The sequence below is a fragment of the Psychroflexus lacisalsi genome, assembly GCF_020164495.1.
Taxonomy (GTDB): Bacteria; Bacteroidota; Bacteroidia; order Flavobacteriales; family Flavobacteriaceae; genus Psychroflexus; species Psychroflexus lacisalsi.
On the sequence record NZ_JAIQYZ010000004.1, the window covers coordinates 1 to 115343 of the forward strand.

The following is a 115343-nucleotide window of genomic DNA, read 5'->3' on the forward strand; positions in this document are numbered from 1 at the left end:
GAGTCTAATTTTAAAAAAGAAATTCCTGAACAAATTCTTTATGGTAAATTTTTAAAAGCTGCGAAGAAAATTCTTCCGAATTATGATTTTAAGTTATTAGCAGATATGAATGAATCTATCTATTATTCAAAAAAAGAATTAGATAATGATGCATACCCACAAGAATTTAAAGAAATGATTCTTAGAACAGCAAATTCTAATGGTATTTTTTATTCGGATGTATCTAATAATAAGTTTATTGAACAAAAGAATGCGTTTGGTAAACTTTATAAAATAATAAGTGATTTTGAAACTTTTGACTGGAAAATAATTAACGAATACAAGAAAATTTCAGGTTTTAAGTGTAAAAAAGCAACTTTAAATTATAATGTTGGGAACAAAAAAAATAATAATCAAAATAGAGAAATTGTAGCTTGGTTTACTCCTGAAATCAACTATCCGTTTGGGCCTATTGGCTTTAGAGGTTTACCAGGTTTAATCTTGGAACTGAATGTAAATTGGGATTATTCTTATAAATTCGAAATGTCTAAGATAGAATTTGTATATAATTTAGAAATTAATGCGCCAGTGGAAGGTGAAACTATTAAACTTCAAGATTATGAAAAATTAAATAGAAGCGCAGTAAATTAAATAGAAGCGCAGTATTTCAAAAATGAAAGTGTTCTTTTAGATTTTAAAAAAGGAAGCGCCTTTCGGGATGAAAAGCACTCCACAGATTTAAGACATGAAAATTCATATCTCGCATGCAAAGCAATAATACGGATTTTTCATGATGATGTGTGCTGCTTTTATGCTGAGAGTCGATTTATAACAATCGAATTTTTACAACATTTATTAAAAACAAATATCATGAAAAAAGTATTTTCAATTATCGCTTTAGGAACGATGACTTTAAGTTTAAGTAGTTTTACACACTCTAGGAGTCTTGAATTTAGAGACTGTGCTGCTGAAGCATGGAATGCAGGGACAGATGCTCAAAATTTAGGATTTGATGAAGGTACCGTTTATGACGTTACAGATTTTGTTTATGATGCTTGTATTAACGGAAGAGATTATTCTCTCTTAATGCTTGCTAGATAGCGTATAATGAAAATTATATTTATTTTACTTTTTTCACTTCAATGTTTTGCACAGGAAAACATTGAAGTGATTTATAAGTATCAATCGAATTTCAAGAAAGAAATTCCGGGCAATTTAATGGGAGAAATTTTGTCAAAATCTAAACGTCAGCTTCCTAAGCTTGATTTCATTTTAAAAGCTACACCTAATGAGTCATTATATAAATTAGAAGAAAAGGTATCTAATGATGGCCAATCTCAACGAATTTTAATAATGATGTTAAGTTTAGCAAATTCTAAAGGTGTGTTTTTTTCTGATGTTAAACAAAACATCTTTATAGAACAGACAAATGCTTTTGGTAAACTTTATAAAATCATTAGTGATTTTCATCAGTTACAATGGAATATTTCTAATGAAAAAAAATCAATATCTGGCTACCAATGCCGAAAGGCAACTTTAGAATTTAATGTCGGTAATGAAAATAACAAAGCTCAAAATAGAGAAATCATTGCTTGGTTTGCCACAGATTTAAATTATCCATTTGGTCCACTTGGATATCGTGGACTTCCCGGTTTGATTATTGAATTAAATGTTAACTGGGATTATGGTTATATTCTAAAAGCTGAAAAAATTAAAGTTTTGGATAATCTTTTACAAATTGAAGAGCCACAGGAAGGTGAAATAATAAGTGAAACAAATTTTAAAAAACTAAGTAGAAACTCAGAGTTCAATAATTGAAATTAATTTCAATTTATTTGAGCTTGATGAGTTAAATATTAAGATTGATTAGAAAATTTTAAGACTTTTATTCATAAGATTCTATTTGTTATCTATTTATGCCAAAACTTTTTCCTTCATTACTCATCTTTATACTATTCATAGGTGTAACATCTGCCCAATCCATCCAACTCGACGGCTTTATTACCGATAGTCTTCAAAATCCCCTAGTCAATACCAACGTGATTGCTACGCCATTACAAGAAGTTAATGCACAGATTAAATTTAGCATTAGCAGTTCCAAGGGAGAATATAGGCTTAAGCTGGAAAGCAATCTGCCCTATCTTATAAAAGTGAGGTACTTAAGGATGCGAAAAAAAGAAATCCAGTGAACATTTCAATTAAGTTCATTATTATTGCCTTTTATGGAATTATGAATAAAACTTCATAAATAGTGTGATTCGTTACGGTTAAACCGTAAATATTGCTATTAATTAAAATATTAACAATTGTATTTTTACAAAACCGTTTTTTTTTTTTTAGGTTTATAGCAAATAATAAAAACTATGATAGAGTTCTTCTAATTAGAAAAAAAAGGAAGCGCTTTTCGGGATGAAAAGCGCTCCACAGATTTAAGACATGAAAATGCATATCTCGCATGCGAAGCAATGATACGGATTTTTCATGAAGATGATTACAGCCTTTGAGCTGAGAGTCGATTTATGACAATCGAATTTTTACAACATTTATTAAAATAAATATCATGAAAAAGTTTTTTCAATTATCGCTTTAGGAGCGATGACCTTAAGTTTAAGTAGTTTTACGAATCAATCAGAAATTTTAGAATATAATTCTTGCCTAGATGAAGCAATAGCCTATGGTGAATTTATGGATGGTTATAATGGCATAACTGCTGGTGGGCATGCATTTGATTATGCTAGAACATTTTGTAATTAATGTTTAAGTTTATTTCAACCAATAAGACTGTCCTTAATGGGATGGTCTTATTTATATCACTTCAAATCTATTCACAATATGGTAATGTTACATATACTAACGAAGCTTCATTATCATTTTACTTTAAAACAATGAAAGAAAATGATCCTTCGAAGTTCCAAAAGTTTGAACAAATGGCTGAATATGAAAAAGAAATGATGGGTCAAATTGATTACATATTAAAATTTACCTATGAAAAATCTATTTTCAAGCCTTCTATTCAAGGGGATGAAAACAAACAACTGTTAAAAACGAAACAAACTGAAGGCATCTTTTATAATGGACCCCAATCGAATTATTTTTATACAAACAGACGCTTTAAAGACTATAATGTTCAATTAGATCCCATTAAATGGGAATTAACAAGTGAATCCAAAGAAATTTTAGGTTACACGTGTCATAGGGCTCTTGGAGCGAAAGTTTATAATGATTCTATAACATCAGACCAAACAATTGAAGCTTGGTATACAAGAGATATCAATGTGACTCACGGTCCTAAAGGAATAAATGGTTTGCCAGGTTTAATACTCGAAGCTCACCAAGGTGGTTATCATTTTTATGCTGAAGAAATCGATTTAGATTCAAAACAAGTTATTTCTAAACCAAAAAAAGGGGAAGAAATTAATGAAGCAGAATATTATAAATTAATGCGTAGTGCAGTTAAAAACTGATTATTATGAAAAAACTAATTCCAATTATTATTGTGTCCATTTTATGTTTTCAAATCACTTATGCTCAAAGTGGTGAGATTACCTATAAAAATGAGCCTATGCCTCCAGAAGGTCTTGAGGAAATGAAAAAGACAGACCCCCAAAAGTATAAGCGATACTCCTTTATGATTAATAAAATCAAAGCAAGGACAAAACGCTTAAGGTATACCTTGGAATTTAATAATAGTCAATCCGTATTTAATACCAATCCAAGTATGACTAAAGAAGATAATCCTATGGCAGGAATGTCTACGTCAAAAAGAGAGCATTATTATCATTTGGCTTCCAGTGAGCGTTATGTAAAAAGCGATGTTGGTGGTAAAGAAATGTTAGTAAATAAAGCACCCATTGATTGGATAATTTCTAAAGAAACTAAAGTTATAAACGGCTACTCAAGTAGAAAAGCAGAGGCAACCCAGATGTTTTATAGCGTTGACCGAGAATCTGGAAAACTAAAAACCAAAGAACAGCATATTACAGCCTGGTTCACTACTGAAATACCTTTTTCTTTTGGTCCAGAGAATTATGGCGGTCTGCCAGGATTAGTTTTGGAGTTGAGTACACAGGGCAAGAATTATACGGTTGAAAGCATAAAATTGAAGGAGAATAAAAACAAGACTATAGATTTTCCAGATCTAGATAAGGCTATATCAGAACAAGAAGCTGCCCAACAAATGAATAAAGCAATGTCCAATATGTTTGGCGGGTAAGTTGATTTAAAAAAAATAGACAATGAAGTATTTGCTGATAATTCTATTCACAAGTTTTAGTACAAAAGCTCAAACTTCTGGCTACATCGAATTTAAATCTAAAATTGTTTCTCAAGTGATTGATACAGCTAAAACCAAAAATGATAATGTTAAGCAAATGATGTTGAATACTGTTTATAAAATGAAAAAACAAATGCCTTATGCAACTTATGAGTTAATATTCAATGATAACAAATCAGTATTTAAAATAAAGAAGAAAATGTCTGTAGATAATACTATTGACTATAAAGATGTTGCAGGCTTTTCAGATGCTGACGGGGAATTTTTTACAGAGAGCACTAAAGAATTGAGACTAAGAAAAATAAAGGCATGGAATAATGACTATATAATCAGGTCTAGTTTTTCTCAATGGGAATTAAAAAACCAAGAAAAAAAGATATTAGGTTATCGATGTTTTAAAGCCGTTAGTAAAAAGGAACTGGATAATGGAGATAGTATTGAAGTTATAGCATGGTTTGCGAAAGATTTACCTTTCAATTTTGGACCAAAAGAGTTTGTTGGTCTTCCTGGACTTATTTTAGAAATTGAGGAACGTGGAATAAAATTTTATGCAACAAAAGTGAATTTAAGTAACAAAAATTATAACATTAAATTACCTGAAGTTAATAAAAGTATATCTAAAAAGGAGTTTTTAAGTCAATAGCCTTATCGATAACTTTTTTTTAAGTGAATCATTATAAAACTAACAGTTTAGTTATATTTGTTCTCAATTCAATATTATGTTTTATAAATATTTTCTTCTATCACTTCTGGTTTATAATCTTTCTATTGCTCAGCAAACTTACATTTATAAAGCTTCTGCTAATATTGATTACAAATCAATCAAAATTGGTGATGTAAAAGAATTGATGAGGAATGTTGAAAATGAACTTATAAAATTTAAATTTAAACTTATCGTAAATGGTAATGAATCTTTTTTTGAAAAATCAGAGAATCTTGTAAATGAATCAAAGAATATACAAGTTGTAAGTATTGCTAAAGCCATGAGTTATGCAAATGACAACTGGTTTTACGATTCTGAAAAATCTTATTTGCAATTGGATACTAAGTTTATGAATAAAGCTTTCTCTGTAAAATTTGATGAATTACCTAATTGGGAAATTAAAAATGAAAAGAAAACTATAGGTGGTTACGAAGTTATAAAAGCTGTAACTACACGAAAATTTATTGGGTCTAAGGGTGTAAAAGAAAAGGAAATTGAAGCTTGGTTTTGTCCAGATATTTCTATTTCACATGGGCCAATGGGTGCTGTTGGTTTACCTGGTCTGGTTATACAACTAAGACTTCAAAATACAATTTATACTTTAGAACAAATTAAAGATGAAACTATAAAAATCGAAGAGCCTAAGTCTGATGAAGCCCTTTCTTCCGAACAGTTTTATTTAGTTATCGATCGTAAAGTTGGTAACTTTAGAGAATCTATTAATAATTAATTTAAAAAAATCTTCAAGCTTTTATGACAAAATTGCTAGCGACACTTTCCATCCTCTTATTTACAATAGCCCTTTCATCTGCCCAATCCATCCAACTCGACGGCTTTATTACCGATAGTCTTCAAAATCCCCTAGTCAATACCAACGTGATCGCTACGCCATTACTAGAAACTAATGCACAGATTAAATTTAGCATTAGCAGTTCCAAAGGAGAATATAGGCTGAAGCTGGAAAGCAACCAGTCTTATCTTATAGAAGTAACGCATCTGGGGTTTAAGAAAATCATGGATACACTTCAACTTTCTCAAGACCTTACCAAGGACTATATCATGGTGGAATCTACTGAAAGTCTTGAAGAAATCCTTATTGAGCAACAAATGGCGGTGATTGTAAAAGAAGATACCATTACTTACAGGACCAACCAGTTTAAAACAGGCGAGGAAAGAAAGCTAAGAGATGTACTTAAAAAACTGCCGGGCTTGGAAGTAGATCGGGAAGGTAATGTGACTGTTAACGGTAAGGAAGTGACAAAACTTATGGTAGATGGTAAAGCCTTCTTTACGGGAGATGAAAAACTGGGGGTAAACAACATTCCCGCCGATGCCGTAGATGAGGTAGAAGCACTGGATAATTATAGCGAAGTCGCTTTTCTTAAAGGTTTGGAAGAAAGCGATAAGATGGCGTTAAACATCAAACTGAAAGATGGGAAAAAGAAATTTATCTTTGGCGATATAGAAACTGGCGCAGGAGTAGAAGATCGGTATTTGGTGCATCCTAAATTGTTTTATTACAGTCCCAAGACGGCTGTAAATGCCATTGGGGATTTTAATAACACTGGCCAAAAGTCATTTACCATTCAGGATTACTTAGATTTTGAAGGCGGTATGGCCTTAGCCTTGGAAGATCAAGGGGCCTATTCTAGATTATATTCGGATGATTTTTCACAGTTCTTAAGACAAGATGATTTCGTTTTCAATAAAAACGATTTTGGCGCGGCGAGTCTTTCTCAAGAGCTTGGAGGTAACTTCAGTTTGGATGCGTATAGCATTTTTAATAAAAGTAAACTGAGAACCCAAACGCTTGAAGATTTTACTTACCAAACGACAGAAGCTCCGGATGAATCCCGTGAGCAATCCAATCAAAATGACTTGCTTTTTAGCATTAGTAAGATCAAGTTGAGGTACGACAATAACGATGATACCGACTTGCGGGCCAACACCAATTTTAAATACAACACGGCGGAGGCGCAATCTCTTCTTAATTCTGAAGTAGGCAACACGAACCGATTTGTCAATACAAACACCCAACCCGAGAATTTTGAATTCCTCCAAACTTTTAATCTCAATAAGCAGTTTTCATATAAACATACCTTAAAGCTCGAAGCTAAAATAAAAAGTGAAGACCAAACGACAGACAGGCTTTGGGATTTCAATCAGCCCTTGTTTACTGAGTTAATTCCATTGGTAGATGAAGGAGATGAGTTCAGGTTAAATCAGCTTAACCAGAAGCAATTTACCAATTTGAGCCTTAATGCTAAGCATTATTGGGTGCTAGCCGATTTTCATCACATCTATCCTGTGGCAGGTGTGGATTACTTTACCTTCAACTTGAATACGCTGGACGAGCAAATCTTAAACGATGGTAGCACCACTAGTTTTGAGTCAGCAGGATTTAATAATCGGATGGATTTTGAGCTCTTTAATGCGTCGCTAGGGTTTCAGTATAAAACTCAAATTGGAGAATTGGTTTTAAGGCCAGGTTTGGTCGTCAAGAATTTCAACTGGAATGTATCACAGTTTGGTGATGAATTGGTCAATGACCAAACCGCTGTTTTACTTCCCGAGTTTTACGCGGAGTACGAATTCAAAACCTCTGAAAAACTAAGGTTTAATTATAACCGGTATACCAACTTTGGAAATTCTTCAAATTATGCCAACAGATTGAGCCTGCAAAGTTTTAATCAGATTAGACGAGGAAACGAGAATTTACAAAATCAAATTTACCAAACGGCGAGTTTACTTTATAGTCAGTTTAATATGTTCAAGGGTTTGTTTTATAATGCTAGATTGTCTTATACGCATCGAGAAAGCAGCATTAGAAATCAGACTCAGATTGAAGGTATCGACCAAATAAGCACCAGTATTTTTACAGATTTACCTGAAAATACCTATAACTTTAATGGAACTATCAATAAACGTATTCCTAATTATACGTTTACTCTAGGAGGCAATGCAAGCCTATCGGACTACTCCAGGATCATCAACGATGAGGTGTTGGATTATGAAAGTATTAATTTTGGCTATAATGCAAAAATAACCACACGTTATGACGATTGGCCAAATCTGGAAACGGGCGTGAGGCAAAGTTTTTCCAGACTCAACTCAGATGCCATCGACAACAAGTTTACCACTTTGTCTCCCTTTGCCTATTTGGAATATGATTGGGAAGATTTTATTTTTAAGTTCAATTACGATTACAATTATTTTGAAAATCAAACCACAGGAGACGTCAATAGATTTGAACTGGCAGATGCTTCTTTATTCTACGGAAAAGAAGATTCAGCTTTGGGGTTTGAGTTAAGCGCTACCAACTTGTTTGACATCAACTTTAAACGTCAAAACACAGTCAGTGAATTTATCGTCTCAGACCAGCGGATTTTTGTACAGCCTCGGATTGTGATGTTTAAGGTGATTTATAAGCTGTAATTGATTTAAACCCGAATTGATTTATGAATTCCACAGAACGAAATGAGATGATCTATAATTTACTTCTCAAAATATCCATATCATTCGAAATTTTAGAATCAATCACCCTGGCATAAATTTGTGTGGTTGACAATTTTGTATGGCTAAGAAGTTTAGATACCGTTTCTATGGGAACACCATTAGCTAAAGTTACTGTAGTGGCTAATGTATGTCTAGCTGCATGGAAACTTAGTTTTTTATTAATTTTTAAAATTTTGGTTATTTCTCTTAAATACTGATTTGTTTTTTGGTTAGAGTACACTGGGAGTAAAATATCATTATAACATACCTTTGGATGGTTTCTATATTTTTCAATAATACGTTCAGCTTCTTCCAACAATGGAATTCTCAGAGCAGTATTGGTCTTCATCCTTCTAGTGTGAATCCATTTTTTACCATCCATACCAATTTGAATATGTTTTTTCTTCAACTCTTTGACATCACCATAAGGTAAACCCGTATAACAACTGAATACAAAAAAGTCGCGATTGGTTTCGTGAGTCGATCTTTTAATTTCATTTCTTTAATTTTTTGTAATTGAGCTTTGGACAAATAGACCATGTCTACGTGATCAAAGCGAAGTTTAAATCTTTTGGTAGGGTTCTTTTCAATCCAATTTAAATCTTCAGCCAGACGCATCAGTTTTTTGAACCGTTCCATATGTTTCATGAAACATTATTATTAAGACTAGGCAATGCTCTCAAATAGCTTTCGAATCCTAAGGTAAATTCGTAATCAATTTGTTTAAGGTAGACATCTGAAGTATGTTGCTGAGCTTTCAAATAATCTTTCAAATAGCTTTCTGTAGTCGTATAGTTTTTCATCGTTCCATACTTTAAAACCTTGTCCATTTTCTCTTTGTGATAATTAATCAGTTAGATAAGCGTGTAATGTTTCTGGTCGCTTCCAAGAAATCTAGCTTTAATCGATTCTGTTGTGGCCAGGAGTTCTTCCTTTAGGAGAACATCATAGGCTTAGTAAAGCTGTGTCTTAGTTTCATCAATTTTTTTATTGATCTGTCGGCTCTCAGAATTGCTGCCTATAAGCTTACTAGCAGATGGATTCCACCTATCTACATGTTAAGCTAATTTCAAGGGATTTACCATTTAAGGTAATTCGGGCATAGAGGAGGGCTAATTCAGGTTTTTTTCTTTTTACGAATGATAAAAGAAATAGAAAAGGTTTGACTAGTACGCATAGCTTTTTTGTTTAAATGAAACAATTAATTAAGGCGAAAGTCAAACTACCGGTACGTTTGTGTAAAGTAACGGAGCTTTAAAAGTACAAAAAAATAACTCATGATTAACTCACAAATTCCAAGCGAACTCACGATGAACTCACGTTAAATTTGATACTGTTTGTTAAGTTTTGAGGAAAAAATAAAGGGTAACTACATGAAAATCATATAATTACCCTTTTAATTATGTTAAAACATAATCTGTTGTTGTCGGGGTGGCAGGAGCTTTTTGTAACTCACTGATCCCCATAATATTGAGACCTCGTACTTTAAATTCTGGATGTATTCACCGAATCCTTCACTACTTTAAAAAGAACAACTAAATCAATAAAATTTAATCATCTTTGATATTATCAAATATACTAAAATTATAATGTAGTAAATAAACTACACTTAGGTTTAATTTAATTTTGTGTCAAAATTTTTAATTTGGAGACTGATTTAATAAAAAAATTGGTTTGTTAGAATTCAAACTGATATTTTAAACTAACTAATTTTTATGAAATTTTATCAATCAGATTTCAACTCCATACCATTTGGTATTCTTTCAAATTTCGAGCGAGAATGCTTTGATCTAGATATAAAAGAAATTGTATATCCTTGGGATTTCGTCCATTCTCTAGGTGAACAAATAAAGGTTGACGCAAAGTTCTTAATAAATAATAGAGTTTTAAAAAAACAAAACGATAAAATACATAACGACAACATCATTGGATCAAAAGATAAAATATTATTTTTTGATGATTCGCCACTCATACATAATGGTGTTATGTTTGATACCTCTGAAGGAGAAATTGTGATAGACTCTGATGTTATTATATATCCTTTTTCATTTATAAAAGGGCCATGCTATATTGGTAAAAATACAATAATAAAAGATGCTCGTATTTACGGAGGATGTTATATTGGAAAAGTTTGTAAAATTTCTGGGGAAATGGAAAATTGTTATATTGGAAATTTCTCAAATAAAAATCATGAATCTTCTTTATTACATTCTTTTATTGGTGATTGGAATAATATTGCAGGTTATAGTAAAACTGCTGATTTAAACATTGATTATTCCAACATAAGTGTTTCTAATGGTAATTCCAATATCGATACTGGTAGAATCAAATTCGGTTGCAAAACTGATGATTTTGTTAAAATTGGTGGAGGAGTTTTGATATACCCTGGGACTATATTCGGTTTCGCATCTACGATTTTAGACTTACCTGTAGCTAAAGGCTTTTATCCTTCTTTTTATAACAAGCACTTTCAAAATAATAAACATGATTTAGATAAATTTATTCAGGAGGTAGAAATCATCATGTCAAGACGTGATAAGCAAGTTTCTTCTAGTTTAATTGAAAAATTTAATAAAATATACCTTGAATGATAAATTCGTACAGACGATATACTTTTTACGGGAAGATTATTTTTTTTATTTCTTTATTGACACCATTTAAATATTTTGTGAAATACTCATCAATCAAAAATCTTAACAAGCTTTCTCATTTCATGGCTAAATTAATTGCAATTTTAGATATTAAAAGTGCAATAGAGATAAAAAATAGAATTCATTTAGTGTTCAATAATTCTAGATGTGTAAATAAAATCTTTGAACGATATCTAACTAACCTGTATTATCATCTTTTTTTAACGATAAGAATTCCTTATATGAAAGAGCTTGAGGTAGAAAAGTTATTAATTATTGATAGTGAAAGTCAGGAATTACTCACGAAAATAAAATATTCTAACCATAAAATACTATTTGCTTCGAGTCATAATTATCAATTCATATTAATGAAGCTCTTATCAACTTGGGGTAAAACTAATAACATTAAAATTTTAACAACTTTTGCATTAAAAGAGGAAAAAATATTTTCTAATTATATATCAAAACTTAAGAAAAAGCTTTTTTACTCATATCATTATTCAGTAAACATAAGCGATAAGGATTATAAAAGCATTTTTAAAAAACATTTAGAAAATGCAAACTATACTTTAATGTTTGGTGATGTAAGATTTCAATGTAAAAAAAAGGATGTTAAATTTCAAGTTAACAATCTTACATGCTTTTCTAATTCTGGTCTTAAGAATATGATACAAATAAATCAAACTCAGCGGATTTTTTTTACTTCTTTAAATAAGGAAGGATTCAAGTTTAGGTTTGTTATCCGAGAAATTAATGATTTATCCGATTATTATGAGAACTTGAAATACAATATAAAAAAACATCCTTCAGATTGGTTATTATGGTTTCATAGCCCATTATTTAAATAAGCTATATTTATGTCCAAAGACAACGTTTACATTTTCGATTTAGACGATACTTTATTTCCAACAGCTACCATTCGTAAAGATGTTGGGTTGCCTTTATTAAATAAACTTAAAGAAATAAATTATTCAGAAAGGTACTTTGAAAAAAGTATGATAGAAGTTATTTATAATGACTGTTGGAAAAATTCATTTGTTGAATTAATAGACAAATATAATCTTCCTAATGTTTTTATTAATGGATTACATCGTGCTTATAAAGAATTGGAGGTTACTCATAAACTTAAGCTTTATAAAGACGCTGAGATAATAAAAGAATTAAATGAAGATAAATATCTTGTTACTACTGGATATGAAAAATTACAAAAAAGTAAGGTTCAATCACTTGGTATTGAATCTTATTTCAAAGAGATATTTGTAAATGACTCAATTGAAAAATTCAAACTTGGGAAGTTATTTTTTTTTAATAAAATTTTTAAAAAATATAATATAAAGCCAGATAGTTTTATCGTAATCGGAGATAATGTAAACTCTGAGATTAAAGCTGGAAACAAATTAAGTTTTACAACTGTTTTAATTGATAGAAATACTTTAGTTGAAGATAGTTTAGCAAACTTCAATATAAGTTCTTTAGAAGAGATTTTATTTTTAAATAATGCATATGAGTAGTAAGAACGAGATAGTAAATGCTATTAAAGAATGGGGTTTACAAAATTCTAACGTCAATTGTATTTTACATATAGGTTCACTAATTAATAATGATAATGATAAGTATTCAGATATTGATGTTATCGTATTCTGTAATAATGTATCAACATTTTTGTTTGAAAAAGAGTGGGTGAACGAAATTAATCCTTTTAAAATTTGTTATACCCAGATAAATTTTTCTGGAGGAATGCCTATGAAGAGAATTGTTTTTTCAAATGGCATAGAGCTTGATCTGACACCTGTAAAATATAACGAGATTTTAAAGGCTTTTATTTACTGTAAAATTTCAAAGACTTTTTTTTATAAAATTTTATCAAATAATCTTAAAGATGAAATTGAAAATAATATTCAAATTTTTAATGAGTATACTTCTAACGGAATGAAATATATTGTTGACAAAAAGAATATTTCAAGAAGTATTGAATTTATTTCTAAATCATTTCCCAAGGGTTCATTTAAGGTTACACACAGTATGTTTGAGGAAAACTACAATTATTTTTTCCATCAAATAATTAGAGAATCTATAAGAATAGTAAGGGGTGAGCTTTATGCTTCAAAAGAATGTGCAGAATACTTTTCCAAAGCAAAACTTAGAGAGCTAATAGAATGGTATATGAAATTGGAAAAAGGTATGGGATTAGATACATATCATAATGGGAAAAAATTAGAATATTGGTGTGATGAAAAAATTTTAAAAAAGATGGCAGGAATTTATGGCTATTTAGATTTTGAAAGTAGTAAAAATGCACTATTCAATACATTTAATTTATATACTGAGATTGCTACTGTAGTATCAATAAAAATAGGTTACAACATTAATTTTTATATCGAGGTTAAAGATTTTACAGAAGAACATGTGAATAGTATTTTTGGAGATATAAAAAAGTCCGACTAAACTTTCTTGATTTTAATATAATTCAAACTTCGCTCAAATTAATTCTGTCAAAAAATAAACTTAATCAATCCCTTTTAAATCTTACATTATTGAATCTAAGTTATTGTCAATTAACTTAAAAAGTTAGCAATAATAATAAGAACTACACTTAAGGCTAGTGTGATATAATCTTTATCTCCATACTTTTATTTAACATTAGAAGATACCGAAAATCCAGTAAAGAGTAGGTTTAATCACTGAGATTGAAAAAGTAATATTATCTCAGCATTTTAAAAGAAGTTTAATCGCTGTGAAAACAGCATAAAATTTAAAAATTATGAAAAAAGTAATTTTCACATTTTCAGCAGTAGCCATTGGATTCGCATCTCTTGCATTTGCTCCTGTAGAAAAAAGCAATGACATGAATACTAATTTTGTAACTAATTCTTCATCATCAGAGGGTTGCGATAATTTTAGTAGAACTTATAGAGATGCCACAGAATGTTGGACTAAATCAACATCAGATCCAGTTGAGTTGGAAACAGCTCAGCTTAATGTGCTCAATTCTTATTAATGTCCAACTTCATTAAAGCATTATTCTTGAAAATAAATTTGAGGATAATGCTTTTTATTTAAACTTACATAAATGATTCACTTTTTTAATTGTGGTTATATTTTTACGCTTATCTTATTCTCATACGCTATAAGTAATGCACAACAAATAGAAACGCCTATTGTAAAAATTACATACGCAAGTTCGCCAATAAGCCAATATAATATGTCTAAAGATGATATGATGGAATCCTCATCAAAAGCATCTGTATATAGTTTAATGCAAGGAATTACTGATTATTACAGCTTATATATCAACTTGGAAGATCGGTCTTCATTATATGTTTTGGATTCTACTGAACAGAAAAAAGTAAGAGGTTGGGAAATTTCAAGCACCACAGCTTCACCAGTAGATACAGTTCTATTTTCAATTAAAACACCGAAAGAAAAGACATTCAAGCATGAATGGATTATGAACCAAACCTTTTTTACGGAAGGCAAAGTTGGAGATTTAAAGTGGGAGCTTACCGATGAAGAAAAAAACATAAGTGGACTCAAATGTTACAGAGCCATTTCCAAAAATTATCCTATGCTTTCAGTTTGGTATACCAAGGAAATTCCTGTGTCTAATGGGCCTGGTATATATCAAGGTTTACCTGGTCTTATCGTTAGTGTAGAAGATTTTTTCCGTACGATTCAATTAATTGAAGTTGAATATATTAAAAGTGTAGAAACATTTAAAAAGTTATATAATATTAAAAAAGCATTTTTTTCTGAAAAAAAAGAAAATGGTAAAAATTTTTCCGAAGAGCCAATTTTGATTCTAAAAAAGGGTGATTTAGCAAGAAGCCTATATGAATATACTCATGGTAAGTCCTATAGAAAAAATTAGTGAGATATAATTTACATGAATATGAATATCACTATGAAAAAGAAAATTTTGATTTTATTATTCAGTGTACACTTACTGCTTATTTTTTTTCAAGCATTCTGGACGACAGTAGATATGTATTTTGATATTCATTATAATAAAAAAATTGATATCCCAATATTGAACGTTTTTAGACAAAACAACTTTACAGAACCATATTATTTGATTTCGGGTATTAATACAGGCTATGGCTTTTATGGAATAAAAACTGCTACAGAAAAATATTTGCGCTGTACATGTTATGACTCCTCCGATAAAATTTTAAATCAAGACAGATATTTTAATTTAAAAACTTCTAATGGAATTTCTCGTCTTGAAAGCTTGAATGCAAATCAATTAAAAGCTTTAAATTATAGAAAAGATTATATTAATAAACTTTTCAAATGGCAAGGAAAAGAATTTGCAAAGTCTATTCCAGGCTGTACTTCTTATAAAATTGAACTAATAACTATTGTGCCTAAGAACACTGAGGAACAGAAACTCAGAACAAAACCAGAATTATATGTTATTCAAGAAAATTTCTTTTATCTACAATAGTTTAATAATGAAATTTGAAAAAGATGGTAGTGAAAAAAAGTTTTTGATTTTTTTCAGGCTAATGGTAAGTATAATTGCTCTGATAGAGATAGCATCTTTAGCTGGTGATTTGTCCTTGCTTTTTTCTGATAATTCCACTATTGTTCCACAAGATTTAATGTATCTACAATCAGGATATTTTAAATATTTATATCCGTTTTATCAGTTTTTGGACTCTTATAATCTAACTAATTATTTCTATTCATATGCTATATTTCTTTATATACTAAGTTTGCTTTTTCTTTTAGTAGGATTATTTACACGTTATTCAGCTTTTATAGCCCTCATCCTTCAATTGATTATTTTTAAAAGTTTTTCGCCTTTTAATTAAGGGTATGATTTTTTTTTAACTATGTCCCTTTTCTATTGCTTAGTATTTCCTGTTGGAAATTATTACTCTTTAGATAAAAAGATTTTTAAAGGTAAAGCGAAAACAAATTTACGCTACAGGAAGGTTCTACAGATACATTTGTCTACCGTTTATTTTTTTTCAGGTATTGCGAAAGGTTTAGATAGCGGTTGGTGGAATGGCGATTCTCTATGGAGAGCTTTGGCTTCAGTAGATAATTCATTTTATCATATGCCTTCATTTATTTTAGTAATTATAGGTGTTGGAACTGTATTAATTGAATTTTCTTATCCTTTTTTAGTCTATAAAAAAGTAACTAGAAAATATATTCTTACATCAATTATCATTATGCATCTTTCTATCGCAGTGATGTTGGATTTATATGCATTTTCCACAATAATGATTATGTGGAATATAGCTGCTTTTGGTAATCTTGACTCATTTTCACAAAAAAAATACATAGATGTTAAAACAGTATAGTCTTATTTTTATGTTGCTAATTTTTTCTTCTCTATTTAGTCAGGAAGTTAAAATTTCGGGGCATATAAAATCTAGTAATAACCAGCCTATACCATATGTTAATGTAATAGTTAGTAAAACTGAAAATTCTCAGCCTATCACCTTTGGTTACAGTAATGAAGAGGGAGAATTTAGTGTAATGATTCCTGAAGGGCTCGAGGCTATCATGATAAATGTCTCTTCTATAGGCTTCCAGGAACAATCACTTAGATTAAATATAAAAGAAACAAAATATGTTGAAATCATCTTAGAAGACAGTGTGACGTCTTTGGATGAGATTGTTATTAAGGCTCGACCAAAAGGAGACACACTTAATCTAGGTATTCATGATATGAATCTTACAGATGACAAAACATTGAGAGACATGCTAAATAAAACAGATGGTATTATCATTAGCAGGGATGGTGGAATAATGTATAGAGGTAAACAAATAAATAAAATACTTATAAACGGAAAAGAGGTATTCCTCAGACAAAACAAAATTGCTCTTGACAATCTGGATTATAGAATAATGAAAAGTGTCCAGGTCATAGATAATTATAAAGATAGATTTGCAATAGATTTTAATCCTATTAGAGATCCTGTTATTAATGTAGAAACAAAAGATGAATTTAAAGGTATTTTAAAAGCTGAAGTAGAATTTGGTCTTGGTTATGACGATAAATATAATTTTACGGGCAAAGGATTTTTATTTTCGGACAAATTAAATGCATTTATAACATCCAATACAACAAATACTGGTGAGATTGTATTTAGTCAAAAAGACATTTCAGCACCAATTGTTGATTATTCAACGAATGCTTTAAGAAATTATTTACAGCCTTTTTTTATTGAAGATTTTCAAACTAGAAAAAATTTCGTGAGCAATACCAGTCTTACGTTAAGAAAAGAGGCAGAAAAAAATAAGAGCGGTTTGGTGCTTTATTTTGGTAATACTCAGATAGAGAGAGACGTAAGCCGCCAAACATTTTTAGGTGAAAACCTTATAGAGTCTAGTCTAACAAATAATGTACAAAATGGAAATTTTATTTCAGCTACTACAAATTTTAATGCTAAGTTATCTGAAAATTCAGTTTTTGAAAATAAATTATCTACTTTGTTGCTTTGGTATGATGACCTAACTCAAAACTTGGACACTGTTTTTTCTCCTAATCCTACAGGTTTCAATTTATTAACTGAAAATAGTCCAAAAAGCTTAGCAATATCAAATGAACTTAAAATTACAAAACTAATATCTGAAAAAAAAGCTATTGACTTCGAGCTCAATTATTATTACGAAGGTGATAAAAGAGATTTTGAAACTCAACAAAATGATATTCCCTTATCTGAGATAAAACAGGTTGAAGATTTTTCGAAAAATTATGTGGCTGCCCTAAGTAAATTTAAATACGACCTTAACCCCGTTTATCTCAATATTGGTTTAGGACTATCGCACAATCAAGAAGAAGGTGAGCTAATGTTTGAAAATGATTTTTTGACGGAAGACAATTTAACCAGAAGTATAACGACTATAGAAACTCCAATTAGTATAAGCGGTTCCTATAAGAATTTGGATTATAGCTTTTCTGGGTCTCCTGCATTGATTTATACTGATGAAAAAGGAATTCGTGAAGAAATTAAAAGTTTAAATAAATTAACCTATAATTTCGAAACTCAAAATAACTTGATCTTAAGTTGGAAACGAAATTATCGTTTCTATGATCTTAATTCGCTTTACGACACAATTGTGAGAGGATTTAATATTAGGGTCATAAACGATGGTATTAATGCTGAAGACTATACGACAACAAATTTAACCTCGTTAGAATGGAATAATAATAATGTTTCGAGAAATAAGCAGATTAACCTCAAGTATGAATTTATAAAAGATAAAAATATTTTACAATCTGTATTGGATTCTGTGTCAAGTAACATCTTTTTTTATGCTAATCAGATATTTCCAGATAGAACTACACATTTGATTGATATGAGTGGCCGAAAGGGCTTTTATTTTTCACCTTCTTATCATCTTATTTACTTTGGAGCAAGTTTTTATATAAGAAATGACGATTATCCTACCATTAGCAATCAAGAAGAAGTTGATGCTACAAGTCTTACTTTACAGCCAGCATTTAATTTAACCTTTAGACCAAGAGGATTTTTGATTAGAGAAGCTTCAAATCAATTAAAAAGGAATGACTATGCTTTTTTTATAAATGGAGAAGAAATCAATTCGCAATCCGTCTTGACGAATACTTTCACAGTGGAAGGCACAGAAAAAAAATCGACTGGGAATTTGACTTTATATATCAGTTTTACAATATTAACGGCAATAAATTTGACGTTCCAGATGTAAATTTAAGTATAAAGTATAGACAATCAGATAAGCTTTCATTTTCTTTATCTGGTCGTTCTTTATTAACGCTTTTCGATTTTAACGACTTTAATTTTGCAAATACTCAATCTAATGGAAATATTCTTACGCAAACTTTCACAAATAATAATTTAGGATATCTGTTATTTAACACTTCGTTTAATTTCTGAATTTTTTCTGATAGAATTTGGCTCATAAATATGCATAAGATATCTCTTTTGTTTCTCGATATTTTGATTATAAAAATCTATTAAACCATTATATTCTAGTAAAATAGGATACGTTTTTGATCCAAGGTATGTGACTGGTTCACCTAAAATTTTGGCATTAATTCCAATCAAATTTAGGGTTTTTAAAAGTTTAGAGTCACACTCAGCAAATGCAACGTTTTTTGGATGGTTACAAACAGAAATTATAGATAAAGTAATAAATGCTTTTAAAATTGATATATCTTGAACATTGCTTTTTATTGCAAAACGACCAATATGAAAAACACTTTTGAAATTTTTTTTGATAACATCAAAAGGATGTATATTAAACAAGTTTTGGATTGGAAGAATGTAATTTGAATCATCTTTTAATTCAAGAGTTCTTATTGAGCCTAAAAGCGAACCTTCAGAACTTCTCAAAACATAATAATTAGAGTCTTTAAATAGTATTTTTTCTTCATTGTAGATCTTTCGAACACAACTCTTAAAATCTAATTTTGGATTATCTGTTTTATAACGGCTTAAATTTTCTTTGACTACAAAGTAAATTAAACTGTTTAATTGATTAAATCTTATTTTTTCAAAAATATTACTATTGTGCTTCATATTTAAAAATATGATACATTGCACAATTAATTTTTACACCTAAGAGTAGTTTTAGTTTGTAGAATTTAAACTGCATCATTATAATGAATTATCAAATAAAACAGCTATATTTAGATAAAAAGTTTGAGTGATTTAAATCAATTTTTTTCTTTCAGAAATACAGTTAATAAACTCTCATCAAAAGATATCAAAAGCTCTAATAATTACTTAGACACAATAGATGCTTTTGCAAGACTTACTTACAAAAGCATTTATGTAATTGATTATCATGTGAAAGGATTTGAATACGTTTCTAATAATCCTTTATTTCTTTGCGGTTTGAAAGCTGATGAAGTAAAAGAAATGGGTTATGAATTTTATTTCAAATATGTCGAAAAATCCGACCTTGATCTGTTAATCAAAATAAATAAAATTGGGTTTGAGTTTTATGAAAACATTCCATTTCATAAAAGAAAGCGTTATACGATCTCATACGATTTTAAGATCGAAAACGATGAAAAAAAAAGCATATTAATAAATCAGAAATTAACACCAATTTTTTTGACTGAAACAGGTAAGATATGGAAAGCAATATGTATAATATCATTATCTGAAGAAAAAAAATCTGGTAATATAAAAGTCTACAATAAGAATGATAATGAAATTTTTAAATATGATCTTGAATCTGACATTTGGAGAAAAATTGACCCTATTAAACTTTCATCAAGAGAAAAAGAGATTCTTCAATTGGCAATAAGAGGATATACAATTAAGGAAATTTCAGAAAGTTTATTTGTGGTACCTGATACAATCAAATTCCATCGAAGAAAGCTTTTTGAGAAACTCGAAGTCTCAAATATCACAGAAGCTATTGTTTATTGTACAAACAACAATTTAATTTAAATTATAGAGGTCAGTACTTAAATTCATATCTTTAATGTGAATAAAAATAGGCATAATATGGATATTTTCAAGGGCCAGAACCTCCTAGAGTTCTCCGATCGGTTTAAAACGGATGCTGATTGCCGGCAATACTTGGCGGAGATCAAATGGAACGATGATTTTGAGTGCTGCAAATGCGGTCATGGAAAAGCGCAGGTCAGGAAAGATTTCTCGCGTACATGTAATATTTGCTCGCATCAAGAGTCGGCTACCTCCAACACACTTTTCCATAAAGACAAGTTCGGTGTCCGAAAGGCCTTTTTCATCGTTTTTGAGATGGCCACAAGTACCAAGAGCCTTTCCGCGAGCTATGTTGCGGTTCGTTTCGGTGTTACGGAAAAGACGGCCCGTCTGTTCATGCACAAGGTTCGAGAGGCAATGGAGAGTAGCGGCAACAATCCGATGGACGGCATTGTACACGTTGATGAATTCGTTCTTGGCGGTCGCGAGAAAGGAAAGATAGGGCGAAGCTATGAAACCAAGAAAAAGAAAGCTATAACTGCTGTTGAGCTGACGAAAGAAGGTAAGGTGAAAAGAATGTATGCCATGCATATCAAGGATTTTTCAGCTAGATCCCTTCAATATATTTTTATTGACCATATCAGCCGAGATGCAATGGTGACGACCGATAAATGGAGAGGTTACAGACCGATCGCAAAAGCTTACGAGATAACACAGATCGAGAGTAACGGCGGAATGAACTTTAAGGCATTACATACTATGATCCATCAAATAAAATCTTGGATAAGAACAACATATTCCTGGGTAAGCGATTTTAACATCAATAGATATTTTAACGAATTCTGTTTCAGAATCAACCGTTCACAGAGCAAATCAACCATCTTCAACAATCTAGTAACGAAAATGGTGAAAAAGGATAAAGTATATCACAAGCAAATTATATGCAGTTAACTACTGACCTCTAAAATTTATTATTATGAAATTATTAAAAAATTCCTTTTTAGGAACAGTATTTTTAGTTGCTATAAGTTCTGCTATATCTGCTGCAACTGCAAATGATGCAGAAGAGTTGAGACCAGATTGTCATGACACTTATAATTTTTGTGATTATTTTTTTCCGTCAGATTTCGGTGAATTTGATTCATGTATGACAAAACAAGGTTGTGGAGCATAACAATAATTATTAATGCAGTTGCCTTTAAGGCAACTGCTTAAATAGATCTAAATCATGAAAATTTTACTGGTATATACTCTTTATTTTTTATCAATTGCTACTTATAGTCAAAACCCCAAAGGAATAATTAATTATAAAGCTGAACTTAGTTCCGAGCAAAAAAATGAATTTATCGAAAATGCCAAAAACGATGAGAAAATGTCGATGAGTATTAAACAGCAAATCATTGATATTGCACAAAACGTAAAACCAGATTATTATGAGTTGCATTTTAAAGGAAAAGAAGCATTCTTTTTTTATGATGAATCCTTAGAAGATCCTAATAGCAGTTATCTAAATAGTAAAGCAGGACAAAATCCTTTTATCATTGACTTATCATCAAATAAAATTATTGAAGATAGTAGAAATTTTGGTTTTGTAGCTCAAGAACTTCTAGACTGGAAAACCACTGATAAAACTAAGATGATTGAGGGTTACAAGTGTTATAAAGCCACTGCTACAGAAACCCTTTATAGCAGGCAAGGACATTTTTACGATAGGGATATCGCAGCCTGGTATGCACCAGATATACCCGTAGAATTTGGGCCTAAAAATTATGTAGGTTTACCAGGCTTGGTGTTGGAAGTAGAACGTAAAGAATTTACGATTACAGCGATCAAAATCAATCTCAACCCCAATAAAGATAATTTAAAAATCAAACGTGTAGGTGAAGATGAAAAGGTGATTTCACAAAAAGAAATGAACGACAGAATCGCCGAGATGATGAAAGATTATGAAAAAAGATAAATTTTTTTAATGAAATTTCTTATTCCTCTTTTTTTTTGTCTGTTTTGTTTAGGGAGCTCGCCGTTCTACGCCCAACATCAACTCAGTGGCGTGGTGACAGACAGCGTAGGAAATCCTCTAACTTCTGCCAATCTCCTGGCCCAGCCAAAAGATTCTCTACAAAACGTCAAGTTTGCCATCACCGATGACAAAGGTCGCTACCGTCTAAATTTACAACCCATACCCTATACCGTTACTGTGAATTATCTCGGCTATGCCAAAAAAGAGTTTGAGATCAATCTCGACCAAGATCAAATCAAAAGCATCGTTTTGCAGCAAAGTACAGAGGGTCTTGAAGAAGTAGAATTAGAGATGCCTATGGTGGTCAAAAAAGATACCATCACTTACAACGTCGATCAATTAACCAGTGGGGAAGAACGCAAACTCAAGGACATTCTCAAAAAACTCCCAGGTGTGGAAGTCGATAGAAACGGTGGTATCAAGGTCAACGGTAAAAAGGTAACACACATGCTGGTGGAAAGTAAAAAGTTTTTTGGAGGAGGGACTAAGTTAGCGGTAGATAATATTCCAGCAGACGCCGTAAAGCAAGTGGAGGTTTTAGATAATTACAACGAAATTGCCATGCTCAAAGATTTCCAGGAAAGCGAAGATATGGCGGTAAATGTAAAATTGAAAGACGATAGAAAGGACTTTGTTTTTGGAGATATAGAAGGAGGATTGGGCAATGACGAATTTTATAATGCCCAAAGCAACCTGTTTTATTATAGCCCCAAAACCACGCTTAATGTTATTGCCAATACCAATAATGTGAGAGAACGGGTCTTTACTAACGACCAGTTTTTTAGCTTTCAGGAAGGCATGAATTCGATATTCGATAAAGGAAGCACTAGTTTTGAGGATTCCTATGATGACTTTTCAGATTTTTTGGAAAAAGAAGATGTGGTGGAAAGCGATCGAAAATTTGGTGCAGTCAATTTTACACAAGAAGTCAACAACAAGCTGAGTCTTTCGGGTTACGGTATTTTCTCCAAAACCAAAGAAAGCACCTTGGTAGAATCTACCAACGAGTACAATACGTTTACAGAAGATAGGTCCATCGCTACAGCAACCGATAATCAATTGGCGATGGGAAACCTTAATGCTATTTTTACGCCCAATATAAAGACCAGTGGCATTTCAGGTCTCAGTTCAAAAGTGCAGATGACCAGTACAACAACAGCATCAACTCTCAAGTAGATACTACAACCAATGCCTTTCTAAACAATCGCTTGGGGGATCAAACCTTCTTTAATCAAACAGTAGAATGGCATCGGAAAGAATCTAAAGCCCACTCATTTTCTGGTGTGGTGGATTATACCTACGATAAGCTAACCCCCAGAACCCTTTGGCAAACTGACGACGATATTTTGGCAGGGCTTATCCCAATTATAGATGAACCCAGCATAAGCATCAATCAGTTTAAACAAACCGAGAAAAACCAGATCAAGTCTATTCTTAAACATTATTGGGTGCTCGATCGTAATAATCACATTTATTCTACTATCGGTAATGTCAATTTAAATCAGACCTTTTTCACCGATGATGCACAAGAACTTGACGATGGAAGTATCAATAATTTTGGCGAAGCAGGATTCAACAATGATTTTCATTTCAGATTAAACGATGCCTTTGCCGGCCTGTTTTATAAATTCAGAACAGGGATTTTCACTTTCGATCAAGGGGCATTTGTCCATTATTATCGGTGGAATCCGAATCAGGAATCTACAGAGGTTCAAAATAGAGTGGTGGTTTTACCTAATGTTACCGCCAAAGCTGAAATTACAAGAAGCAAAACTCTACAGTTCAATTACGAGTTAAAGTCGTCCTTTTCCGATGCCTCTCAGTTTGCGAGTCGGTTTTATTTGCAGAGTTATAACAGCGTGTTCAGCGGGAACACCTCTTTAGAAAACACCCTCAAGCACGATCTCAATTTGCGCTTTACCAAATCTAAGGGTTATCGTGGTTTTGGCATTTATGCAACAGCCAATTATTCCAAACAGGTGGAGGGCATCGTCAGCAATGTCGACTACGAAGGTATCAATCAGGTGGTCACGCCTTTTTTGGTAGATAATTCCTCAGAAACCTTTGGATTAGGTGGGCGCGTAAGCAAGAAAGTCAGTCAGATTAATCTTACAACCGGTCTTCGCTACAATAATATCAGCTACTTACAATTTGTTAATGATTTAGCCGCAGAAAACAAAAATATCAACACTTCTTATAATGTTTCAGCTAAAACGCTTTACGACGATTGGCCCATTCTGGAAGTCGGCTGGAGGCAAAACTTCGGAAATTTTACTTTAAGCGAGAACACCACCAATTTTGTGACGACCGAGCCGTTTGTCAATTTGGATTACGACTTCCTAAGCGGGTTTATCATCTCAGCCGACTTTACCTCTTACACCTACGAAAACACAAGTCTAGACCAAAGCAACTCCTACGAAATCGCCAACGCCTCCTTGCTCTATCAGAAGGAAAGCAGCGCCTGGAGTTTTAAAGTGGAAGCCCAAAACTTATTCGACGTCCAGTTCAAAAATCAAAACACTTTTACCTCCTATATCATCTCAGATTCAAGAACCTTTATCTTACCTAGAATTTTGTTGTTTAGTATAGGTTATAACCTGTAATTCTTTTTAACAATTAAGAACAGATTAAAAAACCATTTACTTTTTTCATCTTAAGCATTTACCTTTTGTCTTTATAAATAAAATATAGATGTAGATCAGGATGAATAGATCAAGTTGATTTTCATTTACTTCTTCCAGTGCCATCGCATTACCTTTTGATGCAGTTTTATCTGCAAGCTTTGAAATTAAAGAGGAGCTATAAATAGAGTAGCGGTTTATGCGATCCGGTTCATTTCAAAGCTTGTTTTTTTAGCAGCAAAAGGGGAGGTGATGCAAGAAGAATTTTGAAATAGAATCCCTAAAATCCTGATCGATCAATTTTAGTTCAGGTTAAGCGGACTTGAGTTAAAAAGCTTTGGACCATATAAATGATCAATACAATATCAAAGATTTTTAGCTCGTGTCCAAGACCACTTTTAACGAACCTCTTTTGCTGAAATGAAGCTTTAGCGAAATGTAAGTAAATGTGGTGAGTGACATCTGAAAACATCAATTTCGAATAAATTTAGAAGTACCCAAAATCTCTAATCATATCCATATTATTTTAGAATTTGTCGCAAAAATCGACCTGTTTACTGGGGTTAAGAGTGCATTTGTCGCAAATTCAGAGAATTTTCAAAGGCTAATAGGATTTAAAACACTGAAAAACAAGTAATTATGAATAGGTAACATCGCGCAGCGTGTTACCCTCTTGCTATACATATTCCTTCATTTCATTTCAGAATATATATACTTTTCAACTAAGGCAGAAAAGCTATATTCTGAACATTAAATGCGTTTTTTATTAAGCGAACCTTGTCGCTTTTTTTGAGATAGGGTTCAAGAAAATCTAGTGAACCTGTTCCCTTGTAATGAAGCTTTTTGCGAAATGAAAAGGGGAGGGGTGGAACGGGTTTAAATTTAGCATGAGCCGATTAGAAATTCTATTCGGCTCATAATTCATACTATTTTAAGTTGATTAATATCAAAATTAAATACCACAGTCTCTTAAGCTAATTTCTTTTCTAACTTATCTTTCCATTTTTGCCAACTGGGCATCACTGAAGCTAAGATATTATAGAAGGCTTTATTGTGGTTTTTAACTACAATATGACACATTTCATGAATCATCACATACTCGATGCATTTTGAGGGGGCCTTGATTAATTCTGGGTTGATGCTGATTTTATCAATCGTATTGCAACTTCCCCAGCGTTTAGACATCCTCCGAATTTCTAGTTGTGGTTCTTTAAAATCATATTCTTTGAACTTAGCAAAAGCATCTTTGGCTAGTTTTTTAAACTTCTTTTCGGCGTGTTGGTAATACCAGTGTGCTAATAGATTCTTTATTTTTTCTGGGGAGTAATCTTCTTTACAGGTAACTTCTAATCGGCCAGCTTTTAGTTTGACTTCGTCTAAATCTCCTAAACGTATTTTTAAAAGATAAGATTTACCCAGGTAATAATGAGTTTCACCAGAAACGTATTCTCTTTCTGGTATTCTTGGTAAAAATTGTTCAAAGAAGAATTGTTGTTTAGTAATCCAACTGGCACGCTTGGCTACTTTCTTTTCTATGTCAGCTATAGAACTAAGCTCAGGAGCAATGATCTGTACTGAGCTATCTGGATGCACTTCAATAGCCAGCGTTTTTCTGCTTGAGCGCTTTACCTCAAAATAAATATCTTTAGTACCGTAGGTTATTTTATGCATCAGAAATTGTTTTTAGCTACCCGAAGACATTTGATTAAAATAGCATCGATTTCATCAAAACTTATTTCTATACCTAGTTGTGTTCTTTTACTGATCAGGTAATCTTCAATTTCATTTTCCATCTTGTTCTGGATGTCTACATTCTTTTTCCAATCGGTAATGATTAACCCCTCAACGATATTTTCGATTCCCAAACCAGCATCTGCGACTCTCTTTTTACTGACGGATTTGTCCAGTTTTTTATTCAATACTTCATTTAAAGCCCCAAAAAATGCACGTGCTCTTGGTCGATTTTGTAAATTTTCTGGAATGCCTTTCTGATAACCGTTTGCTAAATCAGTACGAGTGTTTTTAATAGATTCCAGGTATTCTTTTTCTGATAAGCGACCCTCTTGGAAGCTTTGGATGGTTTCTTCTATGAGTTGGGAGAATTTTTTATAGAAGGCTTCATCTTTCTCCATATTTTCAGTGATCACCTTTTTCATCTGGTGCGCAATAAAGTCCGCTTTGGAAGCGGGGGATTTGCCATAAGTTTCCAAAGCTTCTTCCACTTTTTGTTTATCGAAAATATTAACATCTTTGGTGAGTAATTCTACATGTTCTGCATCAATATAGGTGTCTAACAATTTACGAACTCTAGGTTCATATTCTTTATAAGACACTTTTTCTGCATATCTGAATTGTACCGATAAGCGCAAACTTTGAAATTTCTTGAGTTCACTTTTATAAAAACCGATTTGTTCAGTATTGAATTCAGCATAAAATTCATCTGAGGCTAGAGCTGTTTGAAGTACTCTTGCAAAAGCAGAAACCCTATCGTAAAATTCGTCTCTGAGATCTTTTTCTGAAATATGACGCTCTAAAGCCTCTAAGTCATTTTTATTGTAAACCTCTTTGAAAATATCCCAAACTTCTGAATGACGAACAGGCAGTTTTCTAATCTCTTCTTTTACATCTACCACCGTATTGGTCAAATCTTCTTCATCAAAATCTTCCAAGGCACTATATTCTGTAAGGGCTTCGTCCAGTTTACCTAAAATACCGACATAGTCAATAATGTGACCATGTTCTTTTCCTTCAAAAAGTCGATTAACACGAGCAATTGCTTGAAGTAGATTATGTGCTACTAAGGGTTTAGCTAAGTACAATACGGTGTTTCTTGGGGCATCAAAACCTGTGAGTAATTTACTAACTACAATGATGAGTTCAATTTCGTTATCTTTTTCCTTAAACTTTTCGATGACGTGGCTTTCATATGCTTCCTGGTTATTGTACCGCTGCATTAATTGTTCCCAGTATTTACGGGATTCACTTGTAGATTCTGACCAAACATCATCATTGTTTTGACGGCTATCGGGTGGTGTGAACACTACTCGGGTATTGATTTTTAAGTCCTCATTAGTTTGCGCTTCAAAATACTTTTGGTATTTGATTGCGGTATCAATTTTAGGTACGGCCAATTGAGCCTTTAGGCCAGATCCTTGCCAGTTTTTTACAAAGTGCTTAGAAATATCATAAGCGATTTCTTCAATGACATGATCGGACTCATAAATCTTCCCAATCCTGGCAAATTTTTTCTTTAAATCTTTTCTAGCGTCCTCACTAAGGGGTTCTGCTAGACGTTCGAAGCCTTTGTCGATTTGCTTTTTGTTGATGCTTAGTTTGGCAGATCTGCCTTCATAAAGAAGAGATAATACCGCACCATCTTTTACCGCTTGGTCGATGGTGTACTTATGAATAAATCCCCCAAATTTTTTAGAGGTGCTTTTTTGACTTTTCATTAAAGGAGTTCCTGTAAAACCTATATAAGAAGCATTGGGAACAATACGCTTCATATTGGCGTGGGCAGAACCATACTGACTGCGATGACTTTCATCTACTAAGACGAAAATATTTTGAGATTCGTCTTTAAAAGAAGCTCGCTTGGTCGCTATTTCAAATTTATCGATAATCGTGGTGATGATCTCATTGCCTTTATCTTTAAGCAAGTCTACCAAATCATTTCCGCTTTTAGCTTTTTTAACCTGCTTGCCACAGTTGACAAAGGTCTTATAAATCTGCTTGTCGAGACTCACCCTATCTGTAACAATGACAACCCTTGGGGATTCTATGGACGTTTCTAAGGCCAGGGCTTTGGACAACATGACCATGGTTAAGGATTTTCCACTACCTGTGGTGTGCCAGATAACACCTCCTTCACGATTGCCATTTTTGTTGTGTTGTTTTACCCGGGCAATGGTATCTTGTACAGCAAAAAATTGTTGATAGCGACAGATTTTTTTATCAGGGCCATCAAAGACGATGTATTTATAAACAATATCCAATAATCGGTTAGGCAGACACAAGGCGTATATGCTTTTATCCTGCTCTGTGATTAGGCGATCTTCAACTTTAGTATGGTTTACTTTCTTGTTTAGGAGTTTGGTGATTTCTCTTTCGTTTTCTTCTTTCCAGATCGACCAAAATTTTGCTGGCGTTCCTGTGGCTCCAAATTTGACTTCGTTGGGCTGCACCGCCAATAAAAGCTGAGCATAGTAAAACAACTTAGGAATGCCTTCTTTTTCTTTTTGATTTCGGAGGTGCTGAGAAATAGCCTCGTTTAGCGAGTCGTTTTTATCTCTGCGTTTATTTTCTATGATCACAAATGGAATACCGTTAACAAACAAAACCACATCGGGACGTCTTTTGCCTTGCATACCCTCCACTTCAAACTCTTCACAAACGTGAAAACTATTGTTTTCTGGAATTTCCCAATCGATGTATTTTATGGTGTAAGCCTTGCGGTCCCCCTGAACAGTTTCATTAAAGCTTTTACCCAGAGTCAACAAATCATAGACACGTTCATTGGTTTGCACTAAACCTTCGTTGGGCACATTTTTAAGTGCATTGATCGCGCCTTGAATGCTTCCAGTTGAAAACGGGTACCGTTCCCCTTTGTAATCAAAGCTATTGATTTTACTCAGTTGTTCAGCAAGAATTTTATCTAACACAACATTACTATACATTCCTTCACGCGCATTCATCACCTCGGTTGGTGAGAGGTATTGCCAGTTCATCTTCTGCAGGAACTGAAGTGCTGGCTTTTGTGAATCGCTGTATTCGGTGTAGTTTGGTGTCATACTTTGATTAATTTACTTTTCTCTTTTGGGGAACTATTTTAGGCTTTTGGGGAATTTCTTTAAGTGTTTTTTGATTATTCACTCTCTTTAATTCTCTCTTATCAGAAAATTGTTAAAATAATAAATGTTAATTTGTTTTAATAACATGATTTACATATTTATATTTGTAAAATCATTTCCCAAAGGGAAAAGGATCTGGTTGACCGCAATACCGTAATTTGCGGTTTTTTTATGTCTTATTTTTAAGATAGGATTCATGTTTTTTTCTGTAATAATTTTTATTGTAACTATCATCTATATAAAAACTAGTTACTATGATATAATTAGGTGTTATCTCTTCCATTATTACTAGAAAATCTTCACTCTCATACCAAAAATAATCTCTTATAGCTCCATTACCTTCAGTATGTTTGAAGCATAAGATTTCTTCATTATTTTGGTTTTGTAAAATACATTTTATCCAATGAATTCTATTAGCTCTATTTCTGTCAAAAACCCTATGTCCACTTTTGCTTTTTCGAGTAATTAAATGCACAAAAGTTTCAGGATACTCTTCAAAACCACTGACTTTAGAATTATGACTGATAACTTTTACATTGAGTCCATTTACTTTAAATGGGTTTTTTACAAAATCTTTTTCAAAGGCTTCACAGAGCTCTTCCAATTCATCATCAGTTGGCTCGATATCTAAACCTATTATATATTCATCTAGCTCATGCAACTCCATCTACTCACTCTTTTTTGGTTGATGGTCGAAGATGTTGAATTTTGTTTCCCAAGGAACTGTTCCTTCATCTAATGAAAAGCCAGAGGCATCCTCTAAATATTCGATAAACTCTAATCTGCCTGGATGATTTAATTCAGAGTTTAATCTCATTCGAGTTTTATAGGTTATTGCTCCTATAAAAAAGTCTGCCAATTGAATAAACACATTATCGTGTGATCTTATATGTTGTAAATGAGAAAAAGGCGATTCTCCATTATAATAACTTGTAAAAATCTCATGTATTTTATTCAATTTTTCTTTCCCACGTGTGTCTTTAATATCAAGATAAACCCTGTATTGTTCATCTGATGGATTTGATTTCAACAAAAAATAAATAAGCTTGTAATAAAAGTTATCGTGAGAGCCATTATTAAAATCGATATGGTTTAAACGATTTTTGTATTTCACTAAAATGCATCTGAATTCTAATGGGCTAGCAAAAAAGAAGTCAACTAAGGCTTTATAGAAGGGTAGTCTACTATTTGAAAATTTATTCCATTTTAGTTCTACTGGTGTGCGAAATTTCAATTTTAGTTGCTCAAACTGTTCTTTTAATTGTATGTATTGATCTTTAGGTACTTTAATGTATCCAATACACATCACTGGAATATTATCATGTTCTAAATGGCAACTTTCGTCTATAAAAATGTTATGCATATCAATTAAATATATTATCCAGTTTTACAAATTCTTTTTTTGAACCATCACCAAATTCCAAAATCATCTTTTTATTTGTGTACTCCCAAATTTTAAGGTTTTGATATATGGGGTTATCTTCAGTTTGTTGAATATCGAGTATGTTTATATCTGAAATTTGATTTGAATAGTTTATTATTTCTGGTACTCCCTGCCATTCATATATAATTTTAGAATCATCTTGATTTCTTCTATAAATTGTAAATAATGAAAAACCTTTGTGACTATGTTCATTATATCTTCTAACATTCAGATCCGTTATCACATTATTTTCTTCATTTCTCCAAATGCCATATAATTGTTCTAACTGTATATCCATTAATTTCTATCCTTTTACCGTAGTTGAGTCGTTGCCGTGACTATCTTTTCGCTGAATAGTTCCATCTTTCTTATGAATTACTAATTCAGTCTTTTCCTTCCTGCTTAGTTCTCTAGACCAATTTTCTGCCTCTTTTTTAGTTTCAATTTTTTTTGAAGATTTACTTGCACCAGCCTTTTTAGAACTCCAGCCACCATCTTGATTTGGAACTACATGTCTTGAATTTGATTTTTTTGCCATTGTTTTATATTAATTAGATTATAACATCAGATTTACTTTTTGCAACGCAAATTCCATTTTTTATGGCATAACATTCAGCATAATGCTTTCCATAATATTTTGTAGTTTCAATACGTACAGGCTCAGTTTCGTAACCAATTTCCCCACGTGGTTCAGGGGAATTATCATCATTTCTAATTTTCCATTTACGTGAATCGTTTCCAATATTATTTTTTATTATATCAAACTTAATACTGTTATTGTTTAAGGCGTCACCTCTTAGACTAGATACTTTTGCCGTGTATTCTCTGTAGCCAGAAACCCTTTTCACGTATCCTTCAATTTCAAATTCTAAATCAGTATTTACTAAAACAGGAATTTTAGAATCAAATAAAAACATCTCTTTGGAAAACCGTTTATAATATCCTACATTAATTAAATTATTAACATTTCCATGAAATTTTTCAAAAGCTATTAAAACAGCATCTACCGCTTGATCTATTAAACTTAATTCACTCTCGTTCAATTCTAATACATATTGATCTATATATTTATCAGAATCTGCACGATCTTTAATTTTAGGCTTACGCACATTGTCTTTTAAGTCTGTAAAACATTCAAATAAGCTATCAAAAATCGTTTGGTTGCTTTTTATTTTCAACTGTTCAGTAATCAGTTGCTCGAGATGAAATGATTTTAATTTGAAATTCTCATTTTTATCTTTACAAGCATTTTTCCAACCTTTTATAAACTTTACACTTTTTCTGAAATCACTGTTTTCTTTATTAATATTAGAAGCAATAGTTATGTAGCCTAAAGGGTCAGACTTAATCCACTTCATATTTTGATTAGTGCTCTGAAGTTTAGCATAAAAATCTTCTTTTTTCCTATGAGATCTAAACTGAATTATTTCTGGTACAAGAAAAGTATCATCATCAAACTCATTTTTACCTCTTATTTTAGCTGGCACTATATCTACAGCAAAAACTTCATCTTCACCTTTTAAAAAGATAAAAGCCAAACTATGCGTTTGAATTTTTGTTTTAATTGAATATGATGTTGGATTAGTGTAATTTTCTTCAAAAAGTTTAGCCAATTCGTTTAGAAAATCTTGAGGGTTATCGCCTTCAAATTCTTCATTATTTAACTTATAAATAATATCTAAATCGTGTAAAGGACGTATGGCTGTGTACCTAGGGAATGAGCCAATTTGTCTACATTCATTTTGACCTAATATATCTGTAAAGGAATTATAAATTGTAGATACAAAAGAAATATCCTCTTGCTTAGGCGAAAGACTTTCTTTGACATGATTCCGGAGTAATGTTTCAATCTTACTTTTTAGCATAATTAGTTGTAATCATTGATGTTAGTATATCATTTAACAATCGTCCTCTCATGTTCACAATAATTGAATTTCGTTGAGCATTAATCGCATCTAAAATCTCACTATCTATTCTTCCTCCAGAACTAGGTGCATATACTATTAGTGAATCACTATCATTTTTGAGACTGATTATATCCAAAATATAATTTTTAAATTCAGGATAATAAACAATCATCATAGAATGATCACGACCTTTTGCTAATTCCTTACTCCCTATTAAGTCTATGTTTTTTTTCTTAAATAAATTTGAGTCAATTAAAGTTGATCTAAGGGATGTAGCTTCACCTTCAGCATACAAGGCAATTTTTCTATTATAAAGGCTTTTACCCAATCTCCATAAAACAGGTATAATTCCTCTTATAGCTCCAATAAATAGCATTACTACTGTAAAGCCGCCTAAAGCTATAAATAACCATCTAATTATTGTTGGACCATATTCAAATATAAATTTCATATTTCTATCTTTTTAAAATTTTAACCCGTTTTTCTCCACTCAACAACTGCTGCATCAAGCCTTGTTTTTGTTGAATTAAAGATTTTTTATGCGTTATCAACTTTTCAATTTCTATATCAAAATTGGATAAAACCGATGCTATTTTTTGTTGTTCTGAGATTTTTGGAATCCTTATTTTAATACTTTTAATTGTTGATTGTGACAAACTAGGGACTCCAGATGCTTCATTGTATGTTTTCCAATTAATTGTATTAAAAAGATAATATAGATATTTTGGAATGCAGCTTTTGAATGAAACACAATAAAAAAGGGTATCTACAGTCCAAAATTTGCCTTTTAAATAAAATGGCTTATCAATTGTTCCTTTTCTTCCGATTCCAACACTTTCTCCATTATATAAAAATGAATCTACGTAAGTCATTATGCCTCCAGTCCCATAAACCGGGATCTCACCATTTCCTAAATGCTTATAATCTTTTCCATTTTTTATAGTGAATATATCACCCAATTTCACTTCTTCCCACTCCTCCTCAAACCCAGGAAAACGTTTTTTTCCTGTCAACAAGTCTTGCATCAAACCTTTTTTAAGTGCTTGTTTTTGGGTGATGAGTTGCTCTTGTAGGGCAATGGCTTTATCCCAAGTGCTTAGAACTTTAGCTATTTTTTGTTGCTCGGGGAGTGGGGGTAGTAGAATTTTAACCTTTTTTAAACCACTGGAATAGATGTGAACAACAGAATGACCTTGACCTAATTTAAAAAGTTGGTTTCTAACAATATCATTATTTAATAAATACCCTAAATATTGAGAGTGTTGAGAATTCTGCTTCAGTATTATAATATCTCCCCCTGCATAAGCGACTTCATTTCCTAGATAAGCTATAGATTTTCCTATATCTTCCAAAGTTTCTCCAGACCCTGCAAACAGTATATCACCATACGTGATTGGATTACTATTTTTAACTGATTCACCATTAACCTTTGTTTTTAAAGAATGTGTATAATAATTGTATGATGTATAGATCTCGGCATATCTAATGCTTGGATAACCTTCACTATCATTTTCTAAAATATCTTTTTTAGCTATTCCTTTTCCTTTAGAAAATTCTCCAAGTTCTTCTAGGTTAAAGACTTTCCACTCCTCAGGAATCCAACCCAGTTTTGTTTTTTTATAACCTTCATTTGTAGAAGTTTTGTTCTTAGTCAAAACATTACTCATACTCCTGTAGATAAAGCGGTTCGTTGGTCAGGTCGGTGACGATAGAGGATCTATAAAAGTCAAACCACTCGGTAAACATTTTCCAGCTGAGTTTGGGATAAACGCTTTCATCGGTCCACTGCCCAAAAAGCTCATTGAGAAAAATGGGTTTCCAGTACTTACGGAGTTCTTGTTTAGGATCGTTCAGAAAGAGCTCATCTTCTAGCAAATAGCTATTGTGTTCGTCTGTATCTTCTCGCGTTTGAGCTGCCAAATCTGGAGTCAGGGCATTGCTCCAGTCGTAAAACGGCTGTTTGGGCACGATAAGCAAAACACTGCGGTTAAGGGTAGGGTGGGTTATCAATGGTCTTTGTTTTTGATTTTTCGTTCCAAAGCTTTTAACTCCTCCATATCTATACGATCAGCTTCTTTAGCAGCAACCTTTTTTCTTTCGTCGTCAAAATTTTTATAGTGTTCACGTACCTTCTTTTCCATTTGCTTATGGCTAACATTTCCTGGATTATCCAGTACTTCAAAATCATTAAAAGCAATAATTTTATTAAGGTTTTCCTGCCAGTATCTCATTGTAAGATCTTGTTTGTTTTTAGCACGTAATTCTGCGGTTTCTAAAAAAATTACTACAAGTCGATTTAGACTGTCTATTTCATCTTCGGATAAGTAATTTTTAGCAATAGTGATATCTTGTTTGCGCACAACATTTCCTTTCCAAGTATTTAGGCCCATATTTAACTTATTAGCATCAGCACGCTTTACAATAAGTTCGGCCGCAGTTTGATTGGTGGTAGCATACAATAGTTTGTTTTGAGCTTCAGCAAAAAACATTTGAGTTGCTTTGTCGGTTGGATCATAGTCACTGCTTAAGCTAAAAAGATCCCTTACCTTTTGATAAAATCTTTTCTCACTAGCACGTATATCCCTTATACGCTCTAGTAGTTCATCAAAATAGTCTACACGACCGTCTGGGTTTTTAAGACGTTCGTCATCCATTACAAAACCTTTTATTATGAAATCGCTTAGATTACGAGTTGCCCATTGTCTAAATTGAATACCCCGTTTACTACGAACACGATAACCCACGGCAAGAATCATATCTAAAGCATAAAAAGTAATACTATATTCTTTCCCGTCTGAGGCAGTTGTCAAGTAATCCTTGACAACTGATTTTTCATTTAACTCACTGTCTTCAAGTATGTTTTTAATATGAAGACTTATGTTCTGTTTAGAGGTGTCAAAAAGTTCAGCCAGTTGTTGTTGATTCATCCAAACATTACCATCACGAGCAAAGAGTGCTACGGATGCTTTACCGTCTTGTGTGGTATAAATAATGATGTTATTCTGCTCTTCCATATTAATATCCCAATTCTTTTAAATGCTCTTTCATTTCTTTTCGAACTTCTACAAGTTCGGTCTCCAGTTGTTCTATTTGTTCTTGAACGGCTTCGATATCTACCGGTTCTTCCTCTTCAAAGGTGTCGACATAGCGAGGAATGTTGAGGTTATAATCATTCTCGACTATTTCGTTCGGTGTCACTACAGAACTAAATTTTTCTATAGTTTTAAAACCTTTGAACGCTTCAATAATTTCTTCAATGTCTTGAGGTCTAAGTTTGTTTTGACGTTTGCCATCTTCATAGTTTTTACTAGCATCAATAAAAACGATATTTTCGGTCGTTTTTGCTTTATTGAAAACTAGAATAGCAGCGGGAATTCCTGTTCCATAAAACAAATTGGTAGGCAAGCCTATGACAGCTTCAAGTAGATTTTCTTCAATAAGTTGACGACGAATTTTTTGTTCTGCGCTCCCGCGGAATAATACACCATGTGGTACGATCACACCTACTTTGCCACCTGGAGCTGTGGTTTCTATCATATGCTGAATAAAGGCATAATCACCCTTTGATTTGGGTGGAATACCTCTAAAAAAACGTTTAAAGCGGTCTGCTTCTGCATTTTCGTGTCCCCATTTATCTAAACTAAAAGGCGGATTAGCTACCACAATATCAAACTTCATCAAGGCATCGCCTTCAATCAATTTGGGATTATTGATGGTATCACACCATTCAATCTGAGCACCATCCATACTATGCAGAAAACAGTTCATCTTGCTTAAGGCCCAAGTGTCCCCATTGCTTTCCTGGCCATACAGTGCAAAATTATTAGTTGGCTTACCTTCATCGTCTTTGGTTTCTTCAGCCACTTTGATTAACAAAGAACCCGAACCACAAGTGGGGTCAAAGATGCGGTCACCCTCTTTTGGGGCGACCAGTTTAGCTAATAAACCAGAAACTTCTTTAGGGGTGAAAAATTCACCTCCTTTTTTACCAGCTCCAGAAGCAAATTTCTCCAAGAGGTACATGTAAGCTTCGCCCAAAATATCTTCCTTATCTTCCCAGAGTGAAGGCCTAAAATCAAGTTCAGGTTTCGCAAAATCATTGATTAAATTTTTTAAACGGCGGTTTCTATCTTTGGTTTGACCTAATTTGTCGGAGTTAAAACTGATGTTTCTAAACACGCCGTCTAGCTTTTCGATATTGCGCTCTTCAATTTGGGCGAAAATCTTATCGATTTTTTCACCTATATCGCTGTCACTACGATGTTCATAGATATAATCAAAGTTACACTTTGTAGGCAAGACAAAGCGTTCTCGTTTTAACTTACGCTGAATTAGTTCTTCATTGTCTCCGTATTGTTCCTTCAATAAATTGTAGTGATCTTTCCAGACATCACTCAGGTATTTAAGAAACATAAACACTAGAATATAATTTTTATATTCCGATGAATCAAAAGCACCTCTAAAGGTATCGCACGCATTCCAAAGTGCGTTATTAATTTGATTTTGGGAGGGTTTTATTTGGGTAGACATACTTAAAGTTGATTAAATAATTGGCTTGTGATTAATTTATCGTTGAGGTCATTGATTTTAATAGTTAACTGTTTTTCTATGACATGTAATTGAGCGACGTTGGCTATTTTATCTTGAATAGATAAAGATGGCAATTGTATAGGGATTTCTTCAATAGTCTTTCGGTTGATGTTGGTCACATAAGTTCCAGCTTCATTGGTCTTAAAATAGTTCTGTACCTCATGTTGATTGATATACCAAGATACAAATTTTGGATTAGCGATATTCTTATCTATTTTGATAACAAAAAGGGCTGAAGAGGCTATTGTAGGGATACGGTCTTTTTTTTCATATACTAGGGCGTAATTATTGGCTCCTTTTGCTATAAAAAGAACATCTCCATTGTCTAAATAGTACTTGGGTTTAATTTTAGAGGCTTCAAGCTGGAAGCAATCTTGACCGATTGAGGTATAGTCATCATTAAAATCTTTAAGTTGTATGATTCTAACACCACCATCAGGTTTGTTTGAGATCTTACCTCTAACAGAATACCCAGAAGAAAGTCCTTTATGGGTTAAAATGTGTTTCAAAAGAACAGAGTTACTTTTCATTTTAATGCATAATGTCTATGATACAAATATAGTCTATTTATTTGAATAATCATTTATTTTAATGCATAAATATTAGGATGTAATTATAATTAGATTATTTATTGTTGAAATAAGTATGTTGAAAACGAATGTTTACATTTAAAATAACCAAGGAAATCAGTTTAGTGAACTTTCGAGTTATGAGGTAATAATCACCTGATTTATCGAAATATTGCTAAAAAATGTTTTCTCTTTAATAACATCTAGAGCTTAATAGAAATGATTGTAATGTTACTTAAAGAAATTTAAATGTTTCGTTTTGTCTCCTTTTTTGATAATTCCTCTCGCTCTTTCTTATTCATTATATCTTCCAAATTAGTCATATCGCTACTGATTTTATTTTCCATCACTCGGGCATAAATTTGCGTGGTGGACAGTTTGGAATGTCCTAGAAGTTTGGATACCGTCTCTATAGGAACTCCATTAGATAAAGTCACGGTTGTTGCAAAGGTGTGCCTCGCAGAATGAAAAGTAATATGTTTTCTAATATTTGAGCCTTTCATAATTTCCTTGACGTACTTGTTTATCTTTTGATTGGAGATCACAGGGAACAAACGTTTATTTTCTAAGTCAAATCGCTTTTCCTGATATTTTTTCAAAATGTTATCGGCTTTTTGGAGTAGGGGAGCCTTTACAGATTCATTTGTTTTAGCACGTTTAGTAGATATCCAGTTTTTTCCATCCATTCCCTTTACGATATGATCCGTAGTGAGTTCTTTAAGATCTCCGTAACTAAGTCCAGTATAGCAGGCAAATAAAAACATATCTTTTACCCTTTCTAAAGATTCGCTTTTAAAATAGGTTTCCTCCAGCAGTTTCAATTCACGTTCCGATAAAAATTGTCGTTCGTTCTTTTCAAACCTCATTTTATAATTCTGAAATGGATTTTTTTCTAGCCATTCTAATTTGATAGCGAGATTAATCATTTTCTTTAAGCGTTCGAGATGCTTCATTGTCCCATTATTGGCACAGGTTTTCCTTTCCTTTTTAGCATTGTAGCTCCTCACGAACATCTCAAATTCGGTGATAAACTTATAGTTGATTTGTTTCAGGTAGATATCACTGGTTTTCTTTTTTTCCTTAAGGAACTCTTTTAAATATTTTGCGGTTGTGTGGTAATTCTTGAGGGTGCCCCACTTTAGAACACTTTTCATAGTTTCATTATGATACTCTATAATATCCGTGAGGGTCTTATGCTCTTGATCTAATCCTTGGTAGGAGGCCTTAACTTTATCAGCTGTGATTAAGTTGTCTTTATCTAGAATTTTCTTTTGAGTGTCTAGCAATTTGGAATAGACTTGGTCTAAGTAACTGTTGAGTAGTTTAATCCTTTGAGTATTTCCTCTAAGTCGGCCTTTGGAATTATCCCATTCATTCACTGAAGTTTTCCTTTTCAGGCTCATTTCGGCGATTTTCCCATTGACTGTAATTCGTGCGTAAATGGAAAGTTCTTTTTTGTTGCTGTTTAGTTTTCTGGTAAAGAAAAGCACGGAGAATGTTGTAAAATAAGGCATAGCAAGTGTCTTTAAGTTAAACAATAAGTGTTAAAGACGAAAGTAAAATCAATCTAATGATCCTTCTAAGATAGTAAAATGAGGTGTAAAAACTATTCACCGAATCATTCACTGGATAGGATGATATCAAAGCATATCAAATAATGCCATAAAAACAAAAAACACTGAAAATCAATAGATTAACAGTGTTTTTGTATCCGTATAAGTACGGTTCGTCGGGGTGGCAGGATTCGAACCTGCGACCTCCTGCTCCCAAAGCAGGACGGATATGGTTTTCTTATTCCTTCTTACTATCTGTTTATTCCCTATACATCACATTTAGAGGTATTTATAGTTTATTTGAAACTATCTGTTATTCATCATTTTCCTTTCCTATTCACAAATTATTCACAAATAATATTTTTTGAACTCTTCACTAAACTTTTAAAAAAAAGCTCCTACAACATAAAATAATAGATATGGAAAATACAGATTCGATTACACTTAGTTTAGAACTTAACAAAAATCATAAAAATAAGCGAGGACAACACAGCGTTCGACTTTTCGTTTTTAATTCAATTACAAAAGATAAATGCTATATTAAAACACCCTTCAAACTTTTAAAAGCCGACTTTGAAGGAGCGTGGCTTAAAAAAAATTCTAAGGCAAAGTTTCGAAATCTTAGAATGGAAATGCTAAAATTCCTAGATAGTGTAGATTCATGTATCTTAGAATTGGGCAGGTTTGATAAAGATGAATTTAAAAGTGTTTTCTATGGAAATGGCCCCCAAAAAAAAGACTTAAAATATTATTACGATAAGAAGATTACTGATTTTACTGAAAGTGGTGGACTTGGTACAGCTGACCAGTATCAGTGTTCCTATAAATTCATAAAGAAATACAACAATGATAAAGTCCCTGAGTTTAATCAAATTACTCCAAAATGGTTGATTAAATTTGACAAGCATTGCACCGATAAAGGTTTACTTACAACTAGCTCGATAGGCATGTATCTAAGGTGTTTAAAGTCTATTTTTAACCTAGCTATTCACGAAGGGGCCGTCTCAAATGATAAGTATCCATTTGGAAAATTCGGTTACATTATACCAAAAGGTGAAAATATTAAAAAGGCATTGATAAAAGAACAGGTTCAAAAATTATACGAGTCAAAATCTGCAACTCCATATCAAAAAATGTCGAAAGACTTTTGGTTTTTTTCTTACCTCAGCTATGGACTTAATCTTAAAGACATTCTCATGATTAAAAATAAGGATTTAGAAGAAGGGTTTTTTTATTTTGAGAGAAAGAAAACACTTCATACTGTTAAAACTAGAATTCCCATAAAAGTATATCTCACAGATTTCACTAAAGAAGTTATAAGACAATACGGTGACTACAATCCAGATAAACCACAAGATTACGTTTTCGATATTCTGAACATAGATATGAATGATATGGAAAAACGCAAAAGGAAAAAAAATTTTAATAGAAAAATTAATCAGCATTTTTTAAAGTTTGCTAATTCAATAGGTATCCAAGAAAATGTTTCTTTTTCTTGGGCAAGACATTCTTTTGCTACAATTGCTATACTTTCAGGTGTAAGGTTTGAAGTAGTAAGTAAACGACTAACACACACTTCAGTGGAAACAACTATGCTATATTTTAAAGGATTTGAGGAGGAAACGTTTCAAGAGATAAATGACAAGATTTTAGATTTTTCGAAAAAAACTGATGCTAATGAATCAAGTAATTTAACAAAACATCTTTTATAGAAGATATTAAATGTGTAATTTTTTTTGAAAACTACTAAACTTTTTCATGAATGTCCATATAAGTATTAAATAGAATGACATGGAAAATATAAGTTTTGATGAGTTACCATCCAAAATTGGTGAAATATTGGAATATGTAAAAAGCTTAGAGGAAAAGATAGATAATCTTGAAATAAATGGAAAAAGTAAATTAAAGTACACGCTCAGTGAAGCAGCAGACTTTTTAAACTTGAAGCAAAAAACCCTTTATAATTTAATACACAACAATGAAATCGCATATTGTAAGCCTTCTAAAAAAATATATTTTTTACATGAAGACCTAATGGCTTATCTCAAAAATTCAAGGTGTCAGAGCAGATATTAAAATTAGAAATTATGTTGGGTTGTAGTTTTGTATTTCTAATAAAAAAAGTCGGTGCCTATTGCCCTTTCATAACGAATTTGATTACAAATTAGCCTAAATTACTTTAGGCTTTACCGCCTATAAAATATAATGCCTTTACAAAATCAGACCAGTATTTAAGTTGAAAATTTATTAACTTTAAAAACAGTCAAAAATAATTCACTAATGCCTGAAAATAGTAAACCACTAAAAAAGAGGATAGAATATCGTGGTAAGATTCTCCGTGTTTCTAGAACAGGAGGGGTTTCAGCTACTAAAACATTATCAAGAGATGGTTATGGAGCTACCATAAATACTAATCATGGTGTCAGGCTTCATAAAAAACTGTTTAGAGGAGCTAGAATGGGACTTCAACGCGGGAACTTTCAATTTATAGGTCGATATGAAAGTGGTCCTTTCAACTTTAATGTTTCAAAAAGTGGTGTGAGTACTTCCATAAAAAATAAAAGAGGCTCTTATAATCTATTTAAACCCAATTACTCGAGTTTTAAATTAGCAGGTGTACAGTTAAGAGGTAAAAATGCAGCTACGCTTCAATTAATCTTTTTAGCCTTAAGTCTTTTCGTGAATATTTTTAAATTTTTATGGCGTATTTCGATGGCTGTATTGTGGTTTATGTTCTTAGCTATAAAATGGCTTGTAGATTTTTTAATTGGATTTTACAGAGGGTACACCTCTAATAATCCCACGCCCTAAAATTTGTTTTATGTAGAAAAAGTAGAACCTACTTGACTACCCTCGAAGGCAGGGAAGGTGTAATTACCAGGGGAGATCCATATAAACACGGGATGGTATAATAGAGAAGTCTGCTGAGGTCATAGTACCTACAGGAAACGAGTTTTATAAAACTGGACAGGTCTCACAAGTAGGGGAGGACGGAACGTGATCCTTCCAGAAATTAGGATGGGAGCAATAGTTTTTGCTATTGGGTGACCGATTCCCTAGAAAACAGGTAGCCTGTTCAAAAAGTATGGAATCGTTTCAATTGGTGTAAAGAGCGATTGAAAAGATGGATTGCGAACCGCCGTATACGAGACCTGTATTTACGATGGTGTGAGAAGCGAAGTGACGACTTTTAAGTCGTCACCCGTCTACTCGATTGGCAACAGTTATTTTTTATTTTGTCCAAGGTTCTTTATTAGTAACATCCGTTATTTCTTTTCCATCGTAAAGGCTTATTCCTTATAACCCTGTAGATAGATTCATATTTATGTTAAGTATTTACATTATTTTTTCTAATTATTGCCAACGTTTTGCAGCTACAAGAAGTTGGCGATTTCGAAGCACTAAACTGTCTGCTACCACAAAACTTGATACGAAGCATAAAGCCTCATTTAAGCACTGAACCGCCAATTTCTTGTAGGTGCTGTTATATGTTGCCCCTTCTTTTATTCGTGTCCTGTTAAGACGTCTTTAATTTTCTAAAACTGCAAAATATAAAGTTCTGAATAGTGTCGAGCGGTGTCTTGTGGTCAACCGTTATACATTTAATTTTTTCAAAAAATCTTGTCAGTCGGTCGGTCATTGTTGTTTCGGAATATTGTTTTATTTCAATTCCGCTGCATTTTTTTGGTCCTTGTTCAGAGAATGTCCCGATAACTAAAACACCTGTCTGCTGAATACTTTTCTGCACTGTGTCGAGGTAGTTTTCAATTTCTTGCTCTTGTGTCAAAAAGTGAAATGCTGCTCTGTCGTGCCAAAAGTCGTATTTTTCTGTCGGTCTAAAAGTTGCTGCGTCTGCAACTATCCATTTTATTTTATCTGCTCGGTCGCCAAGTCGTTGCTTTGCTTTGTCAAGTGCTGTCGCTGAAATGTCGAGAACGGTAATGTCTTGATAACCCAAGTCGAGCAAGTTGTCAACTAAAAAACTGTCGCCACCTCCAATGTCAATTATTTTTGCAGTGGTCGGAATATTGAACTGTTTTAAGAAAATTAAAGACGTCTCTGGTGTCGGTTGAAACCAACTTACATCTTTAAGTTCTTTTGTCTGGTAGATTGTCTCCCAGTGTTTTTTTCTGTCGAAATTTTCCATTTTATTTCTGTCTGTTTATTTATGGTCTGTCGTCAAACAGGGTTGCGTATAACGTGATGTGGTCGAGTAGACCAAGGGATTTCACCCCAAGCCTCTCACAGAACCGTGCTTGAAAGTCTCCCCTCACAAAGCTCTTCTAATAGTATTTACAAATATAAGCTCATCCTTTATCAAGTTGGCAAATTGTAAATTAAAATTAGCCCATCCCTTTGCTCCAGTTCCATTACACAACCTTCAATACTACTACGAATGTACAACTTCGGTATTCTATCTCTCGATTGTTTTTGTTTTTAACCGCAAAGCATTGCCTATCACTGAAACCGAACTAAAGCTCATCGCCAGAGCTGCAATCATAGGTGATAGCAGAATCCCAAAAACTGGAAATAAACCCCCTGCGGCAATGGGTATACCTATCGTGTTATAGATGAGTGCAAAAAACAGGTTTTGTTTGATGTTTTTCATGACGACGTGACTCAAATTTTTTGCTTTCACAATCCCGTGGAGATCGCCTTTGACTAATGTAATCATGGCACTTTCAATAGCCACATCGGTTCCTGTTCCCATCGCAATACCAACATCACTTTTAGCCAATGCTGGAGCATCATTTATACCATCACCTGCCATAGCAACTACTTTGCCTTGTTCCTGTAATTTTGTTACTTCTTTGAGTTTGTCTTCGGGTAACATACTGGCTTTAAAGTCAGCAAGGCTAAGTTCTAAGGCTACTGCTTGAGCAGTATCGTGATTATCTCCCGTCAACATAATTACGGCAATACCCTTGGCTTGAAGCTCTTTTATAGCCTTAGCACTGGTATCCTTGATTTTATCACCGATAACTACATAACCTACTACTTTTTCATCTACTGCTAAATACGATACTGTTTTCCCTTGTTTTTGATAAGTTTTGGCCTCTTCTTGCATCTGTGAGTCAATTTCAACATTAGCATAAGCCATCATTTTAGGATTTCCCAAAGCAACTTTTTTGTCATTTATAGTAGCTTGTACCCCTTTGCCTGTGACTGCACTAAATCCATCTGACTTTATCATTTGAGCATTTTGCTCTTTACCATATTTCACAGTTGCCTCTGCTAAGGGGTGTTCGCTATTACTGTTTAATGACACGATGTATTGCAGCACTTTACTTTCATTAAAACCTTCCTTGCTAGTGGGCTGACTATCATTAAATGAACCTATTTTTTCTACAGTTGGTTTCCCTTCCGTAATGGTTCCCGTTTTATCGATGATGAGTGTATCTACAGTGTCCAATTTCTCGAGGGCTTCGGCATTTTTTATCAATACACCGTTTTGTGCACCTTTACCTACACCAACCATTATTGACATAGGTGTTGCCAATCCCAAAGCACAAGGACAAGCAATAATAAGTACTGCAATGGCATTGACTAACGCATAAACATAAGCTGGTTCAGGACCCCAAATTGCCCAAACGGCAAACGTAATTAATGAAATGCCAACGACCACAGGTACAAAATAGCCTGAAACCGTATCTGCCAGTTTCTGGATTGGCGCTCTACTGCGGCTCGCGTCATTGACCATGTGTATAATTTGAGAAAGCAAGGTGTCGCTACCTACTTTTTGGGCTTTCATCAAAAAGGATTGGTTACCGTTGATGGTACCGCTACTTACGTTGTCATCTTTAATTTTATCAACAGGAATAGGCTCTCCAGAAATCATTGATTCATCTACTGTCGTTTTTCCTTCAGTGATAATACCATCTACAGGAATTTTGTCGCCTGGTTTAACTCTTAGAATATCTCCTTTTTCAATTTTATCAATGGAAACTTCTTCTTCATTTCCATCAACCACACGTACCGCTTTATTAGGTGCAAGCTTTAATAATTCCTTGACTGCGGAATTGGTTTTACTATGCGCACGAGCTTCGAGGACTTGACCCATTAAAACAAGCGTAAGTATTACGGTTGCAGCTTCAAAATAAACGTGTACTGCGCCAGATTCCGTTTTAAATTGTTCAGGGAAAAAATCGGGAAACAACATCCCAAAAACACTAAACAACCACGCTACACCTGCACCAATCCCGATAAGGGTGAACATATTGAGATTCCACGTTTTTATACTTTTATAGGCTCGCTCAAAGAACATCCAAGTAGCATAAAACACAACAGGAATTGATAATGCAAACTGAGCCCAGTTCCACCATTTTTGTTCCATCAAATCGTATAATGGATTGTTAGGAATCATCTCGCTCATCGCCATCAAGAAAATGGGAAGTGTGAAACCAACCGCTATCCGAAATTTCTTTAATAGTCTTTTATAGGTCTTTTCTTCGGCAGAAATATCTGGTTGCAACGGTACCAAGTCCATTCCGCAAATAGGGCAAGCTCCAGGTTCGTCTTTCACGATTTCGGGATGCATTGGGCAGGTCCATTGCTCAGAGGTTACTGCCGATAAATTTTGCTCTTCTACCAAATCCATTCCGCAGACAGGACAATCGCCAGGTTTGTTGTAGGTTTTGTCGCCTTCGCAGTGCATGGGACAGTAAAAGGAGCCTCCTATCCCTTGAAAGGGGCTTTTCTCACTCTTATTTTTCGAAGTCTTTGGGCTCCTCTCCTTCGGGGAGGTTGGGAGGGGATTTTTGTGAATACTATAGCTACCGCCATCTTCCTGCAGTGCTTTTTGAAACGTCTCGATAGGAATGTGTGATTCCATTTCAATTGTGGCTTCTTCTTGTTCTAAATTAACCGTAGCGTTTGAAACTCCTTCTACTTTAGAGAGCGTTTCTTCTACGTGATTTCTGCATCCATTGCAGGTCATTCCGTGAATATGATAGGTGTGTTTCATTTTAATGTGATCTGAATTTTAAGTTCATTTCTAAGGACGGACCTTCTGCATAGACTCCGTAAGCATCTACTAGAAGTCCTTTTACCCATGAGTTGATGAAATAGCATAGAGGCTGCTATTATCGCCAGGATTGCTCATCCCTTCAAAACAGAATACTTTATTGATTTTGAAATCTTCGGGATGCCATTGAACTTTTGGGGAATCGCATTCCACAAAATGCGCCATCAAGTTTAAATCATAGGTATAGCCATTTGCCTTTAAATCGTTTATAGCTTCCGAAAGGGTATCGTAGTTTTCCATATTAAAGATGAACAGTCATCACTGGTTTTTTTGAATGATTTGTTATGCTTTCAGCAATACTATTTGAAAATATACTTGATAATCCCTTTCTACTATGGGTGTACATTACTATTAAGTCCACTTCATTAGATTCTTCAAACTTTTCAATGCCACTTAGTACGCTAGATTCGTTGTATACGTGAATCGCATAGTCTTCTGGTTTTGAGAAGTCCTTTAAAAAGTCCCTGATGGGTTGAAGCCCATTTTCAACACTATTAACATCCGATGTGGTGTTGATGTTTAGTAAATGGATTTTTGCATGGCATTTTTCAGCCATTTTTTTTACTTCTTCGAAAACACTGGAAATGTCTTCTTTAAAATCAGATACGAACACAATATTTTTGAATGGAAATGTTACTGTGTCTTCCTTTACAACTAAAATAGGCACTCGTGCTGATCGTATGATTTTTTGGGCACTGCTTCCTAACAATTGTTCTAAAAACCCTTTTTGCAAGCCTTTGCTTCCTGTAATAATGAAATCATGATGAAAATTATCTGAATGTGATAAAATTGCTTTATCATTTGAAACAAATTCTAAAAACGTTCTGGATGTCAAACCTTTGTGCTCCGCCTCTTTGTCCAAAGCCCTTAATTTGCTTTTAGCAATCCCTATTTCCTCAAGAGTATCAGGATAGTTATGCTCCTGGGTCTTATCGAGTTTTACCCAATTTACAGGTGTATTAAGCTGATGTAAAAAATGGATTTCTGAATTAAAAAGTATTGCCATTTCAATAGCTAATTTTGCTGCTTTCTCACAATTATCTGAAAAATCTGTGGGCACTAATATGTTTTTCATTGTCTGTAGTTTTTGATTAATTTAGTTTGCTTCAGCTTTCAATTTTTTCATATACTCAATGATCTCGGTTTGCTGTGCTTTAGACAATACAGCATCACTGTGAATTAGGGTATAGCTACTCAACGGCATCTCATCGCTTTCAATTTGCTTGATAATAGAACGGAGTTTACTAGCTTTTCTTCGCCTAGACAAGGAATCCCATTCGTTAAAATTAAGCTCGCTTTTTCCTTCTTTAACATGATCTTCCAAATACCAAGCAGCTGGTTGAATCTTATTATACCAAGGATACTTCGTATTATTACTGTGGCAATCATAGCAAGATTCCTTTAGTTGATTCTGAATAGAAGTTGGTACTTGGTTGACCAACATAAAATCAGTTTGAGGTATTAAATCACTTTCATTGCGGTCGGTAGGAAAAAATTGAATCCCCACAAACGCAATCAAAGCAATCCAAGCTATAACCTTGAAAATCTTCACTTAGTTGATCTCTCGTTGTAGTTTACCGCAGTTAAGCATTTGGCTACCGTAGTAAGGATTTTTAATATCTTTTTCCATACTTAACCAAACACTACCACCATCGTACATTGGGCAAAATTGCTCGTATAACTTCTTGTTTGTTCCTGTAATAGCGACCATATCTGTAATGTCTTTGCTTAAGATTTTAAAATGTTCTCGCTGGTGAGCTATATCACTTTCTGAAATGTGCTCCGCGTGTTCTGTGGCATCTACAATAATATCCTTCAATTTTGTTTGCTCAGTATTAGAATGACTTGACACATCAAAAGATTTTAGAGATTGTGTCAATGCCATTCCTAAGTCTTTAGCTTTTGCGTTATCATCGCCTACCAAAGCATTTTTCAGGTTGAAGTAGTCTTTTAAAATAACTTCAGCCTTTGAATCCTGACTGTCATTTATTGCCATAGCATTCTTGTCTACATCGTGGTGCCCATCGCTGTTGTCGTGATTCATTTCTGAATGATCTCCATCGACACTCATTTCAGAATGGTCACCATCTGCTTTATTTTGTTCTTTTTTGTTATCGTTACAAGACACTGCTGTTAAGGTTATAAATGCTATCGCAACTACACCTAATGTTGATCTTAATTTACTCATTGCTTTAAATTTAAGTTTATAATTATTAATTTTTAGGGTGACCTTACAGTCTTTCAATTACTTTTTCCAGCATTGCAGTTATTTCGTTGGCAATGTCATTCAATTTTTCATTATTTACAGCTTGCATAGACGCCATCGGGTTGACCGCAGCTACTTCAATCACGTCCGTTTCAATTTCCTGTACAATGACATTACAGGGCAACATCGTGCCTATTTTATCTTCTGCCTGCAACGCTTTATAGGCAAAAGGCGGATTGCAGGCACCAAGAATTTTGTACTGCTTGAAATCCACATCAAGTTTCTTTTTCATGGTTTCTTTTATATCGATTTCTGTGAGTATGCCAAACCCTTCCACTTTCAATCCTTTCTTGACTTTATCGATAACCTCTAGAAAAGTACCTTCGATTGTTTTATTAAAATAATACTTCATTGTTTTTTAATTTTTAGTGTTCAACGCTTGTTTTTGTTCTTCATACTCTTCTTTGGATATTTCACCCTTAGCGAGCCGCTTGTCCAGAATATCCATAGGATTTTCTCTCTTCACGGTATTTTGTCTATTTTTTCCATTATATAGAAAAAGACCCAAAACAAGTAAAACAGGTATCAATATCCACCACCACATCATCATAATTGTATAGTTTTTATAGTTAACTGGTTATTTATTATTATCAAGCCCAATCTTTAAGGCAATAATTTATTATCCCTTATTTTTCATTTTCCCTTTCATTTCAGGATTTTTATCCATCATTTTCTGCATCATTTCTTTCATCATCTCAGGGTTTTGATCCATCATTTGCATCATCTTTGCTTTCATATCTTCTTTCATCTTTCCGTTAGAATGAATTTTATCCATCAACATTTTACGACCCTTTTCGCTCTCCATCATTTTATCCAACATTTTGGAATGCTTCTTTTGCATCATTTCTGGATTATTCTCCATCATCTTCTGCATATGGGATTGCATTTTTTCTTTCATTTCGGGATTTTTGCCCATCATCATTTTCATATTTTCAGATTCCATCTGTTCCATGTGGCCTTTCATCAATATCATTTTGGCTTCTTCATTTTTTCGAGCCTCACTGATGAAGTTGGTCAATTGAACGGGGTTTGAAATGATTTCCTGGTAGACAGCTTGCCTGTTTTCTTCTACACTTAAAGTCTCGGTAGCATTGAAAGTAGACTTGCAGCTGGCCAATGTTCCAACTAATCCAATTGCTATTAAAATGTTTACTGTTGTTGTTCTTAGATTTTTCATTTTTTGTTGTTTTAAATTATTTATTCTGAATCTTATTTGTATTATTCTTTTTCAAAAACCATCTTTCTCCTAAAAAGATAAGGGTCATAGCCACTAATGCCACGATGATGACTATTATATCAGAGCTTGCTTTTATCCATAAAAAGGCACTTAAGACTACAGCATCTAAAAGTATCGCCGTTATAATTATGGCTGAATTAGCCTTCACTTCTTTTCTTAAGTTACGCAATATTCCCCATTGGATGCCGATGTCCATCACCAGATAAAATATAGCCCCTAAAGATGCGATTCGACTTAGATCAAAAAATATCGTTAGGACTATGGCAATTACAGCAACATACACCAGCATGTGTTTCTGAACATTCCCTGGCATACCAAAATGTTTATGAGGAATAAGCTTCATATCCGTTAACATTGCGGTCATTCTTGATACGGCAAATATGCTGGCTATAATTCCCGAGATGGTCGCCACTATGGCTATACCTACGGTAAACCATAATCCGTATTTACCAAAAGCTGGCTTCGAGGCCTCGGCCAATGAGTAATCCTTTGCTGCTACAATTTCTGATATTGTTAGGTTTGAAGACACTGCAAATGCCACTAATAGATATATTACTGTACATACTAAAAGTGAAATAATAATAGCTCGGCCAACATTCTTTTTTGGGTTTACAATTTCTCCACCGCTATTTGTGATCGTCGTAAATCCCTTATATGCCAAAATAGATAAAGCCAATGCACCTAAGTAATCTGTAGTAGGATAATCTGTTGAATTATTCAATGAAATTGCATCTTGAAAAGAGAATCCAACCGCCCAAAGCGCCCCTATGGCAAAAATAGCAATACCTCCAACCTTAATGATAGCCATAATCAATGACGACTTTCCAATAATATTGTTTCCTGAAATATTAATCAGAAAGGCGCCAACAATAAGGAGTACACCTAATATCGGCACCCAAACACTATTGTCGCCTACATTAAAAAGCTGCAGCGTATAAGAACCAAAAGTACGGGCCACCAGACTCTCATTTATGATCATTGAGAATGCCATTAAAAGTGCACCCGATGCTGCAACAGTTCCTTTGCCATAAGCTTTAACCAAATACATTGCAATACCACCAGCGGATGGAAATGCATTTGACAATTTGATATAGCCATAAGCACTAAATCCTGAAATTATAGCTCCAACAATGAAGGCAAAGGGAAATAAATTACCAGATAGTTCAGCCACCTGACCCAATAGGGCAAAAATTCCCGCACCAATCATGACACCAGTCCCTAGGGCTATAGCTCCAATGAGTGATAAACTGTTTTTTTTATAGGTATTATCCATAGTTAAAATCTTAATGAAAGGCCACCACCCGCACCAAAGCGGTTATCGTAGTTTCCCATCAATGAAAAGTTTCGACTTAACACGTACTCTAAACCAACCTTCCAGACGGTTTCTTCTTCAAAGTCGGTGCCGTCTTCAAAATCATTTACCCAGCCAAAATCCATCTGATATTCATATTCCCCAAAAACGGCCACCCTTCTAAAAATCATTGTGGCGGTTGACAGTGAAATTGTAGGTCTCAATTTATTGTCTATTCGCAAATCAGAATCAACAAGAAGTGGAAGCAAGTAGCGCACACCTATCACACCTGTGGTTCCAATCTCATCTAGACTATCTTCCATCTCATTCTCCATATTCACACCACCAAATACACGGAAATAACTGTTTAGCCAGCGTTCATAGGTGAATTCTGCTTCCAAATTTTCATTCCAGCCGTATTCGCCGCGCAAAATGAATTGATTCCTTATGTTTGTTGCCGTGTAGAATAACTCTGTCATGTGGCTTGCTGCTGTTACTTCTCCCCAAGTAAACATGTGATCCGCTTCATTAGTTAGGTTTTTTAAAGGATAATCTTTTAAACGCTCATCCCTTGGTGTATCATAGCTAAAAACCCTGGCCATACCACTACCAAGATGGTACAATACATGGCAATGAAAGAACCAATCTCCTTGTTCACTCGCATCAAATTCTATCACAACCTTCTGCATTGGTGCTACGTTGACAGTATGCTTCAATGGAGAGTATTCACCATTCTCATTCAATACTCTAAAGAAATGTCCATGAAGATGCATAGGATGGTGCATCATTGTTAAATTGTTTAAAGTGATACGAACCACTTCGCCTTGTTTGATCTTAATTTTATCTGTTTCTGAAAGTGGCACACCGTTGATACTCCAGACGTATCGATTCATATTACCTGTAAGATTGAAAAGCATTTCTTTAACAGGTTTATCACTTTCAAACTCTGTAGGTTCTGGCGAGCGCAGATAATTGTAATTGAATTCTGGATTACCACCTGTTTTCATATTGTCGCCTATCACTTTATCTTTTGGTATGATGTAGCCCATCTTCATGTCTTTCTTCTCCCCATTTTTCATAGACTTATCGCCCATTTTCATATCCATTTGATCCTGATTCATGTTCATGGGATCAGTCTTTTTTGACACATCACCCGCTTTCATATCATCATTCATGCTCATCCTATCCATCTTCATTGCATATTTTTTCATATACTTAATGGAATCAGTCTTAGAAGGATTGAATTTTGCTGCAGGTGCACCCATTTTCATGTCCATAGCCATCATGCGTTTCATGCTCTCAATTAAATCTGGCTCTGGAACTACTGGTGCTTTCAGCATATCACCATCTCCCAAATAAGCAGAGGCTTGTCCTGAACCATCTTGAGAAGTCGCTCGTATTTCTAGTTTAGCATTATCGGGAATGGTAACAATAAAATCGTAGGTTTCGGCAACACCTATAAGCGTTTTATTCTTTTGGATGGGCACAACATTTAATCCATCTGAAGCCACTAAAATTGGGTCGTTACCGCCAAAAGTCAACCAGAAATAGGTTGCTGCAGAGGCGTTGACAAAACGGACTCTTACCTTATCCCCTGGTTCAAAATCATTATAGTCTTGAGTAGATTGGCCATTAACAAAAAACTTGTCATAATAATTATCAAGAATAGCCATATCTGGCATACGTTGCCACATCATTTTTAATTTGGCACCCACTGCATCTTTCTTTATTATTTTGTCCCAACTTTGTATTTGACCTTTTTTAATCAGATACCATTCGTTACCTCTTTTTAGATTTTTAAGCTGTGATTTTGGATTTTCATCCATCCAGTCTGAAAGCACTAAAACCAAGTCCTTATCGTATTCTAAATTGGTTTCTTTTGGGTTTATCTGAATACTACCATACACACCACGTTGTTCTTGTAATCCCGTATGCGAATGGTACCAATAGGTTCCAGACTGTTTCAAAGCAAACTTGTATTGTAGAGTTTCGCCTGGTTTGATGGGGGGCGTGGTTAGGTAAGGCACACCGTCGTAGAAATTAGGCAGAATAAGCCCGTGCCAGTGAACTGATGTTTCTACATCCATCTTATTGGTGACATTGATAATCGCAAACTCCCCTTCATTGAATTCCAGATTAGGACCAGGAATACCTCCATTCACAGTCATTGCTTTTATATCCTTTCCAGTGAAGTTTACCGTTTTGTAATCTATGGTTAGGTCATAAACGCGTTCTGGCCAGTTGTCCACATTCTCTTCAGATTTATTTGCCGTCAATTGTGCATTTGCCCCTAAGGAAATACAGAACAAGAGCAGCACTAATAGTCTCATTATCATCTATTTATTTTTTTTCTGTAGTTTGTACAAAAATAAGACTGATTTTCAGAGCGTTGTGTCATAATTCTGGTTTATATCTATACAATTTGGTCTAATGGGTTTCTGACCTTTCTTTGTTCAGCTTTGTATTGAGAAAGACTTAATCCTGTTTCGACTTTAAATTGCCTACTTAAATGATTGATATGACTATACCCCAATAGTTGACTGATCTCCGTAAAGTTTTCTTCCTGTGTCTGGATCAGTTCCTTTACTTTCTCAATCTTTAGCTTTATGAAGTACTTCTCAACAGTCACACCTTCAGTTGATGAGAATACCTTACTCAATCTTGAGTAGTCTTGATGCACCTTTTGTGAGAGATGTGTTGATAATTTCTCGTTCAAATCAAGAGGTAGATTAGATAATATTTTAATGAGTTGAATCTTCACCTGTTCAGTCAATTTATCTTCAACAGAATTAATGAGTTCAAAACCGTTGATTTGGAGAATTACTTTCAATTTATCAATTTGTTTTTCATTTTTAAAGTCTAGTTGTACACGGCCAAGAACAATTTCTTGCAACTCTATTTCTTGAGCTTCAATTTCATTCTTGAGCACCTTGATACATCGATCGCATACCATATTTTTAATATAGAAATCCTTTACCATCGTTATTTATTTATATAGTTAATACTGCAAAGTTGCAAGTCATATCTTTTTTGAAATTTTATTTGGTTCATCTGAAATATTGAATATCAAAAAAACCTTATCATAATTGACAATAGAAACCTGCTTTAGTACTCATTCTTTTAAGTTTTAAAGCTGTTCGATTAAATAGTAGCCATTTTGGTTTCTGAGCTTTTACTATTTAGAATTAATAACTCTCATTTTTTTAGATTTTCTTTAAATACTGCTTTCAAACAGGTCGCGGTTTCTACTTTAAATTTTTAACAGGGAGTTAGACTCCAGTAGATATTACGATGAAATTTATAAATTGAAAGTTCTATGAACTAATCAAAATATATAGATTTTGAAAAGGAGTTATTTGTTAATTCCTTTTCATTTTATAAATTGAAAGTTCTTGTAAAAGCTAAATAATACTACTTTTCTGGTTCTACTGAAAAGGACAGACCTATGGCTGTCAAAATAGGTTTTAGCTTATATTTGGAGGGAGCCAAATGGAAATATAGACTGCTTTTGGAATAAGCTGGACGTATGCCCAATTATTGTCTAAAAGTTTGAAATTATTATTCAATTTTGATTGATAATTGTTTTTAAAAATGGGAGTGTTCACAGATACTGGACAATGACAAGAATTGTTATTACAAAAACCATCACAACTTTCATCCCCACTATCGCAACAAGATTTTTTTTCTGAATGATCATCTTGTTTCGAACAAGAAGTACTAACCACTTCAGCTTTATCAGAAGAATTTTCGCAGGCTAAGATAGTACTTGTTGGAATAACCAAAAATATCAAAAACAGAAATAATATGTGAGTTATGTTTTTCATTTGATACTTCCACAAATATAACATAAAAATCAAACTTTAATTTGGTATTTAATTTCAAATATTTTTTTCAGAATTTTGAAAAGCATAAGCCAAAAAAGAGGGCTGTTGCTAGACTTTCAACAGCCCTTTTAAATCTTATATCATTGGTTAGTAAAACTACTGTTTTCTAATAACCAATTGATAAACACAAGGAATAACCACCAAATTTAAAACCGTAGCTGATAGCAATCCACCTAAAATAACTACAGCCATCGGGCTTTGAATTTCACTTCCTGGTTCTCCGCCTTTTAATGCTAAAGGTATTAGTGCTAAACCAGTTGTAAATGCTGTCATTAGGATAGGATTTAATCTATCTAATGCTCCAATTTTAATTAATTGAAAGCCTTTCATCCCTTCTTTTCTCAAATCCTCGTATCGAGAAACTAATAGTATTCCATTACGAGTGGCAATCCCAAACAAACTAATAAAACCAATAGTAGCTGCGATACTGATGATACCTGTTGTAAAATACACAATCAAAATTCCACCAATTAATGCCAAAGGCAGGTTTATCAGTACGACAAAAGCCAATTTAACATCCTTAAACTCATAATATAGCAACAGAAAAATGATAGCGATAGCAACGATTGCAGTTATAGATAATAATTGTGATGCTTTAGCTTCACTCTCAAACTGTCCGCCGTATTGCACCCTATACCCTTCAGGCAATGAAATGTTTTGGTTTACGGTTTCTTTTATTTCTTCTACAGCACCGCGTAAATCCCTTCCTTGGACATTTGCAGCGACTACGATTTTACGTTGAACGTCTTCACGGCTAATCTTACTAGGACTACTTACCGACTGGACAGTCGCTAACTCTCCCAAAGTGGTTTGACCATCATTTGGTAAACTAATTAAGGTATTTCCAATGGCCTCTATATCATCCCTAAAGGATTTCTGGTAACGAACCACCACATCAAAATATTTCTGTCCTTCATAAATCTCTCCTGCTTCTTCCCCAGCATAGGCAATATCAACTTGTTCCATTAAATTACCTACCGTCATTCCGTAACCCGAAAGGATTTGGCGCTTAGGCTGAATGCGAATCTGTGGCACTTCAATTTGCTGGTCAACAGCAACATCTGCCAATCCATCGATATCTTTAATATTCTGTTCGACACTTTTACCTAACTCATATAACCGCTGCAAGTCTGGACCAAAAATCTTGATTGCAATATTAGCTCGAGTTCCCGAAAGCATATGGTCTATACGGTGAGCAATAGGTTGCCCTAAAGTGATATTAACACCTGGTGCGATGCTTAATTTATTTCGAACTTCTTCAAAAAATTCTTCTTTGGTCTTGTCTTCGAGAACAAAAGGCACATCAATTTCCGAAGCATTTACGCCTTGCGCATGTTCGTCTAATTCAGCTCTTCCTTGTCTTCGAGTAACAACTTCAACTTCGGGTAAATCCAACAAAATGGTCTCTATCAAATTTCCTGTTTTGTTGCTTTCTTCCAAAGACATCCCTGGGGGTCCAACGACACTAATCACCAAGGAACCTTCATTAAATTCTGGTAGAAAACTTCTTCCCAGTTGTGTGACTAGGACAAGACTTAAAAGAAATGCGATGACAGTTACACCAATAATGGTTTTAGGAATTTTTGTAGCTTGTCCCAATAGGTTTCCATAATGTTTCTGTAACCAACGTTCCACACGGGTACCATCTGCTTGCTTTTTTAAAAGCTTTTCGTTATTTAATAAATAGGAGCACAAAATTGGTGTGACGGTTACTGCAACAACTAGTGATGTTAAAACAGACGTTACAAAGGCTATACCCAAGGGTTGCAACAAGCGTCCTTCCATTCCGCTTAAAAAGAAAAGGGGAATAAAAGACACAATAATAATTAAGGTTGCAATGATGATAGAACTTCTTATTTCTACAGATGCTTCACGAACAACTGTAAGGGTTGATTCACGTTCTGCTTTTGGCTTTCTTATGTTTTCACGCAAGCGTTTATATACATTTTCCACATCTATAATTGCATCGTCTACCAAGGCACCAATGGCAATTGCCATACCACCCAAACTCATTGTATTGATAGTGTAACCCAACCATTTTAAAATGATAATAGATACCAATAATGAAATAGGAATTGCTAACAAGGATATTAAGGTTGTTCTCCAATTCATCAAAAAGATGAAAAGGATAATCATTACAAAGAATGCGCCTTCCAATAAAGTTTGATTCAGATTGCTAATGGAGGCATCAATAAAATCAGATTGCCTAAAGATTTGACTTTTGATGTTGACCCCTTTTGGTAAGGTTTTTTGTAAATCGGCAATGGCTTCGTCAAGTCGGTCTGTCAACTCCAAGGTGTTGACATCGGGTTGCTTTGAAATGGTTAAAATCACTGCTGGTTTTGCATTTAAAGAACCATCGCCAATTTTATCGGCAGCACCAATTTGAACCGTTGCCACATCTCTTATTTTAATGGTTTGACCGTTAATTTCCTTTAAAACAGCTTCTTGCAAATCTTCTAACACGTAAGCTCTACCACTACCTTTTATTATGTATTGATTGCCATATTGATTGATAATTCCTCCAGGCGCATTGGTATTAGCTTCCTTAACATGTTCTACCAATTCGGAAAGACTCACATCATAATGTTTCATCTTTTCAGGATTGGCAAATACTTGATATTGCTTATAATCGCCTCCTATGACCACCACATTTGCAATACCACCAATTGCTTTTATACGCGGTCGTATAGTCCAATCAGAAAGGGTTCTTAATTCCATTGGTGACAAACTATCTGAGGTTACACCCAGAAGCATTATTTCCCCCATAATGGATGAAATAGGTGCCATAGTTGGCGCACCAATACCTTCAGGTAAGTTTTCACGAACCATAGGGATGCGTTCACTTACGATTTGGCGGGCCTTATATATATCGGTTCCCCATTCAAATTCTATCCAAACAATTGATATTCCTGCTGCAGAAGAGGAACGGATCCTTCGTACATCGGGCGAGCCGTTTAAGGCTGTTTCCAATTGGTAGGTAACTAATTTCTCTACTTCTTCAGATTCCATTCCGTGCGCTTCAGTAAGTATGGTCACCGTTGGTGCCGTAAGGTCTGGGAATACATCTACATTCATTGTTCGAGCGTAGTAAATACCCAATACACTTAAAGCAACCGCACCCAATAGAATGAATAATCTATTCTGAAGTGAAAATGATAATATTTTATTTAACATCTAATTTAATTTTTAATGCTGAATTTTTAATGTTGAATTCATAATTCAACATTTCATTAATGATCGTGACCATGTGCAGGAGTTGAACCCGACATTGAAGCCATTTTAACTTGGTATGCTCCTGTAGTAATGACCGTTTCACCTACTTTCAAGCCTTGTAGTATTTCAACATTCTCTCCGTTTCGCTCGCCAATCTTTATAGGTCGTCTTTCAAAACTTTCGCCAGAAAGCTGAACGATGACTGAATAACTTCCGTAGTCTTCCAATAAGGCATTCACAGGAATCATTGTGTTTTCATTAGCGGTGCCCATCGTAATTTGTACTGAGGTCAAACTACCGTCAGGCATATCCACACTTGCATTTACTTGGGCAAAAACTGAAATCAGAGGATTATCTCGCTCTACATCTTTACTGATAGAAAGAATATCCCCCTCGCTATCACTTACACTCTTCCATTGTCCGTCTTTAGTTTGATACCAAATACCTTTCACATTCTCCATCGAAAGCCCATAATTTGGAGCTAGTTGTGTTTTTAGTATTTTAGATTGGTGTGAGCCAATAGATATTAATGCTACGCCTTGGTCTACATAATCCCCATTAGAAACTGAAATAGACTTGATGAAACCATCAAATGGTGCTCGAATTTGTTTGCTTCCATCTGAAACTCCCAATGCTAAAGATTGATAGATAGATTTGGCTTTACTAAAATTACTCTCCACAATTTCGAAATCTGACTTTGGAATAATTTTAGAATTGTACAATTCTTTTTTACGCTCGTATTCAGATTTGGCTTGTTCAAAATTGGCACGTGCATTTTCAATTTCTGTATTCAAATTATTAGATGCCAAGCCTTGACTATTCAAGCTCATCAATAATTGACCTTGTTTTACTACAGTTCCTTCTGTAAGAATATTCATTTTAAAATCAACCACACCATTAGATTTTGCGGCCAACGATTTCACAGAGTTTGGGGATGGCATCCATACACCAGAAGTATTGATGACATTGTAAATTTCACCCGAAACTACAGGTGAAGTTTGAAAATCGATTTTCCAAGCCTGTTCTTTTAAAAACGAAATGCTCTCATCTTCTTCGGCAATCCCTAAAGTCTTTAAAGCATCATCAAAATTTGCATAAACAGTTACATCATCAATCGTAATTCTATCAGAATATTCAGGTGTTTTCAATTCAAATACAAGTTGGTAATTTCCAGCTTCTTTCGGTTGAATCGTAGGCGAAAATATGCCTGGTGATGATGGAGCATCAACAGTATTCCTCAATCCTTTATTGCCCTTAATTAAACTAACTGTAACCGAACCTTCACGGACAGGTTGATGCTTGTTTAAAACAGTGAAGTGAGCTGCAAATCTGCTTGGATTACCAACAATTAACGCAGGAAATTCTACAAATAATTCTGTTTTATCTGTCCAAATGGTATGGTCCAATCTTGGCATTTCTTCTCCAGCATGACTACCATCGGCATTGTGAGCGTGTGCATCATCTGCCTTGTTGTTACAAGACATTGCCATAAGGGCGAGCACTATTAGTATATATTTCATATTTTATTTTTTAGTGGTCTTGATGTTCTGAACCATTACCGTGAGTGTGTGTTTCCTTATTCATTTCCATAGAATTTGTATCTACCTCAAATTCTTTATGCTCGTCTGTTTCTTCATGCCTGTGATTCTCGTCAGTTCCATGTTCGTGACCGTGTTCTTCTGTGTTTGTTTCCATAGAATCTTTGCCTACTTGAAATTCTTCTTGTTCTACCTTTTCATCTTGCATATGTCCACCATCTGCATTGTGTTCGTGGCCATGGTCATCACTACTTTCGGTTTTAGTATCTCTACAAGAGCTTACCAAAAAAGTTGATGCGATTGCGGTTACGAATATTATTTTTGAAATTTTCATAAGTGTGTGTTTTAAAATTTATAATTGATGTTTTAATAATTGTGCTTGAAGCAGTTGTAGTTCCTTTTCCATTTGCAGCATTTTATCTGATGCATTTCGGTAGAACTGAAGCTCTACATAATAATCCATAAAAGAATATTCACCCAATTGATAGGCTTTAAATAACAATTGCTCACTATTTAAATTATCCATTGTGATTTGATACTCATTGTATTTTCGGAGTATCAACTCATATCTTTCGAAGGTTTCCTGAAATTGTGTGTTAAGAGAATTGGTAATAACCTCAGTAGTGGATTGCAGATATTCATAATTTGCCTCGGCAGCTTTTACTTTGTTCTTGCTATTCCATAGGGGGATCGAAATACTTCCATAAAAACCAGAATAATTGCTTTCGTTTACACCTTGGTAATTATAGCCAAGCGCTAAATTTGGCAATCCTTTATTTTCCTCCAGTTTTATTTTTTGAAGTGAAGCTGCTTCGTTTAGCTTCAATTCTTGCAATGCAGGTTCCTTGGATAATTTTTCTTGCCAAAGATTCTCTACTGTACCTATTTTAATAGGCGAAATAATTTTTGGTGATATACTATCTAAAGGTTTCCCACCATTCAAGGTTTTAAGTTTCGACAGTTGGATTTGTATGTCGCTTTCTATCTTTTGTACCACAAATTGTTCTTGAATCCAAGCAATTTTAGCCTTGTTCAAATCTAAAAGTCCAACTTGCTCTTTGTCAAAAAGCTTTTGAATTTGATCAAAAACTTGCTTGCTTTGGGCTCTCCTTTTGGTTTCTATAACTTTCTGTTTTTGTAGGAAAGCGATTTCTATAAGAACATTTTTCGCCTTCAATAAGACCTCTTGTCTTCGCTTTAAATAAGCTGATACTAATTGTTTTGATTTAGAGTCGTTCCATTTACCACGCGCGGCATATACTGTTGGAAATTCAAAAGATTGAGACACCTGATATTCGGTATAATTTCCTGTAGCGTTATCACCAAAAGGCAGATAAAATCCTGAAATTTGGGGATCTGGTAAATTATTTGTGCTCTTATTTTTGAGTTCTTGACTCTCAATAAAAGCTTGATAGCCCTTTAACTCTTTATTATTTTGTTCTATTTCATCAAGTGATTCCTCTATGGTTATAGTTTGTGAGAAACCATTAATAAAGAATAGGCACCCGCAAATTGCGAATACGATATGTTTATTCATTGTTTGAAATTTTAGGTTTAATCTTAATTGATAAGGTGGAATACTGTCTTTAGAGAAGTACCCTTAAACGATTAACCTAAAGATGGTGGACCTCGCGAATTGAGGGATGAGAGATATTGCTCAAAATAAATATGAGGTGGATGGTAATCCATAACATTTTCCGCTTCATTATAGTTTATAGAAATGCTATAATGATAATCCGAGGCAGGCGAGCTTATATCTTTTTTAAGATTGAAGTGTTTGACACCAATTTTATTGGTCACCAAAATATCATTAGAAGCCACAGAGTGTGCATGGCTTACTAAAAACAAATCTAAAAGCCCTTTATTTGAACTTTCTTTTTCTGGGACATTTTGATTGTGGCTATGACTCTCACTATGTGCAATAGCTTTATGCGAATGCTGAACTTCATCCTGGTGATGCCAATGAGGTACTACCTGATGCAAAAAAAATAGGCTAAATATGCCTAAAAAGAAAAGAGCCTTTATGTGATTGTTTTTTTGCATTAAATGCAAATGTAGTATTTTATAATTGGTTTATAGATTTCATTTTTTTTAAAGAAATAATTTCTCAGTAAAAGTCGAAAACGGGTCTCTGTTTATTGTTGATTGATGTTTTGCACTAGGAGATAATAAATATATCCTTTGTGAACAAAATAAGAAAAAGAAGCTAGCCTTAATCGCCGTAGACAATAAGCTGCTCAATCAATGTTTTGCTATCGCAAAATCAGGTTTGATCTACAATGAAAGTTATGCTTCTGTATTGTCTAAATAAATAGAGAAAAATCAAATAAAAAAGCTCAAAGAATCAGTTTTATGAATCCATGAGGCTAGACTACTAGTGTTTCAAATTAAAGTAGAAAAGAGTTGTTTTTTACCTCAGTTTTTTTTTTGGCGTGTCGTTATTTTTTAATTTCAGAAGATTTAAAATTCAACTACATTTCGTTAGTTTGAAATTATTCACAATATTTTTTTATAAAGTCATAAGCTTCATCATTACCTAATTTAGCGGCCTTATTCCAATCATTACAAGCTTCCTTTATATTTCCTAACTTTTGTCTAGCTAGACCTCTGTTATAAAAAGAATGTGGGTCTTTAGAGTTTATTCCAATAGCCTTATCAAAGTCTTCTATCGCACCTTTAATATCTCCCAAAGTACTCTTAGCATAACCTCTGTATTTATATACCCTTGAATCTTGAGAGTCGAGTTCAATTGCTTTATTGTAATCTAGAATTGCATCATTTAAATAACCTAATTGCTTTTTTGCCCAACCTCTATTAAAGTATCCTCTTTTATCTTCTGGATTAATTTCAATAATCTCATTAAAGTCTTCAATTGCTGATTTGTACTGTTTTAAATACTGCTTTGAAGTCCCTCTTAAATCATAAAGCGTTGGATTTTTTGGCTCTAATTTTATTGCCATTGTAAAGTCCTCAATAGCTCCCTCATAATTTTTTAATCTATTTTTGAATTTTACAAATTAAAGTTGCAGTTATAATTAAAAATATGACTTAGAATTTATCAAAAACCAAAATATGACTTGACAAATCAATTAAATAAATTAGAAATTAAAATCTTTATATTTGAAATCTGGTTAGTAAAATGTAAAATAAATTCATGATAAATAGGTTTTATTCACAAAATATTCACAAAAAAAAGGGGAGCTACAGAATATATATCTGTAACTCCCTCATTTTCAAGTCGGGGTGGCAGGATTACCTCCTGAAAGTCGGTGATCCTGAAAATGAGGTTGTTGCTCATTAAAAGCCAAAACACCTATAGCGTTTATAAGGTATTTTTGTGTTCTCTTCGTTTTTGAAGCAAGCTTCAGCCTCTAGAAAACAAAAAAGCCTTACACTTTCGTGTAAGGCTTTTGATGGTCGGGGTGGCTGCTCCGAAGCATCGGAGGAACCTTTGACCTCTTATTTTGAGAATTTTAAACAAAAAAAAGCCACTTAGTAAACTAAGTGACTTTTCAAGTCGGGGTGGCAGGATTACCTCCCAAAAGTCGGTGATCCTGAAAATGAGGTTGTTGCTCATTAAAAGCCTAAACGCCTATAGCGTTTATAAGGCTTTTTTGTGTTCTCTTCGGTTTTGAAGCAAGCTTTAACCTCTAGAAAACAAAAAAGCCTTACACTTTCGTGTAAGGCTTTTGATGGTCGGGGTGGCAGGATTCGAACCTGCGACCTCCTGCTCCCAAAGCAGGCGCGATGACCGGGCTACGCTACACCCCGAGTGTAGATTTTGTTTGAGTTTAGATGGATCTCGCTTCATCTAAAATATATCAGCGGAGAGACAGGGACTCGAACCCTGGCGACACTTACGCGTCGACAGATTAGCAATCTGCTCCATTACCACTCTGGCACCTCTCCAATGTTTATAAGAACATGCGCTTTTTGCGGTTGCAAATATAACTGCAATTTTGATTTTGACAAAGCGAATTGAGATTATTTTCTAGTTTCTTTTTAACTCATTGGAGTCTGCTCTTCTAGAACAACAATAAGTTCATTCGCCTCTTTCTTTCCGCTCTCTCTCCATACCATTTCACCCAAATTATAGAGCATATAGGTAGGAAGGTTCTTTACTTTTAAGGCTTCAACGAGCTGAGGATTTTTTTCAGCATCAATTTTAATAATCTTTAACCTATCTCCTAAAGCAGCACTCACGTCTTTCAACCGATCGTGGATACCTTCACAGTCTTCGCTCCAATCTGCAAAAAAATTGAGCAGGATAGGTTTTTTCTCATCGATAAGCTCACCAAACTTTGTCATCGAATTCTAATTTTGATTAAATTTAGTTCAAAATACTTCAGCTTCCAAATCTTTTAGGATGAGGTATTTACAGGGTCTGGTGATTTTTTAAATCTCAATTTAGCTCTTAGGACCAAATAAAACATCACAGGAACTATAATTAAGGTTAAGAAGGTTGCGAAAATCAATCCAAAAATCACTGTCCATGCCAAGGGTCCCCAAAAAATCACGTTATCTCCACCCACATAAACATTTGGTGCGTAATCTACAAAGAGTCCAAAGAAATCGATGTTCAAACCTACCGCTAGCGGGATTAATCCAAGTACTGTGGTGATCGCTGTAAGCAATACAGGTCTAAGTCTAGATTTCCCTCCAGCAACAATTTCTTCAAAATACTGCTGTCTGGTAAGCATCTCTTCATCCTCTAAGTCTAACTTTTCTTTTCGTCGGTCGATAAGGATTTGAGTATAATCCACCAGGACAATCGCATTGTTAACAACAATACCCGCCAGTGAAATAATTCCCATCATGGTCATGATAATCACGAAGTCCATTTGGAATATGCCAAGTCCAAAGAAAACCCCACCTAAACTCAAGATCACCGCCATCAAAATGATAATTGGCTTAGAAATAGAGTTGAATTGTGCTACGAGAATAAGCAGAATCCCTCCTACGGCAAGCAGAAGTGCTTTAAGAAGAAAATCTAAGTTTTCTTCTTGTTTTTCCTGTTCTCCAGTAAATTTATAAGTCATACTTTCTTTCAAGTCAAAATACTGAAGCTCGCTTTCTATTTGCTGAACAATTTCATTGCCGTTATAGCCGCCGAGGACGTTAGAGTAAAGGGTAATGACTCTCTTTAAATCTTTCCGTTTGATAGAGGAGAAGGTCGATGTCTGGGTCTTATCTATTAAAGTAGAGATAGGCGTTTGTATAATCTCGCCTTTATTGTTTCTGAAGGTCACTGGCTGGTTAAAAATCGTGTTTTCATCGTACCGGGTTTCTTCATTAAATCTTACATTGATCTGGTAGTCGTCATCCTCATCCTTGTAAGTGGACGCTTCTTCTCCAAAGACAGATCGTCTTATGACTTGACCCACCTGAGCGGTAGATATGCCAAGTTTACCAGCTTTTGCTTTATCGACTCTAATGTCCATTTCAGGTTTGGATTTATTGATGTCGATTTTTAATTCTTCAATCCCATCGATTCCAGCATCGTCGATAAATTCCCTCATGCGCTCTGCTTCAGATAACATCTGATCGTAATTCTCACCCTTCAACTCAATATTGATAGGATATCCTGAAGGAGGTCCTGCGGCGTCTTTTTCAACAACAATGGATACTCCTGGGAAACCTCTTACAGACTCTCTTACTTCGTCTAGAACTTTGCTACTTCTTACGCCTCTTCGGAGTTTAAACTGTCGCATAGATAGCGTGACTTTTCCGCGATGAGGCATTTCGTTGGCTTGCCCAGCATCTGTATTAGGGTTTCCAGAGCCTTTACCGACTTGCGATATAGCAGACTCGACCATAAAGTTATAGCCGTTTTCATCTTCGTATTTTTTTAAGGTCTCAAAAATACGTTCCTCTACCTTCTTGGTCAGTTTGTTGGTCTTATGAATGTCTGTCCCTTCAGGATATTCAATATAAGCCATAATTTGATTGGGCTGATTTTCGGGAAAGAACAAAACCTCTGGCTGAATAATGCCAATAAATACAAAAGAGGAAAATAAAATACCTAAAGTTCCAAAAAAGAAGAGATAGGCTCTCTTTTTATAAATCGCAAACTTGAGGAATTTCTCGTAGAAGTTTTCCAATTTCTTTAAAGATCGGAACTGAAAGAAATAAATTGCTTTCACTAAAAATAACTTATAAATCCAAAGTAAAATAGAGGCTAATATGGCAAGATTTCCCAAACCGCGTAAGCCTCCAATATCTAAAATAAACCCTAAACTCAAGGAAATAATACCTATTCCAAGGAGGATAAGACTCCACCGAATGGTTTGTTTATTTTTTAATTTCTTTTCCTCAACTTTCATGAATTTTGAGGTTAACATCGCGTTGATGATCAGCGCCACAAACAGTGACGAGCTTAGGACTACCGAAAGGGTAATGGGAAAGTAGATCATAAATTTACCGATGGTTCCCGGCCATAATCCCAAGGGGAAAAAAGCGGCAAGCGTCGTTGCCGTAGAAGCGATGATTGGCCATGCAATTTCTCCAATTCCTTGTTTTGCTGCGGCGGTTCTACTCATGCCTTGGTCCATGAGTGAGTACACATTTTCTACAACCACTATACCATTATCCACCAGCATACCTAGCCCCATAACCAAACCAAATAGCACCATTGTGTTGAGCGTAAACCCAAGTCCCGATAAAATGATAAGCGCTAATAGCATAGACATTGGGATAGCTACCCCTACAAAAAGTGCATTTCTAAAGCCTAAAAAGAACATCAAAACGATAATAACCAAGAGTACACCAAAGATGATGTTATTCACTAGGTCGTTCACTTGGTTTTCAGTCTTTATAGATTGGTCGTTGGATAGGCTGATGTTTAAAGCTTCTGGGAAATAGTTTTCTCTTTCATCATCGACGATGGTTTTAATTTTTTCTACCGCCTCAATCATATTTTTACCAGCTCTTTTCTTCACATCGAGCATGACTACTGCCTCACCGTAATTTCTAGCAAAGGTTGTAGGATCCTTGGTGTGGAAATTCACTTTAGCAACATCCCTTAAATAAACTTCACCTCCATCATCTTTCACCACGATGTCGTAAAGCTCATCTGGAGACTCAATCTCTCCTAAAATCCTGATGTTCTTTTCAAATCCGTTGGATATGATATTACCTCCAGAGATGGTTTTGTTTTCATTACGAATAGAAGTGATAATATCGGTAAAGCTCACCTCCATGGCGGCCATTTTGTAAATGTCTACCGCAACTTCTACTTCTTTTTCATCTACACCTCGAACCGTAGCCTCTTTAATTTCAGGTAGCAACTCTATCTTATCTTGAAGGTATTCTGCAAAATCTTTTAATTTCTGGATATTATAATTCCCCGTAAAGCTAATATTCAGTATAGGAATCATCTCAGATATATTAAGGTCGAACACGTTGGGCTCTACCTTTGCACCATTGTCTAGAGTTGGCCAAGTGGTTTCAGACTTAACTTGGTCTACCTTGTCTTTGATGAGTTGCTTGGCGTTTTGTACTTCTACATCTTCTTCAAACTCGACAATCACCATAGAGTAATCCTGCAAAGTAGAAGAGGTAATTTCTCGAACGCCCTTCACATCCTTAAACACTTCCTCTAATGGTTCCGTGATAAATTTTTCAACATCTTCTACAGAGGTGCCAGGCTCTATAGAACTCACGTATATCTTGGTTTCAACAATCTCTGGGAAATCCTCCCTTGGCATTCCGTAGTAAGCCATTATTCCTCCAATGAGTATAATAAGGCTTATCACATATACGGTCATCTTATTATCTATTGCCCAAGACGATAAGGCAAATTCTTTATAAGTGTTCTTTTTGGCCATTACTTACTTTTTTTGAAAGTTCAACACTCTTACTTTATCATCTTTTTTGATTGTTCTGGCACCTTCAGTGACCACAACATCTGTAGCTTTTAGGCCTTCTAAAACTTCTATTTCCCCTTGATAACTTTTGCCGAGTTTCAACTCACGGAAATTAGCAATACCAATACTATCGTTTTCCATCTGAAGAGAAAACGTAAAGGATTGTCCCGATGCATTCTCTTGCAAAATATTTTCTGGGATAACGATAGCTTGTTTGGAAGTGTAGTCATTTAGTTTTAAAGTAGCAATTAAGTTGGGCTTTACAAAGTCTATACTGTCTGGAATAGAGACTCGCACTCTAAAGTTTCTATTGCTTTCTGAAATATTACTAGAGACTTGAGAAACCTTCCCGATAAAGCTTTTTCCAATAGCACTTAGGGTCACAATAGCTTCGGAGCCTTCGTTGATATTACCAACATAATTTTCTGGAACATTTGCACTAACGTACATCTCTCCTAAATTCAAAATTCTAAAGATTGGCGTTTGACCAGGGGAAACCACTTGGCCTTGATCTGTGATCACTTCATCTATTTTCCCAGAAAAAGGAGCGTAAATTACAGATTTGTTGAGTTGGCTTCGCATTTGGTCAACGGCATTATCAATTTGCTCAAAGGCCGTTTTAGCTTCAAGATATTGTATTTCTGAACCTATATTCTCATCCCAAAGTCGCCCTTGTCTTTCGAATATCGTTTTGGCAAGCTCTCGCTGTGCCTTCATTTCCTCTAGTTGGCTCGATTGTCCTCCATCATCAATTTTGGCTAATTTTTGCCCTTTCTTAACCTGGTCACCCTCTTTGACGTAGATATCTTTTAATACACCTGAAAACTGAGGGTAGATCATGATATTTTGATCTGTAGTGACATCGCCTTGGACAGTGACATAGTGATTAAAATCTTTTGGAACTAGACTTAAAGCTTCCACTAAGGCATACTTTGAAGTATCTTCAAAATCAGCCAATTTTTTATCTAAGGTTTTAATCTGGCTATTGAGTTTCCTCATCGAGGTATTCAATTCCTCACGTTTTTGATTCAGTTCTGCTTTAGATCCATTTTCGACAATATCTTCAATAGATTTTTCTTTGGGACCACAAGACACAATAATAACAAGGGAAAGTAGAGTGAGGTAAGATATATATTTCATGGGTTTAGTTTTCAAAATTTGTAAATGGAGTATTGATGATCTTTTCGATTTCTGCTTTGGAATTGATAATATCTAGCATAGATTGTAGCAATTCGTTTTGTGCAGTGTAGAGTTGTAACTGAGCTTGTCTAAGTTCAAAACTCGTACCGACACCTTCTTTAAATTTGATTTGGTTTTTGCGCTCAATGCGTTCTGCAAGTTTCAGGTTGTCTTTCGATAATTCATAATTGTCTACGGCAAATTCAAAATTGCTTTTTGCATTATTCAATTGAAGGTTAATTTGGTTGATGGCTTCCACCTTTTGGGTTTCTGCTTTTTCCATTTCAATTTTAGCTTTTTGAGTTCGAGCACTTCGTTGAAGAGAACTGAAAAGGGGAACATTCAGGCTTACCCCAATCGTGGAGAATTCAAACCATTCTGCCCGTGAACTAAAGAATTCAAAATTCTCTCCAAAACTGGTTTGTCCATAGTTGGCAAACGCAGATAGGCTTGGCAAAGCTTTGCTTTTTTCTAGTTTCATTTCCAACTCTCGTTGCTTTACCAGATTGTCTGCAATCTTAAATTGGATGGTATTTTCGACTTGAAGATCTTCCGTTATAAGTTCTGCTTCCAAAGCATCTCTATTGGCTAAGTTTTCTAGATCTTCCAGTAATTCGACTTCAGTAGAAATAGGTAAACCCAGCACCATATTGAGACTTTCTTTGGAAATATCTTCCATACGCTTGGCATTATTGAGCTGACTTTGTAATTGCTGGTAAGTAATCTGAAGTTGCTCTACATCTTCTTCTTCGGCAAGGCCATTTTCAAAAGTGATTCGCGTTTCTCTTAGATTTTCTTTTGCAGTCTCTAGGTTGCTCTCTACAATAACAATAGAGTTTTGAGTTAGTAAAACATTACCATAGGCACTCACCACATCTTTTCTTACTTCTAGCTTAGTGCGCGTTTCATTATTGTCTGAATACTCTAAGAAGGTTTTAGCAGCTTGAAGAGCAACGATGTAAGAGCCGTCAAAAATAATTTGGTTAAGAGTCACCGAGGCATTCATGTTTTGTCTAGGTGAAAACTCTACTGGAATAAAAGTTCCTGGCTCGCCATCGACAAGTTCTGCTGGCAGTGGCGTTTGCCTTATGATAGGGTTATATTCATAAGTCAAACCACCATCGATTTGAGGTAAACCATCGGCAGTGGTTTCCCACTTCTGTTTTAGGGCAATAGCCACATCGCGTCTGGCGTTGATGGTAGCATAGCTACTATCTATGGCAAAATCTATAGCTTCTTGTAAGGTGAATCTATAGCTCTTCGGCTCATTTTGGTCCTGAGCATATACACTCATACTCATTATGGCAATGAGACTGAAAATTAACTTTTTCATTCTAGTTGTTGTTTTTCTAGTTCTATTAAGCGTTGCTTTCCTTTGGTATCTACAATACTCCTTAGATGGTATTTTAAAAATTCTTCGTAAAGTTCTTTAGGTGTAAGTTGGCTGTCCTTAAAGAGCTCTTCATCTTTAAGATTTAACATGCCTGAGATGTAGATCTTGCAGGTGAAAACCTTGTGTAAATCTTTTCTATAATAATCATCTTTTACACCACGATCTATATTTTTGCTGATGGATTCTTCCATTTTGCAAACTTGAGATTGTCGCATTTTATCGTAAATCCTTGGATAATACTTTTGAAACTGAAATTGAGGCGAGGATTTTTCATTCTTAAGCCTTTTCATCACTACTCTTTTAATCTCGAACATTTCCTCAATAGGATCTAGCTGCTGAATCTGGACTTCGTCTATTTCCTTGTGAATGCGATCTCGAATGTAATAGGCGACTTGCTCGACTAAGTCCGACTTGTTTTTGAAATAACCGTAAAGGGTTTTTTTGGACACACCAAGCTCCTGAGCCAGATGGTCCATGGTGACGCTCTTGAAACCGAATTCCAAAAACAAATCTCCAGCCTTATGTAAAATATCTTCTTTCATTTCAGGCTGCAAATCTAAACACGGAAACTTTTTATACAAGAAAAGTTTCCAAAGTTTCACTTTAGTTTAACTTTGAAAGACGGCAGAAAAAACAAATCCAGCTTAAAAAAGCTGGACGATAATAAATTACTATTATATTTCTTATTTATTTCCCTGAAAAATGTTTCTCCCTTTTTAAATCAGTAATTCTTCTGGACATCAAAGGTTTGAACTCAGCATATTCGTAATCACCAAATTGATCTTCATATTGATCATAAAAGGACAGTTTTTTGTCGACATCCTCATAAAGCCGATCTGCTGTCAAAGCCATTTCTACATAAGCACGCTCAAACATAGGAGCTTCTTCGATCACAAGCCCAAACACTTTTATAGCTGCTTTCAATTTTCCGTTTTCCTTCATAGCGATTGCTTTGGTAAAACGTTCGCCGCTAAGACTTACATCTTTGTATAGAATGGCCAGTTGGGCATTATATTCCGATTCTTTGAAGTTTTCTTTTTTAGCGTAAAGCAGAGCTAGCTGCAAATGATATTTACTGCTTCTTTGCTCAATTTTTAATAGTTGTTCGTATTTCTGAATTGCCTTATCGAGTTGATTGGTGCCGTTGTAACCAATCGCCATTTTTTGTAAAACAAACTTAGGTGGAGATGTTAATTTTTCAAGACTTTCAAATTGCTCTAAAGCGAGTTTGAATTTCTTTTGAGCATAATAAATCTGACCTAAAAGCCCAATTATTCTTTTGTTTTTAGGATTGAATTGAAGTGCGTCCAGATTAATAGTTTCTGCCTTTTCATAACTCTTTATTCTGAAATAAAACTTAGAAAGTTCATAGGCAGCTCCTTGATGAGATGGGTCTTGTTCTAAAGCCTTTTCAAAACTAATCTCCTCAGATTTATTTTTCAGTTCGGCTTTGGCTAAGCCAAGTTGGTATAAGAATTCCGGATTGGTGGGGTAGTTGTAACTCAAAAGCGTTAGTAAGCTATCAGCTTCTTTGTATTGAGTATTCGACTTTAAGAGTTTGGCGTAAGTAAATTGATCGACAGGTTGATCTTTTTTATCAATAAGCGCATCATGATAACTATCAATTGCTTTTTTATTGAAGTTTTTGGATTGGAGGCTTTTGGCTTCCAGAATTTTATTTTTGAAACTAGAGGGCGGATAAGTTTCAAAATACATTAAAACCTTAGAGTATTCTCCAACAGCATATAGACTGTCGAGGTTTTGCCCATAAATATATTGTGCACCTACAAACAGGTGCACAATAACTAGGATGAAATGTAACTTATTTTGACTATTCATTGATTTGGAAAGTAATGGGTAAAGAATAAAGTACCCCCACTTTTTTACCTTTTTGTTCACCTGGTTTCATTTTTGGGAGTTCATTAATCACGCGCTCTCCCTCAGCCTGGAGGTCAGGATGGGGTGCTCTGGCTTGCACATTCACGACATCGCCGTTTTTATCGATTTTAAACTGGACATAAACTCTGTTTGTGCCTTTTAGCCCTAAGTTTTCTGCCAGGTTAACATCAAAATTTTCATTGATAAACTGACTGATTTTTTTGCTCATACATTCTTTACGCTCTTCATTCGTGGCTAAACCTTTACAGCCTGGAAATACAGGAACTTCTTCAATGACAGCAAAAGGTACACTGCCTGTAGTTTCTTCCTCTCTTACTTCAGTAATTTCAGTTTTAGGATTGTTTCTTTCCTGCAAGTACTCTTCATAAGTTTGAGTTTTGAACTTTCTAAATACTTCTGTATCTGTCATGATCATTTTAGTTTTACCAGAATCCCCTTCATCCATTTTTTCACCTATATAGATCATTATTGAATTTCTTCTGTAAAAATCCTCTTTTGAGTTGATCTTCCTGTAAGTTGTGATTTTAAATTTGTTTGGCATATCTTCAGAGAACATACCATATTCAGCAACTGCTTCTTCCAGCTCTTTCATGTATTGAGTGCGTAACTTTTCAGCTTCTGCTTGTTCCGAGAGTTCCTGGATTTCTTCCTGCGAATCTTCTTTACAGGCCGTATAGGTTAGCATCAAGCCAAGCAATGGCAAAATCAGCAGATATTTTAATAAATTTTGTGGGTGGGAATTTCTTTTTTGTAACATCATAAGTCTTTGTTTTAATTGTGAATGGTTAAAAAATGAATGTGAGAATTTTAAATTTTCAGTACCAAAGGCCTGGTTCAGTAAGCTTTGGGCATAATCGCGTTTGTTTAGGTTTTTTGCGGCAACCTGGTCGGCCTGCAGTTCGTGCACCAACATGAGTTCTTTTTTGAGCCAGTGGTGGGCTGGACTTATCCAAAAGATTAGTCGAAATAGTTCAACTATCATAAGGTCTAGTCCGTGAAAGGCTTTAGCGTGTTCTAGCTCATGGGGCATGATTTTTTGACGTTGCTCGTTTGAGATCTGGTCTCCAATAAACACAGATCGCCAATAGGTAAAAGCATTTTCAGAGCCGCTTAATCGATAACATTTCACATGGTCGATCATGCAATCGAAGCTTGCGTTTTGGGTTAGCTGTTTCAGTTTCCAGTAGCCTATACTGAATTTAATAGCGAAAAAACCTATACCTAAAAGATATATAAGCTTAAGCATTGTAGTCAGACTCCAGGAAAACGTCTGGGTTTCTATGTTGCTCGCTGAAGAGGTTAAGTTCACTTCCTTACCCATAATAAAATAAGACTGAAACTGTTGGGCGACTTGGCTTGTGCTTTCTTCTGTACCGAAGCTAAACGCCAGGAAACCAAAGTCGAGGAGTGGAATCACAAACGAAAATACCGCTGTGGCCAGTAAGTACAACCGATTATGTTTGTAAAACGTCTCTTTTTTAAAGAGCAGGTAAAGCCCCAAAAAGCAAGTTTGAAAAAGGATAATATCGACAAGATACCACCACATTAATCTTGGGTTTTGTCAAGTTCTTTTAAGATGCTTTCCAAATCTTTGGCGCTCATGTTTTTTTCTTTGACGAAAAAAGAAACCATGTTTTTAAACGATCCTTCAAAATAAGAATTGACCATTTTCTTCATCGATGCTTTCTGGTAGGTCTCCTTATCGACCAAAGGATGGTATTTAAAACCTCTTCCGGCTCTTTCATGCCCTACAAAGCCTTTGTCTTCCAGAATTCTTACAATAGTAGAGGTAGTGTTGTAGGCTGGCTTAGGCTCTGGCATGTCTTCAATAATCTCTGCAACTCTGGCTTGTCCTTTTTGCCATAACAGCTGCATTACTTCTTCTTCTGCTCTTGTTAATTGTCTCATGATCTTATGTATTTACCACGAATGTAAACTATTATATTAGTTTAACTATCAGAATAGTTGTTAAAGTTTTGGCTTCATTCTTTACTATTTTTTGTAAAACTCTATTAGAGTGAAATAGATGTCAGGGCGCTGCCCCTCAGTTTTATCGAAGTTTTTTAATTACTAAGATTACAAGGCTCTGCCTATTTGTTTCTTTTCCAAGTTGTTTTATTACGAAGATGTCAGGGGGTTGCCCCTGATTGACATTTAGAAAGAGAAGTTTTTTACCGCGACGAGCAATCTCATTGTTATTTCGGCTACAAGAGAAATCTTATGAGCGCTTGGAAAGGTTGAGATTCGAAAGTCTCCGAAATGGCTCCTTCTGAATGACAGAGTGGTTGTCATTCCGACGATAGGAGAAATCTTTCATGTTTCTCATTGTTAGACTTGATGCAAAGGCAGGGAATCTTTTGGTTTTTCGATAGGAGAGATCCTTCACTGCGTAGACTGCGTTCAGGATGACAGATTGATCAATTTTAAATTACGAAATAAAAATTTTGAATTGTAAGAAGCTTACCTCTCAAAAACTAATTAATTCAAAAACTGAGTTGCCTAATTCTTAAAACCTAAAATCTAACAGTGAGGAGAAAAAATCTTTAATACCTAAACTTTGTTCCTCCCAAAGGCTGTTTACTCAGGGCGCTACCCCTTATTTTAGATATCAAACAAAAAAGGTTCCAGCCAGTAATTTTCATAAATTATTACGATGTGAAATATAAGGGGCGTTAGCCCAGGCATGTTCGTAATTCCGTGCAAAATGAAAACAAAAAGGGGCTTTAGCCCTGACATCTTCCTATTTAAATACATAAATTTGATCAAAAAAAAATATGTCTACCATATATCAAGTCGATGCGTTTACCGATCAGATGTTTAAAGGGAACCCAGCAGGGGTGATGCTTTTAAAAAATGAATTTCTGGAGGAGGACCTAATGCAAAACATAGTTAAGGAAATGAATGTGTCTGAAGTTGCCTTTGTTGTGCCTAAAGAAAATTTTTTCAATATTCGATTTTTCACTCCTAAGGCCGAAGTTCCACTTTGTGGCCATGCGACCTTGTCGGCAGCACATATTTTGTATGAACTAAATGTGGTTTCAAAAACAGAGTCGATCATTTTTAAGGCCCCTAAAGATCAATTGGAAATTAGTCTTACCACCGATGGTTATCTAATGAAATTTCCAGAATATACTTTGAATCCCATTTCAACTTCCAACTGGGCTGAAGTTTTAGACCTTAACATCAAACAAGCTTTTGAAGTGACCAATGACTGGACCATGCTGGTTTTAGAAACTGAAGATGAACTTCAAGATTTTGCTCCCAATGCAAGTCAATTGCAAAGTTTAGGTCTTGGGCAAAGTATTTTTACTGCTATATCAGCTTTAGAAGAAAGAGATATTGTTTGCAGGTGTTTTGTCCCCAACCTTAACATTTTGGAAGATCCGATGACAGGTTCTGCACATTGTGCACTCGGCGTGTATTGGTCTAAAATTTTGAGTAAAAACGAATTGAAATCAGAACAAATTTCGGAGCGGAAGGGTCAGCTCAAGGTAGAGATGAAAAATGACAGCGTTTATATATTAGGTCAAGCCAAAACGGTGTTTAAAGCTGAGTTTTATTTGTAAATTTTGAGATATAATTTTCAATAAATAAATTCCTGGATTAATCCACTACAGTAACAGAGGACATAAAATTAATCTTCTAGTATATATAAACTTCTCTATTTTCAATTTTGATTTGACCTTCAGATAGTTAAGCTTAAGTCTATTTTCTTAAAGTGAAGCGGTCTAATATTTTTTACCGGGCATTACCGATTCTATTTATAAACCGACCGCCAATACACTTTCTGATAGCTACGTTCCACAACCCTGTGTATGAGGCGATCCAGGAAATCATCATGAGCCATTAATCGCTGTATTTCATTTTCATGGATATCGATTCTGTAAAGCAAGTGAATAAAACTTGAAGTCTTTTGGTGAATCAAATCAGAAAAAATAGGGTTAAGACCCCGCCATAATTCGTCAGGTGTAATATTGGTTTGCAATTCAATTTCTGTCAGTCCTACCAGAGCCAGGTCTTTATTTAGTTGTAGAATTAACTGTTTCCAGGCTTCAGCATTTTTTTCTGGCGCACTGATGATCTCGGAAAGCTTTTGAGGAAGACTCATTTACACCTCCCGATTCATGAGATTTGTCCCAAAAGCCTTTAGAAATGCTTTTCCTTTTTCAGACACTTCCATCTGTTCCAGATGTTCAAACGCCTCCTCGGTATAGGCTTTTATCCTTTCAGTAGTTGAAGCTTTGGCACCAGAATCCTCAAAAATTTGTTTGGCAGTTTCAATTTTACTGGAAGGATCTTCAGGTGAAATGGTGTACAAATGTCTCAGTTGATCGGCACTGCTGGAATCTGCTAGTTCGAGTGCTTTTAGGTACAAGTAAGTTTTTTTATTCTCAATAATGTCACCACCAATTTGTTTCCCGAAAACAGCCTGATCTCCAAACGTATCTAAATAATCATCCTGAATCTGAAAGGCGATCCCAAGCATTCTGCCAAACTCATAAATTTTGTCTTGCACTACTTCAGAAGCATCACTGACGATAGCCCCCATCTTTAGAGCTGCTCCTACCAAGACGGCGGTTTTAAATTCGATCATCTTTAGATATTCATCGATGGTCACGTCTTCACGTTCTTCAAAATCAACATCGTATTGTTGGCCTTCGCAGACTTCAATAGCAGTTTTAGTGAAAAGTTTGGCTAAAGGTTTAAAATGTTCTGCCGGATAATTTTCAAACAATTGATAGGCATTGATCAGCATCGCATCTCCAGATAAAATACCGGTATTGATGTTCCACTTTTCATGCACGGTTTCCTTACCTCTTCGCAAGGGCGCATCGTCCATAATATCATCATGAACCAATGAGAAATTATGGAAAATTTCTATCGCTAGGGCAGCATCCATAGCTTTTTCTCGGCCTCCGCCAAAGATATCTGCACTCATCAACACCAGAACAGGCCTTAGGCGCTTACCTCCAAGTTGAAGAATATACTCAATAGGCTCGTAAAGGTTTCTTGGCTCTTTTTGTGGGAGTCGAGAGTCCATATAAGACAAGAAAGTGGTTTTGTAAGCTTCTAAATCCAGCATCAATTTTTTTGCTAAAATAAATCATTCAGAAGAACTACCTTCTTATTTTGAGAATTGTTACGTCTGGATGCTAAGATTTTGTTTAAGATATTTCTCTTGAAGACTGCACATTTATAAAATTAATTCAAAGAAGCCCTGTTTTAGATAGAAATCGTAATTTTGTAAATACACATTACAAGATGTAATTTCAATATGGACAAATATTCATTTTTAAATGCGATGCACCCATCGCAATTAGCCGACCTCTATAATCAATACTTACAAAATCCCGATGCCACTGAACCAAGTATGCGAGCCTTTTTTCAAGGCTTTGATTTTGGTATGGAATCTGGCGGATTCGAAGATGAGTCTTCCGAGAATTCCACAACTACAGTAAAGTTAAAAGATGCTGAAACCAAAGAAACTCAGCAGGTTCAAGTCCCGGAAAATGTCCAGAAGGAATTTCAGGTCGTCAATTTGATTGACGGCTACAGACATCGAGGTCATTTATTTACAAAAACAAACCCAGTAAGAGAACGCAGGAAGTATTCACCAAGACTAGATGTTGAAAACTTCGGTTTGTCAAAATCAGATTTAGATCTGGAATTTGAAGCTGGAGAAATCATTGGTATTGGTAAAGCAACATTAAGACAAATCATAGATTTTCTTGAAAATGTCTTTTGTGATTCAATTGGTGTAGAATACGCTTACATCAGGAATCCTGAAGTCATTAAATGGATACAAGAACACATTTATAAAAATCAAAATAAGACCAACTTTTCTGAACCTCAAAAGAAAAATATATTACGCCGCTTGAATGAAGCTGTCATTTTTGAAAGTTTTCTTCATAAAAGTTATGTTGGTCAAAAACGTTTTTCACTTGAAGGTAACGAATCTTTAATTCCCGCTTTGGATACTCTGATCGAAGGTGCAGCAGATATGGGTGTGAAAGAATTTGTGATGGGAATGGCTCATCGTGGCCGACTCAATACTTTGGTAAATATCTTCGGTAAAAGTGCTAAGGATATTTTCAACGAGTTTGAGGGTAAAGATTATGACGTAGATGGATTTGATGGTGATGTAAAATACCACTTGGGCTGGACGTCTGTCCGTAAAACCGACTCTAATAAAGAAATTAATTTAAACATAGCCCCTAATCCTTCGCATTTGGAAACCGTAGGTTCTGTAGTGCAAGGTATTGCTAGGGCAAAACAGGATGATCATCACCTTGGTGAAGAACAAAATGTTCTACCAATCGTGGTTCATGGTGATGCTGCCATAGCTGGACAGGGAATTGCTTACGAGATTGTGCAAATGGCACAGCTAGATGGATATAAGACGGGCGGAACCATTCATATTGTTGTCAATAATCAAATCGGTTTTACTACCAATTATATAGATGGGAGATCATCAATCTATTGTACAGATGTTGCTAAGGTGACTTTGTCTCCAGTATTACATGTGAATGCAGACGATGTTGAAGCGGTAGTTCATGCAATGAATTTTGCATTGCAATACAGAATGGAATTTGGAAGAGATGTGTTTATTGACCTGTTGGGTTATAGAAAGTATGGCCACAACGAAGGTGATGAACCAAAATTTACACAGCCAAAACTGTACAAAGCGATCTCAGAACATAAAAATCCAAGGGATATTTATGGTGATAAATTGATGGAAGAGGGTGTTATTGATAAAGAATATCTGGATCAATTAGAGGAAAAAGTTAAGTCTAAACTTAACGAAGAATACGAAGTTTCGAAAAAAGAAGAAAAATCTGTGGTTTCCAAAATCCTACAGGAAGAGTGGGAAGGCTATGAGCCTGCCAACAAGCAAAAAATGCTTGAGCCAGTAGATACTAAGTTTGACCTGGAGAGACTTTCGGAATTGGCAGAAGCCATCACGACATTGCCTGAGGATAAAAATTTTATGAGGAAGATAAAAAAACTCATAAAAGCACGTCATACCATGTACTTCGAGAAGAACGAACTGGACTGGGCGATGGGTGAAATTTTAGCTTATGCCACTTTACTTGATGAAGGTCACGACGTGCGAATTTCAGGACAGGACGTGGAGCGAGGAACTTTTTCTCACAGACATGCTGTTATCAAGACAGAAAACAGTGAAGAAGAATACGTGCCTCACAACAATATAAAAGATGATCAAGGTCATTTCTATATATACAATTCCTTACTTTCAGAATATGCAGTCGTTGGTTTTGACTATGGTTACGCGATGGCAAGTCCTTCAACTTTGACCATCTGGGAAGCTCAATTTGGAGACTTCAGCAATGGGGCTCAAATTATGATTGACCAGTACATATCATCGGCAGAAGATAAATGGAAAACACAGAATGGTCTTGTTTTGCTATTACCTCACGGGTATGAAGGTCAGGGTTCCGAGCATTCTTCAGGAAGAATGGAAAGATACCTTCAGTTATGTGCCAAAGACAATATGTTTGTTGCCAACTGTACCAGCCCAGCCAACTACTTCCACCTGTTGAGAAGACAGCTTAAAACAGATTATAGAAAACCTCTTGTCGTTTTCACACCTAAAAGTTTGTTGAGACATGCTGAGGTGATTTCGCCAAAAGAGGATCTGGCTGAAGGAAGCTTCCAAACGGTTATTGACGATCCAAAAGCCAAAGTAAAAGACATTAAAACCTTAGTATTCTGCTCAGGTAAGTTCTATTTTGATCTAAAGAAAAGAAGAGAAGAAGAGGGGAGAAAGGATGTTGCTCTAGTGAGAATTGAGCAATTGTTTCCGGTTCCAGAAGAAGAAATAGATAAAGTAATCAAGAGATATAAGAATGCTGAGGACATCGTTTGGGCTCAGGAAGAACCAAGAAATATGGGTGCTTATACACACTTATTGCTCCAATATCATAAGACCAAAGACTTTAGAGTGTGTAGCAGACGTTTTTACGGCTCTCCTGCTGCAGGTAGTCAGGCAAGATTTAAGAAAAGACACGAAGGAGTTATCGATTATGTATTCGACCCTTCAAAAGATAACAACATAAGAGATTATAAAAGTAAAAATTAAGATAAGAAACACATAATATTATGGCTTTAGAAATGAAAGTCCCTTCACCGGGAGAGTCAATTAGCGAAGTTGAAATCGCAGAATGGTTAGTTAAAGACGGAGACTACGTAGAAAAAGATCAGGCAGTCGCTGAAGTTGATAGTGATAAAGCAACCTTAGAACTGCCAGCTGAAGCTTCAGGCATCATTACGCTCAAAGCTGAGGAAGGCGACGTCGTCCAGGTGGGCGAGGTGGTTTGCTTAATTGACACAGATGCTGAAAAGCCATCTGGCGGTAAGGATAAAGAAGATAAATCTGAATCTAAAGAATCTTCAGACGATAAAAAATCTGAGGACAAAAAAGAGGAAAAGAAAAAAGAAGATAAATCTTCTTCTAAAGATAAAGAAGAAAAATCCTCTTCAGATTCTAAAGAAACTTATGCTACGGGAAGCCCATCTCCAGCGGCTAAGAAAACTTTGGACGAGAAAAATATCGATTCTAAAGACGTTAAAGGAACTGGCAGAGACGGTAGAATTACCAAAGAAGATGCGGTGAATGCAGAATCTAAACCATCTATGGGTTCTCCAGGTAAAGGCAAACGCAGCGAGTCTCGAAGCAAAATGTCAATGCTGAGACGTAAAGTTGCCGAACGTTTGGTAAGTGTCAAAAATGAAACAGCGATGTTGACGACTTTCAATGAAGTTGACATGAAGCCTATTTTTGATCTGAGAGCAGATTATAAAGAGAAATTCAAAGAAACCCACGGCGTGAGTCTTGGATTTATGTCCTTCTTTACGTTGGCAGTAGTTCGTGCATTGGACAAATTCCCAGCGGTCAACTCTATGATCGACGGTAAGGAAATGATCACTTACGATCATAAAGACATCAGTATTGCGGTTTCAGGGCCTAAAGGCTTGATGGTTCCGGTGATGCGTAATGCCGAAAACTTAGGCTTTAGAGGAGTTGAGCAGGAAGTGAAACGTTTGGCTTTAAGGGCTAGAGACGGAAAAATCACTGTAGATGAAATGACAGGCGGAACCTTCACCATTTCCAACGGAGGTGTATTTGGTTCTATGCTATCGACCCCAATTATCAACCCACCACAAAGTGGAATTTTGGGCATGCATAATATCCTCGAGCGTCCAGTTGCGATCGACGGCAAAGTAGAAATCCGCCCAATGATGTACGTGGCCTTATCTTACGACCACAGAATCATCGACGGCAAAGAATCTGTTGGATTTTTGGTAGCGATCAAAGAAGCGCTGGAAGATCCAAAAGAACTCTTGATGGATGGTAACATAGAAAAAGCCCTAGAGCTTTAAGCTAGAAATCATCATAATTATAGCAACCCTGAAGTTTTCATAGCTTCAGGGTTTTTTGTTTTATAATGATTTTGCTTTAGTTAGCTTTCAAGGGTTTTGATACATTTCTTAAAGGTTTTGAGTCGGCTTGGAGATCCAGCTTGGTGAGGATGATAAACTGAAGGGGTTACGTTGGATTAGATTAATTTAATTTATTTTGTAACTGTTTGATGTAAAAGTGTAAATTTGTGAGACTGAGACTTTGATCTTAGAAAATAGATAGAATTATTAAATTCAAATGAATAAATTTTTTCTCTTAGTCTTAACTTTCTGGTTTAGCATTATTTTCTCCCAAGAGAGTCCAGTCGACCGCTATATCTCAAAAATTGAGAATATCGATCATAATGATTGTGTAAAATCAATGCTTATTGAAGACACGAAATACGATAATAATGAAGAGAGGAAAGATCATTTATCTGAAAAATTTGAAGTGAAATTTGATAAAAATAGTAATATTTTAAAGCATATAGTCTACAGTAAGGTTTTAAATAAACCCTTTAAAATAACTACTTATGATGATCAAAATAGAATTTTAAAAGTTGAGATTTATAAAGGGAATGGGAATGGAGAAGCTTTAATTCAATATTTCAGAGATGGTTTAAAAAAACCTGATTCAATTAAGATTTTTTCTTTAGATATGGTGGAAAGAAGAAAGTATATCAACTACTTTAAAAATAAATTAGTTATAAGACGTGATCTTATTGAAAATGACATATTAAGATTTTATAGACTATATAAATACGATTCGAAAAACCATTTAACGAAAGAACTTAATATTAATACCGAAAACGGGTTCGGCGTTAAAAATAAATTGGGTGGTAACACAACCATAAAGTTGAATTCAAACGATTCAACTTTATATAATACTAAGATTATTGGTGATACAATTATCAAGAAAAGAGAAACGTATGAAGGCCTATTAGTAACTGATAAAACTTATAAAGATGAAAATCTAGAATTTAAAATTCAGGAACAAACTTCTAGGCAAAGTGGACTCACGTTTCAAACAAGGGCCCATTATAAATGGAAAGATTCTATCAAAATAGAACATAAATATTATAAAGACGATAACGCTATAAAAAGTTATTTTCAAACCTACATTTATGAAGATAAAATAGTTTCCAAATGGGTAGATTCAAGAATGATGAAAAATGGAGAATCAGAAAAAAGCGACGTCATCTATATTAAAACAATTTATGACAAAAATGAGAATTGGATTAATAAAACATATTTCAGGAATGACCTGATAAAAAGAAAAATTGGAAGAAAAATCGAGTATTATTGTCAAGACTCTTATTGATTCAAATCGGTGTATTACCATTTAATAAACCTGTAAAATAGAGCACGAACTTAACGAACCTAAACTAAGAGAATGCAATGAATCCATAAAAACAACCCCTTCTAATTCAGAATTACCATCGCCACCTCTGACAACAGCTCCCGATTCAGAAAATACTGAAGAAGAGTTTTAGTAATGCGATGTGATCAAGTTTAAACCTATGGCCCACGGAAGTTTATCACATTTTAAAGCAACCTTAGCAAGAAAACAAGAACGCAATCAAAAACGGCAAGCGAGGTCTGATAGAAAAGCAAATTATAAGAGTTCAAATTCTAAAACTAAATTGAAGGAACCTGAGCTATCTGTGTCTGAGCTCAATAAAGTAAAAGCAGATATCAGAGCAAAACTAAAATCAGAGAGCAAAAAACGTCTTATTAAAGTGTTTATCATTATGCTTTTACTTACTTCACTTTTATTGTCCTTAGCTTTCTTTTTCGGTTAGAACAGATTTTATAAATTAACTATTAACACAACTATTTTAAAAACAGTACAAATGGAACAAGTAACTCCTGCCGTCTCCAAAGGCGATCAACCCGAAAAGGATAAGGATGCGAAAAAGTCCAAAATTATAAGTGCCCTGGCGATTGGATTTCTTGCAGGCGTTGTGATGTTTGGACTCATTTCAGTGATCTATTCAGAAAACTATGTGGTAATTCTACCTCTGCTTTTCCCCATTTTTTTTATTTATAAAATTTTGGACAAGTCGAAAAAGAAGACCTCTAATTAACTCAGATAGGCTGATTTACTTCAAATACAAATAATCCGTCTTATAATCAATCACAGCTTTGCCTTTTTTGAGAATATCAGCACCGATGATGCCATGAACCAATTCTGCATCATGGTCGCTTAAGGCTTTGTTGACGTGCGACAAGTCAAATAAAATCAAATCCACTTTCTTTTTGGTCCATTTTCCAATGCTCACTTTGTTGTTGGTTGAGGCCTTGGTGAGCATATTGGTGGCGCCAGCGCCGGCCGCTTTGATATTGCTGTCTTCAGAAAACAAATTGAAATGTTCTGCATAGGTAAAATCGATGCACGAACTCGAGGCGCCAGTATCTATTAGAAAACTGCCTTCCACACCATTAATAATCACTTTACACTCAAAATGATTGGTTTCGGTGCTATTCATTTTAAGGGCTTTGTAGTTTTTTTCTTTCAGAAAAGATTTTAAAGAAGACATTTATTGATTTTTCGGCAAATATAAAGTTTCGTTTTAAATAAATTTGCTCCATGATAATAACAGATACTCACACCCATTTATATTCTGAAGCTTTTAACGAAGATAGAGCGGAAGTCATACAGAGAGCGATCGATAACAACGTTAAGCGTTTTTTTATCCCTGCGATAGATTCAGAAACCACACAAGCTATGTACGATCTGGAAAAGCAATTTCCAGAACACATATTTTTAATGATGGGATTGCATCCTACTTCAATTTCAGAAACAGTGGAGCAAGAGCTTCAGCATATCGAGGAGCAACTTCAGAAGAGAAGTTTTTACGCTATTGGAGAAATCGGCATTGATTTATACTGGGATAAAAGTTTTTTTGAAGCTCAGCGTAAAGCCTTCAAAAGGCAGATCCAGCTGGCAAAAAAATACAAACTTCCAATTGTGATTCACTGTCGGGAAGCTTTTGATGAGGTATTTGAGGTTTTGGAAGAAGAAAAAGGAGATGACTTGTATGGGATTTTCCATTGTTTTACCGGGACCAAAGCGCAAGCAGAACAAGCTATAAGTTATAATATGAAATTGGGAATAGGAGGTGTGGTGACCTTCAAGAATGGAAAGATTGATCAATTCATTAACGAAATAGACTTAAAGCATATCGTTTTGGAAACCGATGCGCCTTATCTTGCACCAAAACCTTACAGAGGAAAGCGCAATGAAAGTGCTCACGTTTTAAAAGTTGCCGAAAAACTTTCAGACTTATATAATGTAAGTTTGGAAAAAATAACAGAGCAAACTACACAAAATTCTAAAGACGTCTTCGGAATTTAATACAGTTCACTTTATGTCAAAAATTCTATTAGTATATACGGGGGGTACCATAGGGATGATCAAAAATCCAGAAACCGGTGCGCTTACTGCATTCAATTTTGACGAATTACTATCTAACATTCCTGAACTTAAACTCTTGGAGCACGAGATCAGTACTGTAAGCTTTGAAAAGCCAGTTGATTCCTCGGATATGGACACAACCGATTATGTGAAACTCGCAAACCTCATTGAAGAAAATTTTGAGGACTATGATGGTTTTGTTGTACTTCATGGTAGCGATACAATGTCTTACACTGCTTCTGTGATTTCTTTTATGTTTGAAAACCTAAAAAAACCAATCATTTTCACGGGGTCTCAACTGCCGATTGGAGATCTAAGGACAGACGCCAAAGAAAACCTGATTACCAGCATTCAACTTGCCGGCCTCAAAGAGCAAGGCAAAACTGTGATAAAAGAAGTTGGGCTTTATTTTGAGTATAAGCTTTATAGGGCCAATAGAACTACAAAGGTAAATGCCGAGCATTTTGAAGCCTTTGAATCTGCAAATTTTCCACCAATTGCGGAGTCTGGTGTAAACCTGAAAATCAATTACGAGAAGCTGTTGAAGCCAAATATGAGGAAGAAAATGGTTATTCATAAATCATTAAACGATAATATTTTAATCCTGAAGCTTTTTCCTGGTATAAATTACGATACACTGCATCATATTTTTAACACACCTCATGTAGAAGGAATCATATTGGAAACTTTTGGCAGTGGTAATGCAAAAACAGATAAATGGTTTGTAGATCTTTTGAAAGATCTTGTTGGTAGAGGTGTTTACGTGGTAAATGTCACTCAATGTGTTGGTGGAGGCGTATTAATGGGAAAGTACGCTGCGAGTGAAGGCTTAAAAAGGCTTGGTATAATAAGTGGTGGAGACATAACGACAGAGGCGGCTGTAGGAAAAATGATGTATCTTTTGAACAAAAATCTTGGTCCAAAAGTATTTAAAACTATATTTGAAACCTCTTTACGAGGTGAAATGAATTAAAAATTAACGTTCAATTCCTGCTATAAAAGTATTTTTTTTTATTTATTTGCTAAGTATTAGTTAACGTTCATTAATATAAAGAGAGGTGACCGAGCGGTCGAAGGTGTACGCCTGGAAAGCGTATGTTCCGATTGTATCGGAACCGAGGGTTCGAATCCCTTCCTCTCTGCTTTTTCAAACTAAAAATCATTAAACACTAATTATTAATTCTAAGACAGACAACAATGAAAAGATTATTTTCAATTTTAACTATTTTAGCCATCATGGCGGTTGGTAACACAACTTTAACAGCAGCAAATTCTTCTGACATTTTTACTGAAGCAGCTGTGAATTTTGTACAAGATGATGTAGATGCGTCTGGTGAAGAAGCCGAAGAAAGTGTAGGTTTTCACCAAGAATTAAAAAAGCGTTTCATTGAAGGTGGACCTGGATTTATGGGTATCGTTCTTCTATGTTTAATTCTTGGGCTTGCAATTGCTTTTGAAAGAATTATTTACTTAAACTTAGCGACAACCAACTCAAAGAAACTTGCTGAAAGTGTTGAAGAAGCAATGAAGAGTGGTGGTGCAGAAGCTGCAAAGGAAGTTTGTAGAAATACAAGTGGACCAGTAGCCTCTATCTATTATCAGGGTATTGATAGAATGGATGAAGGTATTGAAGCTTCAGAAAAGGCTGTAGTGGCTTACGGTGGTGTTCAAATGGGACAACTGGAAAAAAATGTTTCTTGGGTGTCTTTATTTATAGCACTTGCTCCTATGCTTGGTTTCATGGGTACTGTTATAGGTATGATTCAAGCCTTCGATAAGATTGAAGCAGCTGGTGATATGCAGCCATCTTTGGTAGCTGGAGGTATTAAAGTAGCCTTATTAACAACTGTATTTGGTTTGATAGTAGCTATTATACTTCAGGTTTTTTATAATTATATCATCGCTAAGATTGATAGTATTGTAAATGATATGGAAGATGCTTCGATTACTCTTATCGACATCTTAGTTGCACACAAAAACAAATAATCAATATGAATAAGATATTTAATATTATAAAAATTGTTTTCGGTGTTGTAGGAGCTATTCTCTTTGTGAGAATCCTGAATGCTGGGGATGATGCGATAGAAGCTGATGCAGCGATGCAAACAAGCGTGCTAGCTCCGTTTATGTATGTTTCCTACGTGATATTGGCAATTACTATTCTTGCGGTTTTGATTTTTTCAATCAAAGCCCTTTTTACAGGTAATGTAAAGAAAACGCTTATATCCTTAGGGGGTTTTATTTTAGTCATTGTAATTTCATACGCAGTGTCTAGTGGAACAGAAACAGCTTTAAGGGATGGTGACATGCTATCTGCTAACGGTTCCAGATTGGTCAGTACAGGATTGACAGCTTTCTATATATTAGCAGCTTTAGCGGTATTAGCAATGCTATTATCGAGTGTTAGAAAAATTATAACTAAATAATTATGGCAAAAAGATCAGCACCAGAGGTAAATGCTGGATCCATGGCGGATATAGCTTTCCTTTTGCTTATCTTTTTCTTGGTGACTACTACCATTGAAACAGATAGCGGAATTACAAGGAAGTTACCTCCAATTGACGATTCAGAAGAAGAGCCACCAATTTTGAAAGAACGTAATATTTTTATTGTTCTTGTGAATTCTAACGGTGACTTGTTTGTTGAAGATGAGAAAATGGAATTTAGAGATTTGAGACAGTCAGCTATAGACTTTTTAGATAATGGTGGAGGTACTGGCGACGAAGCATGCGATTATTGCCAAGGAGCTAAGGACCCAAAATCCTCTGATAATCCTATAAAAGCTGTTATTTCTTTGCAGAATGATAGAAAGACCCAATATGGTAGATACATAGCTGTTCAAAATGAGCTAGTGGCTGCCTATAACGAATTGAGAAATAGAGAAGCGAATAGACTTTATGATACTGATTTTGTAGATATGGAAGCTGCCTTTAATGACTCTGAATGGCGAGGTGATAAAGAAAAGCTTAAAGAGAGAATTGGTATCATAAAAGAAATGTATCCACAGAAATTATCTGAAGCGGAACCTAAAAAATAAAACTGAAAACTTATGTCAAAATTTAAAAAGAAAGATGATGGTGGGACTCCTGCGATTTCTACCGCATCCTTACCAGATATTGTTTTTATGCTTTTGTTCTTTTTTATGGTTGTTACCGTAATGAGAGATACTTCACTTAAGGTTCAAAATATTCTTCCTTTTGCTGACCAAGTTGAAAAGTTAGATAAGAAAAATTTAATTATGTATATCTATGCTGGGAAACCATCACCTAGATATCAGGAAACTTTTGGTACAGAAGCTAGAATACAATTGAACGATAAGTACGCAAGTGTGAATGACGTTCAGCAATTTATTAAAGAAGAACGCCTGTCTAAACGTGAAGAGTTGCAGGATAAATTGACGACTGCCCTAAAAGTTGATAAAGAAACTAACATGGGTCTTGTATCCGATATCAAGCAAGAATTGCGTAAAGCTGAGGCATTAAAAATTAATTATACAACTAAGGAAGGGGCAGCAGAGCTCAATCTTGAGTAGGTTGTCTGACATTATAATGTTTAAAAGGCACTCTTTCTAAGAGTGCCTTTTTTATTTGCTTCAACCTGTTTAACTTTCCCTACTTTTAATATGAGATGAAAATTATTTACTTAAGTGTCTTTTTGCTTTATTTCTGTGCCATTGAGGCACAAGATCTCTCTTGGCTTAAACAGAACGAATCTGATTCTCTCTACAGAGAAGATCAATTCTACGTTGGGTTTAGTTTTAATTTTTTAACTGATCTTCCTGAAAATGTAGAACAATCTGGATTCTCAGGAGGCCTTATATTTGGTTTTATCCGTGACATGCCTATTAATAAAAGAAGGAATCTCTCTCTTGGTGTAGGTTTAGGTTTAAATCTCAATACCTTCGGACAAACCTTAAAAATATCCAGAGACACGGATCAGGATAATTTTTCTGTATTGGATCCTGAGGTGAATTACGATACCAATCGTTTTACTACTAACCTTGTCGAAATACCCTTAGAGTTGAGATGGAGAACTTCTGATGTTGACAAACTGTCTTTTTGGAGAGTATACTTAGGAGTGACTTTTGGGTATGTCATAAGTTCTAAGTCCATTTTCCGCAGTCCTGAAGAAAGCTATGAATTCAGTTCTATAGATGGTCTAAATGATTTCAGAACAAACTTGAAACTCACCTTTGGTTATGGGGCAGTCAATTTTTTTGTAGATGCAAGTCTAAATCCATTGTTTGAAGAATCACAGATGGAAGTTACAGGTGAAGACGTTGGAATAAAACCTATAAAGGTAGGACTGGTCTTTTTCTTCTTGTAGACCTAAACCCAATAACTAAAGAAATATAATTGAGGTAAAACTCCTCCTACAATACCTAATACAACTTCAGGAAAGGTATGTGCTCTTTCAAAAAGTCGTGATGCGCTTACAAGTCCAAGAAAAATAATGAATAGGCTAATTGAAAATATCATGGGTTCCTGAAAAGATAAGCTTAGACCAATGATAAAACAAACAAGTCCACTTATTCCCAAAGCATGTAAACTTATTTTCACCCTAAACATACTGAAAAGTAGCGATATAATGCCAGAAAAGAGTATCCCAGAAAAGAAATAAAATAGCGTTCGGTAATTGTAGACGTCCAGTATGTTGTTGAGTAAAATAAGAACTAATAATATAAAAAACATTATAAAAAAACGTCTTTCCTTAACATCAGAGAGAGTGTAGTTCTTGATCAGTCTCAAGTTTTTTGCAATAAATAAAAATACTATAGGCAAGAAGATGGTGAGGATAATCACTGCCACAAGTTTGGCAGTTATAATTTGCTGGTCCAAGTAATTTGGGATGGCATAAAAATAAAATAAACAACCTATTACAGGCATCCATAATGGATGTCCTAAGATAGAGAGAAGCTTTGAGCCTCTTTCTATCAACCTCATATTTCTTTTCTCAATCTTGCGACAGGCACATCCAATTGTTCTCGGTATTTTGCTATTGTCCTTCTCGCGATTGGATAGCCCTTTTCTTTAAGTATTTGAGCTAATTTAGCATCAGTATGTGGTTTTTTCTTGTTTTCAGACTCAATCGTCATTTCCAGAATCTTTTTGATTTCTCTTGTCGACACATCCTCGCCTTCCTCATTCTTCATCGATTCTGAAAAGAAACTTTTAATGAGAAATGTACCGTAAGGTGTTTCAACATACTTACTATTAGCTACTCTGGACACAGTACTGATGTCCATATCTATTTTTTCAGCAATATCTTTTAGTATCATAGGCTTTAGAGACCTTTCATCTCCCGAAAGGAAGTATTCTTCCTGATGCATCATAATAGAATACATCGTAGAGTATAGGGTTTCCTGCCTTTGTTTAATGGCATCAATAAACCACTTTGCAGAATCTAATTTTTGTTTGATAAAGAAAACAGCCTCCTTTTGCTCTTTTGTCTTAGTTTTAGCTTCTTTATAGCCTTTCAGCATATTGGAATAATCTCTGGAAATATGCATTTCTGGTGCATTTCTACCATTTAAAGTCAATTCTAATTCGCCATTTTTAATATGAATTGCAAAATCAGGAATAACATGTTCGACTGATTTGCTATTTCCAGAATACGACGCACCAGGTTTTGGATTAAGGTGCTCTATTTCTTCAACTGCTTTTTTCAGTTTTTCTTCTGTAATGTTGAATTTCTGAATAAGTTTATCGTAATGTTTTTTACTGAATTTATCAAAAGCCTCGTCTATAATTTTGTAGGCTAAATCTACACTCTCCGTCTTGTCCTTCCTTTGTAATTGTATAAGTAAGCACTCTCGAAGATCCCGAGCACCGACTCCAGCTGGATCTAAAGATTGTACAATTTTTAATGTTTTCTCGACAGTTTGTTCTTCTGTGTATATATTTTGAGTAAAAGCTAAATCATCAACAATATCTACCAAAGATCGTCGTATGTATCCACTATCATCTACGCTACCTACCAGAAAAAATGCAATTTCTTCTTGATCGCCTTTAAATGAAAACGTTTGTAACTGAGTTTTTAGATATTGTGAAAATGAAGTTCCAGAGGCATAGGGCACTTGTTTGTCTTCATCGTCTGCACTGTAATTGTTGGCTTTTAGCTTGTAATTTGGGATTTCGTCATCGCTTAAATAATCATCAACATCAAATTCAGTTTCAATAACATCACGTTCATCTACATCTGTTTCATTTTTGAATTCGTCTTCAAATTCATCTTTCTCTTTTTCAGCATCAAGAGCTGGATTTTCTTCATATTCCTGCTTTACCCTTTGTTCAAAAGCTAAAGTAGGAAGCTGTATCAACTTCATCAACTGTATTTGTTGCGGTGATAACTTCTGGGATAATTTAAGGTTAAGCCTTTGTTTTAGCATGGTTCTGAGTCAATGGTTTATGCTGAATTTTATTTTAGATCAACTAATTCAACATTAATCAAATCTAAAATTTTACTTCAAGCCATCAATAAATTTAACGAATTTATGTGGTAACTCAGTTTCAATAAATAATCTTTTTTGAGTTTTGGGATGAACAAATCTCAGGGAGCTAGCGTGCAGCAGAAGACTATTGTTTTTATTTTTCTCTCCATAAATAGCATCTCCCACGATAGGATTTCCTTGTGAAGAAAGATGAATCCTGAGCTGATGTGTTCTTCCTGTTTCAGGCCATAAATCTACTAAGCTAAAGATTTTATGCTCTTTTTGAAATGCCTTTCTAACCTGAAATTTTGTCAAGCTCCTTTTTCCGTCAATATCTGTATTGATTTCGCCTTGCTCATGATCAAAACCTCCAGAAACTACAGCTGAATATTTTTTCTGAATTTTATGATGTTCAAAAAGAACCGATAAAAGTGATTTTACCGATTGTGTTTTAGCAATCAATAGAATGCCAGAGGTAGGATTGTCCAATCTGTGAACCGGTTGCGGAAATGGAAGCTTATCTTTTTCCGGACTTTCCTTTAGATTGAATGGCAAAGCATTCTCAATGGTCTTGAAATAGTTTCCATTGGTTGGATATCCGGCAGGTTTATGAATGACAGCCAAAAAATTATCTTCATATAGAATGTCAATTTTTAGATTAAAAACTTTTTTATTACCCTGAGTTTCTTCAGCAAAAAGTTTTATAACCTGCCCATTCTCAACCCAATTTGAAGTGTTGGCTATATTTCCATCAATTGTGATAAGCTCTTTTTTAAGAGTCTTTTTCAAAGCACTTTTAGTCTGGATAGACTGAAAAATGTCTATGCCGTACTCTTGTAAGCGAGTTTTTTCTTTTAAGTTTCCAACTACATGAGTTTCAATGCAGGTTTTTGGTTTAAAATTCTGCATTTTGAGGCGTTCTTGGATAAGGAATTACGTCCCTTATGTTTGACATTCCTGTTGCAAAAAGCACCAGACGTTCAAAGCCAAGACCAAAGCCAGAATGTTTACATGTTCCAAGCTTTCTGGTTTCCAGGTACCACCATAGCTCCTTTTCGTCTACACCACCTTCTTTCATTTTGGAAAGTAGGACATCATAACGCTCTTCCCTCTGAGAACCCCCTGCTATTTCTCCAATCCCTGGGAAAAGAACATCCATGGCTCTTACTGTTTTTTCATCATCGTTGAGGCGCATGTAGAATGCTTTTATATCGGCAGGATAATCATAAAGAACTACAGGACAACCAAAGTGTTTTTCAACCAAATACCGCTCGTGTTCACTTTGTAAGTCAGCGCCCCATTCTTCAATGATGTAGTTGAATTTCTTTTTCTTGTTTGGTTTTGAATTTTTCAAGATCTCAATGGCTTCTGTATAAGAGACTCTTTTGAAATTGTTTTTTAATACAAAATCAATTTTCTCTCTCAGTGGCATTGGTGATCTATCCTTTTCTGGTTTAGACTTCTCTTCTTGTAGAAGTCTATTTTCTAAAAATTCTAAATCAGCTTGACAATGTTTTGAAATGTAATTTAAAACATACTGAATAAAATCTTCAGCTAAATCGATATTCCCTTCCAAATCGCAAAATGCCATCTCTGGTTCTATCATCCAGAATTCAGCTAGATGTCTGGAAGTGTTGGAGTTTTCTGCTCTGAAGGTTGGTCCAAACGTGTAAACCTTTCCTAGGCCAAGGGCATAAGTTTCGGCTTCAAGCTGTCCACTAACCGTCAGGTTGGTTTCCTTTCCGAAAAAATCTTTAGAGAAATCAATTTCACCCGCATCATTTTTTGGAATGTCCTTCATATTTAAACTTGTCACTTTAAACATTTCTCCAGCGCCTTCAGCATCACTTCCTGTTACAATCGGAGTGTTGACGTAGTAGAATCCGTTATCATTAAAATATTGATGAACTGCAAAAGCGAGTTTTGATCTCACCCTCATCACAGCTCCAAAAGTGTTGGTTCTTACTCTGAGGTGAGCTTGTTCTCTGAGTTTTTCCAGAGAGTGTTTTTTTGGCTGAAGTATCGTTTTCTTAACATCTTCAGGATCGGCTTTTCCTAAAATTTCAATTGATTTGACATCAAGTTCAACTCGTTGACCCTTTCCTTCGCTTTCCTTTAAAGTTCCGATGACCGATACTGATGCTCCAGTAGTTATGCTTTTCAAAACTTCCTCGTCAGTATTTTCAAAATCCACAATGCATTGCAAATTATCCAGGCAGGATCCATCATTCAAAGCGATAAAGCGATTACTTCTAAACGCTCTCACCCAACCGTTTACTTTATATTCTTGTAAAATATGATCACTTTCCAGAAGCTCAACTACGTTTTTTATCAGCATTATCAATTGTTTTAGTAAGTAGCAAAGGTAATTTTTTCCTTAAGGCTTTACAATAGCTTTTGAAAAATACAACCTCATTTTATTTAGGTTCGTTGAGTGAATTTTAAATATTTCTATATTATTCCAGATTTAAGTAAAAAGCTTCTTATTTTTGTTTAAAATTAATCTAAATAGATGATGACTGTAGCTAATTTAAAGAAGGGACAGAAAGCTATCATAGGAGAAATGACCTCTCAGGATATTCCTCTCAAGCTTTTAGAAATGGGGTGTTTGCCAGGAAATCATGTTGAACTGATACAGATAGCTCCATTTAGAGATCCACTTTATCTCAACATCAATGATACTTACTTATCAATTAGAAAAGAGACTGCCAAGCTCATCAACGTAGAACTTATTGAGGATGAGTAAACAAATAAATGTGGCTTTAGTTGGCAATCCGAATACAGGCAAAACTTCAGTCTTCAATAACCTTACAGGACTAAATCAGAAGGTTGGTAATTATCCAGGAATCACTGTAGAAAAGAAAGAAGCTATAGTTAAGCTTTCAAGAAACCTTAAGGCCCATATTCTGGACTTACCTGGGACCTACAGTCTCAATGCGACTTCGATGGATGAAAATGTGGTTGTCGAATTGCTGTTGAATAAAAATGACAAAGACTATCCAGATGTTGTGGTCGTGGTTAGCGATATTGAAAATCTCAAAAGGAATCTTCTTTTGTTTACTCAAATAAAAGACCTTGGATTGCCAACCATCCTAGCAATAAACATGGCTGATCGTATGGATAGGAAAGGAATTGAACTTGATATTGAACTCCTAGAAAAGCGGTTGAATACTAATGTAAATCTAATAAGTGCAAAGAAAAATAAGGGATTTGAGGGTTTAAAACAATCCATCATTGATTATAATAAAATTTCTTTGAAACCTTGTTTGGATGCTTCAGCAATAGATAAAGATTATTTTGATTCCTTAAAAAAGGCGTATCCTAACCAAGATCTTTATAAATTATGGTTGGTAATCACTCAAGATGTTAACTTCGGTAAAACCAACAGGAAAAGAATTCCTTCTGAAAGCGGATTTAAACCAAAATCAGATTCAGAAATAAAACGACTTCAGCAAAAGGAAACCATTAAAAGGTATCAATTTATCAATAATACCCTGAAGGAAACCCTAACAAAGGATCTGGCTTTAGCAAAAGGACTCAGAGCTACAATTGATCGATTGCTGATCCATAAAGTCTGGGGCTATGTCATCTTTTTAGCAATTTTATTCTTGATTTTCCAGGCGATTTATGACTGGTCCACTTATCCAATGGATTTTATTGATGAGAGCTTTCTCTTTTTGAGCGAGTTTGTAAAACAAAGTTTGCCAGCAGGAATGCTGACCAACCTTATTTCTGAAGGTATTATTCCCGGTATAGGAGGGATTGTAATTTTTGTCCCTCAAATTGCCTTTTTGTTCCTATTCATATCTATTTTGGAAGAGACTGGATATATGAGCCGAGTCGTTTTTCTTATGGATAGAATAATGCGCAAATTTGGAATGAGTGGTAAAAGTGTTGTGCCTCTGGTTTCTGGAACGGCATGCGCTATTCCCGCTGTGATGGCTGCAAGGAATATTGAAAGTTGGAAAGAGAGACTGGTCACAATTTTGGTCGTTCCTTTTACCACCTGTTCTGCCAGGCTTCCAGTGTATTTAATCATTATCAGTCTGGTAATTCCAGACGAGCGCTGGCTTGGAATTTTTAATTATCAGGCTGTAACGTTGATGCTGCTTTATTTACTGGGATTCGTGACAGCAGTTGCTTCAGGCTGGTTAGCGAGCAAGATGCTTAAGATTGACTTCAAATCTTATTTTGTGGTAGAAATGCCGAATTATAAACTTCCGATTTTTAAAAATGTGGCCCTTACAGTAGTAGAAAAAACAAAATCTTTTGTGTTTGGAGCTGGGAAAATAATTTTAGCTATTTCTATTATTCTTTGGGTTTTGGCGAGTTATGGCCCAACAGATAAATTCGAAAATGCGGAGGAAATCGTATCCTCTACCATTGACCATTCGGAAATGACAGCAGAAGAGCTTGAAACAGAAATTTCCTCTTACAAGTTAAAGAATTCTTACATTGGATATGCCGGTAGAGCAATAGAACCCGCTGTAACTCCTCTTGGCTACGATTGGAAAATAGGTATAGCCATTATAAGTTCATTTGCAGCTCGGGAAGTTTTCGTAGGTACTTTGGCAACTATTTACAGTGTTGGGAGTGAAGATGAACAAACCATAAAAAGCAGAATGGCTGCTGAAACTAACCCAGTCCTTGGAGGACCTTTATTTACTTTTGCAAGTGGAATTAGCTTGTTGTTGTTTTACGCCTTTGCCATGCAGTGTATGAGTACTTTGGCAATAGTGAAGAGAGAGACGGGAACTTGGAAATGGCCTATGATTCAATTATTTGGTATGTCCGGTTTCGCTTATGTAGTTGCTTTAATTGCTTTTCAAATTTTAAAATAAAACTATGTTACAGGAGATATTTGTACTTATTATATTTTTATTGGCGGTGAGTTATCTGGTAAAGAAATTCTTCTTCAAGTCAAAAAACAAGAGCGCAGCCTGTGGCTCTGGCCAATGTGGGTGTGATTAGTTTGATTTGAATTTGTGTATATTTTCTGGAGTAATACAATAGTCAAGTGCTACGTCATGGTCAGAAACTTCTATGTTTTCTTCTTCAGGTTCAAAAAAAGACAAGCCAATTTTTAAAGTTTCAGGTCGGCAGTCCACGAGGAATTTATCATAAAAGCCTTTACCGTATCCAATTCGGTTGCCTTGTTTGTCGTAAGCTAATAAGGGTAAAAATATGACATCAATTTGATTGGGTTCAATTTTGATTCCCTTTACAGGTTCAGGAATATCCCATTTACTCAGTTTTAGTTTTGTAGTGTCTGTGAGCAGAAAATGCTCGAGAGTTTTTCCATTTACTTTAGGTACAACTGCATTGGCATCTTTGCCAAATATGATTTGTAATAGGTATTCCGTATTTATTTCTTTTTGATTAGAAATGCTTAAAAATAAATGGTAAAATTCAAAATCCCAAATATCCAGCTGTAAAGCCTGGTTTGCTATCTTAAGGCTCATATCATCCATTTCAGAAATAGAGAGTTCTTTCCTGAAGATGATATACTTTTTTCTTAAGTCCTCTTTATTCATTTGTGCTTTCCTTGGAAATGTGGAAAATAGCGTCTCCCTGGTAAACGATAGGGGATTGGTTAGCATTGATAATGTAACCGTTATTACTGGCTTTCACTTTATGTCTAAAGCTTCCATAGGGGTCTGTTATTGTAGCAATAAACTCACCTTTTTCAACGAGTTTACCTATTGGAATCTTTATATGAAGCAATCCACTGTATTTTGCTCTCATCCAGTAAGTGCTCGATATAAATTTGGTGTTTTCCTCAGGGTCTTCGATCTCAAAATTTGATTTAAGCATATCAAAATACTTCATGATGCGTTTCAACCCATCAACTCCGTGTTTTGAAATTTCCTTATTGTTATCCTTGGATTTACCACCTTCAAACAATAAGACTGTTTTTCCATGTTTCACACAAGTCATCCTATACGAATTTTTGATTGTTGAGGAGTAAACAGTAAATGGTGCATTGAAAACTCTAGCTAACTCTTCGCCTCTTTCATCTGTTTTATCAATTCGAATTTGCGCAGCGTTAAACCGGCTAGCACCACCAGTATGGAAATCAAAACAATAGTCGGCAGCAGGTAATATTTCAGAAGCAAATTGGTAAGCAAATCTACTGGCCAAGGCGCCTGTTTTAGATCCAGGGAACATTCTGTTAAGATCTCTCCCATCTGGGAATTCACGGGTCATGTTGAGAAATCCAAATACGTTTAAGACTGGGACGCAAATAACAGTTCCTCTTGTGGGCTTATTGATTCCTTTCGAAATAAACTGCCTTACGGTTTCCACTCCATTGACTTCATCTCCATGGATACCTGCTGTTATGAGCAGAACAGGCCCAGGTTTTTTGGCTCGCTGTATAATAACAGGAACTTCAACAGAAGTAGTCGTGTAGAGCTTGGCTGTATTAAAATTTATTCTTGCTTTTTCACCAGGAAAGACTTTTCTGTCCAAGATGTGAAGGACATTTTTAGAATCTATATGGGGCATTATACATTTTTTTCTATGTATTGAATAATACTTCTTGCAATGTCTTTGCCAGTAGCTTTTTCAATACCCTCAAGGCCTGGAGAAGAGTTAACTTCCAAAATTAATGGACCTCTAGAACTTTGTAAAAGGTCAACTCCAGCAACACCAAGTCGCATAGCCTTTGCTGCTTTTATAGCAGCTATCTCTTCTTCATCTGAAAGTTCAATCACTTCTGCCGATCCACCTTGATGTAAATTCGAACGAAATTCCCCTTCTTTTCCTTGTCTCTTCATCGCTCCAACTACATGGCCATCAACTACAAAAACACGTATATCCGCACCTTTAGCTTCTTTGATAAATTCCTGAACAATGACTCTTGCCTGCAATCCATTAAAGGCTTCAATAACCGATTTTGCAGCATTTTTTGTTTCTGCCAATACAACACCAAGTCCCTGAGTTCCTTCCAAAAGCTTAATGACTAAAGGAGTTCCTCCAACTTGTTGTATAACACCATTTACATCTCTGGAATAGTTGGTAAACACTGTTTTTGGTAAACCAATTTTAGCTCTGGAAAGCACTTGCAAGCTTCTTAATTTATCTCTACTTCTTACCAAAGCTTCAGAGTCGATAGTACTAAATGCACCCATCATTTCAAACTGTCTAACCACCGCAGTACCGTAAAAGGTTACAGAAGCACCAATACGAGGAATAATGGCATCTGTGTCTAAAATATATTCACCTTTATAATATATGTTGGGGTTACGCTTTTCAATCACCAAGTCACATTTAAGTGGATCAATGACTTGCACATCATGTTTCCTTTTCTTTGCAGCTTCAACTAGGCGTTTTGTAGAATAGAGATTTGGATTTCTCGATAAAATTTTAATGTTCATGGTAATGGGTGTTATGAGATAGATTTTGTAATTCTGGGTCTACTATAAATTTTTTATTTAAAAATTTACGGCCTAGAAGAACCGGGTGTTTCATTTCTTTTCTATTGCTCAAAGAAAGTGAAATTTTATAAACTTTACCAAAAATTTCAATGTTAGACTTTATTTCATATCTACTTTGGGCAATACCGTTGCTACTCTTTACTCTTATCTTGTTGTAAGTTTTGAAAACAAAGGGTTTATGATCGTATTCTGGATGTTCTTGATCTAGAAAAATGCAATGTAAACCATCTTCTTTTTCTTCAATATTTTCGCAGTGAATAGATGATGTATAAGCGCCTGTGTCAATTTTGATGGAAATGTCTTTCAGATTTAACTCAGGAAAGTTAGCCTTATCCAGTCTGCCGATAATTTTTTTCTTCATATTTATGCAAATTACAAAAATGAATGTATCCAGAATTTTCTCGCGAAATTAATATTATATTTATCATTATAAATAATTAAAAAATGTCCAAAGAAGATTTTTACGAAAACATAAGGAACTCTACGAAATTAAACCATTTTGCAAATCTAGTTAACCTTGCAGCTATCGATGGTGACATCAAACCCATAGAAGAAAAACTCTTAAAGCGTTTTTCAAAGAAATTTGATGTTTCCAAAGAAGATTACGAACGGATATTAGAAAATCCGGCTTCATTTCCTGTTCATGCTATCAATTCTAAACACCAACGCCTGGAATTCCTATTCGACCTTCTCCGCATTATCTACGTTGATAATGTAATGGATGAAGCTGAAGAATTTCTGATTTCTAAGTATGCAGTAGGGCTTGGTTATTCCGATGAACAAGCAGAGGCTATTTTAGAAAAGTCTAAGAAATTATTTTCAAATAATTTCTCGTTTGATCTCTATCTCCACTTCATAGAGTCTCAAGATTACTAAAACTTTAAATTTATTGAGTTGGATGAGCCGCTTTCATGAAGGATTCGGCTTGTTCAACCATTTTTTTGCTCCCACAGAAGAAAGGTACACGTTCATGTAGCTCTGTTGGTTTGATGTCTAGAATTCTCTGGAACCCATCAGATGCTTTCCCGTTTGCCTGCTCTGCAATAAAGGCGATAGGATTGCATTCATAAAGTAACCTCAATTTCCCTTTCTCCGCACTTGAACTTTTCGGATACATATAAATTCCCCCTTTGATCATGTTTCTATGAAAGTCGGATACCAAAGAACCGATATATCGGGATGTGTAAGGATCTTCGTCACGCTGATTTTGACAGTACTTGATATAGTCTTTAACTCCCTGTGGAAAGTGAATATAATTCCCTTCATTGATGGAGTATATTCTTCCATCATCAGGAAATTTCATATCTGGATGTGATAAATAATAGGTTCCTATCGCTGGGTTAAGCGTAAAACCGTTTACTCCATGGCCGGTTGTATATACCAGCATTGTCGAGGTTCCATAAATAATATATCCTGCTGCCACTTGCTGGTTGCCAGGTTGTAAAAAATCTTCCATTTCTACAGGCTGACCTACAGGTGTAACCCTACGATAAATAGAAAAAATGGTTCCTACAGAAACGTTAACATCTATATTTGAACTCCCGTCCAGAGGGTCCATCAAGACGACATATTTGTTCTTGTGATCTTTGTTGTTTCCCTGTATAGTGATGTAATTATCATTTTCTTCTGAAGCTATTCCGCATACAATTTCTCTATTGATGAGGGTTTGTATAAAGGTTTCGTTCGCATAAACATCCAGCTTTTTTTGATCCTCTCCCTGAACGTTTTTACCACCGTAATCTCCTACTATATCTACAAGTCCAGCCTTGTTGACTTCGTGGTTGACCACTTTTGCGGCAAGTCTTATGGAGTTAATGAGTCTGGAAAGTTCGCCAGAGGTATATTTAAAGGATTTTTGATTTTCAATAATAAACTCACCTAGAGTTTGATTGGTATTTTTCATAACGAAAACGTTGTAGTTTTCGCAAAAATAGAAAAAATCGCAAAGTGGTTATCAAATACCTTCATTATTATTACTACTTGACTATTTTTACTCCAAAATACTGAGTTATGGATTTTAAAATCAGATTTGCCACACCAGAGGACTTGGAAGATATGCTAGAGCTCATCCAGGAACTAGCAGTTTATGAAAATGAACCCGACGCCGTACAAGTTACTCTGGATGATTTGTACCGTTATGGATTTGGTGAGGAAGCCATTTATAAATGTTTCGTTGCAGAAGTAGATTCCAAAGTCATGGGAATGGCTTTATTTTATTCAAGATTTTCTACCTGGAAGGGAGAAACAGTGCATTTGGAAGACCTCATCGTTACAAAACCTATGCGTGGTAAATCATTGGGTAAAGCTTTATTCGAATCTGTAATTATGTATGCTAAAACCCGAAAAATTAAGCGAGTGGAATGGGTAGTCCTAGACTGGAATACCAATGCAATCGACTTTTACGAAAAGTATGGAGCCACAGTGTTTAAGGAGTGGAGAACAGTTCAGTTAGGAGAAGATCAAATCAATAATTTAAATTAATTAGTGTAAAAATGCAAGTATATAAGTTTGGTGGCGCCTCTGTGAAAGATGCCAAAGGAGTGAGAAATGTCGCTAAAGTTCTGGAAACTACAGATCCAAAACAAAAGGTTGTAGTTATTTCAGCAATGGGAAAAACTACAAATAAGTTAGAGGATATTATTTCCCTTTATTTTGAAAAAAGCAAAGAATTATCTGAAGCGATATCATCTTTAAAACAGGATCACTACGACATTTTAGACGAGCTTTTTGATAATTCTTCTCATCCAGCTTATACTAAGACTAATTATTTTTTTGATGAGCTTTCAATTTTTTTCGATAGAAATAAATCGCCAAACTATGATTTTGTCTACGATCAAGTGGTTGGTTTTGGAGAATTGATAAGTACAAGTATTGTAAGTTATTACCTGAAATCTGTAGGCATAGAAAACGTCTGGCACGATTGCAGAAATCTTATTGATACCGACAGTATCTATAGGGATGCAGACGTTAACTGGGAAAATACCCAGCAAAAAATACTGAATCATATAAACGAAGACGAATTAAGCATAACCCAAGGGTTTATAGGTTCCGATTCCAATAATTTTACAACCACTTTAGGTCGTGAAGGATCCGATTATACAGCAGGAATTCTCGCTTACTGTCTCAATGCTGAGAATGTGACCATTTGGAAAGATGTCCCTGGGGTTCTTAACGGAGATCCAAATGTTTTTGATGACACCAGTCTTTTAGAGCAAATATCTTACGAAGAGGCGATTGAACTAGCTTTTTACGGAGCTTCTGTAATTCACCCTAAAACTTTGCAGCCTTTACAACAAAAGGAAATACCGCTCTTTGTAAAGTCTTTTTATAATCCTAAAGACCAGGGTACTAAAGTTGGCAAGGGCAAATTGCTCAACCCTCTACTACCATGCTATATCGTTAAAAAAGATTTAGTATTTCTATCGTTATCAACTTTAGACTTTTCATTCTTTGTGGAAGAAAACATCAGTGAAGTCTTTGCCTTATTTCATAAACATCAAATTAAGGTAGATTTGATTCAAAATTCCGCAATTAGTTTTTCAGTGTGTGTGGATAATAAATTCAAAAACGTAGATAAACTGATTGAAATACTTAAAGCTAAATTCAAAGTAGATCATCAAAAGGGAGTATCCCTTTTTACAATAAGACATTATGATGATGTGGCGATACAGCGCATCGAAAAAGACAAGACTGTTTTATTAAAACAACTGCATAAAGAAACCATACAATTTGTGACGGCCTAGTGGATTCTCTTACGCAAATAGTTCTTGGTGCGGCAGTAGGGGAAGTTGTTCTTGGGCGAAAAGTAGGTAACAAAGCTATGGTTTATGGTGCTATTGCTGGCACCATACCGGACTTAGATGTTTTTGTAGGAAATTTTTACGATACAGTCACTGCCTTAGAAATTCATAGAGGATTCTCTCATTCATTAGTCTTTTCACTTTTAGCTGCACCAATTTTTGGATTTATTATCTCCAAAATCCATGAACAAGCCACCTGGAAAGATTGGTCCTTACTCATGTTTTGGAGTTTGTTCACCCATCCGCTATTGGATTGTTTCACCACCTGGGGTACACAATTATTCTGGCCTTTGGATCTTAGAATTGCATTCAAGTCAGTCTTTGTGATTGATCCCCTATATACCCTTCCATTTTTAGTGTGTCTTATTGCCGCCTCTCGATTGAATAGAGCTTCAGTAAAGCGAATGAAGCTTAACAGATTGGGTTTAATTTTAAGTACAAGTTATTTGCTGATAACTTTAGTAATGAAGGGAGTAACGTTTTCAAAATTTGAGGAGTCTCTGCGAGATCAAAATATTTCATATTCCGAAATTGAAACTAAGCCAACGCCGTTCAATACTTTACTTTGGTCTGCCAACGTAAAAACTGAAGACAACTTTCTTATAGGTGAGTATTCTATTTTTGATACAAAACCTGTTGAGTTTAGAGCTTATCCTAAACATCATGAGAAGATTGATCACCTGCGTGAATATGAAAACTTGGAAAGGCTAATCAATGTAACTCAGGGATGGTATACTATTTCTGAAATTGAAGGCGAGTTATTTCTGAATGATCTCCGGTTTGGATTATTGAGTCTAAATCCAAAATCTAAACGATTTGCGTTTACCTATAAATTAGAAGAAGAAAATGGAGCTCAGTTAAACATTATAGAGGAACCCAAAACCAGGGGGGATGCTAAGAAACTTTTCTCTGAGTTATGGACTAGATTAAAAGGCAACTAATCTTCACTAAGTTCAATGATATTTACTTTTTCTTCATTGAGGATTCTCCTTTTTAGAACATAAGAATTGTCATTATAATTAGTGTAAACATTGTCTTTATTTAAAGTATCACTTTTATATATATAAATATAAGACTGTGCTGGATCTTCATCGAGCATAGATAAATGTATGATCTTAGATTCCTTTTTCACAAACGGCAAATACCCGGGGAGTTTTTCGTTTCTGATGCGTTGGTCCATAGTCATATTTAATGCCACGGATTCCACAAATCTTAAGTCATTTTCTCTGTAAAACCTGTCTTTGGGACTTAAAGTGTTCCAGTAGGAAATAAGTGAATTGTATTGATCCAATACATTTTGATTGATGTCAATTCCGTCATAATTAGTTATAATTTTGCGTTGAAGATTGATGATCTGGATAGGTGTAGACCTGATCTGGTATTTGATATTTTCTATGCTATTCTCTGACACAGAAGGGTTTACAATTAGAGTAATGCTGGGAATATCATTTTGATTGAGATTGGATTCATTGTAAAGCTGACTTACTTTTTTGAGCGTAGAGTTTAAGGATATGGTGTCTAAGTCAATGACAACAAAACTATCATTGAGTATCTCGACAATAGCTATGGTTTCAATTTTATTGTTATCTTGAGCTGTCGAATTGAAAGTGACATTTAACAATAAAAAGAGGAGTATATAATATTTCATAATTAACTTTTAAACAAAAATAACTATTTTCAATTTAAACCGTTCTTATGTGTGTAAGTCGTAAATACATAAAATTGTATTGTTTAGTTGCTTTAATTTGAATATTTTTTCAGAAAAATAGAGTTGCTAAATTTGAATAACTTAAATTTGCTAATTAATTGAACTCTACCAGAGTGCATTTATGAGAATAAAAAAACCAATCTTATCTATATTTTTTTTCCTGTTGGGCTTAGCTACTACATTTGCTCAAGGTGGAGGCCCTCCAAGTCCACCTGATTTTGAAGGTGATATACCTGTCCCAATAGACGATCATGTTTGGGTTTTGATTGTAGTAGCAATCGTAGTTGGTGTTTTCATTCTCAAATTTCAGAAAACTCAAACTTCCAAGTAGTTCGTTTTGTTTCTTTTTCTAAAGTCAAAAACTATTATTCCAATAACTACTACATATTCGATAGCTATCAATAGGTAATTTTCTTCCACTCCATAACCATTGTAAGCTGAGTAACTTAAAAACACCAGCCAACTCCAGACTAGCATATATTTATATGTTGTAAAAATGCTTAAAAACAAGGGCAACATCAGATACCAGGGATGTACAGTGGTTGATAGTAAATAATATGCTGTTGCCGCAAAAAGCATATAAGTCATCAATGTTTGGAAATCAATTCTCCTATGTCTAAAGCTGAGAAAAAGGATACTTAGTAAAGTCACTATAGTCAGTGAGATTCCAATAATTTCAATTTGATTATACCCTGTCCACCAATAGCCAATTTCTCGAAGCACATAATAGATGCTTGCATTAAACTCAAAAGAAGTAAAGTATAAGCTCAAAGTCTTAGAACTCTTAGAGAGAATTTCAGGATTCCAGAAAAAACTATAAGATATGATAAGGCCCAACATCAGTAGGGCTATATATTTCAGGTAATTCAAAATTTGGTCCCGATTCAAAACCTTCAATTTCTTATTGAAATAAGGTAAAACCAGCGGAAGAAACATTAGTGGAAGCATTTTAGAAGCGACGGCACCTGCAAGTCCTAGAGCCGATAAATACACTTTTGAAGTGTATAGATAGTATAAACTTAAAGCCAGAAAAAATAACATCACCACTTCAAAATGCAAATTGAATGTGGATTCTAAAATCACTAGGGGATTTAGGATAAAAAACAAAATCTGGGATTTTGGCAGCTTTAAATGCGATAAAATTTTAAGTCCAAACCAAACGATGCCGATTTCTGCTGCGATATTAAAAAGTCTTAGGACAATAATGTTCAGAATAAGACTAGACTGTCCAATAGCATAACTTAAAGTGTAAATCAATTGTGCAACAGGCGGATAAGTAGAGTAATTTGAAGCGTTTAGATCTCCCATTCTATCATAAAGCAGGCCTTGAAAGTCTTCCATCTCGATCGTATGGCTTTCAACAAGTTCCTTAGGCAGATGCAAATAAGGATTGATACCTTGGTTGTAGAGCATTCCATCCCAAACAAACCGATAAAAATCCTGAGATAATTCTGGGATTGAGAATAGGAAAATGAACTTTAATAGAAAACTCAATAAAATCAGATAGCTAAGTCTTATACCACTTTTATAGAGATAGAAGGAGAGACCAAAAGCTGCCGTATATAAAGAAAAAAGTAACCAAAATTGAGACCTTTCCAATTCGTAACCCAGCCAGTAATAAATGAAACAAAGCGAGATGATGCTTAAAACCTTTGTCCATGTATTTAGTGCCTCAGCTCTCATTAAGCATTTGAGAAAATCGTTTTGAAGGATATAAATCCAAAACCAAACACAAGCATCAAGTGAAAAATCACTAAGCCGAAATCTTGTGTGATGTAGGCGCTATAAAGTCCGTAAATGAAATAACCAAATAACAAAACTTCAATACCGTTGAGTATCGAAAGTTTTTTATTGATGTAGGTTTTGCCCTTCCAGGTATCGGTATCCGAAGAAATATCAAATTTTGGAGTACGGATAAAGGCTGATTTTTTATTGAAGTGTCCTTCCAGAATGGCTAATGTATTATGAACAGATAATCCCATCGCGATAGAAAAAAAGGTAATAAATAAACCTGTAAATTTCAAAAGGGATAATGAATTTCGGTTATGAATCTCTTTATAACTCGTCCAATAACCATAAATGAAAAAGACAGTACTGATTCCCATAGCTGCCAAAATATAAAAAATGCTATCCCAAGAACCTTGCTGGAATTTGATATACAAAATAGGAATACTGAGGATCGCGACAAGCAAAATCAGTAAAAACATACTTGAGTTGAGCAAATGAAAACAGCTGTGAAGTTTGGACATAAAACTTAAGTCTTTACTTTGAACAACAGATTTGAAGTTTTTTCTGAAATTTTCTGCGGCTCCTTTATTCCAGCGAAATTGTTGTGACCTTGCCGCGCTCAAAACTACGGGAAGCTCTGCGGGAGTTACTACATCTTTAAGATAGGTGAATTTCCAGCCTTTAAGCTGAGCCCTATAGCTCAAGTCCAGATCTTCAGTTAAAGTGTCACCTTGCCAATTTCCAGCATCTTCAATGCAAGATTTTCTCCAAACTCCGGCAGTTCCGTTGAAGTTAATAAAATGACCTCCAAACGATCGTCCTACTTGTTCAATAAGAAAATGAAAATCCAATGCGAACGCCTGGATTTTGGTGAGAATGCTATAGTTTCTATTAACGTGCCCCCAGCGCGTTTGCACAACGCCTACATTTTCCTTGTTAAAGTGTGGTATCGTCAATTTTAACCAATCTGGTTGAGGTAAAAAGTCTGCATCAAAGATCGCTATAAAATCACCCTCCGCTATTTTCAGACCTTCTTTGAGAGCCCCAGCTTTAAAGTTTTTACGATCAGTTCTATGAATGTATTTGGCATTGACTCCCTTTTCTATCAGCTCTTGAGTGAGTTGTTCAGTGTAAGTTTTAGAAGAATCTGTAGAGTCATCAAGAACTTGAATTTCTAATTTTGATGAGGGATAATCTAGTTTTGATATGTTTTCAAGTAAACGTTTTACTACATATTTTTCGTTGTAAAGGGGAAGTTGAACTGTCACTTTTGGCCAGTGAGTTGGATTAGCAACAGGTTTTACTTTTTGTTTTTTCGTTTTCTTATAGTTAAGAACAAGCTGAAGCTGTAACAAGCTGTAGATGAGAATCACCAGGAGTGCAAAACTGTAAAGTCCAACGATGATGTAATCTAAAATCATTTGAAAGTGTATTTAAAAATCCAGCCTAGTATTTTTACCCCAGCCATAACAGCTCCTTTTATGGTTCCAGAAACTTTGGATGTTCCAATCCTGTTTCTATAATTCATTTTAACCTCGGTGTAGCTTAAATTTTGTTTCAAAGCTTTCAATTGCATTTCTACGGTCCAGCCGTAGGTTTTATCTTCCATGTTCAAATCTAAAAGCTTTTCATATTTAATAGCCCTAAAAGGTCCCAGATCTGTAAATTTCGAATTAAAAAATAAGCGCATCAAACTTGTAGCTAACCAATTTCCGAAAATTTGAGGAAATGTCATAGAGCCAGGTTCTCGTTTAGACTTTACTCTGGCACCAATCACAAGGTCTATATCATCTTCAGTAATTGGTTTCAAAAGCTTATCCATTTCATCGGGATAATCGCTGTAGTCTCCATCGAGAAAAACTACTATATCGGTAATGTCTTCCAAGTTTTGCAAATAAGAAAGTCCATTTAAGCAGGCATATCCATAACCCATATTGGGCTCGTAGAGAATAGTTGCCCCAGCTTCCTTCGCATTTTTAGACGTCTGGTCTGTTGAGTTATTATCCACTACAATAACTTCAGAAATATGCGAAGGAATATCGTTGACGACCTTCGCTATAGAGCTTTCTTCATTATAGGCAGGGATGATGACACGGACTTTATTCATAGGTCGCGAAAATACATTTTTAAAGGTTAGTCGTTTTACATTCAGCTTTATTTCATGAGTAATTAAACCTTAATTAACTTATTTTCGTAAATATCTATAAGCGAGTTTTTTATAAAATTGTAGATAAAACTAGATTTGCATAATAAATTTAAAGAGGTAGATTTAGAAAAAATTTCGAATGCAACCAGATGAGCTTATTTTACAGTTAAAGCAAAAGAATGAAGTCGCTTTTTCCCAGATTTACGATATGTATTCTGAAAATATTTTTGGAATTATAAATACTATAGTCAAAGATGCAGAGATAGCAGAGGAGGTGCTGCAGGATGTATTTATCAAAGTATGGGACAAGTCTGACTCCTATTCTAGTGAGAAAGGTCGCTTTTTTACTTGGCTTCTGAATATTTCCAGAAACGCTGCTATAGATAAAGTAAGATCTAAAGCTTATAAGAACAAACGTAAAAATTCAGATTTTGATGATTTTTCGTTTTTCATAAAGGACGACATGGATCTTGACAGCATAAGCGATGGGTATGGAATCAAAAAATTTGTGGATAAGTTGAAGCCTATGTGTGTGAAGTTGATCGACTTGTTATTCTTCAAAGGGTATACCCAAAAAGAAGCTTCAGAAACTTTGGAAATCCCCTTAGGAACTGTAAAATCCAGGAATAGAACTTGCTTAAATTCATTAAGAGATACATTACAATAATTATGACTACAAAAGAATATATAGAATCCGGATTACTTGAGCTTTACGTTTACGGAACGCTTTCTGGAAAAGAGCAAGCCCAAGTTGCCAGGGATGTTGCTCAAGATTCGGAATTGCAAGCTGAGGTAAAAGCCATTGAAAAAACTTTGTTAGAACTTTCTAAGGCAACATCTTCTGGTGTTAATCCTTCTGTTAAGAAAGAGATTTTTAGAATTGTTACAGAAAAATCTACAGTGCTAAAACCTAAGGTGAAAATAATAACGTCCAATTATTCATACTTTGGCTGGGCTGCTGCCATACTACTTTTAGGTGGTATTTTATGGATGATGAAATTAAATCAAGATCTCGAAGAACAGATCAATCTTGTTAATGAACAACTAGAAACCAAAGAGATTCAGGTAGCAAATTCCAATCAAAACGTGCAAAAACTCGAGGACTTGCTTATACAAATGGCTCAGCCTGGGACTCGTAAATTCATACTTCCAGGCAACGAACTCAACGCACCCAATTCCTCTGTAGCCGCATTTTATGATAAAGACACAGGTGAATTAATTCTAGACATTAGTCGTTTGCCAGATGCGCCGGAAGGAATGGTTTATCAAGCGTGGTCACTGAAGTTTGAACCACTTACTCCTAATAGTATTGGACTTTTGGCTGCATTAAATTCTCCTGGAAACAAAATTTTCAGACTGGGTGATATACCGGAATCTGAAGGTTTTGGAATCACTTTAGAGCCAGCAGGCGGAAGCGAGCAACCCAATCTAAATCAACTTTTTGCCTTAGGAACAGTTTCATCTTAATTCAGCCTCCAAATTTCAAAATTGAGAGCGGCTGCAAATATAATCCAGAGAATATAAGGAATAAGCAAGTAGGCAGCAGTATTGCTTACAATCTTAAACCACTTGAAGGTGATTAAAACCAGGACGATGAGTGCTACAATGATAAAAAGAGCTACGAGTGGTGACTGGTACCCAAAGAAGGTTACAGACCAAGAGGCATTCAAAACGAGCTGAAAACCAAAATGATACAATGCGGACTTTACCCAAAGATGATGAAAACCTTTGCTCCATACCAGTCCGGCTGCAACACCCATCAAGACATAAAGCAAGGTCCAAACTGGAGCAAAAAGCCAACTTGGCGGATTAAAAAAAGGCTTTTCCAAAGTTGTGAACCAAGTGTTAACGCTGGTTTGTGTGGCAATTGAGCCTAAAAAGCCTATGCCCAAACAGACTACAACTCCAATTAATATCTTAACTACTGTATTTATTTTCATGAGTGTCTTTCTAATAAGCAAAATATTAATATTTTTCAAGATCTACAACCTATTCCAGAACATCTCGCTTACTTATATTTGTCTCAAACATCAAAAAAATGAACACTAAAGACTTTACTTATAAAACATCACAACTTTTACCAGACTTAGGTTCGTATACAGCTGAAGCACCTAGCAATATTGCACTTGTGAAATACTGGGGAAAATATGGTGAGCAACTTCCCAAAAATACATCCATAAGTTATACACTCGACAATTGTAAAACCAAAACTGAAGTTGTTTTAAAGAAACGAATTGAGGCAGATGATCAGTTTCATTTTGAAGTGTATTTGGATGGTGATTTAAAACCTGCTTTCAAATCCAAAATTGAAACTTTTTTAAAGCGCATAGAAACCTATACGCCTTTTTTGAAATCTTTTGAATTTGAGATTCACACAAAAAATACGTTTCCCCACAGTAGCGGAATAGCTTCATCTGCTAGCGGTATGGCTGCTCTTTCAAAATGCTTTATGGCTATGGAAAATTCAGTAAAACCTGAACTGACAGATGAATTTCTGGCACAGAAAACATCATTTTTGGCAAGATTAGGATCTGGTAGTGCCTGCAGAAGCACAGGTGCTAAATTGGTCGTTTGGGGTAAGCACGAAGACATAGAAGGCAGCTCCAGCTTTTTTGGAATTGATTATCCGCATGAAGTCCATCCAAATTTCAGAGCGTTTCAAGACTCAATTTTACTCATAGATGAAGGCCAAAAACAAGTGAGCAGTAGTATAGGTCATGATTTGATGCACGGACATCCTTTTGCAGAGCAACGTTTTCAACAAGCAGATGATAATATTTCAAAATTGAAATCTATTTTATCCTCAGGTAATTTTGATGAGTTTTTTGCTTTGGTAGAATCTGAGGCTTTGTCACTTCACGCGATGATGATGACAAGTTCTCCATATTTCATCCTAATGAAACCTAATACTTTAGAAGTAATCAATAAAATCTGGGAACTTAGAAGATCTGAAGAGGTCCAGATCGGTTTTACGCTCGACGCCGGAGCCAATGTTCATTTGCTCTACCCGAATACTTCTTCTGCCAGGGTCAGAAAATTTATTACCGAAGATTTAATCCAATTTTGCCAGGGAGACAAAGTAATTCATGATCAAATTCAGTTTTAACTTTGTTTATAATATTTGAATTAAAGTTCAACAAAATAAATTAAATTTGTAGATATTATTTTTTTGAAGAGATATTTTTTCTTAATTGCCATTATTTATCTCTTAATAATCATTAATATTTGCAGAACAGATTGATTTTATCCTAAAGAGACACCTATGAAAGGACCCTTATTTTATTCCAAGATCTTATTATTTGGAGAATATGGTATTATTAAAGATTCCAAAGGACTTTCTATCCCCTACAACTTCTACAACGGAGCTTTAAAGGTTGACGAGAATCCAGATGAAAAGGCTATTAAGTCCAATAAAGAATTAAAGCGATTTTCTTCTTACCTGGAGGGACTGAACACAGAAAAAAGTACACCAGTTCGTTTTGATTTAGATTCATTAAATGAGGATCTGGACAAAGGAATGTATTTCGATAGCAGTATTCCTCAAGGTTATGGCGTAGGAAGTAGTGGAGCTCTGGTAGCCGCTATTTATGATAAATATGCGTTTGATAAAATCACAATTCTTGAAAATTTATCTAAGGACAAACTTTTGAAGCTCAAAACTATTTTTTCCAAAATGGAATCTTTTTTTCATGGAAAATCTTCAGGCTTAGATCCGCTTAATAGCTATCTAAGCTTACCCATACTTATCAATTCAAAAGACAATATTGAACCCGCAGGAATTCCTTCACAAGCTCAAAACGGTAATGGTGCTGTCTTTCTTCTGGACAGTGGCATCGTGGGAGAAACGGCTCCAATGGTTCAGATTTTTATGGACAATATGAAGCAGGAGGGTTTCAGAAATATCATGAAAGATAAATTCGTAAAACATACAGATGCCTGTGTAGATAACTTCCTGGAAGGTGATTTCAAATCGCTTTTTGGAAATATAAAGCATCTCTCCAATGTTGTTTTAGATAATTTCAAACCTATGATTCCTAAGCAGTTCCACGAGTTGTGGAAAAAAGGTATCGAAACCAACGATTACTACCTCAAGCTTTGTGGCTCTGGAGGTGGCGGCTATATTTTAGGTTTTACTCAGGATTTTGAAAAAGCCAAAAAAGCCCTGAAAGATCACAAATTGGAAGTGGTTTATACGTTTTAAAATCTATTGATTCATGTCTCGAGAGAACAAACGCCTTTGGCTCAAATTTTTGAGTTTGTTCTCCGTCATTCGCGGTTATAATATTCTTATTATTGTTATAGCTCAGTACTTGGCTTCCATATTTATTATGGCACATCACATCCCCATTAAGCAAGTTGTGCTGGATGTCAATCTTTTTTTAATCGTTGTATCAACAGCATTAGCCATCGCTTCCGGATACTTAATCAATAATTTTTACGATTCCGAAAAAGACCTGATCAACAGGCCCCAAAAAACCTTACTCGACAACTACGTCAGCCAGAAAACCAAACTAGGTGTATATTTTACACTCAACTTTCTCAGCGTCATCATCGCTAGCTACGTAAGTTTTAAAGCCGTTTTATTTTACTCCATTTACATTTTCATCTTATGGCTGTATTCTCATAAGCTCAAACGCTATCCTTTTTTAGGAACACTCACTGCCGGAGTGGTAGCTATATTGCCATTTTTCATCATTTTCGTCTATTATCGGAATTTTGAAGAAGTGATTATCGTACATGCGGTTTTTCTCTTTTTCATCATTCTTATCAGAGAACTCGTGAAAGACCTGGAAAATCTAAAAGGTGATTTCACATTAGATTACTCCACAATTCCGGTGAAATATAATGTGAAATTTACAAAGCGACTCATTTCTATATTGGTGATTTCCACCATCATTCCAGCGCTTATACTCGTGCTTTATTTCGATTCAGGTTACATGGATTATTACTTCCTCTTATGCGTGGTGTTACTCATCATATTTCTATTTCAGCTCTGGCGGTCGGAGCAGAAAATCCACTATCTGGTTTTACACAATCTTCTTAAATTTGTCATTGTTCTCGGCGTTTTCAGTATCATGCTTATTGATATCGAAGAGGTTTTAAAAAGAATCTTCTAGAGGTTTTATTTTGAATTTGTATCCGTTGGCCTCAAGCTTTACGATATACAGCTTAAGATAGGAAGCTAACTTAGAATATCCGTCCTGAGTGTAAAGAACCGATTTAGGTGAACGTTGTCCACTAGTGATAATTTGAATACTGAAGTCTTATCGATATTGGACCATTACTATTTTTATAATTTTCAACTCCAGTCAAAGACCTCACAGGTTTTTGAAACCCGTGAGGTCTCATCGCTTGCTAACAAAAATAATATTTTTCATAGCCTGAGAACACCCAACTTCAGATGAACGGTCTCTTCTGGAATAAAATTGAGAACTGAAGATTTATCGACAACGGACCATTACTAAAAGTTAGCTTGATTTTTATAACTTTCCAACTCAAGTCAAAGACCTCACAGGTTTTCGAAACCTGTGAGGTCTCATCTCTTGCTAACAAAAACAATAATTGCTTTAGCCTAAGAACACTCGTCTTTAGTTGTTCGTTATTCTTTAGTAATAAACGTATAAATTAAAGTCTTATCGACATCGGGCGTTCACATTTAAACTCACTACGTCATGAAAGTTTATTGTCGAAAAATATGGAGTCTAGCAGTGGTAAATTCCGAAGAAAATTTACTTCTCTTCAGGCAGATACTCCAACCTTAAGATATCGATATCCTCGATGAGTTTTTCTATCTCTTCAGGGTTGGTGCCGTCGTAGAATCCGCGGATGCGCTTTTCTTTATCCACCAATACAAAATTTTCTGTATGAACGAGGTCGTAGGGTCCGCCATCACCTTCGGTTTTGGAAGCCAGATATTCTTTTCTCGCCAGATTGTAGATTTGTTTTTTGTCACCGGTCACCAGATTCCATTTGCTGTCGATAACTCCTTTTTCTTTTGCATATTTTTTGAGCTGAGGAACGTCATCAATTTCTGGCGTTACAGAGTGAGAAAGTAATTTGATGTCATCGTCATTTTTGAACTCTTTTTGAAGAGTTTGCATGCTTTTGGCCATGTCAATACAAATGCTCTGGCAAGTGGTAAAAAAGAAATCGGCGACATAGATTTTGTCTTTATAATCCTTCTGTGTAATCGTATCACCATTTTGATTCACCAGCTTAAAATCTTTGACTTTATGATACTTGCGAATGTACTGGACCGTCGTATCCACAAGATCTGCAGTAACCATGCTTGGCTGAAAAACAGGAAGCTTGGGAGTGGGTTTTAACTGGTTGTAAATGAACGCAATGATGATTGCTGAAAGGATGAGCATCACCACAAAGAAAAACTTGTATCTAGCAAAAAACTTGAGCATAGTTGTGTAATATTTTGCAAAAATAACTCGAATGC

The 115343-nt window shown here is 34.8% G+C and carries 115 protein-coding genes, 3 tRNA genes and 1 pseudogene; 55 read left to right on the forward strand and 64 right to left on the reverse strand.

The genetic code is table 11. The features are described from left to right. From LB449_RS10765 to LB449_RS10805, 9 genes are all read left to right on the forward strand, one after another. The coding region (locus tag LB449_RS10765; protein ID WP_224455121.1) for a GLPGLI family protein at positions 1-630 on the forward strand (630 nt) is incomplete at its 5' end. Positions 631-849: 219 nt separating this feature from the next. Then, entirely contained in the window at positions 850-1080 is a 231-nt protein-coding gene (locus LB449_RS10770; protein WP_224455122.1) for a hypothetical protein, read from the forward strand. 6 nt (positions 1081-1086) lie between these two features. Next, entirely contained in the window at positions 1087-1797 is a 711-nt protein-coding gene (locus LB449_RS10775; protein WP_003436455.1) for a GLPGLI family protein, read from the forward strand. A 98-nt stretch (positions 1798-1895) separates the two neighbouring features. After that, positions 1896-2168 (forward strand): hypothetical protein, encoded by a 273-nt coding sequence (locus tag LB449_RS10780; RefSeq protein WP_224455123.1) that lies wholly within the window; start codon positions 1896-1898, stop codon positions 2166-2168. 606 nt (positions 2169-2774) lie between these two features. Beyond that, positions 2775-3443 carry a GLPGLI family protein gene (locus LB449_RS10785; RefSeq protein ID WP_224455124.1) on the forward strand — a complete coding sequence of 223 codons (669 nt, stop codon included), beginning with the start codon at positions 2775-2777 and terminating at the stop codon, positions 3441-3443. 5 nt (positions 3444-3448) lie between these two features. Then, positions 3449-4192 (forward strand): GLPGLI family protein, encoded by a 744-nt coding sequence (locus LB449_RS10790; protein WP_224455125.1) that lies wholly within the window; start codon positions 3449-3451, stop codon positions 4190-4192. Positions 4193-4214: 22 nt separating this feature from the next. After that, complete coding sequence (locus LB449_RS10795; protein ID WP_224455126.1) at positions 4215-4895, forward strand: GLPGLI family protein; 681 nt, start codon at positions 4215-4217, stop codon at positions 4893-4895. A 76-nt stretch (positions 4896-4971) separates the two neighbouring features. Further along, positions 4972-5685: a GLPGLI family protein gene (locus tag LB449_RS10800; RefSeq protein ID WP_224455127.1), complete on the forward strand. Its 714-nt coding sequence runs from the start codon at positions 4972-4974 to the stop codon at positions 5683-5685. A gap of 23 nt (positions 5686-5708) precedes the next feature. Then, positions 5709-8390 (forward strand): peptidase associated domain and porin domain-containing protein, encoded by a 2682-nt coding sequence (locus tag LB449_RS10805; protein ID WP_224455128.1) that lies wholly within the window; start codon positions 5709-5711, stop codon positions 8388-8390. A gap of 52 nt (positions 8391-8442) precedes the next feature. Here LB449_RS10805 and LB449_RS10810 read toward each other — a convergent pair whose 3' ends face one another. The 3 genes from LB449_RS10810 to LB449_RS10820 are packed head-to-tail and all read right to left on the reverse strand — an operon-like array spanning position 8443 to position 9280. Further along, positions 8443-8943: a site-specific integrase gene (locus tag LB449_RS10810; protein WP_224455273.1), complete on the reverse strand. Its 501-nt coding sequence runs from the start codon at positions 8941-8943 to the stop codon at positions 8443-8445. Then, positions 8856-9098: a hypothetical protein gene (locus LB449_RS10815; RefSeq protein ID WP_224455129.1), complete on the reverse strand. Its 243-nt coding sequence runs from the start codon at positions 9096-9098 to the stop codon at positions 8856-8858. The genes LB449_RS10810 and LB449_RS10815 overlap by 88 nt, the downstream gene beginning before the upstream one ends. Continuing rightward, positions 9095-9280 (reverse strand): phage integrase SAM-like domain-containing protein, encoded by a 186-nt coding sequence (locus LB449_RS10820; RefSeq protein ID WP_262901862.1) that lies wholly within the window; start codon positions 9278-9280, stop codon positions 9095-9097. The genes LB449_RS10815 and LB449_RS10820 overlap by 4 nt, the downstream gene beginning before the upstream one ends. Positions 9281-10165: 885 nt before the next feature. On the opposite strand from LB449_RS10820, the gene LB449_RS10825 reads away from it, so the two are divergent. From LB449_RS10825 to LB449_RS10870, 10 genes are all read left to right on the forward strand, one after another. Next, positions 10166-11041 (forward strand): hypothetical protein, encoded by an 876-nt coding sequence (locus tag LB449_RS10825; protein WP_224455130.1) that lies wholly within the window; start codon positions 10166-10168, stop codon positions 11039-11041. Between the two features lie 122 nt (positions 11042-11163). Then, entirely contained in the window at positions 11164-11928 is a 765-nt protein-coding gene (locus LB449_RS10830; protein ID WP_224455131.1) for a hypothetical protein, read from the forward strand. Positions 11929-11937: 9 nt separating this feature from the next. Further along, positions 11938-12591 carry an HAD family hydrolase gene (locus LB449_RS10835; RefSeq protein WP_224455132.1) on the forward strand — a complete coding sequence of 218 codons (654 nt, stop codon included), beginning with the start codon at positions 11938-11940 and terminating at the stop codon, positions 12589-12591. Beyond that, complete coding sequence (locus LB449_RS10840; protein ID WP_224455133.1) at positions 12584-13525, forward strand: aminoglycoside 6-adenylyltransferase; 942 nt, start codon at positions 12584-12586, stop codon at positions 13523-13525. The genes LB449_RS10835 and LB449_RS10840 overlap by 8 nt, the downstream gene beginning before the upstream one ends. 316 nt (positions 13526-13841) lie before the next feature. Next, positions 13842-14078 carry a hypothetical protein gene (locus LB449_RS10845; protein WP_224455134.1) on the forward strand — a complete coding sequence of 79 codons (237 nt, stop codon included), beginning with the start codon at positions 13842-13844 and terminating at the stop codon, positions 14076-14078. Between the two features lie 72 nt (positions 14079-14150). Continuing rightward, positions 14151-14948: a GLPGLI family protein gene (locus LB449_RS10850; RefSeq protein WP_224455135.1), complete on the forward strand. Its 798-nt coding sequence runs from the start codon at positions 14151-14153 to the stop codon at positions 14946-14948. 33 nt (positions 14949-14981) lie between these two features. Next, on the forward strand, positions 14982-15524 hold the full coding sequence (locus LB449_RS10855) for a hypothetical protein (RefSeq protein ID WP_224455136.1): 543 nt from the start codon (positions 14982-14984) through the stop codon (positions 15522-15524). Positions 15525-15531: 7 nt separating this feature from the next. After that, positions 15532-15894 carry a hypothetical protein gene (locus LB449_RS10860; RefSeq protein ID WP_224455137.1) on the forward strand — a complete coding sequence of 121 codons (363 nt, stop codon included), beginning with the start codon at positions 15532-15534 and terminating at the stop codon, positions 15892-15894. 21 nt (positions 15895-15915) lie between these two features. Next, positions 15916-16392, forward strand: coding sequence for an HTTM domain-containing protein (locus LB449_RS10865; protein ID WP_224455138.1), 477 nt, complete (start codon positions 15916-15918; stop codon positions 16390-16392). A 10-nt stretch (positions 16393-16402) separates the two neighbouring features. Next, positions 16403-18766, forward strand: a complete 2364-nt coding sequence (locus LB449_RS10870; RefSeq protein WP_224455139.1) for a carboxypeptidase-like regulatory domain-containing protein — start codon at positions 16403-16405, stop codon at positions 18764-18766. Positions 18767-18927: 161 nt separating this feature from the next. On the opposite strand, the gene LB449_RS10875 is transcribed toward LB449_RS10870, so the two are convergent. After that, positions 18928-19599: a hypothetical protein gene (locus tag LB449_RS10875; RefSeq protein WP_224455140.1), complete on the reverse strand. Its 672-nt coding sequence runs from the start codon at positions 19597-19599 to the stop codon at positions 18928-18930. A 123-nt stretch (positions 19600-19722) separates the two neighbouring features. On the opposite strand from LB449_RS10875, the gene LB449_RS10880 reads away from it, so the two are divergent. Genes LB449_RS10880 through LB449_RS10905 form a run of 6 tightly spaced genes read left to right on the forward strand, consistent with a single transcriptional unit; the run spans position 19723 to position 25104 of the window. Then, positions 19723-20481 carry a response regulator transcription factor gene (locus LB449_RS10880; protein WP_224455141.1) on the forward strand — a complete coding sequence of 253 codons (759 nt, stop codon included), beginning with the start codon at positions 19723-19725 and terminating at the stop codon, positions 20479-20481. A 57-nt stretch (positions 20482-20538) separates the two neighbouring features. Continuing rightward, positions 20539-21432 (forward strand): IS1595 family transposase, encoded by an 894-nt coding sequence (locus LB449_RS10885; RefSeq protein ID WP_224455142.1) that lies wholly within the window; start codon positions 20539-20541, stop codon positions 21430-21432. Between the two features lie 25 nt (positions 21433-21457). Then, entirely contained in the window at positions 21458-21655 is a 198-nt protein-coding gene (locus tag LB449_RS10890; protein WP_224455143.1) for a hypothetical protein, read from the forward strand. A gap of 54 nt (positions 21656-21709) precedes the next feature. Beyond that, positions 21710-22441, forward strand: a complete 732-nt coding sequence (locus tag LB449_RS10895) for a GLPGLI family protein (protein WP_224455144.1) — start codon at positions 21710-21712, stop codon at positions 22439-22441. A gap of 9 nt (positions 22442-22450) precedes the next feature. Beyond that, positions 22451-23677, forward strand: coding sequence for a TonB-dependent receptor (locus LB449_RS10900; RefSeq protein WP_224455145.1), 1227 nt, complete (start codon positions 22451-22453; stop codon positions 23675-23677). A gap of 32 nt (positions 23678-23709) precedes the next feature. Continuing rightward, complete coding sequence (locus LB449_RS10905) at positions 23710-25104, forward strand: hypothetical protein (RefSeq protein ID WP_224455146.1); 1395 nt, start codon at positions 23710-23712, stop codon at positions 25102-25104. Between the two features lie 987 nt (positions 25105-26091). Here LB449_RS10905 and LB449_RS10910 read toward each other — a convergent pair. From LB449_RS10910 to LB449_RS10975, 14 genes are all read right to left on the reverse strand, one after another. Further along, positions 26092-26793 (reverse strand): M48 family metallopeptidase, encoded by a 702-nt coding sequence (locus LB449_RS10910; protein ID WP_224455147.1) that lies wholly within the window; start codon positions 26791-26793, stop codon positions 26092-26094. After that, the gene (locus tag LB449_RS10915; RefSeq protein WP_224455148.1) at positions 26793-29912 is read right to left on the reverse strand and encodes a type I restriction endonuclease subunit R; all 3120 of its coding nucleotides are present in this window, start codon (positions 29910-29912) and stop codon (positions 26793-26795) included. Before LB449_RS10915 ends, LB449_RS10910 begins: the two co-directional genes overlap by 1 nt. A gap of 229 nt (positions 29913-30141) precedes the next feature. After that, positions 30142-30639 (reverse strand): hypothetical protein, encoded by a 498-nt coding sequence (locus LB449_RS10920; protein ID WP_224455149.1) that lies wholly within the window; start codon positions 30637-30639, stop codon positions 30142-30144. Beyond that, a complete protein-coding gene (locus tag LB449_RS10925; protein ID WP_224455150.1) occupies positions 30640-31335 on the reverse strand; it encodes a DUF3800 domain-containing protein in 696 nt (231 codons plus the stop codon). A 1-nt stretch (position 31336) separates the two neighbouring features. Then, the gene (locus tag LB449_RS10930; protein WP_224455151.1) at positions 31337-31693 is read right to left on the reverse strand and encodes a hypothetical protein; all 357 of its coding nucleotides are present in this window, start codon (positions 31691-31693) and stop codon (positions 31337-31339) included. 6 nt (positions 31694-31699) lie between these two features. Further along, positions 31700-31933, reverse strand: a complete 234-nt coding sequence (locus LB449_RS10935; protein WP_224455152.1) for a DUF2188 domain-containing protein — start codon at positions 31931-31933, stop codon at positions 31700-31702. Positions 31934-31946: 13 nt separating this feature from the next. Further along, the gene (locus LB449_RS10940; protein ID WP_224455153.1) at positions 31947-33260 is read right to left on the reverse strand and encodes a nucleotidyltransferase; all 1314 of its coding nucleotides are present in this window, start codon (positions 33258-33260) and stop codon (positions 31947-31949) included. Then, a complete protein-coding gene (locus tag LB449_RS10945; RefSeq protein WP_224455154.1) occupies positions 33247-33753 on the reverse strand; it encodes a hypothetical protein in 507 nt (168 codons plus the stop codon). The genes LB449_RS10940 and LB449_RS10945 overlap by 14 nt, the downstream gene beginning before the upstream one ends. A 4-nt stretch (positions 33754-33757) precedes the next feature. Further along, positions 33758-34969, reverse strand: a complete 1212-nt coding sequence (locus LB449_RS10950; protein WP_224455155.1) for a restriction endonuclease subunit S — start codon at positions 34967-34969, stop codon at positions 33758-33760. Then, the gene (locus tag LB449_RS10955; RefSeq protein WP_224455156.1) at positions 34962-35312 is read right to left on the reverse strand and encodes a hypothetical protein; all 351 of its coding nucleotides are present in this window, start codon (positions 35310-35312) and stop codon (positions 34962-34964) included. Before LB449_RS10955 ends, LB449_RS10950 begins: the two co-directional genes overlap by 8 nt. Next, entirely contained in the window at positions 35309-36316 is a 1008-nt protein-coding gene (locus LB449_RS10960) for a virulence RhuM family protein (protein ID WP_224455157.1), read from the reverse strand. Before LB449_RS10960 ends, LB449_RS10955 begins: the two co-directional genes overlap by 4 nt. Position 36317: 1 nt before the next feature. Next, the gene (locus tag LB449_RS10965; protein WP_224455158.1) at positions 36318-37832 is read right to left on the reverse strand and encodes a type I restriction-modification system subunit M; all 1515 of its coding nucleotides are present in this window, start codon (positions 37830-37832) and stop codon (positions 36318-36320) included. 2 nt (positions 37833-37834) lie between these two features. After that, a complete protein-coding gene (locus tag LB449_RS10970; protein WP_224455159.1) occupies positions 37835-38401 on the reverse strand; it encodes a restriction endonuclease subunit S in 567 nt (188 codons plus the stop codon). Between the two features lie 305 nt (positions 38402-38706). Next, positions 38707-39975 (reverse strand): site-specific integrase, encoded by a 1269-nt coding sequence (locus LB449_RS10975; protein WP_224455160.1) that lies wholly within the window; start codon positions 39973-39975, stop codon positions 38707-38709. 458 nt (positions 39976-40433) lie between these two features. On the opposite strand from LB449_RS10975, the gene LB449_RS10980 reads away from it, so the two are divergent. The 3 genes from LB449_RS10980 to LB449_RS10990 all read left to right on the forward strand — a co-directional run bounded on the left by LB449_RS10980 (position 40434) and on the right by LB449_RS10990 (position 42825). After that, positions 40434-41726 carry a tyrosine-type recombinase/integrase gene (locus LB449_RS10980; protein WP_224455161.1) on the forward strand — a complete coding sequence of 431 codons (1293 nt, stop codon included), beginning with the start codon at positions 40434-40436 and terminating at the stop codon, positions 41724-41726. Positions 41727-41805: 79 nt separating this feature from the next. Further along, positions 41806-42090, forward strand: a complete 285-nt coding sequence (locus LB449_RS10985; protein ID WP_003440257.1) for a helix-turn-helix domain-containing protein — start codon at positions 41806-41808, stop codon at positions 42088-42090. A gap of 204 nt (positions 42091-42294) precedes the next feature. Beyond that, positions 42295-42825 carry a hypothetical protein gene (locus LB449_RS10990; protein WP_003440258.1) on the forward strand — a complete coding sequence of 177 codons (531 nt, stop codon included), beginning with the start codon at positions 42295-42297 and terminating at the stop codon, positions 42823-42825. Between the two features lie 706 nt (positions 42826-43531). Here LB449_RS10990 and LB449_RS10995 read toward each other — a convergent pair. From LB449_RS10995 to LB449_RS11075, 17 genes are all read right to left on the reverse strand, one after another. Next, a complete protein-coding gene (locus LB449_RS10995) occupies positions 43532-44161 on the reverse strand; it encodes a class I SAM-dependent methyltransferase (RefSeq protein WP_003440259.1) in 630 nt (209 codons plus the stop codon). Positions 44162-44428: 267 nt separating this feature from the next. Beyond that, complete coding sequence (locus LB449_RS11000) at positions 44429-46978, reverse strand: heavy metal translocating P-type ATPase (RefSeq protein ID WP_003440260.1); 2550 nt, start codon at positions 46976-46978, stop codon at positions 44429-44431. Between the two features lie 81 nt (positions 46979-47059). Further along, positions 47060-47278: a hypothetical protein gene (locus LB449_RS11005; protein WP_003440262.1), complete on the reverse strand. Its 219-nt coding sequence runs from the start codon at positions 47276-47278 to the stop codon at positions 47060-47062. A 1-nt stretch (position 47279) separates the two neighbouring features. Continuing rightward, complete coding sequence (locus LB449_RS11010) at positions 47280-48113, reverse strand: universal stress protein (protein ID WP_003440266.1); 834 nt, start codon at positions 48111-48113, stop codon at positions 47280-47282. A gap of 21 nt (positions 48114-48134) precedes the next feature. Next, on the reverse strand, positions 48135-48590 hold the full coding sequence (locus LB449_RS11015) for a heme-binding domain-containing protein (RefSeq protein WP_147228729.1): 456 nt from the start codon (positions 48588-48590) through the stop codon (positions 48135-48137). After that, positions 48591-49226, reverse strand: coding sequence for a DUF3347 domain-containing protein (locus LB449_RS11020; RefSeq protein ID WP_224455162.1), 636 nt, complete (start codon positions 49224-49226; stop codon positions 48591-48593). Positions 49227-49269: 43 nt separating this feature from the next. Then, a complete protein-coding gene (locus LB449_RS11025) occupies positions 49270-49656 on the reverse strand; it encodes a DUF302 domain-containing protein (protein WP_003440274.1) in 387 nt (128 codons plus the stop codon). Positions 49657-49662: 6 nt separating this feature from the next. Continuing rightward, positions 49663-49854: an SHOCT domain-containing protein gene (locus LB449_RS11030; RefSeq protein ID WP_003440277.1), complete on the reverse strand. Its 192-nt coding sequence runs from the start codon at positions 49852-49854 to the stop codon at positions 49663-49665. A gap of 69 nt (positions 49855-49923) precedes the next feature. Continuing rightward, positions 49924-50481, reverse strand: a complete 558-nt coding sequence (locus LB449_RS11035) for a hypothetical protein (RefSeq protein ID WP_224455163.1) — start codon at positions 50479-50481, stop codon at positions 49924-49926. Positions 50482-50497: 16 nt separating this feature from the next. Continuing rightward, entirely contained in the window at positions 50498-51814 is a 1317-nt protein-coding gene (locus LB449_RS11040; protein WP_003440283.1) for an APC family permease, read from the reverse strand. 2 nt (positions 51815-51816) lie between these two features. After that, a complete protein-coding gene (locus tag LB449_RS11045) occupies positions 51817-54162 on the reverse strand; it encodes a multicopper oxidase domain-containing protein (protein ID WP_224455164.1) in 2346 nt (781 codons plus the stop codon). Between the two features lie 83 nt (positions 54163-54245). Next, positions 54246-54812 carry a helix-turn-helix domain-containing protein gene (locus LB449_RS11050; RefSeq protein WP_003440288.1) on the reverse strand — a complete coding sequence of 189 codons (567 nt, stop codon included), beginning with the start codon at positions 54810-54812 and terminating at the stop codon, positions 54246-54248. Positions 54813-55812: 1000 nt separating this feature from the next. Next, positions 55813-58893, reverse strand: a complete 3081-nt coding sequence (locus tag LB449_RS11055; protein WP_003440293.1) for an efflux RND transporter permease subunit — start codon at positions 58891-58893, stop codon at positions 55813-55815. 56 nt (positions 58894-58949) lie between these two features. Beyond that, positions 58950-60452, reverse strand: coding sequence for an efflux RND transporter periplasmic adaptor subunit (locus LB449_RS11060; RefSeq protein WP_224455165.1), 1503 nt, complete (start codon positions 60450-60452; stop codon positions 58950-58952). A gap of 10 nt (positions 60453-60462) precedes the next feature. Continuing rightward, positions 60463-60804: a hypothetical protein gene (locus LB449_RS11065; protein WP_224455166.1), complete on the reverse strand. Its 342-nt coding sequence runs from the start codon at positions 60802-60804 to the stop codon at positions 60463-60465. A gap of 18 nt (positions 60805-60822) precedes the next feature. Beyond that, the gene (locus tag LB449_RS11070) at positions 60823-62007 is read right to left on the reverse strand and encodes a TolC family protein (RefSeq protein ID WP_224455167.1); all 1185 of its coding nucleotides are present in this window, start codon (positions 62005-62007) and stop codon (positions 60823-60825) included. A gap of 71 nt (positions 62008-62078) precedes the next feature. Beyond that, on the reverse strand, positions 62079-62453 hold the full coding sequence (locus tag LB449_RS11075) for a hypothetical protein (RefSeq protein ID WP_224455168.1): 375 nt from the start codon (positions 62451-62453) through the stop codon (positions 62079-62081). 205 nt (positions 62454-62658) lie between these two features. Between LB449_RS11075 and LB449_RS14135 the strand changes: the two are divergent. After that, positions 62659-62781, forward strand: a pseudogene (locus LB449_RS14135) (IS110 family transposase); the annotation flags it as partial. Positions 62782-62962: 181 nt separating this feature from the next. Here the strand turns inward: LB449_RS14135 and LB449_RS11085 are convergent. From LB449_RS11085 to LB449_RS11135, 11 genes are all read right to left on the reverse strand, one after another. Then, positions 62963-63430: a tetratricopeptide repeat protein gene (locus tag LB449_RS11085; RefSeq protein ID WP_003440302.1), complete on the reverse strand. Its 468-nt coding sequence runs from the start codon at positions 63428-63430 to the stop codon at positions 62963-62965. Between the two features lie 733 nt (positions 63431-64163). After that, a tRNA-Pro gene (locus LB449_RS11090) sits at positions 64164-64241 on the reverse strand. A gap of 54 nt (positions 64242-64295) precedes the next feature. Next, a tRNA-Ser gene (locus LB449_RS11095) sits at positions 64296-64379 on the reverse strand. Positions 64380-64472: 93 nt separating this feature from the next. Beyond that, a complete protein-coding gene (locus LB449_RS11100) occupies positions 64473-64778 on the reverse strand; it encodes a thioredoxin family protein (RefSeq protein WP_003440372.1) in 306 nt (101 codons plus the stop codon). Positions 64779-64831: 53 nt separating this feature from the next. Beyond that, the gene (locus LB449_RS11105; protein ID WP_224455169.1) at positions 64832-68296 is read right to left on the reverse strand and encodes an efflux RND transporter permease subunit; all 3465 of its coding nucleotides are present in this window, start codon (positions 68294-68296) and stop codon (positions 64832-64834) included. A gap of 3 nt (positions 68297-68299) precedes the next feature. Beyond that, the gene (locus LB449_RS11110) at positions 68300-69475 is read right to left on the reverse strand and encodes an efflux RND transporter periplasmic adaptor subunit (protein ID WP_224455170.1); all 1176 of its coding nucleotides are present in this window, start codon (positions 69473-69475) and stop codon (positions 68300-68302) included. 4 nt (positions 69476-69479) lie between these two features. Further along, on the reverse strand, positions 69480-70847 hold the full coding sequence (locus tag LB449_RS11115; protein ID WP_224455171.1) for a TolC family protein: 1368 nt from the start codon (positions 70845-70847) through the stop codon (positions 69480-69482). Then, on the reverse strand, positions 70844-71449 hold the full coding sequence (locus tag LB449_RS11120; RefSeq protein WP_040555966.1) for a TetR/AcrR family transcriptional regulator: 606 nt from the start codon (positions 71447-71449) through the stop codon (positions 70844-70846). The genes LB449_RS11115 and LB449_RS11120 overlap by 4 nt, the downstream gene beginning before the upstream one ends. A 145-nt stretch (positions 71450-71594) precedes the next feature. Further along, positions 71595-72746 carry a tetratricopeptide repeat protein gene (locus LB449_RS11125; RefSeq protein WP_224455172.1) on the reverse strand — a complete coding sequence of 384 codons (1152 nt, stop codon included), beginning with the start codon at positions 72744-72746 and terminating at the stop codon, positions 71595-71597. Beyond that, a complete protein-coding gene (locus tag LB449_RS11130; protein WP_224455173.1) occupies positions 72739-74352 on the reverse strand; it encodes a M56 family metallopeptidase in 1614 nt (537 codons plus the stop codon). Before LB449_RS11130 ends, LB449_RS11125 begins: the two co-directional genes overlap by 8 nt. Beyond that, the gene (locus LB449_RS11135; RefSeq protein ID WP_224455174.1) at positions 74352-74714 is read right to left on the reverse strand and encodes a BlaI/MecI/CopY family transcriptional regulator; all 363 of its coding nucleotides are present in this window, start codon (positions 74712-74714) and stop codon (positions 74352-74354) included. Before LB449_RS11135 ends, LB449_RS11130 begins: the two co-directional genes overlap by 1 nt. Positions 74715-75580: 866 nt before the next feature. On the opposite strand from LB449_RS11135, the gene LB449_RS11140 reads away from it, so the two are divergent. Then, positions 75581-76372 (forward strand): PhzF family phenazine biosynthesis protein, encoded by a 792-nt coding sequence (locus LB449_RS11140; RefSeq protein ID WP_224455175.1) that lies wholly within the window; start codon positions 75581-75583, stop codon positions 76370-76372. Between the two features lie 191 nt (positions 76373-76563). Here the strand turns inward: LB449_RS11140 and LB449_RS11145 are convergent, their stop codons facing one another. Together LB449_RS11145 and LB449_RS11150 are read right to left on the reverse strand one after the other, a co-directional pair. Continuing rightward, entirely contained in the window at positions 76564-76914 is a 351-nt protein-coding gene (locus LB449_RS11145; protein WP_224455176.1) for a hypothetical protein, read from the reverse strand. Next, positions 76915-77889 carry a polyprenyl synthetase family protein gene (locus LB449_RS11150; protein ID WP_224455177.1) on the reverse strand — a complete coding sequence of 325 codons (975 nt, stop codon included), beginning with the start codon at positions 77887-77889 and terminating at the stop codon, positions 76915-76917. Positions 77890-78081: 192 nt separating this feature from the next. Here LB449_RS11150 and LB449_RS11155 point away from each other — a divergent pair, with 192 nt between their 5' ends. From LB449_RS11155 to LB449_RS11175, 5 genes are all read left to right on the forward strand, one after another. Then, entirely contained in the window at positions 78082-80907 is a 2826-nt protein-coding gene (locus LB449_RS11155) for a 2-oxoglutarate dehydrogenase E1 component (RefSeq protein WP_224455178.1), read from the forward strand. 20 nt (positions 80908-80927) lie between these two features. Further along, the gene (gene odhB / locus LB449_RS11160; protein WP_224455179.1) at positions 80928-82208 is read left to right on the forward strand and encodes a 2-oxoglutarate dehydrogenase complex dihydrolipoyllysine-residue succinyltransferase; all 1281 of its coding nucleotides are present in this window, start codon (positions 80928-80930) and stop codon (positions 82206-82208) included. A gap of 277 nt (positions 82209-82485) precedes the next feature. Next, a complete protein-coding gene (locus LB449_RS11165) occupies positions 82486-83547 on the forward strand; it encodes a hypothetical protein (RefSeq protein ID WP_224455180.1) in 1062 nt (353 codons plus the stop codon). A 199-nt stretch (positions 83548-83746) separates the two neighbouring features. After that, on the forward strand, positions 83747-84028 hold the full coding sequence (locus tag LB449_RS11170; RefSeq protein WP_224455181.1) for a hypothetical protein: 282 nt from the start codon (positions 83747-83749) through the stop codon (positions 84026-84028). Positions 84029-84079: 51 nt separating this feature from the next. After that, positions 84080-84313: a hypothetical protein gene (locus LB449_RS11175; RefSeq protein WP_224455182.1), complete on the forward strand. Its 234-nt coding sequence runs from the start codon at positions 84080-84082 to the stop codon at positions 84311-84313. Positions 84314-84328: 15 nt separating this feature from the next. On the opposite strand, the gene LB449_RS11180 is transcribed toward LB449_RS11175, so the two are convergent. Continuing rightward, positions 84329-84766, reverse strand: a complete 438-nt coding sequence (locus LB449_RS11180) for a retropepsin-like aspartic protease (protein ID WP_224455183.1) — start codon at positions 84764-84766, stop codon at positions 84329-84331. A 50-nt stretch (positions 84767-84816) separates the two neighbouring features. Here LB449_RS11180 and LB449_RS11185 point away from each other — a divergent pair, with 50 nt between their 5' ends. From LB449_RS11185 to LB449_RS11220, 8 genes are all read left to right on the forward strand, one after another. Then, entirely contained in the window at positions 84817-85584 is a 768-nt protein-coding gene (locus tag LB449_RS11185) for a TatD family hydrolase (RefSeq protein ID WP_224455184.1), read from the forward strand. Positions 85585-85597: 13 nt separating this feature from the next. Further along, positions 85598-86617 (forward strand): asparaginase, encoded by a 1020-nt coding sequence (locus LB449_RS11190; protein ID WP_224455185.1) that lies wholly within the window; start codon positions 85598-85600, stop codon positions 86615-86617. A 79-nt stretch (positions 86618-86696) separates the two neighbouring features. Beyond that, positions 86697-86786, forward strand: a tRNA-Ser gene (locus tag LB449_RS11195). A 55-nt stretch (positions 86787-86841) separates the two neighbouring features. Next, on the forward strand, positions 86842-87630 hold the full coding sequence (locus LB449_RS11200; RefSeq protein WP_224455186.1) for a MotA/TolQ/ExbB proton channel family protein: 789 nt from the start codon (positions 86842-86844) through the stop codon (positions 87628-87630). Positions 87631-87635: 5 nt separating this feature from the next. Next, on the forward strand, positions 87636-88070 hold the full coding sequence (locus tag LB449_RS11205) for a hypothetical protein (protein WP_224455187.1): 435 nt from the start codon (positions 87636-87638) through the stop codon (positions 88068-88070). A 2-nt stretch (positions 88071-88072) separates the two neighbouring features. Beyond that, complete coding sequence (locus LB449_RS11210; RefSeq protein ID WP_224455188.1) at positions 88073-88681, forward strand: ExbD/TolR family protein; 609 nt, start codon at positions 88073-88075, stop codon at positions 88679-88681. Between the two features lie 12 nt (positions 88682-88693). Then, entirely contained in the window at positions 88694-89176 is a 483-nt protein-coding gene (locus tag LB449_RS11215; protein WP_224455189.1) for an ExbD/TolR family protein, read from the forward strand. Between the two features lie 95 nt (positions 89177-89271). Further along, positions 89272-89970 (forward strand): porin family protein, encoded by a 699-nt coding sequence (locus LB449_RS11220; protein ID WP_224455190.1) that lies wholly within the window; start codon positions 89272-89274, stop codon positions 89968-89970. A 2-nt stretch (positions 89971-89972) separates the two neighbouring features. Here the strand turns inward: LB449_RS11220 and LB449_RS11225 are convergent, their stop codons facing one another. From LB449_RS11225 to asnS, 4 genes are all read right to left on the reverse strand, one after another. Further along, positions 89973-90587, reverse strand: coding sequence for a hypothetical protein (locus LB449_RS11225; protein WP_224455191.1), 615 nt, complete (start codon positions 90585-90587; stop codon positions 89973-89975). After that, positions 90584-92032: an RNA polymerase factor sigma-54 gene (gene rpoN / locus LB449_RS11230; RefSeq protein WP_224455192.1), complete on the reverse strand. Its 1449-nt coding sequence runs from the start codon at positions 92030-92032 to the stop codon at positions 90584-90586. The genes LB449_RS11225 and rpoN overlap by 4 nt, the downstream gene beginning before the upstream one ends. Before the next feature lie 72 nt (positions 92033-92104). Then, the gene (locus LB449_RS11235; protein WP_224455193.1) at positions 92105-92983 is read right to left on the reverse strand and encodes an RluA family pseudouridine synthase; all 879 of its coding nucleotides are present in this window, start codon (positions 92981-92983) and stop codon (positions 92105-92107) included. After that, a complete protein-coding gene (gene asnS / locus LB449_RS11240; protein ID WP_224455194.1) occupies positions 92970-94412 on the reverse strand; it encodes an asparagine--tRNA ligase in 1443 nt (480 codons plus the stop codon). The genes LB449_RS11235 and asnS overlap by 14 nt, the downstream gene beginning before the upstream one ends. Before the next feature lie 174 nt (positions 94413-94586). Here asnS and LB449_RS11245 point away from each other — a divergent pair, with 174 nt between their 5' ends. Together LB449_RS11245 and feoB are read left to right on the forward strand one after the other, a co-directional pair. After that, the gene (locus tag LB449_RS11245; RefSeq protein ID WP_224455195.1) at positions 94587-94820 is read left to right on the forward strand and encodes a FeoA family protein; all 234 of its coding nucleotides are present in this window, start codon (positions 94587-94589) and stop codon (positions 94818-94820) included. Next, a complete protein-coding gene (feoB, locus tag LB449_RS11250; protein ID WP_224455196.1) occupies positions 94813-96915 on the forward strand; it encodes a ferrous iron transport protein B in 2103 nt (700 codons plus the stop codon). Before LB449_RS11245 ends, feoB begins: the two co-directional genes overlap by 8 nt. A gap of 126 nt (positions 96916-97041) precedes the next feature. On the opposite strand, the gene LB449_RS11260 is transcribed toward feoB, so the two are convergent. The 4 genes from LB449_RS11260 to LB449_RS11275 are packed head-to-tail and all read right to left on the reverse strand — an operon-like array spanning position 97042 to position 99874. Next, the gene (locus LB449_RS11260) at positions 97042-97608 is read right to left on the reverse strand and encodes a 5-formyltetrahydrofolate cyclo-ligase (protein WP_224455198.1); all 567 of its coding nucleotides are present in this window, start codon (positions 97606-97608) and stop codon (positions 97042-97044) included. Continuing rightward, positions 97601-98581: a succinylglutamate desuccinylase/aspartoacylase family protein gene (locus LB449_RS11265; RefSeq protein ID WP_224455199.1), complete on the reverse strand. Its 981-nt coding sequence runs from the start codon at positions 98579-98581 to the stop codon at positions 97601-97603. The genes LB449_RS11260 and LB449_RS11265 overlap by 8 nt, the downstream gene beginning before the upstream one ends. Next, positions 98581-99453: a 30S ribosomal protein S6--L-glutamate ligase gene (gene rimK / locus LB449_RS11270; protein WP_224455200.1), complete on the reverse strand. Its 873-nt coding sequence runs from the start codon at positions 99451-99453 to the stop codon at positions 98581-98583. Before rimK ends, LB449_RS11265 begins: the two co-directional genes overlap by 1 nt. Further along, positions 99443-99874 (reverse strand): ATP-dependent zinc protease family protein, encoded by a 432-nt coding sequence (locus tag LB449_RS11275; protein ID WP_224455201.1) that lies wholly within the window; start codon positions 99872-99874, stop codon positions 99443-99445. The genes rimK and LB449_RS11275 overlap by 11 nt, the downstream gene beginning before the upstream one ends. 83 nt (positions 99875-99957) lie before the next feature. On the opposite strand from LB449_RS11275, the gene LB449_RS11280 reads away from it, so the two are divergent. Beyond that, positions 99958-100389 carry a TerB family tellurite resistance protein gene (locus tag LB449_RS11280; RefSeq protein WP_224455202.1) on the forward strand — a complete coding sequence of 144 codons (432 nt, stop codon included), beginning with the start codon at positions 99958-99960 and terminating at the stop codon, positions 100387-100389. Between the two features lie 10 nt (positions 100390-100399). Here the strand turns inward: LB449_RS11280 and fbp are convergent, their stop codons facing one another. Further along, positions 100400-101416 carry a class 1 fructose-bisphosphatase gene (gene fbp, locus LB449_RS11285; RefSeq protein WP_224455203.1) on the reverse strand — a complete coding sequence of 339 codons (1017 nt, stop codon included), beginning with the start codon at positions 101414-101416 and terminating at the stop codon, positions 100400-100402. Positions 101417-101523: 107 nt separating this feature from the next. On the opposite strand from fbp, the gene LB449_RS11290 reads away from it, so the two are divergent. The 3 genes from LB449_RS11290 to LB449_RS11300 are packed head-to-tail and all read left to right on the forward strand — an operon-like array spanning position 101524 to position 104254. Continuing rightward, the gene (locus LB449_RS11290) at positions 101524-101994 is read left to right on the forward strand and encodes a GNAT family N-acetyltransferase (protein WP_224455204.1); all 471 of its coding nucleotides are present in this window, start codon (positions 101524-101526) and stop codon (positions 101992-101994) included. 11 nt (positions 101995-102005) lie between these two features. Then, positions 102006-103256 carry an aspartate kinase gene (locus tag LB449_RS11295; protein WP_224455205.1) on the forward strand — a complete coding sequence of 417 codons (1251 nt, stop codon included), beginning with the start codon at positions 102006-102008 and terminating at the stop codon, positions 103254-103256. Then, positions 103256-104254, forward strand: coding sequence for a metal-dependent hydrolase (locus tag LB449_RS11300; RefSeq protein ID WP_224455206.1), 999 nt, complete (start codon positions 103256-103258; stop codon positions 104252-104254). Before LB449_RS11295 ends, LB449_RS11300 begins: the two co-directional genes overlap by 1 nt. Here LB449_RS11300 and LB449_RS11305 read toward each other — a convergent pair. Continuing rightward, complete coding sequence (locus LB449_RS11305; RefSeq protein ID WP_224455207.1) at positions 104251-104961, reverse strand: hypothetical protein; 711 nt, start codon at positions 104959-104961, stop codon at positions 104251-104253. The two genes, LB449_RS11300 and LB449_RS11305, sit on opposite strands and share 4 nt — an antisense overlap. 181 nt (positions 104962-105142) lie before the next feature. On the opposite strand from LB449_RS11305, the gene LB449_RS11310 reads away from it, so the two are divergent. Beyond that, positions 105143-105352 carry a hypothetical protein gene (locus tag LB449_RS11310; protein ID WP_224455208.1) on the forward strand — a complete coding sequence of 70 codons (210 nt, stop codon included), beginning with the start codon at positions 105143-105145 and terminating at the stop codon, positions 105350-105352. Here the strand turns inward: LB449_RS11310 and LB449_RS11315 are convergent. The 3 genes from LB449_RS11315 to LB449_RS11325 are packed head-to-tail and all read right to left on the reverse strand — an operon-like array spanning position 105337 to position 108856. Beyond that, positions 105337-106704 (reverse strand): glycosyltransferase ArnT-like protein, encoded by a 1368-nt coding sequence (locus LB449_RS11315; RefSeq protein ID WP_224455209.1) that lies wholly within the window; start codon positions 106702-106704, stop codon positions 105337-105339. The genes LB449_RS11310 and LB449_RS11315 overlap by 16 nt on opposite strands. Then, complete coding sequence (locus LB449_RS11320; RefSeq protein WP_224455210.1) at positions 106704-108170, reverse strand: cellulose synthase family protein; 1467 nt, start codon at positions 108168-108170, stop codon at positions 106704-106706. Before LB449_RS11320 ends, LB449_RS11315 begins: the two co-directional genes overlap by 1 nt. After that, positions 108167-108856, reverse strand: a complete 690-nt coding sequence (locus tag LB449_RS11325; RefSeq protein WP_224455211.1) for a glycosyltransferase family 2 protein — start codon at positions 108854-108856, stop codon at positions 108167-108169. Before LB449_RS11325 ends, LB449_RS11320 begins: the two co-directional genes overlap by 4 nt. 178 nt (positions 108857-109034) lie before the next feature. On the opposite strand from LB449_RS11325, the gene LB449_RS11330 reads away from it, so the two are divergent. Beyond that, a complete protein-coding gene (locus LB449_RS11330) occupies positions 109035-109562 on the forward strand; it encodes an RNA polymerase sigma factor (RefSeq protein WP_224455212.1) in 528 nt (175 codons plus the stop codon). Positions 109563-109564: 2 nt separating this feature from the next. After that, the gene (locus LB449_RS11335) at positions 109565-110362 is read left to right on the forward strand and encodes an anti-sigma factor (RefSeq protein WP_224455213.1); all 798 of its coding nucleotides are present in this window, start codon (positions 109565-109567) and stop codon (positions 110360-110362) included. Here the strand turns inward: LB449_RS11335 and LB449_RS11340 are convergent. Then, positions 110359-110835 (reverse strand): TspO/MBR family protein, encoded by a 477-nt coding sequence (locus LB449_RS11340; RefSeq protein WP_224455214.1) that lies wholly within the window; start codon positions 110833-110835, stop codon positions 110359-110361. The two genes, LB449_RS11335 and LB449_RS11340, sit on opposite strands and share 4 nt — an antisense overlap. 98 nt (positions 110836-110933) lie before the next feature. On the opposite strand from LB449_RS11340, the gene LB449_RS11345 reads away from it, so the two are divergent. From LB449_RS11345 to LB449_RS11355, 3 genes are all read left to right on the forward strand, one after another. Next, positions 110934-112001: a diphosphomevalonate/mevalonate 3,5-bisphosphate decarboxylase family protein gene (locus tag LB449_RS11345; RefSeq protein WP_224455215.1), complete on the forward strand. Its 1068-nt coding sequence runs from the start codon at positions 110934-110936 to the stop codon at positions 111999-112001. A 156-nt stretch (positions 112002-112157) separates the two neighbouring features. Then, positions 112158-113096: a mevalonate kinase family protein gene (locus tag LB449_RS11350; RefSeq protein WP_224455216.1), complete on the forward strand. Its 939-nt coding sequence runs from the start codon at positions 112158-112160 to the stop codon at positions 113094-113096. Positions 113097-113109: 13 nt separating this feature from the next. Continuing rightward, positions 113110-114012 (forward strand): geranylgeranylglycerol-phosphate geranylgeranyltransferase, encoded by a 903-nt coding sequence (locus tag LB449_RS11355; RefSeq protein ID WP_224455217.1) that lies wholly within the window; start codon positions 113110-113112, stop codon positions 114010-114012. Positions 114013-114624: 612 nt separating this feature from the next. On the opposite strand, the gene LB449_RS11360 is transcribed toward LB449_RS11355, so the two are convergent. Then, a complete protein-coding gene (locus LB449_RS11360; protein WP_224455218.1) occupies positions 114625-115308 on the reverse strand; it encodes an SCO family protein in 684 nt (227 codons plus the stop codon). Positions 115309-115343 lie beyond the last annotated feature (35 nt).

Bases quoted from the DNA above. Each gene is read 5' to 3' on its own strand.
- LB449_RS10770 (WP_224455122.1), top strand. From the start codon at position 850: ATGAAAAAAGTATTTTCAATTATCGCTTTAGGAACGATGACTTTAAGT.
- LB449_RS10775 (WP_003436455.1), top strand. From the start codon at position 1,087: ATGAAAATTATATTTATTTTACTTTTTTCACTTCAATGTTTTGCACAG.
- LB449_RS10780 (WP_224455123.1), top strand. From the start codon at position 1,896: ATGCCAAAACTTTTTCCTTCATTACTCATCTTTATACTATTCATAGGT.
- LB449_RS10785 (WP_224455124.1), top strand. From the start codon at position 2,775: ATGGTCTTATTTATATCACTTCAAATCTATTCACAATATGGTAATGTT.
- LB449_RS10790 (WP_224455125.1), top strand. From the start codon at position 3,449: ATGAAAAAACTAATTCCAATTATTATTGTGTCCATTTTATGTTTTCAA.
- LB449_RS10795 (WP_224455126.1), top strand. From the start codon at position 4,215: ATGAAGTATTTGCTGATAATTCTATTCACAAGTTTTAGTACAAAAGCT.
- LB449_RS10800 (WP_224455127.1), top strand. From the start codon at position 4,972: ATGTTTTATAAATATTTTCTTCTATCACTTCTGGTTTATAATCTTTCT.
- LB449_RS10805 (WP_224455128.1), top strand. From the start codon at position 5,709: ATGACAAAATTGCTAGCGACACTTTCCATCCTCTTATTTACAATAGCC.
- LB449_RS10815 (WP_224455129.1), bottom strand. From the start codon at position 9,098: ATGAAACATATGGAACGGTTCAAAAAACTGATGCGTCTGGCTGAAGAT.
- LB449_RS10820 (WP_262901862.1), bottom strand. From the start codon at position 9,280: ATGGACAAGGTTTTAAAGTATGGAACGATGAAAAACTATACGACTACA.
- LB449_RS10825 (WP_224455130.1), top strand. From the start codon at position 10,166: ATGAAATTTTATCAATCAGATTTCAACTCCATACCATTTGGTATTCTT.
- LB449_RS10830 (WP_224455131.1), top strand. From the start codon at position 11,164: ATGGCTAAATTAATTGCAATTTTAGATATTAAAAGTGCAATAGAGATA.
- LB449_RS10835 (WP_224455132.1), top strand. From the start codon at position 11,938: ATGTCCAAAGACAACGTTTACATTTTCGATTTAGACGATACTTTATTT.
- LB449_RS10840 (WP_224455133.1), top strand. From the start codon at position 12,584: ATGAGTAGTAAGAACGAGATAGTAAATGCTATTAAAGAATGGGGTTTA.
- LB449_RS10845 (WP_224455134.1), top strand. From the start codon at position 13,842: ATGAAAAAAGTAATTTTCACATTTTCAGCAGTAGCCATTGGATTCGCA.
- LB449_RS10850 (WP_224455135.1), top strand. From the start codon at position 14,151: ATGATTCACTTTTTTAATTGTGGTTATATTTTTACGCTTATCTTATTC.
- LB449_RS10855 (WP_224455136.1), top strand. From the start codon at position 14,982: ATGAAAAAGAAAATTTTGATTTTATTATTCAGTGTACACTTACTGCTT.
- LB449_RS10860 (WP_224455137.1), top strand. From the start codon at position 15,532: ATGAAATTTGAAAAAGATGGTAGTGAAAAAAAGTTTTTGATTTTTTTC.
- LB449_RS10865 (WP_224455138.1), top strand. From the start codon at position 15,916: ATGTCCCTTTTCTATTGCTTAGTATTTCCTGTTGGAAATTATTACTCT.
- LB449_RS10870 (WP_224455139.1), top strand. From the start codon at position 16,403: ATGTTGCTAATTTTTTCTTCTCTATTTAGTCAGGAAGTTAAAATTTCG.
- LB449_RS10875 (WP_224455140.1), bottom strand. From the start codon at position 19,599: ATGAAGCACAATAGTAATATTTTTGAAAAAATAAGATTTAATCAATTA.
- LB449_RS10885 (WP_224455142.1), top strand. From the start codon at position 20,539: ATGGATATTTTCAAGGGCCAGAACCTCCTAGAGTTCTCCGATCGGTTT.
- LB449_RS10890 (WP_224455143.1), top strand. From the start codon at position 21,458: ATGAAATTATTAAAAAATTCCTTTTTAGGAACAGTATTTTTAGTTGCT.
- LB449_RS10895 (WP_224455144.1), top strand. From the start codon at position 21,710: ATGAAAATTTTACTGGTATATACTCTTTATTTTTTATCAATTGCTACT.
- LB449_RS10900 (WP_224455145.1), top strand. From the start codon at position 22,451: ATGAAATTTCTTATTCCTCTTTTTTTTTGTCTGTTTTGTTTAGGGAGC.
- LB449_RS10910 (WP_224455147.1), bottom strand. From the start codon at position 26,793: ATGCATAAAATAACCTACGGTACTAAAGATATTTATTTTGAGGTAAAG.
- LB449_RS10915 (WP_224455148.1), bottom strand. From the start codon at position 29,912: ATGACACCAAACTACACCGAATACAGCGATTCACAAAAGCCAGCACTT.
- LB449_RS10920 (WP_224455149.1), bottom strand. From the start codon at position 30,639: ATGGAGTTGCATGAGCTAGATGAATATATAATAGGTTTAGATATCGAG.
- LB449_RS10925 (WP_224455150.1), bottom strand. From the start codon at position 31,335: ATGCATAACATTTTTATAGACGAAAGTTGCCATTTAGAACATGATAAT.
- LB449_RS10930 (WP_224455151.1), bottom strand. From the start codon at position 31,693: ATGGATATACAGTTAGAACAATTATATGGCATTTGGAGAAATGAAGAA.
- LB449_RS10935 (WP_224455152.1), bottom strand. From the start codon at position 31,933: ATGGCAAAAAAATCAAATTCAAGACATGTAGTTCCAAATCAAGATGGT.
- LB449_RS10940 (WP_224455153.1), bottom strand. From the start codon at position 33,260: ATGCTAAAAAGTAAGATTGAAACATTACTCCGGAATCATGTCAAAGAA.
- LB449_RS10945 (WP_224455154.1), bottom strand. From the start codon at position 33,753: ATGAAATTTATATTTGAATATGGTCCAACAATAATTAGATGGTTATTT.
- LB449_RS10950 (WP_224455155.1), bottom strand. From the start codon at position 34,969: ATGAGTAATGTTTTGACTAAGAACAAAACTTCTACAAATGAAGGTTAT.
- LB449_RS10960 (WP_224455157.1), bottom strand. From the start codon at position 36,316: ATGGAAGAGCAGAATAACATCATTATTTATACCACACAAGACGGTAAA.
- LB449_RS10965 (WP_224455158.1), bottom strand. From the start codon at position 37,832: ATGTCTACCCAAATAAAACCCTCCCAAAATCAAATTAATAACGCACTT.
- LB449_RS10975 (WP_224455160.1), bottom strand. From the start codon at position 39,975: ATGCCTTATTTTACAACATTCTCCGTGCTTTTCTTTACCAGAAAACTA.
- LB449_RS10980 (WP_224455161.1), top strand. From the start codon at position 40,434: ATGGAAAATACAGATTCGATTACACTTAGTTTAGAACTTAACAAAAAT.
- LB449_RS10985 (WP_003440257.1), top strand. From the start codon at position 41,806: ATGGAAAATATAAGTTTTGATGAGTTACCATCCAAAATTGGTGAAATA.
- LB449_RS10990 (WP_003440258.1), top strand. From the start codon at position 42,295: ATGCCTGAAAATAGTAAACCACTAAAAAAGAGGATAGAATATCGTGGT.
- LB449_RS10995 (WP_003440259.1), bottom strand. From the start codon at position 44,161: ATGGAAAATTTCGACAGAAAAAAACACTGGGAGACAATCTACCAGACA.
- LB449_RS11000 (WP_003440260.1), bottom strand. From the start codon at position 46,978: ATGAAACACACCTATCATATTCACGGAATGACCTGCAATGGATGCAGA.
- LB449_RS11005 (WP_003440262.1), bottom strand. From the start codon at position 47,278: ATGGAAAACTACGATACCCTTTCGGAAGCTATAAACGATTTAAAGGCA.
- LB449_RS11010 (WP_003440266.1), bottom strand. From the start codon at position 48,113: ATGAAAAACATATTAGTGCCCACAGATTTTTCAGATAATTGTGAGAAA.
- LB449_RS11020 (WP_224455162.1), bottom strand. From the start codon at position 49,226: ATGAGTAAATTAAGATCAACATTAGGTGTAGTTGCGATAGCATTTATA.
- LB449_RS11025 (WP_003440274.1), bottom strand. From the start codon at position 49,656: ATGAAGTATTATTTTAATAAAACAATCGAAGGTACTTTTCTAGAGGTT.
- LB449_RS11030 (WP_003440277.1), bottom strand. From the start codon at position 49,854: ATGATGATGTGGTGGTGGATATTGATACCTGTTTTACTTGTTTTGGGT.
- LB449_RS11035 (WP_224455163.1), bottom strand. From the start codon at position 50,481: ATGAAAAATCTAAGAACAACAACAGTAAACATTTTAATAGCAATTGGA.
- LB449_RS11040 (WP_003440283.1), bottom strand. From the start codon at position 51,814: ATGGATAATACCTATAAAAAAAACAGTTTATCACTCATTGGAGCTATA.
- LB449_RS11045 (WP_224455164.1), bottom strand. From the start codon at position 54,162: ATGAGACTATTAGTGCTGCTCTTGTTCTGTATTTCCTTAGGGGCAAAT.
- LB449_RS11050 (WP_003440288.1), bottom strand. From the start codon at position 54,812: ATGGTAAAGGATTTCTATATTAAAAATATGGTATGCGATCGATGTATC.
- LB449_RS11055 (WP_003440293.1), bottom strand. From the start codon at position 58,893: ATGTTAAATAAAATATTATCATTTTCACTTCAGAATAGATTATTCATT.
- LB449_RS11060 (WP_224455165.1), bottom strand. From the start codon at position 60,452: ATGAAATATATACTAATAGTGCTCGCCCTTATGGCAATGTCTTGTAAC.
- LB449_RS11065 (WP_224455166.1), bottom strand. From the start codon at position 60,804: ATGAAAATTTCAAAAATAATATTCGTAACCGCAATCGCATCAACTTTT.
- LB449_RS11070 (WP_224455167.1), bottom strand. From the start codon at position 62,007: ATGAATAAACATATCGTATTCGCAATTTGCGGGTGCCTATTCTTTATT.
- LB449_RS11085 (WP_003440302.1), bottom strand. From the start codon at position 63,430: ATGGCAATAAAATTAGAGCCAAAAAATCCAACGCTTTATGATTTAAGA.
- LB449_RS11100 (WP_003440372.1), bottom strand. From the start codon at position 64,778: ATGACAAAGTTTGGTGAGCTTATCGATGAGAAAAAACCTATCCTGCTC.
- LB449_RS11105 (WP_224455169.1), bottom strand. From the start codon at position 68,296: ATGGCCAAAAAGAACACTTATAAAGAATTTGCCTTATCGTCTTGGGCA.
- LB449_RS11110 (WP_224455170.1), bottom strand. From the start codon at position 69,475: ATGAAATATATATCTTACCTCACTCTACTTTCCCTTGTTATTATTGTG.
- LB449_RS11115 (WP_224455171.1), bottom strand. From the start codon at position 70,847: ATGAAAAAGTTAATTTTCAGTCTCATTGCCATAATGAGTATGAGTGTA.
- LB449_RS11120 (WP_040555966.1), bottom strand. From the start codon at position 71,449: ATGAAAGAAGATATTTTACATAAGGCTGGAGATTTGTTTTTGGAATTC.
- LB449_RS11125 (WP_224455172.1), bottom strand. From the start codon at position 72,746: ATGAATAGTCAAAATAAGTTACATTTCATCCTAGTTATTGTGCACCTG.
- LB449_RS11130 (WP_224455173.1), bottom strand. From the start codon at position 74,352: ATGTGGTGGTATCTTGTCGATATTATCCTTTTTCAAACTTGCTTTTTG.
- LB449_RS11135 (WP_224455174.1), bottom strand. From the start codon at position 74,714: ATGAGACAATTAACAAGAGCAGAAGAAGAAGTAATGCAGCTGTTATGG.
- LB449_RS11140 (WP_224455175.1), top strand. From the start codon at position 75,581: ATGTCTACCATATATCAAGTCGATGCGTTTACCGATCAGATGTTTAAA.
- LB449_RS11145 (WP_224455176.1), bottom strand. From the start codon at position 76,914: ATGAGTCTTCCTCAAAAGCTTTCCGAGATCATCAGTGCGCCAGAAAAA.
- LB449_RS11150 (WP_224455177.1), bottom strand. From the start codon at position 77,889: ATGCTGGATTTAGAAGCTTACAAAACCACTTTCTTGTCTTATATGGAC.
- LB449_RS11155 (WP_224455178.1), top strand. From the start codon at position 78,082: ATGGACAAATATTCATTTTTAAATGCGATGCACCCATCGCAATTAGCC.
- odhB (WP_224455179.1), top strand. From the start codon at position 80,928: ATGGCTTTAGAAATGAAAGTCCCTTCACCGGGAGAGTCAATTAGCGAA.
- LB449_RS11165 (WP_224455180.1), top strand. From the start codon at position 82,486: ATGAATAAATTTTTTCTCTTAGTCTTAACTTTCTGGTTTAGCATTATT.
- LB449_RS11170 (WP_224455181.1), top strand. From the start codon at position 83,747: ATGGCCCACGGAAGTTTATCACATTTTAAAGCAACCTTAGCAAGAAAA.
- LB449_RS11175 (WP_224455182.1), top strand. From the start codon at position 84,080: ATGGAACAAGTAACTCCTGCCGTCTCCAAAGGCGATCAACCCGAAAAG.
- LB449_RS11180 (WP_224455183.1), bottom strand. From the start codon at position 84,766: ATGTCTTCTTTAAAATCTTTTCTGAAAGAAAAAAACTACAAAGCCCTT.
- LB449_RS11185 (WP_224455184.1), top strand. From the start codon at position 84,817: ATGATAATAACAGATACTCACACCCATTTATATTCTGAAGCTTTTAAC.
- LB449_RS11190 (WP_224455185.1), top strand. From the start codon at position 85,598: ATGTCAAAAATTCTATTAGTATATACGGGGGGTACCATAGGGATGATC.
- LB449_RS11200 (WP_224455186.1), top strand. From the start codon at position 86,842: ATGAAAAGATTATTTTCAATTTTAACTATTTTAGCCATCATGGCGGTT.
- LB449_RS11205 (WP_224455187.1), top strand. From the start codon at position 87,636: ATGAATAAGATATTTAATATTATAAAAATTGTTTTCGGTGTTGTAGGA.
- LB449_RS11210 (WP_224455188.1), top strand. From the start codon at position 88,073: ATGGCAAAAAGATCAGCACCAGAGGTAAATGCTGGATCCATGGCGGAT.
- LB449_RS11215 (WP_224455189.1), top strand. From the start codon at position 88,694: ATGTCAAAATTTAAAAAGAAAGATGATGGTGGGACTCCTGCGATTTCT.
- LB449_RS11220 (WP_224455190.1), top strand. From the start codon at position 89,272: ATGAAAATTATTTACTTAAGTGTCTTTTTGCTTTATTTCTGTGCCATT.
- LB449_RS11225 (WP_224455191.1), bottom strand. From the start codon at position 90,587: ATGAGGTTGATAGAAAGAGGCTCAAAGCTTCTCTCTATCTTAGGACAT.
- rpoN (WP_224455192.1), bottom strand. From the start codon at position 92,032: ATGCTAAAACAAAGGCTTAACCTTAAATTATCCCAGAAGTTATCACCG.
- LB449_RS11235 (WP_224455193.1), bottom strand. From the start codon at position 92,983: ATGCAGAATTTTAAACCAAAAACCTGCATTGAAACTCATGTAGTTGGA.
- asnS (WP_224455194.1), bottom strand. From the start codon at position 94,412: ATGCTGATAAAAAACGTAGTTGAGCTTCTGGAAAGTGATCATATTTTA.
- LB449_RS11245 (WP_224455195.1), top strand. From the start codon at position 94,587: ATGATGACTGTAGCTAATTTAAAGAAGGGACAGAAAGCTATCATAGGA.
- feoB (WP_224455196.1), top strand. From the start codon at position 94,813: ATGAGTAAACAAATAAATGTGGCTTTAGTTGGCAATCCGAATACAGGC.
- LB449_RS11260 (WP_224455198.1), bottom strand. From the start codon at position 97,608: ATGAATAAAGAGGACTTAAGAAAAAAGTATATCATCTTCAGGAAAGAA.
- LB449_RS11265 (WP_224455199.1), bottom strand. From the start codon at position 98,581: ATGCCCCATATAGATTCTAAAAATGTCCTTCACATCTTGGACAGAAAA.
- rimK (WP_224455200.1), bottom strand. From the start codon at position 99,453: ATGAACATTAAAATTTTATCGAGAAATCCAAATCTCTATTCTACAAAA.
- LB449_RS11275 (WP_224455201.1), bottom strand. From the start codon at position 99,874: ATGAAGAAAAAAATTATCGGCAGACTGGATAAGGCTAACTTTCCTGAG.
- LB449_RS11280 (WP_224455202.1), top strand. From the start codon at position 99,958: ATGTCCAAAGAAGATTTTTACGAAAACATAAGGAACTCTACGAAATTA.
- fbp (WP_224455203.1), bottom strand. From the start codon at position 101,416: ATGAAAAATACCAATCAAACTCTAGGTGAGTTTATTATTGAAAATCAA.
- LB449_RS11290 (WP_224455204.1), top strand. From the start codon at position 101,524: ATGGATTTTAAAATCAGATTTGCCACACCAGAGGACTTGGAAGATATG.
- LB449_RS11295 (WP_224455205.1), top strand. From the start codon at position 102,006: ATGCAAGTATATAAGTTTGGTGGCGCCTCTGTGAAAGATGCCAAAGGA.
- LB449_RS11305 (WP_224455207.1), bottom strand. From the start codon at position 104,961: ATGAAATATTATATACTCCTCTTTTTATTGTTAAATGTCACTTTCAAT.
- LB449_RS11310 (WP_224455208.1), top strand. From the start codon at position 105,143: ATGAGAATAAAAAAACCAATCTTATCTATATTTTTTTTCCTGTTGGGC.
- LB449_RS11315 (WP_224455209.1), bottom strand. From the start codon at position 106,704: ATGAGAGCTGAGGCACTAAATACATGGACAAAGGTTTTAAGCATCATC.
- LB449_RS11320 (WP_224455210.1), bottom strand. From the start codon at position 108,170: ATGATTTTAGATTACATCATCGTTGGACTTTACAGTTTTGCACTCCTG.
- LB449_RS11325 (WP_224455211.1), bottom strand. From the start codon at position 108,856: ATGAATAAAGTCCGTGTCATCATCCCTGCCTATAATGAAGAAAGCTCT.
- LB449_RS11330 (WP_224455212.1), top strand. From the start codon at position 109,035: ATGCAACCAGATGAGCTTATTTTACAGTTAAAGCAAAAGAATGAAGTC.
- LB449_RS11335 (WP_224455213.1), top strand. From the start codon at position 109,565: ATGACTACAAAAGAATATATAGAATCCGGATTACTTGAGCTTTACGTT.
- LB449_RS11340 (WP_224455214.1), bottom strand. From the start codon at position 110,835: ATGAAAATAAATACAGTAGTTAAGATATTAATTGGAGTTGTAGTCTGT.
- LB449_RS11345 (WP_224455215.1), top strand. From the start codon at position 110,934: ATGAACACTAAAGACTTTACTTATAAAACATCACAACTTTTACCAGAC.
- LB449_RS11350 (WP_224455216.1), top strand. From the start codon at position 112,158: ATGAAAGGACCCTTATTTTATTCCAAGATCTTATTATTTGGAGAATAT.
- LB449_RS11355 (WP_224455217.1), top strand. From the start codon at position 113,110: ATGTCTCGAGAGAACAAACGCCTTTGGCTCAAATTTTTGAGTTTGTTC.
- LB449_RS11360 (WP_224455218.1), bottom strand. From the start codon at position 115,308: ATGCTCAAGTTTTTTGCTAGATACAAGTTTTTCTTTGTGGTGATGCTC.